Origin of the sequence: Shewanella sp. SM71, from assembly GCF_025653905.1 — a bacterium.
GTDB classification, from domain to species: Bacteria; Pseudomonadota; Gammaproteobacteria; order Enterobacterales; family Shewanellaceae; genus Shewanella; species Shewanella oncorhynchi.
Genome location: NZ_JAKKRW010000007.1, coordinates 1 through 115,343, shown reverse-complemented (window position 1 = coordinate 115,343; position 115,343 = coordinate 1). Strand labels below are relative to the sequence as shown.

The following is a 115,343-nucleotide window of genomic DNA, read 5'->3' as shown; positions in this document are numbered from 1 at the left end:
TCGGTAAGAGGATCTGCAACTACTAAGTTGCTGCTCGCTAATGCCAGCACGCCAACAAGTGCAGTAGCGATTTTTGTTCTATTGCTTACCTTGGACATAGTTCCCAACCAATTTGAAGTGAATAAAAAGGTTTAACTTACCAGCAACATAACGACAAGGAATAAATACTTGCCGAAAAATTTCTGTAAGTTCGTCTTTCTCTTGTGATTCTTAGTTTTTTCTTCCCTTTCCTACGCCCTTACAGGCATAGACCCGCTGGCATCATTTCACAAAATGTTGACCTGTGTCAACATTTCAGACGACTAAAAACTAGTGTAAAGAAGCGTTAATAATGAAATTTTTTACGAAAGGTGTTTTTTTAGGCAGAAATGAATCTTTAGGGTTATTATTATTTGTGTTACAAAATATAAAATTAATTTAAAACCTATAAAATCATAAAGATAGCCAACAACCAACTTTGCGTACCCTCTTTATTAAAATTAACATTTTTTAACATAAAGACGACTCAAATAGATGCTCTTTACTCAAATCCCCCGATAAGATTTACTTAACTTGAACTCAGTGTAAGAACATCAGAACTAAGGGCACAAGTGATAGGATCTTTCGACCTCAAATAACCCCATCACACAGAAGAGCCTTTATACAACAAGTTAGTGGAAGTGTTTTGTGATATCTATGATGTTCCGATGTTGTCATCATAGAATTAGAGAAAACTTCATTAGCTGACGGGACGCACTAATCGCATCGCAATAAATGAGATCATGACCACCATTATCTTCTTCCAGATGCCCACCATAGTGCTTTCAAAAACGTCTACACAGGCAAATGACTCATTTTTACAAGTTAACTTTCCCAAATTTACTCAATTACACCCCTTTTCTTGGAGTTTGGAGTAAGGACTAGGATCTATTGCTCATCCGAGAGTGATTTTTAGACAGCATAGCAAGACGTATAATTTGTTTTGCAAAAAAAGCTATTAATCTCAAACTATGCCAAGATTTATGTTAACTGATACCCACTGGGGAAAACTATTTCATTGATGTAATAGAAAGCACAGGCTATATTTATGATAAACCTGAACATTCAAAGGCATTCTTTATCGCCTTCGACAGTTATTCCTTTGCAAAATTTCCCCAAAGAGTTCAATCATTGGAGTACAATCTTTAGACAACTTCATTTATGGTAAGAAAAAAGCATACAGGCATATCTATAAAAGCCTTAACTAGCCTTGCTAACACGGAATTAGTCGTTATCGATGGCTCGATATTCCACGCACATTAGTACTGAACTGATGCAACAACACAGAACAATGAGAGCCGAAGTAAAAGTCGAAGCTGTAATTAAACTTATAGCAGTCGATAGCGGAGAATTGCCGATTAAAGTCGAATTATCAGAAGGCCAGAGGCACAATATTACTTATCACACCCAGCCTCATTGGCACTTGAAGCAGCAAACGGTTTGATACCGAGCTTGCCGATGAAGGTTATGGAAGTGATACTTTTCCGGAATTATCCGCAAATAAAGGCGAGAAAACAGTTATATCCAAAGCGCTACTATAACAATACACCTCAAGTAAAGGTAGAAAGGTGTTTATATCTATTTGGGCATTTGGTGGAGAAAGCCATTTGAAGAATTACGCCAGCATGGTTCTACTAACGTTTACATTCATGTAGTTACAGATGCATTACTGATATGTTGCTAATATATTACTGAGCAATACTTGTACAACTAAGATCAATATCATAATATCTATCTTAATATCCATGATGAAAACCTCCTGATTCATATGCCAGCTTGAAGTTTGACAGAATACAGAAAATTCTAGTACTAAGGCGTCCAATACATCGCTAATGATAAAGGTTACGAGTCACACATATAAATTGGAATTTTAAATAAAAAGCCTGAATTAACAACTTAACTCTATGTAAAAAATGCATTTCTAAACATCATTTTGAAAAGGAAACGTACCATGCAAATATATCTCCCGTACTACTAACCACATTTTCCACCATAAGCTCTTTGATACCACGCGGTTCCAAATATTCTCTAAAACTATTCATATCCTCAATACTCTTTGAAGCCGCTACTAACTCAGTTAATCGCAGTCTGTAGACCGCAAGTTGTCTATTCACAAATGCAAGATAATCCATTTTCTTTCCGATAGACCAAAATAAACCATTCTTAAAAAATTCATTAATATAATTTAAAAATTCACTTTCACAGAGTGATTTTTCATCATAAGATGCTAATGAAGAAAGCAGGCGGTTTATTTCCGAACGACTTTTTTCACATTTCTCGCAAGATTTTATTCTAATCAAATCTTGCCTATCAGTCATCCTTCCCATATCAAGAGATATTTTATTCAAAGAAAACATTATACTTTCAATTTCAGGGCGTTCCAAAAAAGAAAGTAGTTTACTGTTATAAAGAACAATAACTGAGTTTTCATGGTGTATTACAGCATGAAATTTCCCATTATCTTTCAAAACCCTAAGAACCTCAGGCATTGAGGTACACATATCTGAGTACTCAATTCCAAACTGGGAGATGACAGTGTCAAACTCACTATCTGAAAATGGTAATAACTCTACAGGCGTATTACCCAACAACTCAATAACCACATTTTTATTTGTATGTGAGTTTGCAAGAGGGACTAGATTTATATCAGCATAGTCCACCCCTTTAACTTCTCCATCAACACTTAATTTACTAAAATAATCTTGAATTAAGAGTGGTAAAGCCCCATTACCTGTTGCTACATCAAGTACTTTAAACCCCATTGAAAATTGACTAAAAACATTTGACCATATATCTTTCAATTGACCAGTATAGTTCTCCTTAAAGTCGGTACCAAAGGATGTAACATGTCCTAATTTCCAATATTCACTCCAATGACTCGTCATTCTTCCCCCTATAAAGATTATCAGAAACTTATGGTAAAACTGCACAACAAAAATTTATCTACTCCCTGACAAAAATTAAAAACAATTGTAATTAAACATAGAGTTTACATTCTTTCACACTACCAAACGTTTAATCTTTAGCACCCAGAATTACACCATTATAAAATTGCAACTCCTGAAATTAAATAAATTTTAAATCAAACTTATTTTCAGCGCGTTCGAAGACAACTGCTTTATATAATTAAAAAGCCAGTTCTTAGAACTGGCTTTTATATTAAACCCCAATCAATTTAGAACTTAATTGTGTAGCTAGCACGATATTCACGACCATAGTTGTTATATAGGTCTGCGTTATCATAAGCTCCTTCATTAAGAATCGGATCTTCATCTGTTAGATTATTAACCATTAAAGTGACTGATCCAAAATCTCCAGCATTATATGTATAACTAAGATTATGAATTAACCATGAGTCAAGGTCTCCCTCTGGTACCAACACTAGCCCTGCAGCATCAATAGCTTTATCCTTAGCATATGTACCTGCAGTGTAATTCATATTCCAAGCAAATGTATGATCAGAAACTTTATAAGTTGTAGTGACCACACTCTTATAATCTGGCTGACCTTCCCAACCAGCTGTATTTTGTGCAGTAGCACCACCAATTTGTTCCGAAGTGTAATCAAGAACAAATGAGTTATTCCAATTCACTGAAAATTCACCAATTTGAGTTTCTATATTTCCAGTTAAACCTAGATCTATACCTTCAATTGTTAATTTATCACCATTGGCATAACCAGTACCAACTTTGAGTGTTTTACCTAAAGTTCCATCAGTAGTAGGTGCTCGTTCAACATAAAACGTACTATCTGGGGTCAACTGGCCGTTTGCGATGCCACGCATAACGTTTGTAACACTTCGTTGCGCAATTGCATTGTCAATATCTAAATTAAAATAATCTAACTTAACAGAGAATTGCTCTATTACATCCCAAGCTATACCAAAATTAATATATTGAGAGGTTTCAGCATCCAATTTATCATTCGATGATATATAGGTATCAAACTGTTTTGTAGGACAAGAAGCTGATGCATTTGAAACACAGAATGGGTAGTCTTTTCCGCTTTCAGCACTGAAAGTGTCTGCCGCATTTAATTGATCTAACCTAGGAGCTCTGAATGCTTCAGAATAAGAAGCTCTAACTACTACGTTATCTAATGCTTGCCATCTTACTGATGCTTTTGGAGATAAATTACTACCAAAATCACTATATTTATCGTATCGTGCAGCTAAGTTGACTTCAACACTATCAACTATTGGTAATGCAGCCTCATAGAATGTAGCAAAAACTTGACGATCACCACTTGATGAGTTACCAGCACTACCACCGATTAAACCAGCTTCAGACTGAGCGTCATATACCTCAGAGAAATCCTGAGTAAAGTATTCCATTCCAAAATAATGTGCAACAGCTCCGCCAGGAAGTTCAAATGCATCAAAACCTATGCCACCATTATACTGATGAAATTCAGCACGACTTTGAGTTAAAGTCGTAGCTTTCATGTTTGCAATTCCTTCCTCTGAGCCTAAATCAATACCATTGGCTATATTGTGAGCTAAGCCAGCATAACTTAGATAGTACTCACCAATACTCTTATTATCAGCTTTATTATAGTGATAGTAAAATTCCCAAGAAGCATCGTTTAATGATGGCAGAGTACCACGCAAACCAGTTAAATAATCTTGATTATAATCATCAACATTACCATCACGAGTTCCAATTCCTACCCAACGCCAGTAACCTGTTGTTTCAACACCATATGGATTATTTGGATTATCCGCAGCCATTTTATTCCATGCTGCTGCAGGTGGTGCATAGCGACCAAATGAGTTGTTTTGGGTGAACATTGTTCTGCCAAACCACTCGACGTCTTCAGCAATCTCATAATTTGCATCAACGTATACAGTATTTCGATCTATTGATGCTTTATTATACGAAACGTTAGCGTTTGCATACATACAGTAAGTCGAACCAGGGCCCCAATCATCATCTGCTGCAACTTTCTTAAACACATCTGAGCCATATTGAGCGGCTAAATCATCACATAATGGCGATGCTTGAGCTTCTGAAAAATCTGGTGACGCAACAGTCGCACCATAGATACTCCAACCAATAGTATCAGTGTATGCTTGAATGATTCCGTCGCCATTATTATCTGTCATACTTGCAGCTGTGTACGGACGATCAGCATCAGAAATACCTTTACGGTCTTGATGGTCAAAAGCGAACGTTATGTTACCTTTATCCATCTGATAACCAGCAACCACAGAAAATTCTTTGCTAGTTTGGCCACCATCAGCCTCACGCGAACCGCTTCCAACATTGAATTCAATACCTTGGTAGTTCTTCTTCATGATGATGTTAACTACACCAGCAATAGCATCAGAACCATAAGTAGAAGAAGCACCATCAGTTAAAATTTCAATACGCTCAACAGCAGCCATTGGAATTGCGTTTAAATTTGCGGAACCACCACCTAAAGTAGGAGAACCAGGAAAACGTTTACCGTCAATAAGAACAAGAGTTCTATCCGATCCTGCACCACGTAAATCTATAGTTGCTTGAGATTGAGCTGAACTACCTGATCTTTCAGAGAAAGAACCGAAAGTATTCAAATTACTATTACGCAAAGCATCTGCAACAGTAAGGTTCCCTTCCATTTTCATATCTTCTGATGAAATGGTTGTTACAGGTGAAGCACCTTCTAAATCGCTACGTTTGATGCGTGAACCGGTAACCTCAATACGCTCAACTTTTGCACCATCTTCAGCAGCCAAGACCGCTGGAGCATTTAATGTCGCAGCAGCCAAGCCGCCAAGCAGAGCATAACGTACTGAATTAGATAATAAATTGTTCTTATACATTGTCTATCTCCCTTGATAAATCATGTTTTTCTTATATTCTGCATCTACATTTATGCATAGATAGCGTAAATTGCTCTATCGCAACCTTGGTTGCTAACACGTCAATTTCAAGAGCAATAAAATCACATATAAAACACTAAATCAACAAATAACAAACAAATAACACATTATCATCCTAACAAAGATACATGAGGATGCATGATTGATGATTATTTATACAGAAAGTTATTTTAGGGGATGGAGATAGCACAACTTACGTCATAATTGACGTGAGCTTGGTTGTAAGGAGAGAAAATGCTATTTAACACGACCTTATTGAGTTTAATAACCTTTTTAAATGAAAAAGCCCAAAGTTTTACACTTTGGGCTTTGAAGCAACACTTACAACTAGCACAATTCTAAACAATTAAACTATTGTAATAGACAAGGCAGGACTTAAAGTGTGTAACGGATACCAATGGCAACGCCGTCAGATTCAGAAAGCGACATTCTGGCCTCATGTTCTCCAGAAAAATCACTGTAATCTTTACGTGCTTCTACGTACAGCACTGTGTTTGGATCCCACACAAAGTGCAAACCGACAACGACAAACTGACGCTTAAATTCATCTGTAGGTTCGGCATTGAAGTTAGGCTGGATGACATAATCTTTACCGGCATCAAGCACGTTGTAAGAAATGAATGGGCGTAATCCATTGTCAAACTTGTATGAAACTAAACTTTCAATACCATAGGCGTCTTTGATCAAACGACCAATGTTGTCTGTGTCATGATTTTCTTGTCTGTTAACGTTTGCAGCAGCGTATAAGCCATTGCTATCGAAGTTACCCCAAGTGATACCCGCACCGTAGATAAGATCAACCGCAGTGGTTTGTTCACCGTTACCAAAACTCACATCAAACTCACCGCGGTTAACACCCGCAGTAAAGGTCAGCATATCAGTAGCTTTATAGGTCAGCGCGCCACCATAAGTATAATTATATTCTACTTGTTGAGCTGTACGATCACCGCTGTTCCATAACTCTTCACAAGCTTGTTGAGTAATATCTTCTGAATCACAAGTATAGAAGCTGCTGTTTTTCAACTGTGCTTGAACTGCAAAGCTTACATCGCCAAATGCATTGCGATATTGAACTGTTTTATCACCACGACCAACACCGTTTACCGCGCCATCATCTTTATTATAAGTGTAAACACCTGCAGTGTTACCGTCCCACACAAAACCGTAGTTAGTGTTGTAAACGACATCGTACCAAGCGCCCCACTGCTTACCAATAGTCAGTGTTCCATAAGTGTCATGGGACAGACCAGCGTAACCTAAACGGTTATAAAAGAACTCTTCTTGAACAGATTCGAAGCGATTGTTATAGACAATGTCGCTACTACCAACAGGATTCACACCCCATTCCAATTTCGCTAATGCTTTCCAACCGTCAGTCAACTCACGATTAAAACCAAAATTAATGCGAGATGCGCCGTTAACAACCTCTGTTTCCCCTTGAGTGTTGATCACGCGTGCATCAATAAAACCACCGATTTCTACGGCATTTTTATTATCTTTATAGATCTCGATAGCTGAGACTGATGGAACTAAAAAAATTGCTGCAAGCGCAGTTGCTACTAACGTCTTGTTCATTTGGTGCTTAACCTTTTTTGTTTATGTTCTGTCAACGTCATTCCGTTGTTATATTTCCTTACAATTTCCTCTTAAAGGGTAGCAAACTTTCAATATTCCCTCAAAGCTAAACCTAAAGAATATGTCGATTAACATCACAAAAACAAACCAGTTAACCTCTATAAAACAGGTTAAAACGCTACATTCGCCACCCTGAGCAACACATAAAGAACATTAAAAACACTATATTAACAGTAACTGCTTTGACGCAATATCCATGTAGTTTAGTTTCATTATCGAAAAAACAGGCTCGGCAATAGGGCCAATTTGCTTATCAATGTAGTATTGGTAATCAATTGGTGACGTTCTGTACAGTAAGGATTCCGGTCCATTTACAGTAATCTGATAATCAATCTGCGCCCCACGCTTGCCAAAAGAGGCATCTCCTGTTAAGTCGCATAATTGTTGAGCGACTTTAACATGAGGAGAAGATTTAGCCGTGTAATCTTCAATATTGCGTCGCATACGTTTGCGAAATACCAAATCATCATCCAACTCGCCATCAAGCAGCTTTTCAAACACACTGGCCAAATAAACACTGATATCCCTTTGGTTAAACATCCGTTCATAGAGTGACTCTTGAACTTTGCGCGCTAAAGGGCTCCAATCACTGCGCACTTGCTCCATACCTTTAAAAGTAAGCTCAAGTTCATCGCTCGCATTACGCCACGCGCCAACATAACGTTTTTTACTGCCTTCTAACGACCCTCTTAAGGTCGGCATAAAAAACTGCTCATAGTGGCGTTCAAACTGTAACTCGAGAAAACTCTCAACTTGATGATCTTCACCGATCTTAGCCTGCCACTTAGCATTAATTTCCCGCGCCAGAGTGTTACCTAAGGCGTTAATGTCTGAGAGATCAGGCTCGCTGCCAAGCCAGACAAAGGTCGAATCCGTATCGCCGTAAATCACTTGATAGCCCATCTCTTCTATCCATGCGCGGGTTTGTTTCATGATTTGATGGCCACGCATAGTGATCGAACTTGCTAACTTTGCATCGTGGAAAACACAACCTTGAGAACCTAAAACCCCATACAACGAGTTCATGATAATTTTTATCGCTTGGGATAAAGGCGCATTGTGCTCACGTTTGGCCTTTTCGCGCTGCTCAGATAATGTTTGGATAAGCTTAGGTAAAATGGGCTGTTGCCGACTGAAACGCCCACCGAGAAACCCCGCAACACAGTCAGACTCGGGCAATCGCAAACCTTCAATTAATCCCTTAGGGTCAATCAAAAAGGTACGAATAATGGAGGGATACAGACTTTTAAAATCGAACACTAAGATGTGCTTATAAAGTCCCGGTACAGAATCCATCACATAGCCACCGGGGCTTTCGATCCCATCACTCGCAGGAGCATCGGGTGCGACGTAACCGGCTCGATGTAGATGCGGTAAATACAAATGATTAAACGCCGCCACCGAAGCCCCTACCCGTCCCAGTTCTAAACCTGTCAGTTCGGCACGCGCGAGGGCAAAATCCCACAATTGAGTGTGAGTAAAAATATCCCACACTAGGCGGCTATCGGTAAGATTGTAATGGGCTAATGCTTGTTTATCGGTCTTAAACAGCTGGTCAATTTCTTCAACGCGATTATCGACGTTATGAATGGCCTTGCCTTCACCTAATAGTTGCCGCGACACAAATTCCAACGAGAACCGCTCAAAGTGATAAAAAGCAGCTTTAAGCCAATCGATACCATCGAGTACCACACGGCCCGGTAAAACTAAGGTTTCTGGGCGAAACTTATTATCAACTTTCCAATCGAGCTTGGCACCGCCGCGGCCAATGGTGAGCGGAATACGATGTAATAATGCACGGCGTGACAATAGCGCGAGATCGAAACTCACCACTGACCAACCGATAATAAAGTCAGGATCAAACTCATGGAACCACGCGATTAATCGATGAATGAGTGCAGCCTCATCGGCCACCCATTCAATATATTCGGGAGAGTTTGATTCAGCCTCACCCACCATAATCACTTTTTCATAAGTCTGCTTGAGGCTATCTTGCTCACCGTCTCGGCCACTGTCTTGACCATATAGTGCAACCGAATAGAGTAAACCCTCAAAGCTACATTCAAAATCCAGTGAGATACAGCGCAAATGTACACCCGTTAAAGGGGCAATACTCTTAGCCCGCTCGGCGATAAACACGGGCAGCGAGTTAGCCTCAAGACTGTCGCTAGTCGGCGCAGAGAAATGTCCTAAAAACGCCACATCAAGTGCCACAAACCGCTCGATTAAATAACGCTGTTCAGGGCGAATGTCGGCTTCAAATAAGGGGATGTCGGCATCTTTAGCGATGCGCTGTAAGGTACGTAAGCTGTTGCTCGATTTAGCATAAACACCACTGACTGCGCCGCCTTTAAAGCTTTTGAGCGCTAACGGTACAAACCGCAATGCTTGACCCGGCGTTTGCAACTGCAAAGCCGTGACATCAGTTTGATGACAAAAACAAATGTGTTCAGTGCCTTGCACTTCCACCAGCACAGGGCCTTGGGCGGTAGCCAGATAATACTGCAACACTAAACTCCCATGACGATGAATCGCATGGCGTGTTAAGACTCGACCTTGTACACTAACGGCCGCGGTAGCCTCTGACTTCATCGCATGGGTTCCCAAATCGCATAGCTAGTCAATTTAGATGGTTCCTCAATTAAAATGCCGCCAAATGGCAGAAAAGTTTCTTAGGCTATGCAATCACTGTTATTATGTACAGCATTAATTCGATAAAGTAGTGACGCATGTTACCTGACAATGTAAAAACCCAGATCCGCGCCATCTATAAGGATATTGCTACCGCCTTGCCTAATTTTAGGCCGCGCCGCGAACAAAACTATATGGTGGCGGAAATCTCTAAGACCCTCGCCGGCGACTATGATAAAGATAGGCGCATCATAGTGGTCGAAGCAGGCACTGGGATCGGTAAATCATTGTCTTACATCCTCGGTACCATTCCACTGGCATTAGCGAGCAAGAAAAAGGTCTGTATAGCTACCGCAACCGTCGCTTTGCAGGAGCAATTACTGCATAAAGACTTGCCCTTCTTCCTTGAGCAATCCGGCTTAAATTTCCGCTTTGGCTTAGTTAAAGGTCGACAACGTTATGTATGTCTATCGAAACTGGCGATGCTCATCGGTGACGACAACAGTACACAAATGGCCATGTGGCAAACTAAACCAGACAATAGCCAAGTGGCTATGATGCACGGCCTGTTAAAAGACTATAACGAAGGTCGCTGGAACGGCGAAATCGACACCTTAGCCGTGCCGCTGCCCGATCACCTGTGGCAACAAATCGCCTGCGACAAACACAGCTGTCATCGCCAAGTCGCCAGCCACAGAAATTGCCCGTTCCATAAAGCCCGCGAAGATGTCGATACTTGGGACGTGCTCATCGCCAACCACAGCTTGTTATTCGCCGATTTAGAGCTAGGTGGCGGCGTGATTTTGCCCGATCCCGAAGACGTGTTTTATGTTATCGATGAGGCACATCACTTACCGATTGTGGCGCGGGATTTCTCCAGTGCACAGGCCACGCTGAGGGGCGCATGCGACTGGCTCGAAAAAATTGGTAAAACCTGCGCTAAGTTACAAAACCAAATAAAGAACAACAATATAATTGCCCCCGCGCAGGCGATGCAAGATCATTTAGGCGATCTTATCAGCCAGCTCAATCAAGTGGCCCACTACTGCGATACCCAAACCAAACACTTTGCTAATCCTGAAAACCGTCTGCGTTTTGAGCACGGTAAACTGCCGGACTCATTACTCATTCTGGCTGAAAACCTTGCTGTGACCTCTAATCTTGCCCTCAAACAGTTTAATAAAATGCTGTCACTGCTGGCCGAGGCGATTAAAGATGGCGATATTCCTAAACATCAATCCGAAGCACTATTGGCCGAAACCGGATTTATGCTGCAAAGGCTCGAAAACCTGCAGAAATTGTGGAGGATGATGGCCAAGGAAGATAAGCATAAAGGTGCACCTATGGCGCGCTGGGTCGAACTCATCACAGGTAAACAAGTGGATTATCTGTTTAGCGCTTCACCTATCGAAGTCGGCTTTATGCTGGAATCCATGCTGTGGCAAAAGGCCGCGGGCGTGGTTTTATGTAGTGCCACACTGCGCGCACTCAATAACTTCGACCATTTCGTGCATCAAGTAGGTTTGTCACTCAACGATGGCAGTCGTTATTTAGCCTTACAATCGCCCTTCGATTACCCCAATAATGCGACACTTTATTTACCCAAAATGCGCACTGAGCCGACGGATGATGCCTATACGGCTGAACTTGCCGAACAAATCATCACCCTTATTGAAGGCGAAATGGCAACCTTAGTGCTATTCGCCTCCTACTGGCAGATGGAAAAAGTGGTTGAATTACTTGAAGGTAAACTCACCACTGAGCTACTTATCCAAGGCAATGCGCCACGGCAACAATTGTTAGAAAATCATAAAGCTAAATGCGATAAGGGCGAACCAAGTATCTTGTTCGGCACCGGCAGTTTCTCTGAAGGTCTCGACTTGCCCGGCGATTATCTGACTAACTTGATCGTCACTAAACTGCCCTTTGCCGTACCAACCTCGCCCGTTGAGCAAGCGCATGCAGAATATGTCAAAGTCAAAGGCGGTAATCCCTTCTTACAACTGACGATCCCAGATGCTTCACGTAAGCTTATTCAAAGTTGTGGTAGATTACTGCGTAAAGAGCAAGATTATGGCCGAGTGACTATTTTAGATAGGCGGTTAGTCACTAAACGCTATGGTAAGTCCTTACTGGATGCCTTACCGCCCTTTAGACGTGTTATAGAGTAGGATTAAAATTTGGAGTTGTTACTCGAGCCCAGTCATTGGGCCCTGTTGGCAGTCATAGGTCTTATCGCTGGATTCATTGATGCCGTCGTGGGTGGCGGTGGCCTCTTGTCGATCCCCGCACTGTTAACCTTAGGTATTGCACCGCATACCGTATTAGGCACCAATAAGTTAGCCGCAAGCTTTGGCTCTTTTATGGCGGCTTGGACCTATTATCGCAAGCACCTCTTTAAACCCTCATTTTGGTACATGGCTTTTATCGCCACCTTTATCGGCGCGGTATTGGGCAGTTTCTTAGTCTATTTAGTCGATACTCAATGGCTCGAAAAAGTCCTACCCTTGCTGATTATTGGCATCGCCATTTACAGTTTAGTCAGCCCCAATGCGATGTCAGACGTTAACTGCCAAGCACCAACCAGCAAGCCACCAGCCAAGCAACAATGGCTACAGGGGCTGGCTTTAGGCACTTATGATGGTTTTGCAGGCCCAGGCATTGGCGCATTTTGGACCGTCACATCTGGCTCTTTGTATAAACTGCCTTTACTGCACAGTTGCGGCCTCGCCCGTGCGATGACCTTCACCAGCAACTTGACCGCATTGACTATCTTTGGCTGGCTTGGGCAGGTACAGTGGCAAATAGGTTTGTGGATGGGATTGTGCATGATGTTAGGCTCATTTATCGGTGCCCGCTGTGCGATTAAATTTGGCATGCCCTTTATCCGCCCACTGTTTATTTTGATCGTGCTAATGATTGCAGCGAATTTGGCATGGAGCGCATGGTTGTGAACACCCAACAATTAATGGTGATGCTGAAAAATCAGCTTAAAGCCTTAGAACAAGAAGTGCTGCAACACGATAATCGACTCGCGCCGCCGCAGCGTAAACTCCTGCAAGAAACGGAGCGTTTTAATCACTCGCTGTTTGTCCAACACGGCGCCCAACTCGGCCCCTGTATTGAACAAATTCGTAGCAGTATTATGCAGCTCGAAAAACAAATTAAGCTTAAACTCGCCCCCCAGACCATTGCCCTGAGCTGTGAGCGGATCCAAGATAGATTCACCGCAGTCAAACGAGCCTTGCTGACCACTTCTATTGACATTAAGTCTAAAACTCAGCAGCGTGCCAGTAGCCGTGCCCGTTTTGCACAGCGCCAGAATCAGTCTCACCAAGCAAGTGGTTTCGATTGGATCGCCAATAACGTGATGCAAAATAGTCATGAGATCTACGAAGAATTGAACAAACATCTTAATTGGGCGAAAAAATTTGAACAAAAAATTGAAGAAATGGAATCAAAACTTGAAAACTGTCATAGTGCTGACAAAATAAAATTGCAAAATGACATCCTTTTGATGCATCGTCGTCTAGGGAAATGCAGGCAAGCTATTAGTTATATAGAAGATCGCATTCAAATATTCGAACGCCCGTATCAGAGTAATAACCGTTAAGGAGTAACAATGAAATCACTTTTGCCAATTAGCAGCCTGCTAGTATTACTCGGATCTGCCTCAGCCTTCGCTGCAGATCTGAACATTCCTATGTCATTTGAGTACCTTGCTCTTGATGGTAAAAAAGTCGAGTCGAGCGTATTTAACCATAAAAGCAGCTTAGAATTGGCCCCCGGCACTCACAAAATCGCCATTCGTTACCATGAAATGGTAGAGGATAATTTTAGTGACAGCCAAACCTTTGTTAAGTCAGCACCTTTCATCGTTACTTTAGATGTTGATGGCGACCATCAATATTATCTGCAAGCGGCCGAAGGTGAAGTCGTTAAAAAGCCTAAAGTTTACGCGCAAAACCCACAAATCAAATTAACCCGTAGTGACAAAGGCAACGTCAATTACCAAGTGGTGAATACCAATTTAGAAGAAGAAAGCTTCGTCTCTCGCCTTTTCAGTGGTAATCAAGCCGTTGACGTATCGGGAACTGCCGCTGCAGCAACCGGTGCAGCTGGCGCAGTGGTTGCCGTTGCACCAGCACCCGTGACAGCATCGGCGACCGTTAACGCAACATCACTCACGGCCCCCGTAGACACCTCTAAAGCAGCAGGAGCCAACCCACAACAAATGTTGCAATACTGGTGGCTACAAGCGGATGAAAAAACCCGTAAAGAATTTATGAGCTGGGCAATTTCACAGCTATAACAACTTGCGATAACGAGGTTTAGTCAATATTGACTCTGATCCCACTGGTTTATCACGCCAGCTATTCCAAGCTGGCGCTTCCTCCCCATCACAGATTTCCCACCACTAAATACGCACATTTACGGCAGTACTTACTCGATAACCACATTGCCACGACTGCACAATTCCACGCACCAACGGCCATGACTGCAGAAGATGTAATGCAAGTGCATCAACGCGAATATGTAGGGCAATTTATCGCGGGTACCTTGCCAACAGCAGCGCTAAGACGGATTGGTTTCCCGTGGAGTGAAGCCTTAGTTGAGCGTACCTTGCATTCTGTGGCTGGCACCACACTCACAGCTTCATTAGCCATAAATCAGGGTATTGCCCTGCATCTCACGGGTGGCTACCATCACGCCCATTACGATTTTGGCAGCGGCTATTGTATTTTCAACGACCTTATCCTCGCGGCCAGAAATGCCATCGCAAGCCATCAAGTACACAAGGTACTGATTTTTGATTGCGATGTGCATCAAGGTGACGGCAGTGCAACCCTCAGCCACCAACATCAAGGGATCATCAGTTGCTCGATTCACTGCAAAGAGAATTTCCCGAATCGTAAGCAGCATTCCCACTATGATATTGAGCTAACCAAAGGCAGCGATGACAATCTGTATCTCGAAACCGTGGAGCAAACACTCGCCCTCCTTATCCGAATCCATCAACCAGATCTGATTCTTTATGATGCTGGGGTCGATATTCATCAAAATGACGATCTTGGCTTGCTCAATATCAGCCAAGAAGGACTGTTCAGACGGGATTTAACTGTGTTATCAATGGCAAAATCGGAAAATATTCCAATTGCAGCCGTGATAGGCGGCGGCTACAGCAGAGACGCACTACAATTAAGCCAAAGACACTGCCAACTTTTTATTGCGGCAAATCATTTGTGGTAGCAAACTCAATGAAAACCGTCATGGAGCATAACAATGCAACTCGAAATCCGTAATTACTACGAAGTTCTTTTAATGGAAATATTGTCAGATGAAGGACTTATGGACGAACTTCCTGAGGACTATCTCGCCGACTTATGTTGCGTTACCTTAAATCAACTGCCTGTGCGCTACATACGCCACCTCGTCGATACTTACTTCTTTGAAGACTATAACGAGCTGCAGGAATTAAAGCGTGAGATCCAAACCGCACTCGAAAAGTCCCGCGCCTTTCTTAAACAAAATCTGCAAAAAAGATTACAGGAAGAAGCCGAAGCAAATCGCTAATCTTGCTAAGAGTTACTATTGAGAGCATTTTTAGCCGTTGCAGTGGCAAGAACAGAGGCAGGTAATGGATTATCTCATTGTGCAGAAATATTAACGCTATAAATGATTAACGGCAGAAAACGGAAATAGCCTGTAAGCTAAAATATTGAATAATATAAATTGAGTAGATATAGAGAAGTACAACGGAAATAAGCAGAGGGACTGTTGAATTGGAGGTTCCCCTAGAGCCGACACCCCGGCACACGAGTCGCTTGCTGCGGTTGCTCCCTTCCGGGCCTGGCCGAGTTCACAAGTTATCATTGCGGGGGGACCCTAGGGTCACCATAACTTCGAACATTACTTTGAATGACATAAACCAAAGCATTGCTTGAACGCGAAGGATTATCCCCCATGGCCCCTATGGGATCAAGCGCTAATCGATAAGATCTCTTAATATCCCACCTAACTGCACAATCTATAAGCAAATGGAGTGATTGAAATGATAAAAGCCTGCAAATGCAGACTTTTATATATGTTTTACTGAATCTCTTATCATAAAAATCAGTAGGCTACAGCGCAATCATCGCCAAAGGTGGTTACAACTTGATCAAATGGCGATTTTGCTCAATTATCTTAGCCCCAACACCAGAGACATTCGCTAAGTCATCTATGGCATTGAACTTACCATTTTTAGTGCGATAGTCGACAATCGCTTGAGCCTTTGCGGCACCAATCCCTTTGAGTACGAGTAACTGCTCGGCTGAAGCGGTATTGATGTTGACTTGAGCGGCATCTGGCATAGCTTTCTTCACATCCGATGCCATTTCACCCGCTTCAGTTTTAGCCTCTACTTTCACGGCGGCCTTGGTTGGGGTTTCTGTTGCGATTGCTGGGCTTGCCAAAAAAGCCGTTAATGCTATGGCACTCATAAAAGCAGGTATACGATTTGTGGTTTTCATAACAATTCCTCTATTCCATGATTTGCGGCCTTTCGTCCTACTTCCGTGGCCTCAAATCAAAAATAGTCTAAGCTGTCCCGAAATACCAAATCGGCGTCATAAATATTCACTATCGCTAAACTTCTGTCTTCGGCTCAATGAGCCAGTGCTTGACTATGATAAAAAGATGCAAAAAGCATCCTTTTATCATTCAAATAGCTAACGGTCTTTAAAATAACAACATTCATTAAGCTAATCGAGCTAGCGCTTGGTTCAAGTCGGCGATGATGTCGTCACAATCCTCTAAACCAATAGAGATCCGCAGCAGGTTATCACCAATGCCAGCCGCCGCTCTTGCCTCTGGCGTATAAGGTGAATGCGTCATCGATGCAGGATGTTGGATCAGGGATTCAGCATCACCTAGACTCACCGCAATTGAGAACAACTTTAGATATCCGACAAAGGCCATGGCTTCTTCTAAATTTGCCGCCAGTTCAAACGCGATAACACCACCAGCACGTTTCATCTGCTGGCCAATGAATTTATGCCCTTGATGAGATTTAAGCCCGGGGTAATACACACGTGTAATGCTTGGATGTTCCGCCAAAAACTCTGCCACGCGCTGGGCACTATCGCAATGGCGCTGCAAACGCACATCTAAGGTTTTAAGGCCGCGTAAGATCAGCCAAGCATCATGTGGCGATATCACAGCGCCAATATCCTTTAAAATTTCATACTTTACTTTATGGAGCTGTTCTTCACTGCCACACACTATCCCCGCAATCACATCGCCATGGCCATTCAGATATTTAGTCGCACTGTGGACCACCAAATCAATACCAAAATCCAGCGGCCTCTGCAGTAATGGCGTCATGAAGGTATTGTCGACAATACTGACCAACTGATGACGTTTAGCAATATTCGCAATTGCCGCTAAATCAAATACCTGCAAATGCGGATTGACAGGGGTTTCACAGAAAATGACCTTAGTATTGGATTTAATCGCCGCTTCTATTTCTGCTTCCGATGAAAAGTCCACTAGGGACACTTCAATACCAAAGCGAGCAAACTGAGTCGTCATTAGCGCATAAGTACAACCGTATACGGCATTCGACGCCACTAAGTGATCGCCCATCTGCAAATTAGCCAGCAATGCGGCGGATACTGCGCCCATACCAGAAGCAGTTACTGCTGCGGCCTCTGCCCCTTCTAAAATCGCCATTTTACGTTCAAGCTCGGCAGTTGTCGGATTCCCTAAGCGCGTGTAAATATACCCCTGCTCATTACCCGCAAATCGCTCACCACCTTGCTGTGCAGACTCAAACACAAAAGTCGCACTTTGGTAAAGCGGCGTCACTAAGGCACCAAAGGCCTCTCGCTCATGGCCGCCATGAATAACCTGTGTCGCCGCCTTCCACATCTTGCCTGACTCATCTTGCATACCTAGCTCCTTGTCATTGGCATTGAGCAGTTCCCGTTCTTGATTGATTGTTGGTGTGGAGCGCTCAATGCCCGCATTATGGATAATCTAATAGATAAGTTAATGAAACATTAGCCCTATCGAATAAGCCCTACCATAACGCGGCCAAGCACTTAAGCCAGTAGCATGGCAAAAATAGCAGCGTTCAAAAGTGTAATTAACTTGTTACATAGCACTTTTACGTCGCACTTAGTCATTCTCTTTATCTGCAAGAATCATAAAAAATGCGCTAAGGAACAAGTCCATTAGCGCATCTACTTTCGGCTATTTGAATCGTTTAATCATATGATATTCAATAGCATCTACTCTTTAGACTTATCTTTAGATGACCGCGATACCCTATCATCAACATCGGCGAATTGGCCTTTTAATGCGTCGCGACCTTCTTTGGTAAACAGCTTGCCTGAAAACTGCTTAAGTTCGATCAACAATTCCTGATGCACTTTAGACAATTTAGGCCTTTGATCTTCTCTAAACACAATCGGCCGACACAGCGCCATGGCTTGATATCCAAGACGCGCCGTTAGCATACCGCCGCCTAAACCTTGGGCCAAGCGAGCAGACAATTTACCTGTCATTTCAACCGATAACAGCTGTGTTCCTAAATCGGTAACTAACTCAGTGGTGCCCGCGTAGATGATATTAATAATAATGCTGCGGATAAGTTTAATTCGGCTCCAGTAACCCAGTTCAATGCCATAACAGCGGGCGACATCGCGCAGCATACGTTGATTACGCCAGAGGATAATCGCCATATCGAGCACAGCTAACGGACTCGCCGCCAGTAACACTGCCGACTCAGCCGCATAGCGTCGCACGACTTTTTTGGCCAATTCATCTCGCTCCGTTAGGACTAAGTCCTCGAATAACAAGACTTTCTCGGCATCATTATGTTCATCTTTTAATGAACGGCGAAATTGCTGCAAACCTTGGCTGTCTTCATAGTGGCAAACGATATTATCGATAAAGCTGTCTGCTTCACCCATTTGCATGCTCTGCGCTAGCCTTGCACCTGTTTCTTGAGTATCGGCGACCTGTTTGAGTCGCTTGAGCTTACGGTATTCACTGACTGCGCCCGCCAATGCCCACGCACTGACAACCCCAAGCACCACACCATAAAAACTGAACAACCAAGGGCTCTCAAGCCAAGCATCCCTCAGTCCTAATCCTGTTTGAACTACTACGAGCAGCAATAAACTCGCTACTGCCAGACGAGCGAGCCAAGACCAACGGCGTGATTTTACAAGTTGAGGCGATACCGATTTAGCATCGATCATTTTTGGATGGGATGACAGCGTTTCATCCATCAATTCCTCAATATCAGCAGCCACTTCTTGCACTGGCGTATGCGGATCAAAGGCTTTCGCCCCTTTGAGCTCCTCTTTGCTGGGTTTGAGCTCCACGACTTCTGGGTCAAACAGCTGCTGCTTTTTCAGCGGCTTATGTTCAACTGAGTGTGCAAATGAGTTCGCAGAAGAATTAGAAGCCTGCTCGTTAGCGTTATCCGATAGCTTTAGCGTCATTCCAACTTATCTCCCAGTAAGTACTGCAGCAAATGATCGAGACGAATATGGTCAAAGTGCACTTGAGATGGGTCAACATTGGCATTGCTCGGCGGTGCAAAGCCGACAAAGTTAAACCCTTGTTCACGCCAAAAATCGGGCTCAGGTAAGCGAGTGGGCACTTCGCCTGGAAACAAGGTCAGGGCTTTACCGTTGAGTCCCATCCCCTGCACGACTTCCACCTCGCCCTCTTGGGTCGTTACCATGCCATGGCGAGTCGCTTTAATGGCGCTAATCGCCATCGTCTCCACTTTACAACCATCGAAACTGGCAAAATGCTGGCTGTGTTTCAACATATCGGTCAGCAGGGACAAAACATGGCTCTGCTGATCGCGAGTCACATGGTCAACCTTGCTCGCGGCAAACAATAAACGGTCGATGCGGGGGGCAAATAAACGCCGTAAATAACTCGATTGGCCAAACTGAAAGCTTTCCATAATGGCATTGAGCGCCGCGCCCATATCCTCAAATTGCTTTTTACCGCGATTCAACGCACTAAAACAGTCAACGAGTACTAACTGCCGATCAAAACCGGCAAAGTGGTTTTTATAGAAAGGCTTAACCACTTTAGCCACGTATTCTTGATAGCGTTTTTCCAGTACATGGAATCCACTGTGTTTATCGCTTTGCGAAAGCTCAGCAAACTTTTCATCATTAACCAATAACAGGGGGAAAAAAGCCAATAAGGGAGCACCCTGCCATTCACCTGGCAATAACATGCGCCCAGGTTGCGCTTGGTAATAACCTTGCACGTGCACTAAATCATTGAGTAATAGCTGATATTGATCGGCAATTTGCTTTAATTGCTGTTCATCGGCGTTCGCGGCTAAATCCAATGATGTCAAAGATTGCTCAAACTCGGCATACAAGGGAGAGCTTTTAAGATTCTCGATGCGAACTTGTTGAGCACGGCACCAAGTAACGAAGTCTTGGCGCAACATAGGTAAATCGAGTAACCATTCGCCAGGATAATCGACTATGTCCAAATACAAGGTGGCGGTATCAGAAAACTTGGCCAGTAAGCCCTTCTTAGGTTGGTACTTAATCGCCAATCGTAACTCAGAAATAGTACGGGTAGAGGCTGGCCAGGTCGCAGGTTCGGAAGTGAGCGCTAACATGGCGCCTTGATAATCAAAACTGGCGATTTCAAGATCCGGCTGCATGGCACGCTTAACACCGAGCAAACGCTGATCGCGGCTCACCTGCCACAGTGGCAAAGCGCTGTTGTTGCGGGCGTGGGGTAAGGTTGAGACAGGTCCAGAATTGAGTAACTGATTGACTAACCCCGTGATAAATGCGGTTTTTCCCGCACCAGAAAGCCCAGTCACGGCCAAACGTAAATGCCGGTCTGCGGTGCGATGTAGCAGGGATTGGCCCTTTTGGGTTAATTTATGGAGCGAGGCATCAAGCATTCCCATAGAGACTTCCCTTATGTCGAATGATGTTAACTTATGTCAAGTGATGTTGACTATACACTGGAATGGAGCAGAGATTAAGCAACAAGGGCGGACATGGCCGCCCTTTAGAAGGGTTACAAACTATTGATTTGTCTTTTTAAATCAAAGTTGTCAGAGGTGACATGGCGTTCTAAATTTTGTAGCCTAACTTCTAGACTTCGAAATTGACGACTCACGTCGCTTAGCGCTTGCTTTGCGGGTTCTCCCGACTGCCACGGCTTCTTCTTCACCTCGATATCGTCTCTATCGTAATGCTTTTGCGGCTTGATGTCTAAAATCACCCACAAAGCGACATAGATGATAAATACCACACCTGAGCCGCCGAGTAAGAAGATAGACACAGTCAGCACTCGCACTAACCAAGTTTCAATCGCAAAGTACTCGGCAATCCCTGCACATACACCCGCTATTTTGCCTGACTGGGGAATGCGGTACAAAGTACGGCCATTAGATCCTCTCATGTTTCCCCCTCCATTCGGGCGATTCTGTATCCAGAATGGCCTCTAAGGTCTCGATACGCGCCGCCATTTTATCGGCCTTGGATATCAAATCATTGAGTTGTGAAAACTCTTCCTCAGTGAGTCCCTGGCTCACTTGTCGCTTACTGCGATAATGAAGAACTAACCATATTGGCGCGACTATCACCATGAAAATAATAATCGGCGCCATTAGCACGTCCATATCCATAACTCACCTCTGAATTGTTATTCTTTTGACTTAGTTGGCGCTTTACCTTTTACCTTGGCTTTGAGCGCTGCCAGTTCTGCATTCACAGAATCTTCCGCTTCTAGCGCCGCAAACTCATCGGCTAAGGTCTTCTTGCTGCCAAGATCGTAAGATTCAACTTGGGCTTCTAAGCCTTCGACACGGCGCTCATATTGCTCAAACTTGAGCATAGCATTGTCGATCTTGCTTGAATCTAGCTGCTTTTTCACTTCTAAGCGTGATGACGCGGTTTGAGTGCGCAAAATAATGGTCTTTTGACGCGCTTTTGCATCGAGCAGCTTTTCTTGCAACATGCCCACTTCATCTTTCAAGCGTGCGATATGTTCATCGATGACGGATAACTCTTGATTCAGCGTATCTGCTAAACCGGTCGCTTTTTGTTTTTCAACTAAAGCGGCTTTCGCTAAGTCTTCACGGTCTTTCGACAGTGCCAGTTCAGCCTTATCTTGCCAATCTTGCACTTGCTCTAACACGCGGTTGATACGACGTTGCAGCTCTTTCTTTTCAGCTAACACTTTAGCTGAGGTAGAACGCACTTCAACGAGTGTGTCTTCCATTTCTTGGATAATCAGTCGAACCATTTTTTCTGGGTCTTCGGCTTTATCCAGCAATGCGCTGATATTAGAGTTAATGATATCGGCGAAACGAGAGAAAATTCCCATAATCCTATCCTCAAATTGATGTTGGTCTCGTACAAGGTAATACACTAACCGTGCCAACTTTTACTTCTTATTTAAATACAGTAGCTTAAACAAAATATTAACTTTTACTTCCTTTTACGCTTCAAGCCACTTATTATCATTTTCACCAAATTTTAGCGCGAAAGACTAAAAAATATCGTGGATAATAAATTTCAGCAAGACAACCTCATCGGTCAATCCAACGCCCTACTCGAAGTGTTAGAACATGTGTCGCAAATAGCGCCTCTGTCTAAACCCGTACTGATTATTGGTGAACGTGGTACAGGTAAAGAGCTTATTGCCGAACGCTTACATTATCTGTCTAAGCGCTGGGATCAAAGTTTTATTAAGCTAAACTGTTCATCTTTGAGTGAAAATTTACTCGAGAGTGAATTATTTGGCCATGAGTCAGGAGCCTTTACTGGCGCCAAAGGCAAACACGAAGGCCGCTTTGAGCGCGCCGACGGTGGCACCTTATTTCTTGACGAATTAGCCAACACCTCAGGACTTATCCAAGAAAAGCTTCTGCGTGTCATTGAATATGGCGAATTTGAGCGGGTCGGCGGTAGCAAAACCGTGCAGGCTGATGTTCGTTTAATCTGCGCCGCCAACGAAGATTTACCATCACTTGCTGACGCAGGCGAATTTCGTGCCGATTTGCTCGATAGACTCGCCTTCGATGTAATTACTCTGCCACCGCTGCGTTGCCGCCCAGAAGACATCATGACGCTGGCGGAGTATTTCGCCGTTGGCATGGCACGCCAATTAAAGCTGCAGCTGTTCAGCGGTTTCAGCGCCCATGCGGTCGAGCAATTAATGACCCACGACTGGCCGGGTAATATCCGTGAACTTAAAAACGTGGTCGAGCGCAGCGTTTACCGTAATGGTGGTGAAAATAGGCCCATCGATCATATTACCCTCGATCCCTTTGCTTCACCGTATCGGCCCCAAACGCGGATCAAGACCCGCGAACGTCAAATCACCTCAGTCGCGCCAACAACTATTGCCAGTACGCCACAATCTGCGCCGACATTTGAGGCTGAAGTGCAAGTCAATACTGAGTATTCAACGAATTGCTTTAATTTTCCGCTGGATTTTAAAGAGCAAACGGAGCAGTACGAAATGGATCTGATCCAGCAGGCACTTTCAAACAGCCAATATAACCAAAAGAAAACCGCCGACATGCTCGGATTAAGTTACCACCAACTGCGTGGCATCCTTAAAAAGTACAATTTACTTGATAAAGCATAAGCAGATTGCCCACGGGGGAGATGCACTGCTAAAATAGCCGTTCATAGTCGATAAAATAATGATTTATAAATGAGTGTGCTAATTAGACGCCTGTGCCTAACAACTGCAGTTTCTTGCATGAGTTGGTTGTTGGTCGCGTGTGGGCCCCAACGACTCCCTTCTGGTTTGGTGTATTGCTCCGAAGGGAACCCTGAGTCTTTTAATCCACAATTGGTGACATCTGGCACGACAATCGATGCCACCTCACATCAAATTTATAGTCGCCTAGTGGATTATGACACCCAATCAGGCAAGCTTGTCCCTGCCTTGGCGACGAGTTGGGCCATGTCTGATGATGGCTTAAGCTATCGTTTCACTCTCAGGGAAAACGTGCAGTTCCAGCATTCGAAGCGTTTTTACCCAACTCGCCCCTTTAATGCCGACGATGTGTTGTTCTCCTTTAATCGTATTATCGATACCCAGCATCCTTATCATTTTGTCTCCCGCACGGGTTATCCCTTCTTCCAAAGTACTGGCTTTTCTCAGCAAGTTAAAGGGATAGAGAAGATAAACGACCATGAAGTGGTCTTTTACTTAACCCGCAAAGACGCTTCTTTTTTGTCAAATTTAGCCACCGACTTTGCGGTGATCTTATCCAATGAATACGCGCAGCAGCAGTTAGCTTTAGGTCATCCTGAAAACGTCGACCACTTTGCCATTGGTACAGGACCGTTCACCTTAGTGCAATACGCTAAAAACGAATATATCCGCTATCGCCGTAATCCCGATTTTTGGGGAGAGCCAGCAAAAATCGATATGTTGGTATTTGATATCACGCCCAAAAGTACAGTTAGGCTCGCTAAGCTTATCGCGGGGGATTGCAGCGTTTCTGCGCTGCCCAAAGCAGGTGAACTACCTGTTATCAAACAGCATCAAGAATTAAACATCGAATCACAACCAGGTCTTAACGTGGCATTTTGGGCCTTTAATACGCAAAAGCCACCGTTAGATGATGTTCGCGTACGTCGTGCACTGGCCTATGCTGTTGATAAACAAAATATCCTGCGAGCGGTTTATCAAAATACTGCCATTGAAGCCACCGGCGTTCTGCCGCCAGCATCATGGGCCTACGAAAATAACAAAGGACTTGTAGATTACAATCCGCAAAAAGCACGCGACCTATTAAAAGAAGCCGGTATAAAAAATCTCAGCATTAATATTTGGGCCATACCGGTTGCCCGCGCTTATAACCCCAATTCGTTGAAAACGGCCGAATTAATTCAATCCGATTTAGCAAACATCGGCGTAAAAGTGAATATCATCAGTTACGATTGGAGCGTATTTAATCAGAGACTCAGTCGCGACGACTATGATTCTGTGCTGATTGGCTGGAATGCTGATAACAGCGATCCCGATAACTTTTTTACTCCGCTGCTGAGCTGCGCAGCAATGCAATCAAACAACAATCGTTCTCGCTGGTGTAACCCTGAGTTTGATGCCATCTTAAACAGCGCAAGGGAAGTATCAGATCAAGCGGAACGTAAAGTGATTTATCAACAAGCAGAAGCCTTTTTAGCTGAACAAGTACCTATGCTGAGTCTGGCCCATGCCAAACGTGTAGCGTTAACTCGCAGTGATATCAAGGATATGCAGCTTACGCCTTTTGGTGGGATTTCCTTCACCCATACTAGCCAAGCACCACAGGAGGCGAATTAATGTTTACATACCTACTCCGTCGCCTCAATTTATTTCTTGCTACTTCGTTAGTCATGGTGGGTGTCTTATTTTACGCTACAGGCTTGTTTCCAGTTGAGCGCACCTATGCACTCACTGGCATACATACACCGACGGCGACCCAACTGGTTCAAATAGAACAAGACTACAAATTAGATAAAAACCAAGCGTGGCAATTTATCGCTTACCTACAACAAAGGCTTAGCGGTAATTTAGGGATTTCAGTCACGTCACATCAAGAAGTCGCCGAAGAACTCAGTGCCGTCCTGCCCGCCTCCTTCGAACTTGCTGTGATGGCGGGCATTATCGCAATTTGCTTGGGCGTGCCCTTAGGCGTGCTCGCCTCCCAGAGTCAACATAAGCTCACCCAAAATACCATTATGGCGATTACCCTAACGGGCTACTCTGTACCCGTATTCTGGTTAGGCCTTTATCTTTCGCTTTGGTTTGGCGTCGATCTTGGTTGGTTACCAATTTCGGGACAAATCAATTTGCTCTATGAAATCAAGCCCGTCACTGGCCTTATGCTAGTGGATACCATGTTGTCAGAGTCTGAATACGGCATGTCGGCATTTAAAGATGCCCTGCTGCATATCATTTTGCCTGCCACAACACTGGCCGTGTTACCTTTTACTGTAGTGGTTCGTAGCACCCGTTCGGCAATGGTGAATGTGATGAATCAAACCTTTATCCGCGCCGCCGAAGCCAGAGGCATGCATACTGGCACGATTATACTACGCCACGCCCTGCCCAATGCGCTGATCCCCGTACTTAAACATTTAGGGCTAATGCTTGGCTCATTTGCCAGTTATGCCATAGTGGTTGAAATGATTTTCTCTTGGCCTGGTGTAGGATCTTGGCTGGTTTCAGGGATTTACCAACGGGACTATACTGTTATCCAAGGTGGTATTTTGGCCGTGGCCCTATTGATTATCTTCCTAAGTATCTTGATTGAAGTGCTGCACACAGCCTTTAATCCACTGAGCAGAAAAGACCTTTATGCCACCAGTTAAAATTTATCAAGAAGATCAAATTGCCTCCCCAACTATGCGGGTTTGGATTAACTTTTCGGCTAATCCTTTCGCTTTAGCAGGTCTGTGGACGATTGCATTTCTGCTCTTGCTAACCCTGTTTGGCCCTATGATTGCGCCCTTTCCGCCAGAGGCACAAGATCCAAGAGCCTTGCTGTTGCCACCCTCTTGGGACCCTTCAGGCACAGTGGCGCACTTTTTAGGGACTGACGATCTCGGCCGCGATATTTTCAGCCGATTATTACACGGCGCGCACTTGACCTTTGGCATGGCGCTGCTGATCGTCGTTACCGCTTTATTCACAGGCTTTATCATAGGGTCGTTGTCGGGCATGATGCGGGGCTTAAAATCCAGTATTCTCGGGCACTTACTCGATGCGCTGTTATCGATTCCTTCATTATTAATGGCCATTTTAGTAGTTGCTGTAATGGGACCAGGGCTTGAAAATGTGTTCTGGGCCGTCGGGATAGCCTTAACCCCACAATTTGTGCGCTCCATACACCAGTCAGTGCATGAAGAATTACAAAAAGAATATGTCACAGCCGCGCGTTTAGACGGCGCTAACTCGATGCAAATTTTTTGGTATGTCATTATGCCAAACGTGTGGGAAGTGGTGATTATTCAAACCACACTTGCCATTTCAGCTGCTATTTTAGATATCGCTGCCCTGGGTTTTTTAAGCTTGGGCGCACAGGCGCCGAGTCCAGAATGGGGCGCTATGGTCGCCCAAGGAATGGATAATTTACTAACAGCGCCTTGGGCCGTAACTATCCCAGGCTTAGCGATTCTTTTCAGTGTGCTTTCCATTAACTTGGTTGGCGATGGCCTACGGTCGGCGCTTGCGCCCATCAGAAACTAACTTATGCCCTTACTCGACGTACGAAATCTAACGATTGAACTCGATACGCCCCACGGTAGAGTGCGGGCGCTAGAAAAAGTCAGCTTAACGCTCAATGCGGGCGAAATTCATGGGCTAGTCGGTGAATCTGGCTCAGGACGAAGTTTGTTAGCCAGAGCAATTTTAGGCATCCCCGGCCCTAACTGGACTATCACAGCAGACCGCATGATGTGGGATGGCAATAACTTGATGGCCATGAGCTCAAAAGAGCGCCGTAATCTGATGGGTTCAGACATGGCGATGATCTTCCAAGATCCGTCTGGCAGCTTAGATCCAGCACAAACCGTCGGCAGTCAGTTAATGCAAGCTATGCCTAAAAATCCTAGCGCCTATTTTTGGCAACGGCGCAGGCATGCAAGACTTACAGCACAGAAATGGCTGCATAAAGTCGGGATCAAGAATCCGCGGCAGGTGATGTCTAGCTACGCATGGGAATTATCCGAAGGCGAATGCCAAAAGGTGATGATTGCGATGGCGGTTGCTAACCAGCCTCGCCTATTGATTGCAGACGAACCCACAAGCTCGATGGAGCTCAGCACTCAGGCGCAAATTTTCAGATTATTATCCCAATTAAATCAATTACAAAACGTATCGATTCTATTGATCAGCCACGAGCTGGAAACCTTAGCCCAATGGTGTGATCACTTATCCGTGCTCTATTGCGGTCAAGTCATGGAATCTGGGCCGACGGACGAAGTGATTAAGCAGCCTTATCATCCTTACACTAAGGCGTTACTCGAAAATATGCCCGACTATTCAGGCTCAGGTGGTCACAAGGCGATTATGCCTACCCTACCGGGTTCTGCGCCCGCCTTACAGCATTTGCCAATTGGTTGTCGTTTAGGGCCACGCTGCCCTGAAGCACAAAAAAAATGCGTTAATCAGCCAAATTTGAGTCATATCAAAGACCGCTATTTTGCCTGTCATTTCCCTTATCACGGCGAAACCCATAATGACGACCCCACTGCTTAAAGTTAATGACCTTTATAAAAGATATGATACTGGTTATAAGGGCTTTTCCCGCCAATATAACGATGCATTAGCGCCCGTATCCTTTGAACTCGAACGCGGTGAAACCTTAGCGATAGTGGGTGAGGCGGGTTCAGGTAAAAGTACCCTCGCCCGCATTTTAGTCGGTGCAGAGCCCCGCAGCGGTGGTGAGATATTTTTCGAAGGTGAAGCCTTAGACAGTCGCAATGTGAAGCAAAGATGCCGCTTAATTCGGATGATTTTCCAAGATCCGAATACTTCACTGAACCCGCGCCTAACGATTGGTCAATTACTCGATGAGCCGCTGCGTTTCAACACCCAAATGTCAGCGCAATCGCGGCACACCCAAGTGGTCGATACCTTACGAAAAGTAGGTTTATTACCTGAGCATGCGGAGTTTTATCCGCACATGATTTCCGAAGGGCAAAAACAACGAGTCGCAGTAGCACGAGCCTTAATGCTCAATCCTAAAATTATCATTGCCGATGAAGCCTTAACCGCTCTGGACCTTTCGGTGCGTTCGCAAATTCTTAATTTGCTGTTAAAACTGCAAAAAGATCTCGGCTTGTCTTATATCTTCGTGTCCCATAATCTCAATATTATTCGCCATGTCAGCGATAAAATTATGGTACTGCACAAAGGTGTAATGGTTGAAAAAGCTGATACAGAACAAATATTTAACTCACCAAAACATGAATACACCCAGAGGTTGGTCCAAGAGCAGAGTCTGTTTGTTCATAAACGCTAAACTGCTCCAACCACTTAAATAATCAGGTGAATTGGCTAAAAATAGGTGCCATTTACCCGCCGAAATATTTATCCTATTGGTCATTTTGATAGAAGAAGCTTAAATATGATTATCAAACCAAAAATTCGTGGATTCATTTGTACCACTACACACCCTGTCGGTTGTGAAGTAAACGTTCAAGAACAAATCACCTTAACTAAAGCAAAAGGCAAGATCGCTAACGGCCCGAAAAAGGTATTAGTGGTCGGTTCATCAAGTGGTTATGGTCTATCTTCACGTATCGCAGCCGCTTTTGGTAGCGATGCTGCAACGATTGGCGTGTTCTTCGAAAAGCCAGGTACTGAAGCGAAACCGGGTACTGCAGGTTGGTACAACTCTGCCGCTTTCGACAAATTTGCTAAAGCGGAAGGTTTATATTCTAAAAGCATTAACGGCGATGCCTTTAGCCATGAAGCTAAACAAAAAGTCATCGAGCTTATCAAGCAAGATCTTGGTGAAATTGACATGGTTGTTTACTCACTGGCATCACCAGTGCGCAAACTCCCTGATTCAGGTGAGCTTATCCGATCAGCTTTAAAACCCATTGGCGAAACTTACACAGCAACTGCCGTTGATACCAATAAAGACTGCATCATTGAAGCCACCGTTGAGCCAGCAACTGAGCAAGAAATTGCTGATACTGTAACCGTTATGGGCGGCGAAGATTGGGAACTGTGGATCAAAGCCTTATCTGAAGCCGGTGTATTAGCCAATAACTGCAAAACCGTAGCCTATAGCTATATAGGTACAGAACTGACGTGGCCAATTTACTGGCACGGCGCCCTTGGCAAGGCCAAGATGGATCTGGACCGCGCAGCAAAAGCGTTAAATGAACAACTGTCAGCCACTGGCGGCAGCGCAAATGTTGCAGTGCTAAAGAGCGTTGTGACTCAAGCGAGTTCGGCCATTCCTGTCATGCCTTTATATATCGCTATGGTATTCAAGAAAATGCGTCAGGAAGGTCTCCATGAAGGTTGTATGGAGCAAATCTATCGCTTATTCAGTGAGCGTCTATTCCGTGCCGATGGTGCAAAACCTGAGACCGACAGTGATAATCGCTTACGTTTAGATGACTGGGAACTGCGTGAAGATATTCAGCAACACTGCCGTAATTTGTGGCCACAAGTGACCACAGAAAACTTATCAGAATTGACTGATTACCGTGAATATAAAGCTGAATTTATTAAGTTATTTGGTTTTGGTATCGAAGGCATTAATTACGATGTCGACGTTAACCCATACGTTGAATTTGACGTTATCGAACTCTAATCAACTCGATAGCGAATCACTGCTTATCACAAACGTTAAACGCCACTTTTTAGTGGCGTTTTTATTTATAACTCCCAGATTAAGATGCGCTACACTAGCTGCAGTTGACCCCTAATAATCCCTCAATAAGGAAAATCAATGAAAATTAGCGCAAGAAACACCCTCAGCGGTACAATCAAATCCATAGAAATGGGCGCTGTAAACAATGAAGTAACAATCGAACTTGCACCCGGTGTCGTACTGACCTCTGTGGTGACTAAAGCTTCCTGTGAGCGCCTAGGGCTCAAAGTGGGTGATTCGGCTTATGCCCTCATCAAAGCCAGCAGCGTAATGATTGGCGTTGATGATTAACCATTCAATTCAGTAACGTGGCGATTGAAGTAATGGAATATGGAGTCTGACAGTGTTGCTATAGCGGATATCCTTCGAACTTCATTGGTAAACTTTATCGAATTAAAAAAAAGGCCAAGTGAACTCACTTGGCCTTTTCTATTTAATCAGTCGGATAGTAAATTTAACTCGCTATCCTCACTGAAATTATTCTTCTACAGGATAAAGCACCTTGGCATTGGCTTTAAGCGAATCGATCAAGCCACGGTAGTCTGCTTCACTGTATTGTGCGTTCAGACGTTGTTTAAGTGCATTAACTAGCTCATCACTCACACCTTCTGCAGCGTTGACTTTATCCAGTGCAACCACAGCATAACCGTTTGCTAAACCCACGGTATCGACAACAGGAGTTGTACTTGGTGTTGGCATTTGGAACGCTTTGCCTACAATCGCAGCATCAACGTCTTGCGCGCCACGGCCTAGTTTCGCTTTAGACACTAAACCAAGATCAGTTGCACCCGCTTTAACTTGTGCCATCAGTTCCTGTGCTTTTGCACGGGCGGCTTCGTTTGCTTGATCTTGCTTCAAGCGCTCAGTGATGTTGGCTTTCACTTCAGCTAAGGCCAAAGTGCCCGCATCGTGATGTTCTTTCACTCGGATAACAACCACATGGTTAGGTTCAAGCTCAATCACTTCACTGTTTAAACCTTTCAGCATCACAGTTTCAGAGAAGGCTGCTTTAACTAAGTCAGGCTTGTTTAGCTCAGCAGGTGCATTATCGCGAGAAAACAGTGCTGTAGTCTTAACATCAACGCCAACAGCTTTTGCGGTTTCAGATAGTGTATCTGGCACTTCATAGCTGGTATCCGCTAATTTACTTTGTAAGCTATAGAACTGGTCAACCGCTTTCTTATCTTGCAATTGAGCCACTATCTTAGCTTTCACATCAGCAAACGGTACAGTCGCGCCAGATTGCACATCTAATAGCTTGATAATGTGGAAACCAAAGTCTGTTTTAACCACCGCAGAATGTTGGCCTTTATTTAATGCAAATAAAGCGGCATCAAATGCGGGGTCCATTACACCAGGTTCAAACCAATCCAGTTTACCGCCCTGCTCTGCACTCAAAGTATCATCAGAGTTAGCTTTAGCCAGATCAGCAAAATCGGCACCGCTATCTAATTGCTTAGCGAGATCTTCAGCCTTTGCTTTTGCTGCCGCTTCATCGTTACCTGGCATAACCAAAATATGCGCGGCAAGACGCTTCTCGTTAGAAACATATTGTGCTTTATGTTCTTCGTAATACGTTTGTGCTTCTTCATCAGAAACTGGATTATTTTTAGCAAAATCAGCAGCATTCAGTTCAACATATTCTAAGCTCACCATCTCTGGGCTCATAAACTGCCCTTGGTTTGCGTCATAATAGTTTTTCACTTGCTCGTCAGTCACAACCGCTGTCGCTAAGAATGGTGCAGAATCGACAATAACATAGCGCACATCACGGGTTTGGCCTTGTAACTCAGCCAATTGCTTAGCTTCGCCAGGTAACACGAATTCAGTACCCACAAGGGCCGAAGTTAACTGACGACGGGTCATATCGACACGCATCATGTCTCTGAAAGTCTGTGGCTGATAACCTAACTGACGCAGAATCGCCTGATAACGATCGTTATCAAATTTGCCATCAGTTTGAAATGCCGGTTCAGCTCTCATTGCAGCAACAATTTGCTCGTCAGATACACGTAGACCCATAGCCTTAGCAGCTTGATCTATCAACTTGTCAGCCACTAAGCGTTCTAATACGCTCTGCTTAATGCTTTGTAAGTATTTTTCGTCAGCAGATAACGCAGCAAACATTTCACCTAGCTGTTGCTCCATGCGAGAGCGCTCGCTCTGGTACGCCTGTTCTAGCTCGGCTTTAGTGATCTTGTCACCGTTCACTTCTGCCGCAGGCACATCAGTTGTTGAACCTAAGTAACTACTGACTCCTGCAAATGCAAAAGATAAAATCACAAGTACGAGAATGCCTTTAGCAATCACGCCTTGCGAACCATCGCGGATCTTTTCTAACATCAGATTTCTCGCTTGTTGCGATTAACAAAATAAAAAGGCGCATCAGGTTGAGATGCGCCTTTCTGTAATTTATGGGGAATATTCAGACGCTACCACTGGTAAATTCTAAAACCCCGAGTAATGGTAGAAATTAAGCTTCATATTCCATTACTTTCAATTCGTAAAAAGCACTGATAAACAGTGCTTGTCATTACGAACGCCTTACAAAGGCTACGATATTAATTATTAATTAACAGCGTCTTTCAGTGCTTTACCAGCTTTGAATGCAGGAATTTTAGCTGCTGCGATTTTGATTTCTTCACCCGTTTGTGGGTTGCGACCAGTACGCTCAGCGCGTTCACGCACTTCAAAAGTACCAAAACCAACAAGAGAAATTTTATCACCTTCTTTCAGACCTTCGGTCACAGCAGCGATAAAAGAATCCAGTGCTCGGCCAGCAGCGGCTTTAGAAATGTCAGCACCAGATGCGATTTTCTCGATTAGTTCAGATTTGTTCATGTCATCCCCTTGAATGTAATTTTTTTGCGCCGCAACCAAATCCGTCTCTAGAGCGGTCTGCGGAGGCTTTTATAACAAGCTTGAATTCAAAGTTCAAGCTGAGTTCGAAAACCAAAGAATTAAAACTGGATACAGCTCAAAGCCAGTTGCGCCAAGGGCTTGGAGCAGCTGGCTCTCCACAGACCTAGGCTACCACAGGTCTGCGCTTTGTTAAGCCCCTTTTTTCATTTTTTTTAACGTGATAGCGCAATTTCTTGCGTTATGCCAAGTTTTTAACCACTTCGAAGCCTTCCACCGGCCTTTCTAGTGCCAGTTTTAACACTTCATCGACCCAACGCACGGGACGAATTTCTAAATCAGCAATCACATTGGCTGGAATTTCTTCCAAATCGCGCTCATTTTCTTTTGGAATAAGCACCAATTTTATGCCGCCGCGGTGTGCTGCTAGCAGTTTTTCTTTCAAACCACCAATAGGTAACACTTCACCACGTAAGGTTATTTCACCTGTCATGGCCACATCAGCACGCACGGGGTTACCCGTTAAGCTTGATACTAACGCGGTACACATAGCCGCACCAGCAGATGGACCATCTTTGGGTGTCGCACCTTCTGGCACATGCACGTGGATATCACGCTTCTCGTAGAAATCCGCATTGATACCTAATTGTTCCGCACGGGCCCGAACAACTGTCATCGCTGCTTGAATCGACTCTTGCATCACGTCGCCAAGGGAACCGGTATAGGTTAACTTCCCTTTACCTGGTACTGAGGTTGCTTCAATCGTCAGTAAGTCACCGCCCACTTGAGTCCAAGCTAAGCCAGTCACTTGACCGATTTGGTTCTTAGACTCGGCTTTGCCGTAATCAAAGCGCTGCACGCCAAGGAAAGACTTAAGATTCTCTTGGTTGACAGTCACAGACTTTACCGACTTATCGAGCAAAATCATTTTCACGACTTTACGGCAAATCTTAGACAATTCACGCTCGAGTGAACGCACACCCGCTTCACGGGTGTAATAACGGATAATGCCAACGATAGCACTATCATCGACTTTAATTTCAGTGGCTTTTAAACCATTGCGCTCGATTTGCTTATTCAGCAAATGTTGCTTAGCAATATTCAGTTTCTCGTCTTCGGTGTAACCCGATAAACGAATGACTTCCATACGGTCAAGTAGTGGCCCAGGAATATCCATGGAGTTTGACGTTGCAACAAACATCACATCGGATAGGTCGTAATCGACTTCGAGGTAATGATCGTTAAAGGTCGCATTTTGCTCAGGATCTAACACTTCTAATAAAGCAGAAGCCGGATCGCCGCGCATATCAGAACTCATCTTGTCGATTTCATCAAGCAAGAATAACGGGTTTTTCACGCCGACTTTAGCCATCTTTTGAATGACTTTACCTGGCATAGACCCAATGTAAGTACGGCGATGACCACGGATTTCCGCTTCATCACGCACGCCACCGAGGGCAACACGCACATACTTACGACCGGTCGCCTTAGCGATCGATTGACCTAGCGAGGTTTTACCCACACCTGGTGGCCCCACTAAACACAGGATTGGCCCTTTAAGCTGACGCACTCGGCTTTGGACTGCCAAATATTCCAAGATACGTTCTTTGACTTTTTCAAGACCAAAATGATCGGTGTCGAGTACTTCTTGGGCTTTGGCTAAATCACGTTTGATTTTAGAGCGCTGGCTCCAAGGCACCGCTGTCATCCAATCGACATAACTGCGAACAACCGTCGCTTCAGCCGACATTGGTGACATCATGCGTAACTTGTTAAGCTCGGCGAGGGCTTTCTCTTTCGCCTCAGCGGGCATGTTAGCCTCTTCAATCTTACGATTTAAGGCTTCAAATTCGTCATGGCCTTCATCTAGGTCACCCAGTTCTTTCTGGATGGCTTTCATCTGTTCGTTCAGATAGTACTCACGCTGACTCTTTTCCATCTGTTTTTTAACGCGAGTCCGGATACGTTTCTCAACCTGTAATAGGTCGATCTCCGATTCCATCATCGCCATTAGATATTCCAGACGTTCGCCGACGTTGACCATCTCAAGCACAGATTGCTTATCTTCAAGCTTAAGTGGCATGTGTGCGGCCATAGTATCGGCCAGACGCGCCGCTTCATCGATACCCGATAAAGAGGTCAAGACTTCTGGCGGGATCTTTTTGTTCAGCTTGATATAACCTTCAAACTGACCAATAGCACTGCGCACTAACACTTCTTCTTCTTTGTCTTCCAGCGGTTCTGATTCCAGATACTCAGCCTTAGCCACAAAAAATTCTGTTTCTTGGGTATAACGGGTAATACGGGCGCGACGACCGCCTTCAACCAGCACTTTGACTGTACCGTCTGGCAGCTTAAGTAACTGTAAAATAGAGGCAACCGTACCCACTTCGAAGATGTCATCTTTTGATGGTTCATCGAGCTCGGCATCACGCTGCGCCACTAAAATAATTTGCTTATCCTGCGCCATTGCCGTTTCGAGACATCGAATAGATTTTTCTCGTCCGACAAATAACGGAATTACCATATGGGGATAGACCACCACATCTCGCAGTGGCAGCACGGGGAGTTCGATATGCGCTTCACGCTCTTGGGTCATAGTTCGATTCCGTTTTGGTGAAATGGATTAATACTGGAGTATATTGGGACGCTTTATGGAGTTTCAATGGTTAATACGAAAAAAGGAGTCCATTGGACTCCTTGTTTTTCAGTTTATTAGCGATCAGTACAATTATTGTTCGCCTGATGCCACTTGGGCCTCATTGTGCTCGTAAATCAAGATTGGGGCAGATTCCCCTTTCACTACTGATTCATCCACAACGGCCTTCACCACACCGTCAACGGATGGGATATCGTACATAGTATCCAGCAGAATACTTTCAACGATGGAGCGTAGACCACGGGCACCTGTCTTGCGAGACATGGCTTTGTGAGCAATCGCTTTAAGCGCATCTTCGCGGAACTCAAGCTCAACCCCTTCCATCTCAAATAACGCACTATATTGCTTAGTTAGGGCATTTTTAGGTTGAGATAGAATTTGTACTAAAGCTTCTTCATCCAGCTCAGTCAGAGTCGCAACCACTGGTAGACGACCAATAAACTCAGGGATTAAACCGTATTTGACTAAATCGCCAGGTTCTACTTGCGATAAGGTTTCAGAGATCGTCGCCTTCTCTTTCTCGCCTTTTACCTGTGCACCAAAACCGATACCCGAGCCAACGTGCGCACGTTGCTCAATCACTTTCTCAAGCCCTGCAAACGCACCACCACAGATAAACAGGATCTTAGAAGTATCGACTTGTAAGAATTCTTGCTGTGGATGCTTACGGCCACCTTGTGGTGGAACCGCGGCAACAGTGCCTTCAATCAACTTAAGCAGCGCTTGCTGTACACCCTCACCCGATACGTCACGGGTGATTGATGGATTGTCTGACTTACGGCTAATTTTATCGATTTCATCGATATAAACGATACCACGCTGCGCCTTCTCAACATCGTAGTCGCACTTTTGCAGCAACTTTTGAATGATGTTTTCAACGTCTTCACCCACATAACCCGCTTCAGTCAGCGTAGTAGCATCTGCCATAGTGAAAGGCACATTGAGTGAGCGCGCAAGGGTTTCAGCCAGTAGAGTTTTACCGCTACCCGTTGGACCGATAAGCAAAATATTACTCTTGCCCAGCTCGATACCATCTTTAGGCGATGCATTTTTTAAACGCTTATAGTGGTTATACACTGCCACAGAAAGCACTTTTTTCGCTCTGTCTTGGCCAATAACATAATCGTCTAAATGTGCACGCAACTCATGTGGTGTCGGTAATTTATCGCTATCACGCTTTGGAGAGATTTCTTTAATCTCTTCACGAATGATGTCGTTACATAACTCAACACATTCGTCGCATACATACACTGATGGGCCAGCAATGAGTTTTCTGACTTCATGCTGGCTCTTTCCGCAAAAAGAGCAGTACAGCAATTTACCGCTGTCACCATTATTTTTGTTGTCGCCCATTAATTACCTCATTTGCAGTCTGCTCTACTGCCTGTCTTAAATTTGCTTAACTTTTACAAAGCATAGCTCAGTCAAAAGCAAAAATCAGCCGCGTTTCGTCATCACAGAGTCAACTAAGCCATATTCGACGGCTTGAGTTGCACTCATAAAGTTGTCACGATCAGTATCGCGTTCAATCACTTCGAGCGGTTGACCTGTGTGTTCAGCGAGCATTAGGTTAAGCTTATTTTTAATGCCTAAGATTTCTTTGGCATGAATAGCAATATCTGATGCTTGACCTTGGAAACCACCCAGCGGTTGATGGATCATCACGCGAGAGTTTGGTAAACAGTGACGCTTACCCTTCTCACCACCAGCTAACAAGAAAGCGCCCATACTAGCGGCTTGGCCGATACAGACAGTGCTAACATTCGGTTTGATAAACTGCATGGTATCATAAATCGCCATGCCTGCGGTGACAGAGCCACCAGGAGAGTTAATGTATAAAAAGATATCTTTATCTGGGCTTTCTGATTCTAAGAATAATAATTGCGCCACGATAAGGTTTGCCATGTGTTCTTCAACTTGACCTACCAAAAAGATAATCCGCTCTTTCAACAAACGAGAATAAATATCGTATGAGCGTTCACCCTTAGCAGTCTGTTCGATCACCATAGGCACTAAAGCACTTTGTATGTCTGACGCATTATGCATTATTCACTTCCCTAAATAAAAATGGCTCGCATGAGGAGCCTCATACGAGCCATTATAAATGGCGAACAGCTAATCAAGTCAAGCTTAGCTTATGCGCGACCGGTAGCCTTGTTCATAAATTCTTCAAAAGCGACTTGTTTTTCGGTCACTTTGGCAGATTTCAACAGTGCTTCAACCGCTTGCTCTTCTAAAGCAACGTTGCGCATGTTTTGCATCAGCTCTTTGTTGCTGTTGTAATAAGCAACTACTTCACTTGGATCTTCGTAGGCTGAAGCCATAGAAGCGATCAAGCCTTGTACGCGTTCATCTTCCGCTTTCAGTTCGTTAGTCTTGATGACTTCGCCTAATAGCAGACCGATTTTAACACGACGTGCAGCTTGTTCAGTGAACAATTCAGCTGGCAGTTCTGGCATGTTAGCCGATTGGCCGCCAAAACGTTGCATGGCTTGTTGACGCAAAACGTTAACTTCGCCATCGATCAATGCTTTTGGCAAAGTGATATCGTTGTTAGCTAACAGACCATTGATCACTTGCTCTTTCACGTTAGCTTTTAACGCTTGCTCAAGTTCACGGTTCATGTTTTTACGGATTTCAGTTTTAAGGGCTTCTAAGCCACCTTCGCTGATACCAAACAGAGCAGCAAACTCATCGTTTACTTCTGGCAGGTTAGCCGCTTGCACTTCTGTCAGCGTAATCGCAAACTTAGCCGCTTTACCTTTCAGGTTTTCAGCGTGATATTCTTCAGGGAAGTTCACGTCGATAACAAATTCTTCGCCCGCTTTGTGACCTAAGATACCTGCTTCAAAACCAGGGATCATACGGCCGCTACCTAATTGCAATTCGAAATCATCAGCTTTGCCGCCTTCAAATTCTTCACCGTCAACTGAGCCAACAAAGTTCATTTTCACTTTGTCGCCATCGGCAGCTTCACGTTCAACAGCAGCGAAAGTTGCGTGTTGTTTACGTAAGGTTTCAATCATAGTGTCAACGTCAGCGTCAGTCACTTCAGCTTTTGGTTGTTCTACTTCGATTGCATCTAAGCCTTTCAGCTCAACTTCTGGATAGATTTCAAAGGTAGCGATAAATTCGAACTTTTCGCCATCAGTTGAACCAGGAACAAAAGTCGGTGCACCGGCTGGGTTTAACTTCTCAGCAATAATTGCTTCGATGAAGTTACGTTGCATCACTTCACCCATGATGTCTTGACGAATCGCTGCGCCGTAACGTTTGTTAATCACAGTAACAGGCACTTTACCAGGACGGAAACCTGGGATACGAGCACGCTTAGCTTCACGTTGTAAACTGTCTTTAACCAGCTTTTCAATTTGTTCAGCAGGAACAGAAATGGTCAGGCGACGCTCTAGGCCTTGGGTTGCTTCAACAGAAACTTGCATTGTTTTACCTCGAAATTTGTCTAACGTCCTTTGTAATAGCCGATTCATCAACTATTCAGGTATTCGTTTCTTGATCATTAAATTTGACTACAATGCCCACCACTACTGGCTTTAGGCACTGGTCGCTCATAGTTGATATCTATCAAGACGCGACATTATAGCCACCGTTTTCTGCAGAGTCGAGCCTCAACAGCCGAATCTGGGGTATAAAAAAAGCGACACAAGGTCGCTTTTTTTAATTTGTACTCAAAGTACTAAAAATGGGGTGACTGATGGGGCTCGAACCCACGACAACCGGAATCACAATCCGGGACTCTACCAACTGAGCTACAATCACCACTGAAACTGGTACGCCCGGCAGGATTCGAACCTGCGACCACCCGCTTAGAAGGCGGGTGCTCTATCCAACTGAGCTACGGGCGCATGGTTTACAGAATTTTCTGTATCCTAACCGATTTGGAAAGCATTTATGCTAACCCTATCACTCGCCTATTTGAGTCCAAATTATCTTTGAATTCATCGAAGCAAACGATAATAAAGTGGTCGGTGATAGAGGATTCGAACCTCTGACCCTCTGGTCCCAAACCAGATGCGCTACCGGACTGCGCTAATCACCGAAGGTCTTACATTTTACTTGGTATCAACTCAGAGGGTTCCCTCTGGTCCGCTCTCATCCAAAATCTGGATGCACTATCGGACTGTGCTAATCACCGAAGGTCTTACATTTTACTTGGTATCAACTCAGAGGGTTCCCTCTGGTCCGCTCTCATCCAAAATCTGGATGCACTATCGGACTGCGCTAATCACCTAAGCTCTTACATGACAGTTTCAGCGCAAGATGAACACATCTGCCTGAGAACGGAGCGCATCTTATCCCCTCACTTTACACCCGTCAACGATTTTTTTATCGTTCGACTCTAGGTGCTGAATTATCAGGCTAATCTGGTTTTTTTTATCCACTTGGCAACGGCTTTAACCATGACACAGTAGCTGTGCCCTGTTAAAATAGCCACGATTGCCAATCTCTGTGTTAACTACTGTTTTCACCATCGCCCATATAAAGGATATCCTACACCCATGACAGCCCAAATAATCGACGGCAAGGCGATTGCTCAATCCATCCGCACTAAGCTCAGCGAAAAAGTCACCGCCCGCAAAGAGGCTGGACAACGCGTACCGGGTTTAGCCGTAATATTAGTGGGAGCCGATCCGGCATCACAAGTTTATGTTGGCAGTAAACGTAAGGCTTGTGAAGAAGTTGGATTTATTTCTCGTTCATACGATTTAGAAACAAACTGCACTGAAGATGAATTACTCAACCTGATTGATAGTCTGAATGATGATCCGACCATCGATGGCATCTTAGTGCAACTGCCATTACCCACGCATATCGAAGACTCAAAAGTCATCGAGCGTATCCGCCCAGATAAAGATGTCGATGGATTTCACCCGTACAACGTCGGTCGTTTAGCCCAGCGTATTCCGGTGCTGCGCTCTTGTACCCCAATGGGAATAATGACACTCATCAAATCCACCGGCGTTGATACCTATGGTTTAGATGCTGTTGTGGTTGGCGCATCGAATATTGTCGGCCGCCCAATGACCTTAGAGTTGCTGCTGGCTGGCTGTACCACCACTACTTGCCACCGCTTCACTAAGAATCTCGAGCAAAAAATCCGTCAGGCAGATCTCGTGGTCGTTGCTGTGGGTAAACCTGGCTTTATTCCTGGCGAGTGGATCAAGCCCGGCGCTATCGTCATTGACGTAGGCATTAACCGTTTAGATAACGGCACCTTAGTCGGCGATGTGCAATATAACATTGCAGCGCAAAATGCCAGCTTTATCACTCCAGTCCCCGGCGGTGTTGGCCCGATGACGATTGCAAGCCTATTAGAAAACACCTTATATGCTGCCGAGCAGTATCATGACTAGGTTCTAGGTTCTAGGTTCTAGGTTCTAGGTTCTAGGTTCTAGGTTCTAGGTTCTAGGTTCTAGGTTCTAGGTTCTAGGTTCTAGCAAGCATAAAAAAACCTGCATGATGCAGGTTTTTTATTTACTGAAGATTTTCTTGAATTAAAAATATAGCGAATAAGCTTATTTCTTACGCCAAGTGGTGCCACTTGGACCATCTTCAAGCACAACGCCCAAAATATCTAAACGATTACGCGCCACATCCGCAGCAGCCCAATCCTTTTCGGTACGAGCACGGTTACGCTCAACGATTAAGGCTTCGATTTCGGCCACTTCATCGTCACTACCGCCGCCTTGAAAGAAGGCCTCTGGCTCTTGGCTTAATAGACCTAACACATCCGCTAATTGCTTCAAGGTGACCGCTAACGCAGATGCCTGTGCCATATCGGTCAGTTTTAAACGATTGATCTCACGCACCATGTCAAAAAGGACTGAATAGGCTTCAGGTGTATTAAAGTCATCATCCATCGCCGCTTTAAACTTAGCGACAAACTCTTCTGCAGGCGCCGCAACGACAGTTAAGTCGACATCTTTAATCGCCGTATACAAACGCTCTAAGGCTGAACGCGCTTGTTTCAAGTTATCTTCTGAATAGTTCAGTTGGCTACGATAATGGCCCGATAATAAGAAATAACGCACAGTTTCAGCATCATAGTGACCAAGCACATCTCGAATGGTGAAGAAGTTGCCTAAGGACTTAGACATCTTTTCACGGTCAACCATCACCATGCCAGTGTGCATCCAATAGTTGACGTATGGTGTGTCATGGGCACAGCAAGACTGGGCGATTTCATTCTCATGATGTGGGAACTGTAAGTCAGAGCCGCCGCCATGGATATCAAAATGCAAACCTAAATGTTTGCTGTTCATGGCCGAACATTCGATATGCCAGCCAGGACGACCCGGTCCCCATGGAGATTCCCACGTTGGTTCGCCAGGTTTAGACATTTTCCACAACACAAAATCCATTGGATTTTGCTTGGTTTCGTCCACTTCAACCCGAGCACCGGCTTGCAGTTGATCTAAATTCTGGCCCGATAAACGGCCATAATCAGGATATGAGGCCACGCTGAAAAGCACATCACCATCGCTCGCCACATAGGCATGACCACGGGCGAGTAATAACTCAACCATGTCGATGATTTCAGCAATGTGAAGGGTCGCGCGCGGTTCAAAATCGGGGCGCAACATATTTAAGGCATCGAAGTCTTGGTGCATTTCACCAATAAGACGCTCGGTTAAGGCTTCACAGCTTTCGTTATTCTCGTTAGCGCGCTTGATGATTTTGTCATCAACATCAGTAATATTGCGCTGAAAATTCACTTCATAACCCGCGTAACGCAGGTAGCGCACTATCATGTCGAAGGAAACAAAAGTACGGCCATGACCAATATGACAGAGATCGTATATGGTCACACCACACACGTACATCCCAATTTTCCCGGGATTAATTGGCTTAAATTCCTGTTTTTGGCGGGTAATACTGTTGTAAATCTTCAACATCGATATTCTCTTCAATGATACATTCAGGTGTAAAATCAAGGAGTCAGTCTATCACGGCCTGACAGGTTTTGAATACTGCACTTTGCGCGCAATCCGAGATAAGTTAGAATCGCGCCACTATTTACACTGAGTATGAAAACATGATCACATTACACACTAATTTGGGCGACATTAAACTGCAACTGAACGCTGAGAAAGCGCCGTTAACAGTAGCAAACTTCATGAAATATGTTGACGAAGGTTTCTTCGACGGCACTATCTTCCACCGTGTGATAGACGGTTTCATGATCCAAGGTGGTGGCTTCAACGAAGACATGAGCCAAAAGCGTTGTAACGAGCCAGTGAAGAACGAAGCCAATAACGGTTTATCAAACCGTACTGGTACTGTCGCTATGGCGCGTACTTCAGATCCACATTCAGCTACTGCGCAGTTCTTCATTAACGTGAACGACAACACTTTCCTCGATTTTAAATCAGAAACCTCACAGGGCTGGGGCTACTGCGTATTCGGCGAAATCGTTGAAGGCATGGACATTATCGAAAAAATCAAGGCCGTTAGCACTGGCAACCGTGGTATGCATCAAGATGTGCCATTAGAAGCCATTGTGATTGAAAAAGTCAGCGTCGCGGCATAATACGGCGAATGCGAACTCTATTTATAGGCGATCTGCACCTGAGTGCAGATCGCCTTGATATCACCCAAGCGTTCACTCGCTTTCTCGACACTGAACTCGATGATGCCGACGCCCTTTATATCTTAGGCGATTTGTTTGAAGTCTGGGTTGGTGATGATATTGCCTTACCTTTTGCCCTCGACATCGCCGAAAAACTCAAGCAAGTATCACAAAAGTTGCCCGTGTATTTTATCCATGGCAACCGTGACTTCATGCTAGGCAAACAATTTGCGCGCGCCGCAGGCATGCAAATTTTACCCGAAGTCACTCGCCTCAATTTATACGGTGTCGACACTGTAATTTTGCACGGCGACAGCTTATGTACTTTAGATAAGGCCTACCAACGCTTTCGAAAACTGCGCAGTTTATCGCTGTCTCGTTGGCTGTATGGTTGTTTATCCAAGAAAACCCGTCAGGGCATTGCTGATAAAATTCGCAGTAAGAGCAAGAACAGCAATAAGCAAAAAAGCTACACTATCATGGATGTAGAGCCCAATGCGGTCGATGTGTTATTTGCCAAGACACACACTAAGCATATGATCCACGGTCATACCCACAGACCAGCCATTCATCAACTTGCTAATGGCTGTAAGCGTATAGTGGTTGGCGATTGGTATGAACAAGGCAGTGTGCTCAGTGTGAGCGCTGAAGGGATTAATTTACAGTCCTTACCCTTCGACCCTATGATGACCTAAAGGCATTGGCTTAAGTAGGCCTCATTTAGCGTTACTTAAGCTTAAATAGCTTAAATTTTTAGCTTTAATAGCTTGAAAATACTGTGATTAACGGTTTTTTAGAACCGTTAATCGTTTCAGCTATATGGACTTAACTCTACTCGTTTGGGGAAGCAAAACCGTTCAAATTAATTTAATAGAGGCGACCCACTGTGGAAACGAAACTCATCATCCTGCGCCAAAATCAACTCCGCTTCTAACTCGCCAAAGTACTTCACTCGCTCGCTAATATCCTCAGGTGAAACCAACTGAGCTAACGCAAGATAATCTTGATAATGTCGCGCTTCAGAGCGCAGCAGTGACACATAAAACTTACTCAGCTCACCGTCTAAATAAGGCGCGAGTTTAGCGAAGCGCTCGCACGAGCGAGCCTCAATATATGCCCCTACAATCAACTTATCCCGCAAAATATCTTTCTCATGGGTTGTCACATGACTCATCATGCCCTTGGCATAACGCCCCGCGCGAATATTGCGGTAATCAATACTGCGCTTGTGCATTAAATCCAATACTTGTTCAAAATGATGAAACTCTTCTTTAATCAAGCGGATTAAAGGTGAAACTAAATTCGCAGCAAACTTAAAGTTGGGCTTAGGTATAAGGTCAGTTACCAACTCATTCTTTTTCACATCACGGGCTAAAAAACTTTCCACATCATGTTCTTGCGAATAAATAAACTCTTCATAGGGTTTAGCCCACGCCAACAGAACTCGACCACTGTCTTTATCTAACGCATATTTTCTTAGCAAAAAAATCGCTGTCTGAGCGGCTTTTAACTCACAGTTACAATGGTCGATCAGCAACTCATCCAAGGAATCTGATTTTATCGCGACATCAATCCAAGTTTGCGGTGTTTCACAGTGAAGAAATGCGTGGATGGGGGCAAGAAGTTGCAGCATGGACTCACTCAATATCATTCTGAATATCGCACTATTTTACGCATATTTACTCATAAGCTATAGCATTAGGCTTAAGTAAACTTGACGCGCTGAACTTTTTGTTCAATAAATAATCTACACTCTAAAGAACTGAGATCCTGATCACACAGCCTCTCACTTCTCGATGTGTAACCAATCGATGGATAAAGAGACAGGACACTATTTTAACCTCGATTGTAGAGCTGTTATCAGCTCGTCTGACGTTTGGCGAGCCATTCATCAATGCTGAACAAGGATAATTATAATGATACTGAATCACTTAATGGGGCTATACACTCATCCAAAACAAGAGTGGCAAACCATTGAAAAAAACCATGAGGCACTGAAAAGTAGCTTAAGCCATGTAGTACTTATCGCCTTAATTCCGGCGGTGTGCAGCTATATAGCTACAGCTTACATTGGCTGGAATCCTGGCGCTGGCGATCCTATTTACCTTACACCACAAAGCGCCCTGTTTATGTCCGCAGGCATGTATTTAGGCCTGATTGCAGGTGTATTCGCCCTTGCCTATTTAGCCTATTGGATGGCAAAAACCTTCGATGCTAACCCAACTTACACCCAAGCATTAGAGCTCGCGTCCTACACTGCAACCCCGTTGTTTATGGTCGGTTTAGCCGCATTATATCCAGTGCTATGGTTTATCATGATAGTAGGGTTGATTGGTTTAGCCTACTCAGTGTATTTACTGTACGCGGGGGTGCCTATCATTATGAATATCCCTGAAGAGAAAGGTTTTATCTACGCCAGCTCTATGGTGACAGCAGGCTTAGTACTCTTGGTGGGGCTAATGGCAACTAGTGTCATTTTATGGAGCTTAGGCTTTGGTCCTATGTACCAATAACCACTTTAATTCATCACAAATTTAATCAACAGCAACTCAAGCTCTGCGTCGCAATTGATTTGTAGCAGAAAATAAAAAAGAAGGCCGCAAAGGCCTTCTTTTTTGAGTTGAATTAACGCTCTGAGCGAGTTAGCAGATCTGTTTTACTCATTCAGTCAAACAGATCCACTTAAGCAAAATCATTCGAAAGAATCACGCAGCGCTACAGTTAAGTTAAACACTAAATTATCCGCTGACGAATCTTTGCTGTCAGCACAGAAATAGCCTTCACGCTCAAACTGATAGGCTTGTTCCGCAGGTGCATTCACTAGGCTTGCTTCTGCAAAACCTTGTACAACGATCAATGATTCAGGGTTCAACACTTCATCCACAGTCTCTGCCGCAGCAGGATTAGGATCGGTAAATAAACGCTGATAGAGACGGAATTCAGCAGGCTTGGCAGTAGATGCCTCAACCCAATGGATCACGCCTTTGACTTTACGGCCATCTGCAGGGTTTTTACCTAAAGTTTCAGGATCATAAGTACAGTAAACCGTCGTGATATTACCTTCGCTGTCTTTGTCACAACGTTCAGCTTTAATCACATAGGCATTACGTAAACGCACTTCTTTGCCTGTAACTAAGCGTTTGTATTGTTTGTTGGCTTCTTCTTTAAAGTCAGCCACATCGATCAATATTTCTCGGCCAAAGGCTAATTCACGCGTCCCCATGCTCTCATCATTTGGATGAGCGGCCGCTTGAATGTACTCAAGTTCACCTTCAGCATAGTTTTCAATGATGACTTTCAATGGACGCAATACGGCCATCGCACGCGGTGCATGTTCGTTCAATTCTTCACGAATACACGCATCTAACATGCCGACTTCAATCATATTCTCTTGCTTAGTCACGCCGATACGTTGACAGAACTCGCGAATTGACGCCGGTGTATAACCACGGCGACGTAAGCCTGCAATCGTTGGCATACGTGGGTCATCCCAACCTGACACGAGTTTACGGGTCACAAGGTCGTTCAGCTTACGTTTAGACATCAAGGTATATTCGAGATTTAAGCGGGAAAACTCGTATTGACGAGTACGATTCGGCGCTTGAAAATCGTTCAAATTATCCAACACCCAATCGTATAAACGACGGTTGTCTTGGAACTCTAATGTACATAAAGAGTGGGTAATATGTTCTAACGCATCAGAAATACAGTGCGTGAAGTCGTACATTGGGTAAATGCACCACTTGTCACCTGTTTGATGATGATGGGCAAAACGAATACGGTAGATGATAGGATCACGCATACACATGAATGGCGATGCCATATCAATTTTGGCACGCAATGCGCACTCGCCTTCTTTAAAACCACCGTCGCGCATCTTAGCGAATAAGGCGAGGTTTTCTTCGACTGATGTGTCGCGGAAAGGACTGTTTTTACCTGGCTCTTTTAACGTACCACGGTATTCACGGGTTTCATCCGCATTCAAAAAACACACATAAGCCAAACCTTTATTAATCAGTTCAACCGCATATTGATGTAACTGATCAAAATAGTTTGATGAATAGCGAACATCGCCATCCCACTGGAATCCAAGCCAACGCACATCCGCCTGAATAGAATTAACATAATCAATGTCTTCTTTTTCAGGATTAGTATCGTCAAAACGTAAATTACACAGACCGTTATAGTCTCGCGCTATCCCAAAATTTAAGCAGATAGATTTAGCATGACCAATATGAAGATAGCCATTCGGTTCCGGCGGGAAACGAGTCTGTACACTCGTGTGCTTACCGCTTTGTAAATCTTCATCTATGATATTACGAATAAAGTTACTCGGACGTACTTCAGTGTCCACATGACTCATGGAATTCCTCTTTGCGAACAATGGCAATTTTAAGAAAACCAGCATGATCCTACAGATCACCACTAGTTACAATGCCTAGGGTTAAAAACTCTGGTTTTTGACTGTTTGGGTTTATAACCGCGATAGTAAAACAATAAAAGCAGCCATGAAAGCTGCTTTTATCTTTGACCTAACTAAGCTGACATTTATTATTCAGTCACGCCGACTCAGTAAATCTTACTCGGTGATAATGCGGATCCCAGGAATAATCTGCTGGCTTCTTTTACCCTTACGTTTCAACCACAGATAAAAAGCGGCTAATGCAAACAAGAAGAAACCAATCCACAGACTTGATTGAACTGGGTGCTGCGTAAAGGTAGCGGCTTGATAAACTACCGTTGCAGAACCATAAGCCAGTGAGAAAGTCCACGTTGCCGCGAACGTCGCCCACCGAGAACCAAACTCATGCACTAAGGCGCCCATTGCAGCAACACAAGGAGTATAAAGTAAGATAAACAGCAAATAGGAGAAAGCCGCAACTTTACCACTAAAACCTGCTTGTAAAGCACCGAAAGTCGATGTCGCAACACCTTGTTCTTCAGCAACGGTTTCTTTATTGGTTAAATCACCGACCGACAGTTTAAGCGGATCTTCAAGATCTAAACCAAACAAGTTAGCTGGAATCGTTGCCAGAGCCGCATTAAAGCTTTCGCTCAATGGTGCAAGCTCTTCATCTGTCGGCGCCGCGCTGCTGTATAGACTGTTTAAGGTACCAACAACCGCTTCTTTAGCGAAAATACCCGTGATAATACCGACGGTTGCAGGCCAGTTATCCTGCTCTATGCCCATAGGCGAGAAGATAGGCGTGATTTTTTGACTCGCGACACTCAGCAAAGATGCTTGGCTATCTTCATGGCCAAATGTGCCATCAACACCAATAGCATTGATGAAGTTCAATAAGGTCACGACTAGAACAATCGTTTTACCTGCGCCTAAGATAAAACTCTTAGTGCGTTTACCTGTACGAACCATAACAGCTTTCAGCTTAGGTAGTTCATAACTTGGCAGCTCCATCACCACAGCGCTACTGCTGCCGGGTAATAAAGTGCTTCTGAGTAATAAACCCGTACCGATAGCGGCAAAGATACCAATAATATACAGCAAGAAGACTAAATTCTGACCTGAATCAGGGAAGAAAGCCGCCGCAAATAGTGCATAAACAGGAAGACGTGCACCACAGGACATAAATGGTGCCATCATCCCTGTCACAATACGCTCACGCTCACTGCCTAAGGTTCGCGTCGCCATAATTGCAGGCACTGAACAACCAAAACCGACAATCATAGGAACGAATGCTTTACCAGGCAGGCCAATACGACGCATTAAACCGTCAACCACAAATGCAGCGCGCGCCATGTAGCCAGAACTTTCGAGGATCGACAAACCGAGGAAAAGCGCCGCAATAACAGGAATAAAGGTTGATACGGTTTGAATGCCTTGGCCGACACCGCCCGCTAAGATAGTGACCAACCAAGCCGGAGAGCCCATGCTCGTCAAGAATGAACCGAAGTGATCGACAAACAGTGCGCCAGCAAAAACATCAAAGAAATCAATAAAAGCACTGCCAATATTAATGCTGAACATAAACATCAAATACATCACAAACAAGAACACAGGAATGCCAAGTACAGGATGTAAAACGAGTTTATCTAATTTGTCACTGAGGGTGAGGAACCCTGACTCTTTCACTGAACCTTGAAAAACTTGTTCAACGAAATTAAAGCGCGTGGTCGCCACCATCACTTCAATATCATGGCCTTGCTGAGCGATAATCTGAGTACAGGAATTCACTTCATCCTGCAGTTCAGCATTTTTACAGCTACCACAACCCGAACCATTACCTAGCATAGCCAAAGCGCGGCCGCGACTTAATTGGGCATCTTTGCTGCAGAGTAACTGCACGCCCGCTTCGATTTGTTCATCATAATGAAGCACTAATGGGGCTTCTGAGACTCGGCCTTGAAGTAAATCGAGTACCTGTGCCTGCACTTTAGCGACATCGGCAGGATCTCGCGAACACACGCCAATCACAGGGCAACCCAGCTCTTGGCTCATTTTCTTTAAATCGACTTTAATCCCACGTTTGACAGCCGAATCAATTTTATTCAGCACCACTACCATAGGGATAGCGAGTTCACGCAATTGGGCTGTGAGATATAAGTGACGTTCGATATTAGTGGCATCGACTAAATTGATAATGCCATCGACACGTTGCTCGGCAAGGTATTGCTGCGCAATTTGCTCATCAAGTGAACAATCGCAACTATTACCCGCCGGAAGAAGGTCGTAAATACCCGGTAAGTCTGTCAGATAGACGTCAGCACCGTTTAAGGTGAAATGACCAGTCTTTTTTTCGACCGTAACACCAGACCAGTTACCCACTTGTTGATTTGCGCCTGTTAGCGCGTTAAAGAGTGTAGATTTACCCGCGTTAGGGTTTCCTACTGTGACGCAATGAAACTGCTTAGCCATTCGTCTTTTCCACCTCAATGATGTCTGCCAAATCTCTGCGCATACAAAGTTTACTACCACGAATATCCAGTTCGAGACCAGAGCCCATAGGTGCGTATCGGATCAATAAAAAACGCGTATTTGGCGTGATCCCCATGGACAACAACTTGCGCTTCACGGTTTGTGGCAGCGCCAAACGCCCCACTTCAGAAATAAGACCGTGATCGCCGGGACTGAGTTCGCTTAACTTCATTACGTATTCCACCTTGCAACAGGTTCAGCTCGAAAAACTGCGCCCATTGTAACCGAGCGATGACACTAATAACTTTACCTAGATCAAGATTTTTGATTGGTAACGATAATAGTTTTCAATTGTGTTGGGTATTATGTGATAAAAATTCCAATGAATAAACGACCAACCGAAAATAAAAATCCGCACCTTAGCATTAGTGACTATCAAGCGATGCACAGAAGTCAAAACGCTGTAAACAAATCCCACCCGAAGCAAGTGTGATCAAAATCACACTTAATCTATATCGCCTGTAAAATCATCCCTCTTTACAGTGAAAAGACCCCGCAATGTTAAGCAAGTGTCACACACTTGTTCTAATATTAACCGAGCTCAATAAGCTAAATTAGCAATATCGAAAGCGTAAAAATAACAAATATAAATGCACTCGGGAAAACATAACCATGGAAATAGGGCTAAAGTTCAGAAGCATAGCTAAGGCTATGCTATGTATTTTGTTATCAATCGCGAGCGTTTCGGCCTCAGCGACCCCTTGGGATGACAAAAAACCAGAAGAAGTTGTTGCGACATTAGACAAAAAATTCACCGAAGGTAAGTATTCCGCTAAAGGCGCTGATACTTGCCTGATGTGCCACAAAAAAAGTGCCGTGGTGATGGCGATATTTGAGGGGGTTCATGGCAACCCCAATGTGAAAGATTCACCCATGGCCGATTTGCAGTGCGAAGCCTGCCACGGCCCGTTAGGGAATCATAATAAAGGTGGCAAAGAGCCGATGATCACCTTTGGCGCAAACTCCCCTGTTCCTGCGCAAAAGCAAAACAGTGTCTGTATGAGTTGCCACAATGACAGTCAACGTACTGCATGGAAAGGCAATCACCACGATAACGCCGATGTCGCCTGTAGCAGCTGCCATCAAGTGCATACCGCAAAAGATCCTATCAGCGATAAAGCCAATGAAGTCACCATTTGTACCCAGTGCCATACCCAACAAAAAGCCGATATGCACAAGCGTTCGGCGCATCCATTACAGTGGCAACAAATGGTGTGCAGTGACTGCCATAATCCCCACGGCAGTTTAAACGATTCAAGCTTGAAACAAATGAGTGTTAATGAAAATTGCTATAGCTGTCATGCCGAAAAACGCGGCCCTAAACTGTGGGAACATGCCCCCGTCACCGACAACTGCGCTAATTGCCATAATCCCCACGGCAGCGTGAACGAAGCCATGCTGATCAGCAAACCGCCACAACTGTGTCAGCAGTGTCACGCTTCGGATGGCCATAGCAGTAATGCCTATTTTGGCAATCAAACCAATGCCTTCACTTCTGGTAATTCCTGTATGAATTGTCACGGACAAGTGCATGGCTCTAACCATCCTTCTGGCAAATTACTACAGAGATAACAAGGGAATGATCATGCGAACAGCTAAAATGTCTCACCCTAGCGCTTATTTCTCCCTCACTTTGCTGGCTTGGGCGATAAGCGGTGTTTTGACTCAAGCACACGCCGAAGGTTATGAGCTACAAGAAGCGAATCGAAGTAGCATAAAGACAGAGGCATGGAGCTGTAAGCAATGCCAACCTAAGACAGGGCATATTGGCAATGTCAGTGCCAGCCTCGCTTACAACGATAGTGAGGACAGCCGTTTCGGTAACCGCACAGGGACAGATAACGAGGGTCTCGTTGGCGCCGTCGGTGCGGATATGATGTACAAAACGCAGACGGGTTATCAAACCGAGCTGGTCGCGGACAAGTTAGGCTTTGACGCTGGCTCTGCCATGCTCACAACCGGAAGGCCGGGAAACTATCAAATCAACTTGGGTTATAGAGGCTTAGCAAACTATAACCATAATCAACTCAAAAGCCCCTATACCTCAGCGCAAGATAAAATGTTATTGCCCGATAACTGGATAACAGGCGGCACAACGCAATCTATGCCTATGTTACAGAGCAGCCTTGTTAGCCAAGATTTAAGCATTCAACGTGATCGCTTTAGTATCGGTGGTTACTACGCGGGCAAAATATCACCTGAAGGTGACAATAACAGTCACTACAAAGCCTCGCTAAACTATCAGCATGAAGACCGTAGCGGCGCCAAAAAGACCAGCGCCAATATACTCACCAATAGCGTTATGCTAGCCCAACCAATTGATGACAGTACTGATGAAGTCGATGCGAGAGTTTATTTTAACGGTTCAGGCTGGCAAGCAGGCATCAATAGCCAAATCAGCCAATATAAAAATGATCACCAAGCCATGCAGTGGCAATCAGCCTACACACCCACCTTTGGTGCAGCATACTTAGGCCAGAATGCGGTCGACCCCGACAATAAAGCCTACCGAGTTGCCGCAGAAGCCTCAGGGGGGGCAAATGGTCAAAATGTATTGATGCACGCAGGCTTTAGCCGCATGACCCAAGATGACACCTTTATTCCTGCCACCATCAATGGCCCATCGCCCGTCCTGCCTGCGGATACCTTAAATGGCCAAGTTGATATTGTAGAGATGGACCTTAAATATTCAGGACGGATCAACCAAGATTTAAGCATGCAGGCAAGCTACAACTATCAAGACAGAGATAATAAAACGGCTCAATTAGACTTTCCGCAGATCATCACCGACAGTATTAATCAAGGCACAGCCCAAAATAGCCTTTATGATAAGCGCACAAAAAAACTCGAACTTAAAAGCAAATACCGCTTTACCTCAGCGGCTTATGCCGAAGCGGGTTACAGCCATAATGAAAACGATTATGCCGAACTCGACCGCCAATCCATCGATGAATCTGGCGTGTTTGCTAAACTAAGTTATCGCTATTCACCCGCATGGTCAGCTTGGTTGAAAGGAGAAGCACTAGAGCGAGATGGCAGTGAATATCATCCCGTCGCAACCACTCAAAGTTCAAGTAATCCTTGGCTACGTAAATCCTACCTTGCCGATAGAAAAAGACAGAAAGTCACCTTACACACGGATTATCAAACTGATATGGGCCTCTCGCTGGGCGCCAGCTTGCACAGTGTCGATGACGACTATCATCATACCCTAGTAGGTCTAACTCAGGTGTCCTATCTCGGTTACGACTTGTCAGCCCAATATGTGCTGAGCAGTGACCTCAATTTAACCGCCTTTGTAAACCAAGATTGGCGCGATTCAGACCAAGCGGGCAGTAATTCCTTCTCGACACCCGATTGGTACAGCACTGCCGAGGAAAAATCGACCTTGATTGGTGCAGGGCTTAGTTATCAAAACCTGTTCGATCATCACCTCGATATTGGTTTGGATTACAGCTATTCCGACGGACAGAGTGATACAGAAGTGACCTATGGCATCACCAGTCCCTATGGCGATTTTTACGCCCGCAAACACAATATTAATGCCTACGCCAAATATAAGTTTGCCGACAGTATGTCGCTGCGCGTCGATTGGTTATTCGAAAAATATCAAGATGCTAACTGGCAAAACCAAGGCACAAGCTGGGACACGATTCCCAACGTACTCAGTTTTGGTGATATGGGCCACGATTACAACGCTCACTACTTAGGCTTGACCTTAAGCTACCAAATGTAACTTAGGCACTGACAGCGCATTCCAAGGATAGAAATATGAACAAGTTTGCAAAAATTCGCACTCAATTCAGTCTTATGCTGGCCTTAGTCTCGCTATTAAGCGCCTGTGGCGGTGATAACGGCCAAGATGGTAATCCCGGTGAGCCTGCGAAACCGCCTGCATTAACGATAACTAGCCTTAACATCATGGTCGATAAAGTCGCGATGACAGATGGCATTGCTCAAGTGGATTTTCAAGTAAGCAATCAAGATGATGAAGCCGTGATTGGTATCCCATCGGCGACATTTATTGCTGCGCAGCTTCTCCCCCAAGGTTATACAGGCGCGGGGAATAGCAGTGAATGGCAGCACTTTACCGCTGAAACCTGCGCGGCAACTTGCCCTGGCAGTCTCACAGATCATAAAAACGGTCACTACAGTTACACCTTCAGCGCCGCATTTAATGGCATGAATGGAGTGACGTTTATGCCAGAAGCGACCCAAAGAATGGTAGTCAAAATTGGCGGCGATAAACTTGCCGATAACACGCCCTTACCTATAACCAATCAGCATTATGACTGGCAATCTTCAGGTAGTAATGTCGCTTACACCCGCAACTTAGTCACAATAGAGACCTGTAATAGTTGCCACAGTAATCTTGCTTTCCATGGCAGTAGATATGATCAAATCGAAACCTGCGTCACCTGCCATAACAGCAAAAAAGTCAGTAACCCTGATATTTTCCCACAAATGATCCACAGCAAACATTTAACCGGCTTCCCGCAACCCATTAGTGACTGCCAAACCTGTCACGTCGATAAGGCTGAGTTAACCGAACAGCAAAACTGGCGCAGAGTCCCGACCATGCAAGCCTGTGGTGCCTGTCATACACAGATCAATTTCCCCGCAGGCGAAGGACACCCAGTGCAAACAGATAACAGTAACTGCGTGGCGTGTCATAATGCCGACTGGACCGCAAGCGTACACAGTGATGAAGCTAAAGCCGCGGCACTGATGCAATTTAGCCCAAGTATCACCAGCGCCAGTATGGATGCCAATGGCACGGTCACTGTTGCGGTTAAGTTGATGAATCCAGCCACAGGAACTGTGTATAGCGAAAGTGCCGATAAGCTAAAATTTATCAATGACTTAAGGGTATATGCCAACTGGGGAACCAGTTTTGATTATGCGACCCGTTCAGCTCGCTCGATTAAACTGTCGGAATCCACACCCATATCAGGCTCTAATGGCATTTATACCTATACGATAGCGGGCCTTACCGTGGCAGCAGGCACTGAAACGGATCATGGTGGACTTGCGATTCAAAGCAGAATTTGTGCCAAAGATAAAGTACTGGTTGATTGCACGACTGAACTGGCGGAAGTGTTAGTAATTAAATCCAGCCGCAGTTATTTTGATATGGCAGCATTGAGCAATGAAGGTCGTCGTAGCGTTGTGAGTAATGCAAGCTGCGGTAATTGCCATGGCGATCAAAAACTGAATATTCACGGCTCACGTAACGATCTCGATGGTCAATGCCAGCTATGCCATAACGCCAATATGCTGGCCGATGCGACGGCAGCCAATCCTTCAATCACATCATTTGACTTTAAGCAGCTGATCCACGGTATTCACACCAGTCAATTCACGGGGTTTGAAAGCCTAAACTACCCAGGAAAAATCGGTAACTGTGCCCAATGCCATGTTAACGATACTGCGGGAATTTCTACCGTCGCCCTCCCCTTAAATTCATCGGTGCAACCCCTTGCCCTCAATAACGGCACTTTTACCAGCCCAATTGCCGCGGTGTGTAGCAACTGCCATTCAGATACCAGCACTCATAACCACATGGCTCAGCAAGGTGCTGTTTTTGCAGGTACAAAATCCGATGCAACCGCAGGAACTGAAACCTGTGCTTTCTGTCATGGACAGGGCGGAGTCGCGGACGTGTTGAAAGTGCATCCAATAAACTAACCCTATGATGCTGGCCTAAAAAGGCCAGCAACTGCAGATATAAAAGGAACTCATACGATGCAGTCATCTACTCCTAAAGAAATAGTCAGATCTCAGTCACATTACCCGCCTAAAGTGACTGATAAATACCAGTGACTTAGTTAGCCTTACAGATGGAAAACTAATTCCACACATCTTATGCGGGTAATGAGATTTATTCTTATTTGCCAAGCGTTTGATGATGATTACAACTATTGCAGGGAAATATCATGATGAAACGGTTCAATTTCAATACCGCAACAAAAGCGATGTTGGGTGCCGGTTTACTCTCTCTACTACTCGCCGGTTGCGGTGGTAGTGACGGTAAAGATGGTGAAGACGGAAAACCGGGTCCGGTAGGCTTAGACATAAGTCAAGCCACCACACTCAAAGCCACACTTGAAGATGTAAAAATTGACAACGGCACTGTCAGCGTAGACATAGTACTAACGAATGCGAATGGCGTTCCTGTGACGGGTCTAGAGCAATACGCTCAAATCAATGCTATCGGATTGGGTATTGCAAAACTTACCCCTGAAAATGGCAAAGGTTACAAAACACCTCAATGGGTCAGCTATATCAACTCAGTGAAAGCAGCTGATCCTGCACGCAAGCTTGCAAATTATAGCTATACCGATGGTAAAGATAGCGCTGGCAATCCTATTACTAAAGAAGTGAAATTTACACCTGGTGATGCTATTCAAGCGAACATCGAATCTAGTTGTAAAACCACTTGTTTAACAGTGGTTGATAGTGGCGTTTACCGCTATACCTTCCAAACCAATTTAAGTTCTTTGACCGCTATTGAAGGTCTCGATTTAACCTACGACCCAACACTAGTTCACCGCATTACGTTAGAACTGCAAACCGATGGCAGTAAAGATGCCAAGTTAGTCAACAGCCATATCGACTTTTTACCAAGCGATAACTTTAGAGAAGCCAAGGCTGAAGAAACGCGTACTGTTGTCGATTTAGAAGCCAACTGTATTAAGTGCCACAGCACAAACTACAGCGATACTTCCTCTACCGCTAAACCATTAGCACTGCATGGTGGAAGACGTATTGCGATTGCAAACTGCCAAGTTTGTCATACCAGCTACAGTAAAGATCCAGAAACAGGCTCATCAATTGATTTAGGTGCCATGGCTCACGCCATCCATAAAGGCACTTATATCATGGTAGGTTACAGCGGCACAGCCTATGACTTTAGCGGTACTATGGCGAAAGCTGCGGCTGAAAATGGCTACCCGCAATACAATAAAGTTAAAGACGTTTCTGAACGTGTCACTCTGCCAGTGTCTATCGGGAACTGCCAGTCTTGCCATAGCACAGATGACAAAGGACCCGTTGATGCCGCAAGCTTTAAACATCACAAAGGTTTAGCCTGCGCATCTTGTCACATGTCAGGGTTTAATCCAGTAGATAACAGTGAATGGTTAACGCAACCAGAAGGTCAAAAAGACCGCGGATTTGTGGGTAACTATTTCCACTACTATGCCACTCCTGAGATTGATGGTATTCCAGGTGCAGACCTTGTCAATGTATACCAAAACGGTGGTTGTACATCTTGCCACGCAGCAGATGGTGAAGAAGGTAGTGCAAAATACCATCTAGCCAAAGCGAATGTGACTAAGAGCGTTCGTGATGAATATGCTTATAAGCTAGGCAACGGTACTTTTGATGTGTCCGGTAATAAATTAACATTTACCGTACAATGGCACAGCGATGTTGCACCTAAAGATGATAAAGCCGTTAAAGAGTTATGGTTAGTGGCTGCAGCATTAGATGGTGAGTACAAAATAGGATATAAATCTTCAACATTTGGCAGTCATCCTGGTCGTTTCTCTGTCAATCTTGTAAAAGAGTATCCCGCCATCACTATGGTACAAGATGGTAAGACACTGACTTATACTATCTCTGGCATCACACAACCCGATATGATTGCGCTGAAAAGAGGAACCCTGTCAGCCAAGCTATTCGTATGTGCTGATCCAACAGAGACAAAAGCGATAGATTGCACCGATACCACTGTCACCAATAAAACAGAAGTCATTATCGCAGCAAATCAAGCAAACTTTGCAAGCGCAATGGCTGGTGATCCTGCTTTTGTGGCTCGCACTGTTGTTGCATCTGAAGCAAAATGCGCAAATTGCCATGGTAAACAAGCAGACTTCTCTGTTTCACACTCTCGTGTCAGACCGACTGGCGCTGCCGATAGTGGTTGTAGCAGTTGTCATACTTCACAACCTAACACAGCCGTTAATCTAACGGATGGAAGCTGTGTTAGCTGTCATAATGACTCACTGACTGCGGCAAACAGCACAGGCCATAGCGCGACAAGAGCAAAAGCCTTTAGCCGTGGCTTTGATTTCAAAGTGATGGTTCACCAAATACATGCTAATACACGTAGTGGTCGTTTCGGTAACTACACAACCGATATAACCTTCCCTGAAAACGTAGCAAACTGTGCAGTTTGCCACGATAAAGGCCAACTGAGCTTAGCTAAACTGGGTGACAAACACGTGTTTAATGCAAGCACTGGTGAATACTCTCCTACCGTTGCAGCTTGTGCTTCGTGCCATGCGCCAACGGCTGAAGGTAACAGTGCAGTGATTGGTCATTTCGAGAATAACGGTGGTGTGTACAATGGTACTGCGGGTACTTACACCCCTGGTAGCGAAACCTGTGCGACCTGCCATGGTGAAGGTAAATCATTTGGTGTGGATAAAGTTCACCCAGTGAAATACTAATATGGAGCCGAGTAACAAATCGCAAATCAGTCGTTACTCACATTAGATTCAGCAAAATCCCCCGCTGTGCGGGGGATTTTATTTACATAACAATAACCCCATGTAAAAGAATTCAAACCTTGCTTTTATAGTATAAAGTCAACGCACATCACCCAGATAAACTCCGCTGCTTTTTTGTTCTAAAATCATTTTTATCTCTCGCTTTAAATACCTCTTTAGAAATAGAAAGATCCAAGTCACACATTAGCAAAGGCCTTGGAGATTTTAAGGTCATGTTAGGTTAGCCTTTCGTTGGGGAATTCTATTTCCAGCATCCACTTAAGTCGCTTCTAGTGACCAAAAACACAGACATAGAATCTGTTGGCGTTAGAACATAGCGTTTAAGCAATGCCAAACCTATGCAGGGAAAAAATGATGAACGCATATAAATCTAAAATCGCACTGCTATTAGCAGCAAGTGCAGTCACTATGGCCTTAGCGGGCTGTGGTGGCAGCGATGGTAATGAGGGTAATCCTGGTGAACCTGGTGGTGAACCCGCTGGTGCGATCCAAACATTAAACTTTAACTTTGAGAAAGCCTTAATAAAGGACGGCTTGCCGAACCTTCAATTTCGGGTAACTAACGAAGATGATATGCCCGTTGTTGGGCTTCAATATTTCAAGTTTTACGCTGAACAACTGGTTCCTCAGGGAGCAACAGGTGCTGGCGATGCGTCAAAATGGCAATATCTTATTGATGAAACTTGTGATTTAACGCCTGCAGTTAAAAAATGTACTGGTACGTTAGTAGATCACAAAAATGGTACCTACAGCTATAACTTCGGTACTAACCTCAAAACAAGTACCCGTGCAACCTATAACGGTGAGTTAGCTCAGCGTATTGTACTGAATAACTATGTTCGCGGTAGTACACCTGCACCATTACCTGATGGCACCACGCTGCCAGTCTTTACTGGCATATTTGACTATATAGCAGACACGGGTGCTGATGCGACTTACAGCCGTAAAATCGTTGCAACTGAAAGCTGTAATACTTGCCACGGTGAAGTAATTAACGCCAAACATTACACTAATGATGTTAATTTCTGTGCGAGTTGCCATACTTCTGGCCGAGTAAAAGCAGGAAATGAATTTAATGTGTTAGTCCATGCTAAGCATAAAGACTTAACCTTAAATGCATTAGATAGCTGTCAAAGCTGCCACGCTGAAAGTGATGCCGCGCCAGATTGGGCCAATTGGTCACGCATTCCAACTGCCGCTACCTGTGGAAGCTGCCATAGCGCAGTGGACTTTGCTGCTGGCAAAGGCCATTCACAACAACTTGATAACTCCAACTGTATCGCCTGCCATAACAGCGATTGGACTGCAGAACTGCACACAGGTAAGACTGCTGACAAGAAAGCCGTTATCGCTCAGTTAGGTATGTCAGCAGCACTTGCTGGTCAAGCTGATGATACTGCAGTATTAACCGTGTCTATCTTAGACAAAGACGGTAACGCGATTGATGCGGCAACGGTTCAAGACAAGATCAAACGTTTAGAATCTGTCACTAACGTTGGCCCTAACTTCCCAATCATGGGTTATAACGCTAGCCCAAGTAACAGCGTTGCAAAAATATCTAAAGACTTAGTCAAAGATGGCACTCTGCAAGATGGCGTGACCTTAGTTGATGGTAAACTAGTCTTCACTACGCCTGCCCTGCCCTTCGGTACTGGTGATGCTAATACCGCCTTTACCTTTATCGGTATGGAAATATGTAGCACTGGTACTAGCTTAACGGCATGTACCGCTGATAGCGCAACCACCAGTATGAAAGCTGAGCTCGCCTTTGGCACAAAATCTGGCACACCAAACATGCGCCATGTTAACTCAGTCAACTTCAGTACCTGTCAAAACTGTCACAGCGAGACCTTCGCGATTCACAAAGGCTACCATTCAGGTTTTGTGATGACAGAGCAAGTATCTCATGCAAAAGATGCAAAAGGTAAAGCTATCGTCGGTGTTGATGGCTGCGTTACATGCCATACACCTGATGGTACTGGCTACTCTGGCAATGGTATGGCAATCGAAATACGTGCACACAAAACGCATTACGAAAAAGCATATAATATCGCAGCTGAAACCTGTACCCAGTGTCACAACGACTTCAACCTAGAAGCATTTAAGGTCAAAGGTGCTTTGGCAACTGCTGCAGGCAAATATACGACTCCAATAGCGGCCACTTGTACTTCATGCCACGCAGTCACTGACATGAAAGCGCATTCCAAGGCTGTGCTTGAAAACTTCGGTGCCATCATTGATGGTGACTTTACCCAAGCCAATCAAGCGGCGCAGTCAGAAACCTGTTTCTACTGTCACAAACCCACACCAACAGATCACACTCAGGTGAAGATGTAATTTGCCCAAGCAGGGGGAGTTCGCTCCCCCTTTCTTGAATTTTGTTGGGACAAATTGGGAAGCCTATTATGAAGAACAGCCTAAAAATGAAAAACCTACTGCCGGCACTTGTCATCTCCATGGCAATGTCTGCAGTGATGTCTTTATGCATCACACCGAGTGCACACGCCTCAAAGTGGGATGACAAAATGACTCCAGAACAAGTCGAAGCCACCTTAGATAAGAAGTTTGCCGAAGGCAGCTACTCCCCTAAAGGTGCCGATTCTTGTTTGATGTGCCACAAAAAATCTGAAAAAGTGATGGACCTTTTCAAAGGTGTCCATGGCGCCATTGATTCATCAAAGAGCCCAATGGCTGGCCTGCAATGTGAAGCCTGTCATGGTCCTATGGGTCAACACAATAAAGGCGGCAACGAGCCGATGATCACTTTTGGTAAGCAATCGACCTTAAGTGCAGAAAAACAAAACAGTGTCTGTATGAGCTGTCACCAAGATGATAAACGCGTATCTTGGAACGGTAGTCACCATGACAATGCCGATGTCGCTTGTGCCTCATGCCACCAAGTGCATGTCGCAAAAGATCCTGTGTTATCAAAAAACACCGAAATGGAAGTCTGTACTAGCTGTCACACTAAGCAAAAAGCAGACATGAATAAACGCTCGAGTCACCCACTAAAATGGGCTCAAATGACCTGTAGCGATTGTCATAATCCCCATGGGAGCATGACAGATTCCGATCTAAACAAGCCTAGCATTAACGAAACCTGTTACTCCTGCCACGCCGAGAAACGCGGCCCAAAACTGTGGGAACATGCACCCGTCACTGAGAACTGTGTGACTTGCCACAATCCTCACGGCAGTGTGAATGATGCCATGTTGAAAACCCGCGCACCGCAGCTGTGTCAGCAATGTCACGCCAGCGATGGCCACGCCAGCAATGCTTACTTAGGTAACACTGGTTTAGGTTCAAACGTCGGCGACAATGCCTTTACGGGTGGAAGAAGCTGTTTAAATTGCCACAGTCAGGTCCATGGTTCAAACCATCCATCTGGCAAGCTATTACAGCGCTAAGGAGACGAGAAAATGAAATTTAAACTCAATTTGATCACTCTGGCGTTACTAGCAAACACAGGTTTTGCAATAGCGGCCGACGGGTATGGCCTAGCCAATGCCAATACAGAAAAAGTCAAAATGTCCGCTTGGAGCTGTAAAGGCTGCGTTGTTGAAACGGGTACATCTGGCACTGTGGGTGTTGGCGTGGGTTACAACAGCGAAGAGGATATTCGCTCGGCGAATGCCTTTGGGACTTCAAACGAAGTTGCAGGTAAATTTGATGCCGATGTCACCTTCCGTGGTGAGAAAGGCTATCAAGCCAGCGTTGAAGCTTATCAACTGGGCATGGATGGTGGCCGTTTAGATGTCAATGCGGGCAAACAGGGCCAGTATAATGTCAATGTAAACTATCGCCAAATCGCCACTTACAATAGTAATAGCGCCTTAACGCCCTACTCTGGTGTCGGCAGCGATAATTTAACCTTGCCAGACAACTGGGTAACTGCGGGTTCAAGCAGCCAGATGCCGTTACTGATGGACAACCTAAATGCCTTAGAACTGTCGCTCAAACGTGAGCGCACAGGGTTAGGTTTTGACTATCAAGGTGAATCGCTGTGGAGTACGCATGTGAGCTACATGCGTGAAGAAAAAACCGGCTTGAAAAAAACATCAGGTGGATTCTTTAACCAATCCATGATGTTAGCTGAGCCAGTTGATTACACCACTGACTCCATTGAAGCTGGCATTAAACTAAAAGGCGATCGTTGGTTCACTGCACTTAACTACAATGGCTCAATTTTTAAGAACGAGTACAACCAGTTAAACTTCGACAGTGCCTTCAATCCGACCTTTGGTGCTCAAACCTCTGGCACACTCGCCCTTGACCCTGACAACCAGTCACACACAGTGTCGCTCATGGGTCAATACAACGACAATACCAATGTGTTAACAGGTCGTGTGCTTGCGGGACAAATGAGTCAAGACCAAGCATTAGTCACTTCAGGCTATGGCTATCAAGTGCCGACAGAGGCCGTTGATGCCAAAGTTGACCTCACAGGGTTAAACTTAAAAGTCGTCAGTAAAGTGACTAACTCACTGCGCTTAAGTGGTAGCTACGACTATAGCGACCGTGATAACAATACTCAAATTGAAGAGTGGACCCAAGTCAGCATCAACAATGTCAATGGTAAGGTGGCCTATAACACCCCTTACGATAACACTAGCCAACGCTTCAAAGTGGCGGCGGATTATCGTATTACCCATGGACTGAAGCTTGATGGCGGCTATGACTTCAAACGTGACGACCGTAATTATCAAGACCGTGAAACCACGGATGAAAATACTGTTTGGGCACGTTTGCGCGTTAACAGCTTTGAAACTTGGGATATGTGGGTTAAGGGCAGTTACGGTCAGCGTGATGGCTCGCAATATCAAGCTTCTGAATGGACATCTTCTGAAACCAACAGCCTGTTACGTAAGTACAATCTGGCTAACCGCGACAGAACCCAGATTGAAGCTCGAGTCACCCACTCGCCAATCGACAGCTTGACCATAGATTTCGGTGCCCGTTACGCATTAGATGACTACTCTGACACAGTTATTGGCTTAACTGAGTCAAAAGACACCAGTTATGATGCCAACATCAGCTACATGATCACCGATGATTTACTGGCGACAGCCTTCTACAACTACCAAATCATTGAGTCTGAACAAGCGGGAAGCAGTAATTACAGCACCCCAACGTGGACAGGATTCATTGAAGACAATGTAGATGTGATCGGGGCAGGCCTGAGCTACAACAACTTGCTTGAGAACAAGTTACGCATGGGATTGGATTACACTTATTCAAACTCCGACAGTAACACTCAAGTCAGACAAGGTATCACAGGCGACTATGGCGATTATTTTGCCAAAGTGCACAACATTAACTTATATGCTCAATATCAAGCCACCGAGAAAATGGCGCTGCGCTTGGATTATAAAATTGAGAATTATAAAGACAATGATGCCGCCAATGATATCGCCGTCGATGGGATCTGGAACGTCGTAGGCTTTGGCAGCAATAGCCATGACTACACAGCGCAAATGATCATGCTGAGCATGAGTTACAAACTCTAATCGATACTGTTCATAACACGAAAAGCCCGCATTTTGCGGGCTTTTGTTTAAGTGCAGCAGGATCTTTTAAAGCGATAACGTCATGGCAGATAAACGTAAAAATCTTGAATAAGATCAGACTCTGGCGCGAAAGTCCGCCCATAAAAACCTTAATCCTTGAGTTTTGGCTCACTTTAGCGGATCTTAATTCAATCTTTTAGTTAATCCTCTGAGCCCATGCGTATTTATTCTTCAATCTCCCAATCTCAGTGGCTGTTATCACTTTCTGCACTAGTGGGGCTAAGCCTATTACCCTTACCCGCCATGGCGTTCGACCCATCGGGTGGCGCAGCGAGCCTATTTATCATTTTAGGCCTCGGTGGTTTTACCTTAATCAATCTGTTTCTACAGGGCTTATTCTTTTTTGCGGGTCAGTATCGCAGCGCCACTTTTGCTAAACGCCATGTATTAAGCGCACTAATAGTGCCATTAATTGCCATTGCGTTAGCCATTTATGATCATAGAGGTTGGAGTGATTTCGCCCTTAACTTAGGTATTATCTGTGTCGGTATTGGACTGATTTTATTGCCACTACAGCTTTGCCAAATCGATAAGCCCACCAATCGCAATGCTGATTGGATCATCAGCCTAGGGGCATTATTTATCTTAACTTTGAGCTATGTGATTGCCCCCTTAGCCTTCTTTACGATTGTACTGGCCCACATCTGTTTAGCTTCAAGCACAAATAAAATTCCTAAGATATTAAGTTATATCAGTTTAATCCTTGGCTATTCTCTTTTTGGCTACTGGGTATATCAAACAGTGATGATGCTCCAATCCTGATTGAAAATGAATGAGCAACGATAAAATTAGCGATTAAATTGACTAAGACGAATCTCACTAAAACACCATCGCCACTTTGCGTAACTGTATCGCCATCATGCTCGACATCAATGGCCAAACAGCTGGCAAAAATCAACGCCTGTACTTTATGTCAGGCCCATTTACCCTTAGCGCCCAAGCCGATATTGCAGGCCAGTACCCAAGCGCGGATTTTGATTGCAGGCCAAGCTCCGGGCGTAAAAACCCACCATAAAGGCATACCTTTTGACGATGCCAGCGGTGAACGGCTGCGCACTTGGTTGAATGTCACGCGGGAGCAATTCTACGACCCCAATCTTTTTGCCATTATCCCTATGGGATTTTGTTTTCCGGGCAGTATCGAAAAAAACGGTAAAAAGCAGGGTGATAAACCACCGCGCCCCGAATGCGCTGCCACTTGGCATCAGGCCTTCCTCGCCCTAATGCCACAAATAGAGCTAATTGTGATCCTCGGCCAATATGCCATCGACTATCATCTACCGCGCGAATCGTCCGAGGCCGTAAACCCCACTTCGCCGATCACTAAGCATCAAACAACCGGCACTAACGTAACTGTCATCCCCAAACTGAAACCAATAACAGTGACCCAAGCATGCGCGCAATGGCAGCAATATTGGCCTAAGTATCTTGTCTTGCCGCACCCAAGCCCGCGTAATAATCTTTGGCTTAAGCAGCATCCTGAGTTTGAACGCGATATGCTACCCAGATTAAGAATGCGTATTGCATCCCTATTAAACCTTCAACCCCACTAGGCGCCTGTATGTATCTACTTGATTCTGCCATCGCTAAGCAAATTGTGAGTCGCACAATGAAAATCATTGGCCACAATATCAATGTGATGAACGGCCAAGGGGTGATTTTAGGCTCAGGCGACCCTAAGCGTATAGGGTCAACCCACGAAGGCGCGCTGCTGGCGATTACCCAAAATCGCAATGTGGAGATCAGTCAAGAAGTCGCCTCAGGGCTGCATGGCGTTAAGCCAGGCATCAATTTACCCTTACATTATCAAGGACAAATTATCGGCGTCGTCGGCATTACCGGTGATCCGTGTGAGCTCACCCATTATGGTGAGTTACTTAAAATGACCGCCGAAATGATTGTTGAACAAGCCAACCTGCAGGATAAATTGCAATGGGAGAATCGCCAGCGTGAAGAGTTTATTCTGCAATTGATCAAAGCTGAAACCGATGATGCACAGTTGCACCGCTGGGCAAAACAGCTCGACATTGATATCAGCCTGCCAAGAGTCGCGGCCATTATTGAGATCAGCGAGAAAAACATCCAGAAACACCATTTAAAAACCGACACAACCCCATCGGCCTTGTTCTTAGCTGAGGCATCCACTCAGCCCGCCGATGAACGCAGCCCCAGAGTCAGTGAAACCCTCAAGCAAGTGCTGCATCTATTGCAATATCCTGACCGTGGTAACTTGATTGCCATGACCTCAATGTCGCAGTTGGTGATCCTAAAGCCTGCTTTTTTAGATGGAAAACAATGGGATCCTGAGCTCGAAAATCAGCGTATCGATAAGCTGTTGCAGCGCTTACCCGCCCAAATGGATTTAAACTTTAAAATTGCTCTAGGCCATTTCTTCCCGGAAAAAGGCGGGATAGCGCGCTCCTATCACACGGCTCAAGAAACCTTGGCACTCGGTAAGCAGCTCAATGCAGAAGGGAATAAATACCTGTTTGAAGATTATTCCCTACAAGTGTTACTAGCAGGGCTAAAACATGACTGGCGCGGTCAGGCGCTGGCAACGCCCTATCAGCAACTCGCCAAGGCGGATAAAAATGGCCAATTACGCAAAACCTTAGCGGCTTACATCACCCACTTTGGCGATGCACAGCAATGCGCGAATGCCCTGTTTATTCATCGCAATACACTGAGATATCGCCTTGATAAAATTCAGCAAATCACCCAAGCCGACATTCAATCCCTGCATGGATTATTAAGCCTGTATCTTGGGCAATTAATTGATACTTCAACTCGCTTAACTTAACGCTCAAATGACTTAGCAACTCAACAGATTAGCCAAAAAAAGCCCGCAGATGACGGCGCAGACCTTATAACCAGATCAATTGAGTAAAACTTGGGCTGTACTAAAAAATTAATTGAAAGATTTATACCGTATCCCCTTTCCTATCCTTTCATATAGTATCGCGGCGATATGCTAGCGCTCTCGACTTAGTCCATTGAAAGGAATGATAATGACCTCAATCAAACTGACTTTACTCGCCAAAGCTTGTCTCATTAGCGGCATTGCGCTGACTTCACCTTCGTTAATCGCGGCCGAGAAAACCATTCCCGAACTGGTCGATGCCGTCAACGGCACACCCGATGCGGCAAGTCGCGAGGCGGGTAAAAATGTCAAACTGCGTAATCACACTAAGGGATTTTGTACCTCGGGCAGTTTTAAACCGAATCCACAATTACAACAAACGTTGGCAATTCCATTTTTTAATCAAGATAGTATCAAGGTCACAGCCCGCTTTTCCCTCGGCGGTACAAATCCGCAGATCTCAGATAAAACCGCTGGGCGCTTTATGTCACTCAAAATTGACGGCGATAAAGAAAATCTTAACTTTGTCACCACTAACGTTCCCGTTTTCTTTGCCAAAAATCTCGAAGAGTTTTTTAACTTTCAGACCAAAGTGAAACAAGGTCCTGAAGGTAAACAGTGGCTTATTGATAATCAACCCAGCGCCAAAGCTTTTTTCGACTACGTTAAACAGTTGCCTCCCAGCCCAAGTTTTGCCAACAGCCGCTACTTTGGTGTAAATAGTTTCCTGTTCAGCACGCCAAAAAACAGTGTTCTTCAAGGTGAAACGGTCGCGGGTAAATGGATTTTTGAACCTGTCGCAGGTACTGCCGCGCTGTCAGCCAGTGAACTTGCCAATCTCAGTGATGATTTTTTAAAGGCAGAATTACTCGAGCGCATTAAAACCCAGCCAGCACAATGGAACCTTTATATTCAACTCGCCGAAATGGGGGATGAGATTAATGACCCAACTGTGATCTGGCCTGAAACTCGCCAGCGTTTACTGGTAGGCCAAGTGATGATTAACGGTGAACGAGACAGCGATCCCCAAGTTCAACAGTGCGATAAAGGCATATTTAACCCACTGTTATTACCTAAGGGCATTACTGCATCTGCCGATCCCATACTCAATGCCCGCACCGCAGCCTATGTAGAATCCTTTATTCGTCGTCAATAAAGATGTCGAGTTAAGTCCCTCCTGTTTAGGATTGGCAAATAGCCCTATTTGCCAATCCTTATCGACAAGCGCCTCCCTTACCGACAAAACGCCTCCTCCTGCATTCGAATTCACCTAAGCATTTTTGTGCATGAGCACAAAAATGGCGAAACATAACGCGGTAATTCCGTGGATTTAGCCAAAGCTATTCAAACATACCTGCACAATAATAGGATGACCTTAAAGCAGCCCTCATTTGGACTCAGGCCCAAATAAGCACTGCGCCCTACACTATAAGTCAAAAAACTTACTCAAAAACTTCAGCCAAGAACTGAACGGGACAAACTATGAACTTAGTGCTTATTCTCATCGGCGTGATTGCATTTATTGTTATCGCGACCTCAAAATTTAAACTCCACCCCTTTTTAACCTTAATTCTGGCCGCCTTTATCGCGGCCTTCGCCTATGGCCTGCCGAGCGGAGAAATCGCTAAAACCATTACCACAGGGTTTGGCAATATTTTAGGCTATATCGGCTTAGTGATCGTCTTAGGCACTATCATAGGGATTATTCTGGAAAAAAGCGGCGCCGCCATCACCATGGCCGATGTGGTGATCAAGATATTAGGTAAACGCTTCCCGACACTCACTATGTCAATTATCGGTTATCTCGTGTCTATTCCGGTCTTTTGTGACTCGGGTTTTGTGATCTTAAACTCACTGAAACAATCGATGGCGAACCGCATGAAGGTCTCTAGTGTCTCCATGAGTGTTGCCTTAGCCACAGGTCTGTACGCCACTCACACCTTTGTACCGCCAACGCCAGGCCCTATCGCCGCCGCAGGCAACTTAGGCTTAGAGTCCAACCTAGGCTTAGTGATCGGTGTGGGTCTCTTTGTCGCCGCTGTTGCGGCACTCGCGGGTATGTTATGGGCAAACCGCTTTGCCGATGTTGAGCCCGATGGTGAAGGCGCAGAAGAACTTAAAGCGCAGGCCAGCGACTATGAAACGCTGAAAAAAAGCTATGGCACGTTACCAAGCCCATTAAAAGCTTTCGCACCGATTTTTGTGCCTATCGTATTAATTTGTTTAGGTTCTATCGCTAACTTCCCTTCAGCGCCTTTGGGTAAAGAAGGTGTGTTTGATGTGCTCGTGTTCCTCGGTCAGCCCGTTAATGCCCTGATGATTGGCCTGTTTTTATCCCTGCTGCTGTTAAAGGGTGAGAATAAGATCAGCGAATTTAGCGAACGCATCAGCCAAGGGCTCGTCACTGCCGCGCCGATTATTTTAATCACAGGTGCAGGTGGTGCCTTTGGTGCGGTATTAAAAGCCACGCCTATCGGTGACTTTTTGGGCACATCACTGTCGGCACTGGGTATCGGTATCTTTATGCCATTTATCGTCGCTGCCGCGCTTAAGTCAGCGCAGGGTTCATCGACAGTCGCGTTAGTCGCAACCTCAGCACTGGTTGCGCCTATTCTTGGCGATATTGGTCTTGGTAGCGATATGGGACGAGTATTAACAGTAATGGCAATTGGCGCAGGTGCGATGACAGTTTCCCACGCCAATGACAGCTTCTTTTGGGTTGTCACCCAATTTAGCCGCATGAGCGTCAAACAAGCCTATAAAGCCCAAACTATGGCGACCCTAATCCAAGGTGTAACGTCCATGGTAACTGTGTATGTGCTAAGTCTAGTGTTGCTCTAATATTAATGAGTTCTTGATTCAATATTGTCCCTTGGGCACATACCGTGCCCAAGATATAGTTCTGTTATACGCCCTAATAATTGCAACAGATTAATGTGCCAGTGATGGATATAAATTCCTTTATATCACCTCAGTTTTAGCACAGGGATGTTGTTGCGCCCAACGTAAGTGGCCTTGGGTTTAGTGTTCAACATTGAGCCCTGTTTTATCCCATTTAGCTGTAGGATTTTTAATGAAAATAGTTATCGCCCCCGACTCATTTAAAGAAAGCTTAAGCGCGCTCGAAGTGGCCAACGCCATAGAACAAGGCTTAAAACAAGTGATCCCCGACTGCGACATAGTCAAAATACCCGTTGCCGATGGTGGCGAAGGCACAGTGCAATCTATGGTGGACGCCACGGGCGGCAGTATTGTCAGCTTAGAAGTCATGGGGCCACTGGGACATAGAGTGCAAGCACACTATGGCATTCTTGGTGAAGGTATTCTCAGCGCTGCGATCAATACAAGTTCTGCTTCAGTTTCACGTGCAGATCCAACGAACAAATCGCCACATCGAGGCGCGATTGCCGTGATTGAAATGGCCTCAGCGTCTGGGCTACACCATGTGCCGAGGGAGCAACGTAACCCGCTGCTTACCACAAGTTATGGCACGGGCGAGCTAATTTGTGATGCGCTTAATCGGGGGATAAAGCACATCATTTTGGGGCTAGGCGGCAGTGCCACCAACGATGGCGGCGCGGGTATGGCCCAAGCGCTGGATATTTTATTGCTCGATGGCCAAGGTAAAACCTTGCCTTCTGGCGGCGCAGCGCTGGCGAACCTTGCTCAAATCGATGTATCAAACGCTCATCCACTTTTACGTGAGTGCAGCTTCGAAGTTGCCTGCGATGTTGATAATCCACTGTGCGGTGAACGCGGTGCATCGGCAATTTTTGGTCCGCAAAAAGGTGCGACGCCTGAGATGGTTAAGCAGCTAGATGCCGCTCTTGCCCATTATGCCGATGTGATTGCCCGCAATGGCATTAGTGATCACCGCGATCATGCCGGGGCTGGCGCTGCTGGCGGTATGGGTCTTGGCGTGATGGCTTTTTTAAATGCCGAGCTTAAACCTGGGGTTGAGATTGTAATGCAAACCGTTGGCCTTGCGGACAAAATCCGTGGCGCCGATGTAGTGATCACAGGTGAAGGCCGTATCGATGGTCAAACCGTGTTTGGTAAAACCCCAATGGGCGTGTTAAAGCAAGCCAAACTGCAGGGCATTCCCACTATCGGTATCGCGGGCTGCCTCGGTGAAAACGCCAATGCCATATTGGATCACGGTATGGCGGCTATCTTCCCTATCATCCCGCACTTAAGTCCGCTTGATGATGTGCTGGCCAATGCCAAGCTAAACCTTTGCAATACCGCCCGAAATATCGGCGCGGTACTCATGTTGGGCCAACGCAAATTTTAGGGCTAACATGAATTTTAGGGCTAATGCTCAGGCTTGATGAGTGGCTCGTCGAGTTAAACATAAAGGCGCCATAACGGCGCCTTTGCTTATTTAGGCCGCAACGCTTTGGTAATACCAAATTTTAGTGCTTGATGCCTAAAAGGCCTTGCAGTAAAGTGAGCTCCCTTTTTGGTATTCCGCTGATTGAACATTTGAGAGTCACTGATCGCGCATCACTGGTCGAGAATCACTGGTCCGTTATACTCTTCGAGCCAATTTGCGGTTTCACTATAAAAATTAATAGACGGCAAGCCCCATGACCCAGAAACTCCCTCGCCAAGCCACCGCATCCGAAGCAAGTTTGCTCCGCATTTTTACTGCACCGGAAGATGCAAGCTCAACGCTGAGTATTATTGAGCAAAAGCTCTCCGAGGACTTAGCAGGCTTTTTGGGTGACAGTATCGCCGCGCTCGAAAAACCCTTGTCTGAAATCGAAACCGATTTTCAAGCTTTTGAGATCCCAACTCAGCCGCGTTTTGTCTCCGATTACACCGACGAAATTATGCAAAATTTGGTGGCGCATTCGGTACACACAGCGGCGCCAAGTTTTATCGGCCACATGACTTCGGCACTGCCCTACTTTGTGTTGCCACTGTCGAAGATGATGGTGGGACTCAATCAAAATCTGGTCAAAATCGAAACCTCTAAGGCATTTACGCCGCTTGAGCGCCAAGTGCTCGGCATGATGCACCATTTGATTTACGCCCAAGATACGGATTTTTATCAAAGCTGGATGCACAGCGCCAATCATTCCCTCGGCGCATTTTGCTCCGGCGGCACGGTTGCCAACATCACGGCCCTGTGGATTGCCCGTAACCAATTATTAAAAGCCGAGGGTGAGTTTAAAGGCGTCAGCCGCGAAGGATTACTCAAGGCACTGCGCCACTATGGCTATGACGATTTAGCGATTTTAGTCTCGGAGCGAGGCCACTACTCGCTGGGCAAAGCTGTAGATCTGCTTGGCATTGGCCGCGACAATATCATCAGCATTCCCACTGACAGCGATAACAAGGTCGATGTCGCGAAAATGCGCCAAGCCGCCCTTGAACTTGCTAGTAAAAACATCAAAGTGTTGGCGATTGTTGGCGTGGCCGGCACCACAGAAACCGGTAATGTTGACCCACTGACAGAGTTAGCTGCGCTGGCAAAAGAGTTAAATTGCCATTTCCATGTGGATGCAGCGTGGGGCGGCGCGAGTTTATTATCCAATAAATACCGACACTTACTCGCAGGCATCGAACTTGCTGACTCAGTCACTATCGATGCCCACAAACAAATGTACGTGCCTATGGGCGCAGGCATAGTGTTATTTAAAGACCCAGAGTTTGCCCACACCATTGCCCATCACGCCGAATATATTTTGCGCCGTGGTTCAAAGGATCTCGGCAGCCAAACGCTGGAAGGTTCACGCCCCGGCATGGCGATGTTAGTGCATGCTTGCTTACAGATCATCGGTCGCGATGGTTATGAAATATTAATCAATAATAGCCTTGAAAAAGCCCGCTATTTTGCCGAACAAATCAAAGCCCATGAGGATTTTGAGTTAATCACTGAGCCAGAACTTTGTCTGCTGACTTACCGTTATGTGCCCGCCCGCATCCAAGCCGCCATGCAGCTTGCCTGTGAGCAAGCAGACACAGTAAAACTCGCTCGCTTTAACGAGCTGCTCGATGGTCTTACTCAGTTTATTCAAAAGCACCAACGCGAACAGGGTAAATCCTTCGTCTCCCGCACCCGCATTCAGCCAGCCCGCTATTTTAGACAAGCGACCGTAGTATTTCGCGTCGTACTCGCCAACCCCCTCACCAGCCATGACATTCTCAATCAAGTGCTTGTTGAGCAAAGTGAAATCGCCGCATTAGATAACGAGTTTTTACCTGCGTTATTGGCAATGGTTGCTGAATAGCGAGTTGTGAATGATGGAATAGCCCCAATACTATTTGTGGCTATCCCATCATTCGCCGAAATCTGAAGGATTGAACGATTCGGCGAGCTCAGTAATCACCTAAGAATGATGTAAAAGCCTCTGTATCCCCACTTAGACGTTAATAATAAAGTACATTTATTCCAGTGACTCGCTGCGAGTACATCCCTGTAAGCTCGACCGTGGCATCCATGCCACAAACGGTCACTTACATAAATATGCTTTATTCATTCAGTCATGTGTATCCTGTTGCTCGACTAACTTGTGTTGTACCTGATAACGTTTTTCTGACTCACGGCGCATGAGTTACACTAGGTAAGCATTTGAAATAAAAGACAAGAGATGATTAATGATAGCACCTACACTTAATATCAAAACAGGCTCGGAAAATACATGAATCTCGCATTATTTGATTTTGACGGCACAATAACCGATGCGGATATGTACACTAAATTTATACGATTTACGGCTTCTAAAAGACGAACTGTCGTCGCGGGCTGTTTATTATTACCGCTTTATTCACTGTATAGAATTGGCTGGTTTCCGGCACGAAAACTAAGACCGATTGTTAGCTATCTTGCCTTCCGTGGTCGTGATTACCAGCAATTAAATACTATGGCAGCTACCTATGCCCAAAAAGTGATCCCCAAACATGTCATGCCACATGCGCTAAACAAAATCCGCTGGCACCAAGAAAATGGCGATACCGTCGTAGTTGTTTCAGCGTCACTCGATGTCTATTTAAAACACTGGTCTAGTGCGCTCGGATTAAGGTTAATCAGTAGTGAGTTAGAGGTAAAAAATGGCATTTTATCGGGGTATTATGCAGCTGGTGATGTCAGTTGTGAGACAAAGGCAATAAAAGTTAGACATACTTTCGACTTAAACAGCTATGAACGTATTTACGCCTATGGTGACACAGCAGAAGATCTGGCAATGTTACAACTTGCACACGAAAAATATATGAACTGGAATGAAGTCACTTACTAGAAAAATAATACCAAGGGATCACTATGTACTTCATTGCTGCTTTTGGTTTACTGATGTTGTTATTAAGTCTAGTGATGGCTGTACAGCCTGAGTCTTTCTCTAAGGGGATTATTTCGTTTAGCGAGCAGCCCTACTTCCATATTGCTGAGGTGTTTAGCCGAGTTATTGCGGGTCTCATTTTTACCCATTACTCAACCGATACTCAGTTTCCATAGACCATTTTTGCGATAGGTATTGTGTTGTTAGGTGTCGGAATGGGCTTGGCGTTAACGCCTCCAAGGTTACATAGGAAGTTTGCGCTATGGTCTGCTCAATACTTCAACAATAAATTCCGTTTAATTGGTCTATTTTCCATCCCGCTATCTTTGCTACTTATATATTCTGCTGTTGGCGCCTAAAAAATAGTATGCAATCCAACAACAAGGATTTTGTCACAATAATTTAGTTTTAGCTAAAGCAATCGCAACTTGTAAAAAACAATGCTAAGGTAATGATTCGTATAACAAGTATTGCTTTATAAGCAGAATCTGTCGGAGAAAAAGGATGTTTATCAGATATATTTTAATGCTCACTGCCGTGCTGCTATGCCTTTACCCTGTTTGGGGATTAGTGAGCCCAGCAAGCTACTTGCAGGAGATATTAGAGGTTTATCCCAATGCGGAACAAGCCAGTCATACTCAAGTACGAATTACGGCGGCTATTTTATGGATAAGCAATCTGACGCTATCATTTGCGTTACTATTTATTGCAAAATTCATTAAACAACCTCAAACGTACAAATTCGCGAAAATATCGTCTATTGCATTAATTAGCTATCCATTTATTCTGACGATAACAGAGGCAATTTCTCACAGTATTCTATACCGCCACCTAGAACATCCTACGTTGACAATCGAGTTTTCAGCGCAAAAAATGTTCTATTTCGTATTTGGCCTGATCATTCTGGGAATTTATCAATCCCAACAAGAGTACAAACGCGCCAAAGAGAATGGTTAATTTATCAACATATTTTAAGGAAAAACCATTGAAGTTCTTTATCTCTTTTATCTTTGCTTTTATTGGCTCCAAATTATTATTCAAATACTTCGATTTTCACTACGATATTTTTAGCGATCCTTTTGATCCATTGAAATTTATTATTGATACGGGGGTGTTCGTTGTTATTTTTATATCAACACAGATACTGTATGAAAAATATTGGGAAAAACGAATAAACAAGAACAGCCATAATTCCCTCAACTAATGCACATAAGGATAATGCGCAGAGGGACTATGAATAATATATGCTGTTAACACGCTCACAAGCACTAAGCGACCAACAGAAACCACATAGGAACTAGAAAGCTTTATATGCAAAAAATCATTCTACCACTGCTCATGCTAAGCCTTGGTGCATGGTCTGGTTTTACTCAAGCACAGGACACCAGCGCGTTATGGGGCAAAGAATACGCTGAGGTGAAATCGAGTTTATTAGCTGCTGGCTGGGTATTAGCGCCCGTAGCAGAAGATGAAACGCCAATGACAGAAGATTACCCTGAAATAACCTGTGGTAACGGCGCGATGGCCATTTGCTCTGTCGGCGTTAAGCGAGACAATAGTACACTTACCTTAGTTGTTGAATCTATTGAACAAGTGCTTATTGTGGCAGGTGAATACTAAACTGCCCAATGGACGATGTGAAATTCAGCCTAAGCGCCTGACATAAACGAGGTAGTGATGACATCTATCCCCCAATCAAAACAAGAACTTGAATTGGCTATTTATTCAGTTTTCCCCAAATTGATAGCTGACTATCGTTCAATCCCAGCCCAAATGTCCCGTGTGTGCAGCATAGAAGGAAACATCACAGGTACACAAATGAGTGTAAGTGATACCGTCGCTTATCTTATTGGTTGGGGTAAATTAGTGCTCAAATGGTACGAGTTAACATCGCAAGCACTCCCCGTTGATTTTCCCGATACGGGTTATAAATGGAATCAACTGGGATTATTAGCAAAGCGATTTCATCATGAATATAGCCAATGGCAATATACTGATTTACTTGATGAGTATGAAATGACAATGGAAAAATTGTCAGCGCTGATTGCGAGTCTCAGTGATCAGCAACTGTACGGCATAACTTGGTACGATAAATGGACTCTGGGTCGTATGATCCAGTTCAATACTTACTCCCCGATGAAGAATATGCGTACCAAAGTACGACGATTCAAAAAAGACAATGCATTACCCTAGTAAACAACTCTTTTAAGCACGGAGGTATTCATGCCAAGTACCCACACTCACCCGCAGTTAGGTCCAAATCCCAACGATAAAGCGCCGATGAAAGGCTTTCCTCAGGTTGGCTTTCTTAAAAACTTTATTTCCCGCGAGAACATTATCGTCGGCGATTACACTTATTATGACGATCCAGCAGGTCCTGAGAGGTTCGAGTCGAATGTACTTTATCACTTTGACTTTATTGGCGATAAACTGAATATCGGTAAATTCTGTGCCATTGCGAAAGACGTGAAATTCATTATGAATGGCGCCAATCATCAAGTATCTGGCTTCTCGACTTATCCTTTTTATATCTTCGGCAATGGCTGGGAGAAAGCGGCGCCCAAGCCCGAAGATTTACCTTTTAAGGGCGATACCTGTATCGGTAACGACGTATGGATTGGTTATAACGCCACTATCATGCCTGGGGTGAAAATTGGCCACGGCGCCATTGTTGCCAGTCAATCCGTAGTAACAAAAGATGTACCGCCCTACGCTATGGTTGGCGGTAATCCTGCCACAGTGATCAAGCTGAGATTCGAGCAAACTGTCATAGATGAGCTTGTTGCCATCGCTTGGTGGGATTGGCCGATAGAGAAAATCACTCAACACCTTGAGGCTATTGCGGGTGCAGAACTCACAACATTACAGCAGGCAACCTAAATAACGCCTATCGCGAGCAAGACTGAACAAAAAATCTCAAGCGACAAGCATTAAGCAACAAACATAAAAAACCGCCATTAAACGCAAACAAAATCCAATATGCGCAATTTTGTACAAAAGCGCTGAGGGTTTCTGGGTTACTATCAGGCACAACCCGCCATTAATACACTAAACACGGAGGCCTACTGTGAACACAGAACATGCGGCCTACCAGATTGCCGATGAATTAGGTGGCCTCGAGTTACTCAATGCCCACTACCATAAACAAAACTTTAGTCGGCACACCCACGAAGGTTACACAGTCGGCGTGATTGAAACGGGGGCACAGCGTTTTTATCGCACGGGTGGCAACCATGTGGCGCCAAAGCACAGCATCATTCTCGTCAACGCCGACGAAGTCCATAATGGTTGTAGCGCCACCGAGGGCGGTTGGTCCTATCGTGCCATGTATCCAGTACCCGCGCAGTTTGCCAATATTAACAGTGAGCTAGCATCAAACCGCGGTGCGCCCTATTTCCCTGAGCCCGTAGTGTACGATCCTGAATTAGCCGAATTACTGCGCTTCACCTTTACGACTTTAGATACATCGGACAATCGCTTACTGCGCGAAAGCTTGGTCTATTCAAGCTTGACACAGTTGATGACACGCCATGGCAAGAATCGCCCAAGCGATGACCTCGCTGTAATCGCTAAGCCTGCGTTAGCACTGGTGAAATCCTTTATCGACGATCATCCTGCTGCCGACATCTCCCTTGAAGAGCTGGCAACACTCGCGGGATTAAGCCCCTATTATTTGCTGAAGCAATTTCAGCGCTATTACGGCTTACCGCCCCACGCTTATCAAATTCAAGCAAGAGTGAGACTCGCCAAAGGAAAAATCAAACAAGGCACACGGCTGCTCGATGTCGCCCTCGATTGTGGTTTTCACGATCAAAGTCACTTGAATCGACATTTTAAGAAGACAGTCGGCGTAACACCGGGGCAATTTGCCAAAGAAATAGGCCGCAATATTATCCAAGCCTAAACAACCACTTTAAGTTAATCTGCCATGCTCATTCTTGCTTTCTCCTCTATTGACTAAGCAAGCAACCTTATCCAAGCATTTATTGTTTAACGGCAACCCCGTCGCCGCTATTTTTAGGAGCCAAAGTGACAACCGACAAGCTTATAGAACCTGATGTTTATCCTGTGCATCCATCGAAATCCAAGGCATTTTTAAAAGGTACATTAGCCATGATGCCGTTGACGATAGCGGTTGTACCTTGGGGCATTTTAGCGGGCTCCTTCGCCATTGAGGTTGGGCTAACGCCCATTGAGAGCCAAGCCATGTCGGCGATTATCTTTGCGGGCGCGGCGCAATTAGTGGCGCTCGGCATGGTGAAAGCCGGTATTGGTCTGTGGAGTATCTTAATTACGACGTTACTCATCACCTCACGCCATCTGTTATATGCAATGGCGATGCGCAGTCAAATCAGTCCGTTGCCATTAAAGTGGCGCCTAACATTGGGCTTTTTGCTCACAGATGAACTGTTTGCCATCGCCAATCAAGGCAAGTTATATAAGTTCGACCCTTGGTACGCCCTTGGCGGCGGTTTGAGTTTCTATATCGGTTGGAATATAGCCACACTACTTGGCATAGTGGCGGGCAATGCGATCGAGAATTTAGATGAGATGGGATTAGATTTTGCAATCGCAGCCACCTTTATCGCTCTGGTCGTTCCTACCATAAAAAAACCATCGATTCTCGTCTGTGTATTAGTCTCGCTTACCCTAGCAGTGATATGCGCCGTTTTTAAAATTCAAGCGGGACTGCTCATTGCCGCCATTGCGGGAATGACGGCAGGTGTACTTTACGCCAAAGTGACCAAGGAAGCGGAACGCGCAGAACAATCCGCAAATCAGTTAGCAAGCGCACAGACCAAAACAGAAGTGGATACAGGAACAGGGACTGACATTAAGACAAAAACATTGTCAGGAGAGAAAGCATGATTTGGTTAATGATCTTTTCAATGGCGGCGGTTGTGTTTATCAGTCGTCATTTACTACTTGAGCCTAAACTACCGCTGCGATTAAGTAAGGGCACCCAAACCTTTTTAAGTTACTCGGCCCCTGCGGTACTCACTGCGATCTTTGCGCCCATAGTATTTGTGCAGGAAGGTCAGCTCGGTCTGAGCCTAGACAACAGCTATCTCATCTGCGCCGTAGTCGCTACAGTGTTGGCGCTCGTCACCCGTAATACCTTGCTGACCACAGTACTGAGTATGGGACTGTTTTTCTTTATCCACTAAGTCAACAAAGAGTCAGTGCTCAGCAACGGCACTGACTCTTGCATCAATCATTTACACCGCCCCTACCACTCTTTTACACAGCCTAATCCTCTCTGAGACATCCCCCCTAGAAAATTACTGACACGTTATCTTGATTTTCCACAATCTTCATGTACTTAGATTCTTATGTCTGTGCAACTAACAGTATCGGCTTTAACGGTATTTCACACATCGACGATAATGGAAGGGTGATGATATTTATCAGCAATAACAAAGGCTCAAACAATAAAAACAAAATACTTAACCTAACCATATTCAAACTATTTAGTCTCTAAAAACGTCCATTCAGAAATGTTATTTACTGCATCTATTACGGCACTAATCTCAGTATTTTTCTAGGTATAGTTCTCGGAATGAAGAGTCCATTTAAAATTTTTACAGAATAAAATGCCGCATAAATATTAATCCACATTCAAAAACCAACCCACTAAAAATTAAAGTAAATACACTATATTATAAAGTTATAAATACCGTTTAAAAATAAAGTAATTAACATTTTTAACCAGATTAAAACACACCTTAAATTAATTCATTTTTATTTTGTTTAATAAAAATAAAAGTGCTAGTTTTTAGATGTGCCTAGCAGTAATGATTATTTATATGATTTAGAACTACATATAATTGCCATCGGCGCTCTCAATGAAAGGACGTATTTTATTAAAATAAAGGAACAATCATGAGAAAAAAATCTAGCCTGGGTATATTAACGTTATCCTGTTTAACCGCACTTGGAACTGTTTCTTTGTTGGCCGAAGCTGCTATTCCGAATACTATTCCAAAACTGTCAATGGTAGAACACGCAGCCCCTGATCTTGATTCGCTTAAAAATGATGCAATTAACGACCCCTCGTTTATCAGCTCGTTATTCTCCTTAGGGCACCATCTTGGATATGCATGGGCTGGCGGTACAGCATCCCAGTATGTTGGTGAAGACATCGAAGTCAGAAGAGAATCGAGCAACGAATATAGTCTTAAAGCCCGCTATAACGGCAATGATCCTTATGCAAGCGGCTACAGAGCGAATGAACGTTTGAAGGTAAATTTACAAAATATTCATTTCGTCACTAATCCTCAAAGTCTAAAGTTAGGTTCACCTCAAGTTTATGATCGTGAGGCTATTTATACTGCTCCTGTGGTTATCTATAACTGGGGCGATACCGAAGATACCGGTGTAGCCACCCTAAACTATGATTACACCACTAGCTGGGCCAAAACCGATAATTTCTCTTTCTCCGAGAAAATTGGCGTAACCAATAAATATGAAGTGGGTATTCCAGGAATAGGTGGAGCGAGTTCTGAAATCAGCGCCGAATTTTCTGCCAGCCAAGGTTGGAGTGAAACCGACGGCAAAAGTACAACGATTTCGAGTCAGGCGCAGTACCGCGCAATTATGCCGCCTCGCAGCAAACGTTATATCTCAATCACCCTATTTAAACAAAAGGCAGATGTCCCATACACCTCAAGTTTATATATGATGTACGATATAAAATATGAGAACTTCTTAAAATGGGGTGGTAATGCGCATATTAATCATCCGACAAATAGACCTAACTTCCCTTACACCTTTGGCGGAGCGAATGCGAATAATCTGAATGGACCAGAAGCCTTAGTCGATCAATATCTTCATCAAGATATAAACGGTTATGGTGTATGGGATTGGCCTGCTGCGATTAATTCGGCACAGTCAAAAAGTGGGTTTGAGTGGCAATTGGCGAATATTGTTAGACAACATGGCGCACCTATCAGCGGTAAATTTACTGCAATAGATTCAAGTCAATTTAATATCGATGCCAGTGAATCCTATCCACTAACGGATGAAGACATTGCTAATCGTCCTAAAAGCGCTCAAAAATTAGGACTGAGTCGCAATATTCAGGTTGCCGTCGGCGAGATCCAAAACAATGATGAAGATGGTTTAATCAAAAAACTGAATATTTCGCAATCAAGCGAAGTCATGTTAAACAATTAAAAACGGTGAGCTTAGACTCTCAATAACAGCGATGACACTAGTATCAGAGAGATCTCGATACAACTAGCCCGTTACTAGCAAATTAAAAATGTAATACAAAGCCACTCATTCGAGTGGCTTTTCTTTCGCTTCTGCTCGCGCCTTTGATTGCTCATCCATCAGGCAAATATAATCTTCAAGCTCTTGCCCGAGAGTGAGATCAAAATGACGGTTTAACCGCACAAGACCTGTGATGCGATCGACCCTGAAATTACGAAAATCAGCACGTAGCTCACACCATGTCAGTAAGGTCCAAGTACCACGCCAAAAATAGATGGCGAGCGGCCTAACTTCCCGCTCGGTGACATCCAGTTTGACGTCTTGATAGAAGAGTTTGACGTATTCGCGGCGCTGAGCCGCATTACGCAAGGGATCGAGGAATTGAAACTCATTGGAATCGAGGTAAAAATCCGGTGAAAACATTAAGGATTGATAGGCTTGTAATCGTTTAGGCAACACAGCTTCGACTTTAATCATCGCCTGCCTCGCGGCGCTACCAAGCTCCTTACCACCCCAAGTTTGCACCATACGCATGCCAACTTGAATCGCTTCGAGTTCGGCTTCGTTAAACATCAAGGGCGGAACATTAACCTCGTGGCGCAACAAATAGCCGACACCCGCTTCCCCTTCAATAGGAATGCCACTTAAACACAGGTCCTGCACATCACGGTAAATCGTGCGTGTAGAAACCTCTAACCGTTCAGCCAACTCTTGGGCTGTGGTTAAGCGTTTATGTTTGAGAATTTGCACTATTTGAAATAGGCGGTCAGCGCGGCGCATTAGCTCTGGTTTAACCCTTTATCTATCAATCAGTTGATTAAGTATTATTATCCTAGATCAATCGCTGGTATGTCTTTGAATACACACTTGAGTGTTTTTACGATTTGAATCATAAAATCCCGATATAGATCTCAACCTCAGTAGCACTAAGATAGACTTCAAAATCCGTTTGATAGCGTCGCTGATGAGAGCAATCAGCCGCGCTAAAATAACCCCACACTTGCCCCCAAAGATCGATAACACACTGGGGCATATCACCCTGAGCGGTGAATTTTAGGTACTTGCCCGCGTTAAGCTCCAATGGCGTAAAATGACTTGCATCAACAGGGGTATCAATTGCCTTACCCACCAGCACAGAAAACTCGCCATTCATGTCTGACTCATAGTCATAATACACGCCATACATGGGCGAATTGAGCATAGCGGTGAGCTGGGATGATTCAAAAAAGGCTTGCCACAGACTACCTATTCTCGCGCTATCGACAGACATTTCTGCCCGATTATTCGTGCGGGTGCTTAGTCCAAGTAACGGTCGAGCATCAATATAAACCACATCCATCTTTGTTTCTTCCATAGAAATCTAAACCCATGCTTTAGTTAATTGCGTGATTTTAGCGTCGTGCCTTAAGGCCACGACGCTAATACATTAATCACTTACGACTACTTATCCTTAGACCACAGACCGACTTTGTTACCTTCGCTATCGGCAAATAAGGCGATATAACCACACTCACCGTCTTTTATCGGTGTGACTGGCAGGATAATCGTCACCTCTGCTGCGATCAGTTTATCCACTAAAGGTTGCAATTGTGCGCTGAAATGCAGATACACAGTGCTGCCTTGCATCGATGGTTGGCTCATGCTGCATTTGACTAGCCCTATGCTCGCCGCACTCGCATCTTCGGTGACTATGGTCGCATATTCCATGTCTTCCATATCGTCACGTTTAAACTCAACCCCAAAATGCTGCTGATAAAAGGCAACGGCACGGTTCATATCACTGACAGGAATTTCACCCCAAACTAACGGTGCAATAGATAACATTTTCACTTTCTCCTTGTTGAAAAATATCAATGATTCAAAATCTTATTTATAAAATTCAGAACTGAATCATTAACGGGCGACAACAAGAATAAAACAAGGCTACTGACAGCATGATGTCAGTAGCCTTTTAATAAAAGTGAATGTTGAGGGTTTTGGCCTAGTTAAAACGTTACTTTGGCAAACTGGCTTGATGTGCCTGAATAAAATCATCCATGGCTTTGCTCGCCCTCGCTTGGGCACTGGCTAAGGTATCTGTATCAACCATAGTTTCTACCACTTCGTAGTAGCACTTAATTTTAGGTTCTGTGCCAGATGGTCTGACGATCACCCGAGCCCCGCCCGCTAAGCAGTAAGTCAATACATCGCTCGGTGGTAAGTCGATTTTCTCAATATTTCCATCGGCAAAACGACGCTCAAGCGCCTTTAAATCATCGGTTGAGAGCACATCTAACTCACCAATCTTCAGCGGTGGATGCTCGCGCAAATAGGCGCCAATATTGGGCGTGTCAGGTTTTAGCGCAATGCTCACCTGCGCATTGAGATGGAAGCCATGCTCACGGTAAATTTGCTCGAGTCTGTCCCAAATCGTTTGCCCCTTCGCCACCAGCTCGGCAGTTAATTGGGCAAATGCCACCAGCGCCGACAAGCCATCTTTATCCCACACCATACTGCCCACCGTATAGCCAAGGGCTTCTTCATAGGCAAACAGGAATTGATCCTCAGGCGAAGTTTTTGCAATCCCTACATTCATCAGCCACTTAAAGCCGGTGAGCGTGGTAAAGCTTTGCGTGCCAAACCATTGAGCAATTTTAGATAACAGGCTCGATGACACTATCGTTGTGCCCGTAAGTCGTTGATTATCTTTGGCGTGAGATAACAAGTAATGCCCAAAGAGCACACCGACTTGATCGCCCGTCAGCATCTGATACTCGCCATCCTCTTTACGCACTGCAACCGCAAAACGGTCGGCATCGGGATCGTTAGCACAGGCGAGCATAGCGCCGTGTTTTTTCGCCTCGGCAATCACTAAATCCATCGCACCCTTTTCTTCAGGGTTTGGGAAGTTCACTGTCGGGAAATCCCCATCGGGTTCACGCTGGGAGGCAACCGAATACACTTGGGTGAAACCTGCATCTTTCAATACCGTTTCAGCCATTTCGGCACCCACACCGTGCATGGCGGTATAGGCTAAACTGACCTTTTCAGGAGCGGTATGGTTTTGCAGCACCTCAGCTTGCTGCACGCCATGACGATAGCTTTGGTAAAAATCGTCCTGCAGGATAATTAACTTACCTTGTGTTACCGCGTCATCATGCTCTAAAAACGGAATCGCTTGATTTGCGGCGCGCTCAATTTGCGCGGCAATGCCAGAGTCGTGGGGCGGAATAATCTGCGCGCCATTCTCCCAATAGACTTTATAGCCATTGTATTGCGGCGGGTTATGACTCGCGGTCACCACAATGCCCGCTGCCGCATTAAAATGTTTTACCCCAAAGGCCACCAACGGCGTTGGCGCTACTTTGGACGTTAAGCGTACCTTAATCCCCATAGCGGTGAGCACACTCGCTGCATCATGGGCAAAATTAAATGAATCGTGGCGGCCATCATAACCAATCACCACGCCGCGCTCGGCGGCATCTTTAATCTGATCAAGTAGATAAGCACCAAGACCAGCAGAGGTTTGGCGGATCACCAAACGGTTCATCCCCATAGGCCCAGCACCGACGACACCGCGTAATCCTGCGGTGCCAAATTCCAAGCGACCCGCAAAGCGCGCTGCGAGTTCAGCTTCATTGCCGCTATCAATTAGGGTTTGTAACTGGGCTTGAGTGCGAGGGTCAGGATCATTTTCAAGCCAATGGTTTACCTGTAACTGCAGATGGGTATTCATATCACGCCTCATTGAAAATCATTTGCAATCACCTTAGGAAAAAGCACGTAGAAGAACAAGCTAATTTGCATTAATTTCAAAATGAGCCATGGGTATTGCCATAAAAAACGCACTATCTAACAGGTCATGCCAGATAGTGCGTTGGTTTTAACAAACTGGTTTCAAAACGGATTTAGAGTTTAAAGATATTATCCTTCGTATCTCTGTCGATGAGCTTCACAAAGGGATCGACCCCCACATAACTGGGTTTTTCAGCCAAAGTGATCGTCAGCTTGTTTTCACCACTGACCAGCCTGTGCTTCTCAATCAATAACACCTGTTTGTCATCCTTTAGCTTATCGGGATCGGCACTAAAGGCACCTATATCGATGATGGCATCTAAAGGTTGTTCGGCTTCTTCACCTTTACCACTCGCGACTTTGCGACTGGCATAAATGCTCAAGTCAACTTGCGTCTTACCATCAGGCAGAGTGGTCATTACCGCATTGGTTAACCTGAGGTCGTAGAGTGTGATCTCATTAAAAGATTCATCGATAAAGCGAGCTTGCGCTTCATCCGTACCTTGCTCAAGGTAACTCACTAAATCCAATGTGGTTGGGAAAGGATCGTTACGATACTGATAACGCGCTAAGAATGCCTTCAAATTAGCGTTGAGTTTCTCTTCACCCAACACATCTTTAATCGCCATCATCACCACTGAGCCTTTCTGATAATGAATGTACTGCTGATTTTCACTGCGCAGCAAAGGCATTTCTTTTATGGATTCGGATGAACGGCCACGTAAATATCTATCTAATTCATATTTCAAGAATTTACGGATCATTTTATCGCCGTACTTTTTCTCCAACACCATCAGCGCCGAATACTGCGACAAGCTTTCGGATATCACAGCACTGCCCTGCACATTCGCAGCGCCCACTTGGTGTCCCCACCATTGATGTGCCACTTCATGGGCTGTGACGTAATACACAGGATCGATATTATCCTCATTGCGTAAATCAGTAATAAAACCAATACGCTCTGAGTAAGGCACTGTATTAGCAAAACTTTGTGCAAAACTACGGTACCCCGGAAACTCCATAATTCGCATTTGCTTATGCTGATAAGGCCCAAATGCTTGTGTGTAGTAATCGATAGAATCTTTAACGGACTCTATCATGCGCGCAACGTTCCAAGGATGCTCCGCATGGTAGTAAACCTCAACCGCAACACCATTGTGCTCAGTTTTTTCCACCTGATAACGGCCCGAAATAATCGCGTAGAAATTCACCATAGGGCTATCCATTGAATAATGGAAATACTCACGCCCATCCTGCTGCCACTGTTTTTGCAAATACCCTGGCGCTAATGCAATTTGATCTGCACTTGTCGAAATAGTGGCTTCAAACTGAATGAAATCACCATCGACGCCAAAGAAGTTTTGCGTGTAGTAACGGCTGTCTTCAAGCTTGTTCGCTCGAGCTTTTTCGGCTAAATCGCGCTTTTCGCGCTCGTGGCGATCCATCAGCTCATAGCCATCTTGATAACCAAAAAGGGGCAATAGTTCGAAGTTGTTGATGAAGGTCCCATTTTCAACCACTGACATATCAAAGCCAGCTTCAGCAATACCCACAGACTGACGTACTAATTGAATGTCCCCTTGCACCACCTGCCCAGGCTGCACAGGTGTCGAAAAGGTCAACCAAGCATTGCGATAGCGGCTATCTAACTCACCTAAGTTTGTATTCGGGATATTGATTTTTACCGTTTCGGCCTCAGTATGCTCGGGCCACTGCACTAACATCCTTTCGATTGGTTTATTTGACTTGTTTTGCCATTCGAATATCACCTTAGCAACAATTTTTCGCTCTTCAGGGAAAATATCAATATTTGCATTGACCTTAGTAGCCACTAAAATCGGCATGTTTTGGTATTGTTTGAAGGCCTTCTCATAATCAGCTTGCAGATCTGTGGTTTCATCTTGGGTTAAATAATGATTCAACACTTTTGTTTGGTAGAACAAATAACTGCCCATGCCAAAAAACACCACCAAAGCAACGCTTACAATGACTTTGCCACTAAAACCAAGCTGATAACTCAGTAATCCCATACGGGTTTTAAGGCTTTGCTGCGGTCCGCGATGGTACAAGCCATAACCTAAAACAAACAGGATAAGGCTAAAAGCCCCCCAGTAAATCATATAGAGTGCATGACTTAATAAGCCCCAACCGTAGCCGTTCATATCCGAGTAAATTAAGGTCGGTGATTGACCAAAGTTATATAAGCTATGGCCAAATCCCCAGCTTGCCATAACAAATGTCGTTAGATAATAAGCAACAAATAGTCCCATACCTGCGTACTTATTTGGGCTAAGCACTTGCAGGAAAAACGCCAGCACAGCGGTCATCAACAGCGGCAGGAGGTAATAAAATCCCAGTCGAATAAGGTACTGAGCAATCTCAAGATTGGCTTGACCTTTTATCAGTTGAAAAGCAATTGTGGTACACATAGCGAGCACATACAGCAAGGTCATCACTATGACCACAGACACTAACTTTGAGCCCCAAAAGCTTAAGTTTGATACAGGAACGCTATCGACGATATCTCCCATTCCTGAACTGCGTTCACGCCAGACGATTTCTGCGCTGTAATAAATCAGCACTATCACCATCAATAGCCCCGTCGCGCCGGCAATGTTATTCACCATATCTTGGGTTAATGGCCAATTAGATGTGCCGTACCAACCAAAATCATCGAACATGGGGCCGACTAAATTGAAAATAGTCAGCACACCTAACACCACAAATGGCGCGGTAAATAGTACTTGCCGTACTTCAAATTTAACCCGCGTCCAAAATTGCTGACGACCATTAGGCTCAGTTGCCATAGCCAATTGTGCCAAAGGTACTAAGCTGGGAACTTTTCCTGCTTTATCGGATTTTTTCTCACGTTTCTTAGTCAAACTCGGCTGACGGAAAATCCCTGAAACGGCCAGTAATACACAGGCAATTCCAAACCATATCGCCCGGTTTTGCAGTACGAGTCCTGAGAATTCAATTAACTGGCTATTCTTCTCGCTAATGGTCCAGTAACGGGTCACTTCGGCAAAGGTGCGCAGCGCAAAGGGATCAAGCAAAGCAGCAATAGTACGATATTGTGGCTGACTCGCCATTTCGCCCGTCAAGGTATAAAGCACCAACATGGCTACAGCGGTCAGATAGAGCGCCATTAAGGAACGAAAATGACTTGCCATCGCATAGAATAGAGTCGAGATCAGCAGCAAAGTCGGCATGGCGAGTAAAAAATACGGCACAAGATAATTCGATAACGCAAAAGGTCCAAAACGGCTAGCATCGACCCATGGCATAAAAGAGCCGAGCATTAACCCTATGGGGATAAAGGCAAATACCATCATCACCACAACAAAACTGCCGAGAAATCGACCAAATTGGTATGCAAATGGTGATAGGGGTTTGCTATAAATCAGCTCTTCCATCAAATGCTGATGATTGCGGATAGCCGTGCTACCCACAAAATTCACCACGGCAAACATGGAAATGAGTCCCATGATCAACATGGTTTGAGTAATCCCAAATGGGCTGTTTTTCATCACCTCACCGCCGCTACCAATTTGAATATTGTTAGAGACGACTGATAGAAAACTCATTAAAAACAATAGAAAAGAAACAACATAAAAGGATGGCTGACGCAAATAATAACGCCACTCAAACCTAAGCATTGATAACAACATATTGATATCTCCTTAGGCAGCCTGACGGCGGTGACTGAGTAAAGTCGAAAAATACAGATCTTCAAGCCCAGCAGTCGCAGGGGTAAATCCTTCAGGACAAGTTTCAGCCATCACATTCAGTACTGTGCGTCCCGCTAATAAACGCTTAGAAATCACAGGTAATTGCGCTTCAAGCTCCTGCGCCTGTGCTTGACTCACAGTCTTAGTCCAAATTTTTTCCGTTAATTCACCCACCAATTGATGTGGATTGCCTTGAAGCAGAATTTTACCCGATGCCAAAACCGCCATATTAGCGCAGAGTTCAGACACATCTTCGACAATGTGAGTCGAGAGGATTACCACTTTTTCCTCGCCTAAACTCACCAGCAAGTTATGGAAACGGTTACGTTCTTCGGGATCGAGACCCGCAGTCGGCTCATCCACAATCAATAACTTAGGATCACCAAGCAAGGCCTGAGCAATACCAAAGCGCTGACGCATACCGCCAGAGAAACCACTCACGGCTTTATTTTTATGCTGATAAAGATTGGTGTGCGCCAACAATCCTTCAACCGCTTCTTTACGCAGCTTGCTCTGATTAATGCCCTTAAGAATGGCTAAATGATCTAACAGGTCATAGGCGCTAATACGCGGATAAACATTAAAGTCCTGAGGTAAATAACCTAAGGTTTTACGCAGCGCTTGAGGGTCGGCTAATACATCAATACCGTCAAACACTATGCTACCACTATCGGCACTTTGCAGGGCGGCAATGGTACGCATGAGTGATGACTTGCCCGCGCCATTGGGTCCGAGTAAACCAAACATCCCTTTGGAAATCGTTAAATCAACACCATCGAGTGCTTTAACACCGTTATCATAGGTTTTAGTGAGATTAGAAATAGTCAGCATGCTTCCCTCTTGCGTCTGTGAGTTCAAAATACCGACAAACTATCACATAAAATTAACCTTTACAGTAGTTATCAAGATATTCATGTACTTACAGAATGCTAGCCAGCAAAACAAACTACATATTCTTAATCCCTAAAATAGCAAAAGGGACTCTATTTGAGTCCCTTGCTATTGAAATACAATATAAAAGTAAAAATATGCCACGAATTAAAATATGGCGTACTAAATACAATTTAGTTACATAAACGCCAACATTAGCGCGAGGGTAAAGTGCCATCAAATACACGTACTTTGATATTCTTTTTCAGGTTATCTTGGTCTTGTTGCCATTCTTGCCACTGGGTGAGACTAATACTAAGCTGCAATGAAAAATCAGTAGAAATCCACTGTTTTTGCCCTTGAGTATATTTAGGTGCAGGGACTATGTTACTGGGTCCAACGAAGGACGCAGAACACATAAAGGTTTTGAAATACACTTGGTCAATTGATAAATCGAGGGCGCTGGGCGATGTTAAACATTGACCACTGCCCGGCTCTTGATACGAGGCAAATTGGTACAGGATTGCCGGTGTATTATTGGTACTATCAGGAACTGAAGCAGTTTGATGGCAAGATAAACAGCTACTTAATGCATTATCCGCAGGGCCATTTAAACGCCCATTACACCCTAAGTGTCCCGCATTGGTGTGCTCATTCAAACGGCCAACGACCTCTTGAAATACCGCGCTATCCTTAAGCCCTGTGATTGGGTTTTGAGGGAATGCTGCCGCTCCCACTGTTGCTGGCGGCGTGTCATTCCCCCACATTAATCCCAGAGGTGAGATACGATCCCAAGGATTTTTCTCTTTCGCTTTAAACTGACCATCGGCGACAAAAGTGCCATAGGCCCAGCCCACGGGTGAACGGCTGTCGCGCACTGCAATATCAAACTGCAACAAGTACACATCGGCGACAGAGCGCGGGCATTGCTCTGTTTCCTGTTGGAAACTACAGGCACTGCCATCGGCGTTTTTACATACACAGAAATCACTGGCACTGATATTGGCTTGCCAAACAGGTACATTTTCAAGGAAAGGATAGTTATTAGGCGTTGCGGTAGTGAACAGTAACTTGCCAATCACACTGCCTTCATTAAATGCAAAATTTTGCTGGGGCATCACAGGTGATGGTGCCCCCGTCCATACCTTGCCAATGCTGTTTGCCGCCTGAGGATTATAAAAACCCACCGCCCACATAGTGGTTTTAAGGGAGCCTTGGCCTTTTATCTCCATAGTAACGGGGGCTTCTCGGGTCAAGCCATGGATAAATTCCCGCCCACTCATGGGATCATAGGTCTGATAGGGAATATGGTACCAAGAGCGCACCTTGTTGTTACACAGATCCCAGTCTTTACTGACATCGCCTTTGTCGATGTTTCCCTCTTGGATGTACTTCATCACAGCCCAGAGGTATTGCTCAGCTTGGGTATTTTTATCACTTTCACTCAGATTTTTATCGAAGGGATTGAATTTAAGCCAAGGTGCAGCGCTATCTGGTTTAGCACTCGAATAAGCATCACTGAGGCTAAAAATAGGCCCCTTCCAGCCAGAATAAGCTTGGTTGATAATGACTTGATTGTCCCACATACCTGTTTTTGTAAAAGCAGGATCTTGGAAGTAACTTGGATAGGCTCCAGTACAGGTTGAATTTGCGTTAGATCTAGTGTTGGGCGATTGCTTATCTGCAGCTTTTGCGTTGACTGTGGTCAATGAACAAACGGTGAGCAGAAGTATGGCGGTAATGTTGAGTTTCATAATATCGTCCTTGAAGAGTATTAGTCCTAAAAACTCCCTTTGTGAGCCCAAAACTAACAACGGCTCGAATTAAGCATAGACTAATTTTTAACATCTTCTGTAAAGCTTAACGATTCACATATTAAGGATATAAAAAAGGCCGTTTAGTATGACTAAACGGCCGAAACATATTACTTATTGGACTAGCCGTCCAAGCTATTTCTCAACTTCTTGCCCACGCGTCTTCCACAGCGAATACAAGACACCTAAGACTAACAGACCAAAAGTCACACCAAGGGACACTGCTGTTGGGATAGTAAAGTCCACTATTCCCTCGTGATTGAAATACACTAAACCCACTTTCACCCCAATAAATACTAATACCACTGACAGCGCATATTTAAGGTATTCAAAACGGTGCACCATAGCAGCCAACGCAAAATACAAAGCACGTAGCCCCAGAATCGCGAAGATATTCGAGGTATAAACGATGAAAGGATCTTGGGTAATCGCAAAAATAGCTGGAATACTGTCGACTGCAAACACCAAATCCGCGGTTTCCACTAAGATCAACGCCAAGAATAACGGCGTCGCCCACCATCCTTTTATTAACTGATGATCTTCGCCACGTACCCAGAATTTTTCTTTATGCAGCGTTGGTGTAAAACGCATCTTAGTGCGTAACCATTTATAAAACTTATTGTCTTGGATATCACCGTGCTCATCGTTTGAGAAGAGCATTTTCACGCCAGTGAAAATCAAGAAGAGTCCAAATAACACAAGTACACCTTGATACTGGGCAACAAGCACAGCACCAAGACCGATCATAATGGCGCGCAACACTATTACGCCCATAATGCCCCAGAAGAGCACTCTGTGTTGGTATAAACGTGGGATACCTAAGCTACTGAAGATTAACGCGATAACAAATACGTTATCCATAGACAGTGATTTTTCAATCAGATAGCCCGTTAGGTATTCCATACCGGCGGTTGAACCCTTGTACCACCAGAGCCAGGCCCCAAACAATAAGCCCATACAGATATAAAAGGCTGAAAGCTTTAAACTTTCAGCCACGGTAATTTCATGCTGATCCTTGTGCAATACGCCAAGGTCAAAGGCTAATAACGCCAGCACAAAACCGAAAAACATTAACCAAACCCAAAGCGGGTAACCCACAAATAGGGTGGTAAAAAACTCCATAAGTCTCCTTAGTAACACATAACGACTGATCTAAATCAGTAAAGTTGAGCAGATAGACATTGACTCATTGTAGAAATATAAACTGTGAAATCTTATATGAAAAATGCAACTATCAAGATTAAAATTCTTTTACAATCAATATAATTATGGTGCTTATTTATACTTATGCCTCGAATAAGTTCACTTCTCAATCACAGCGCTTCCCTGAGAAAATCATCTAACCCACCCATTCGTGACATTCCTTTAGATAGCAGCCTCGAACAAGCGCGTAGATGCTCTACCAATAATGCAAAATTGCTATCAATCATAAAACTTACACTATCCATTAAACGACGAACTACAGCTAAATCAAGGCTAAAGCCGCTAAGATAAAACTGCCACAGTTGAATTATGGCCACTATTTAGCACTCATTTCTTAACTGAAAATGAATTAATTTAACCGCTTAGTATTGCTATAGCGAGCCTTAAAGAACGGCTAAAAATGTTAGTTATACAAAATATTCATCACTTTCAAGACCCTTGGCTGTTCCATATCATCCGAGTGTGATTAACTGCTGCAACAGTGCCGTCTTTTAGTGATCAAAAGCGCCGCGATAATCACAAATAATGAAAAATAATTAATAAAATTCATTACGATAAAATGAATCATTAGCTGCTCGGCGCATAAAGTGCCAGCAATGGGAGTCTTAAGTGTCAATAGAACAAAACCCGTCGCTCGCAATGCAGGGCCCACAAGGCTCGCCCCCAGCTGAAATGCTATTTGGGCATCCTAAGGGCTTATTTGTCTGCTTTTTTACCGAAATGTGGGAACGCTTCTCTTTCTACGGTATGAAAGCATTACTGTTTCTTTACCTGATTAAATATCATCTATTTACTGATGAATTTGGTTACAACGTGATTGGTGCTTACGGTGCCTTAGTGTATGCCATGCCCGTAGTGGGTGGCTTATTGGCCGACCGCTATATCGGCATGCGCAAAGCGGTGATCTTTGGCGGTGTTTTATTGGTGCTCGGCCACTTAGGTATGGCCTTTGAAGGCCATCAAGCGGTTATCGTTGCAGGTGAAGTTCAACGGGATGAACAAGCGCTGCAAGTATTCTATTTATCCCTTGCCTTAATCATTGTCGGAGTGGGCTTTTTAAAACCCAATATTTCCACCATAGTCGGTCAGCTTTATCCTAAATCATCCGCTAAGCGAGATTCTGGTTTTACCATTTTCTACGCGGGCATCAACTTAGGCGCCACCTTAGCCCCGCTAATTTGCGCTTATTTAGGTGAAACCTATGGCTGGAAATACGGTTTTGGTTTGGCAGGTTTGGGGATGTTAGCGGGTTTGTTGGTGTTTATTCGTGGCAAGAAACATCTGCAAGGCTTCGCCGAACCCAGAGATCCTGCGCGGATTTTAAAGAAAACCGCCGGCATAACGACAGAACAATGGATTTACTTAAGCGCAATTGGCAGCGTAATCATAGTCTGGGGGTTGATTCAAACCCACTCCCTCGTACTTTCGATTAGCAGTTTATTACCCGCTGTGAGCCCAGTGATTTGGTTCTTGCACTCAGTATCACTAGTGCTTGCCCTTGGTATTGGCTGGTTCATGGTGAAACATTGTAATCCGATTGAACGTCAACAGATGTCGGCTTTGCTGCTTTTCATCGTTGCGGGTTTGGTCTTCTTTGGCTTATATGAGCAGACCTATGGCTCTTGGGTAGCATTTTCGGACCGTGTGATGGACCGTAACATGCTAGGCCTCGAATGGAGTGCGGGACAGCTAACCTTCCTCGGTGCCTTCTTTGTGATCAGTTTGTCGCCTATCTTCGCTTGGCTGTGGCCAGCCCTCGCCCGTAAAAATTGCGACCTAAGCAAACCAGTTAAAACCGCACTCGGTATTTTGTTCGCGGGTTTATCCTTTATGGTGCTTGTGCTCGGGATCCAGATGCCGCTAAGCAGTGGCTTAGTGAGTATTTGGTTCTTAGTCGCGGCTTATTTTGTATTAGAAATCGGGGAGTTATTGCTGTCGCCCATAGGCTTATCTGCCGTGACTCAGCTTTCGGTAAAACGCGTAGTCAGCCTGATGATGGGTGCTTGGTTCCTCGGCACTTCATACTCTGAAATCTTAGCCGCCGAATTAAACAAGCTCGCCGCGATTGATACCCAAGGCGGCGTGATAAGTGACGTACCGAGTGCGATGGCGCTATACGAGCAACTGTTTATCTTCTCGGCGCAAATTGGCGTGGTGATGGCATTAGTCTTCTTTGCCCTTGCGCCATTAATGAAAAAAATGATGCACGAGAAAATGGCAACTAACTCAGTTTAAGCATACAAACAGAAAGTCAGTTGGCTTACTCTCGCCCTCTGAGGCGACGGTAAGCCAAGACAATAAGATGTAAAGCCAATAACCCCGTAAAAGCGGTGCAGAAAAACAGTAAGGCAATCGAGTTTACATCCCTAGGCGCATCATAATAAAGCCACCACCACAGCGGCCAACCGATAGCCGACAAAGCCGTAAGCTGCCACATACATCGTTTGCAGCGACCAATCTTTTGCCTGAAAATTGACGTTTTACAATCACCGCAACTCATAAACCCCCAATACCATGATGGCAGTATATCTAAAACTAAAGCGACACTTTAAGCCTTGCCATCCCTTGATTAATAGAGACGAGCGCACGATAACCTAAATCTCGTTTAGCTGCGCTGATATCAAAATAATGGCTGCAGGATAACTGCCGTGCGACAAAACGCGTCATCATGGGCTCTTCTTGCTTCTTTAGGAGGTAATGTACACTTTCCAATACTGCGCCTGCTACATAGGCGACAGATTGAGGCACACGCTTAGTCACTGGCGGTAAAGCATCGCAGGCCAATATCAGATTGATCATCTCGGCCATAGTGATGGGTTCATCATTACTCAGAAAATAAGCTTTCCCTTGACACTTAGGCTTTGCTTGGCACAGTTCTAGCGCGGCCAGCACATGGGCATAGGCGGCGTTGTCTATGTAGATGGTATCGACCAGCTTATCTTCGCGGCCAACCAGTTTAAGCTTACCTAAACGCCCGCGCGACAATACCCGTGGCACTAGATGGGGATCGCCAGGCCCCCATATCAGATGCGGCCTGAGTGCGACGGTTTTTAACGCATAGGATGCAGTGGCTTGAGTCGTCACTTGGCTAGATACTTGGGTCACATCAGGATTTTCAAGTGGCATGTCACCCACTTGATTGGCATCGAGCATCATCTTTTCAGCGATGGCTTTAGAGTGGGCATAATGATTCAGGAATCTTGTAGCATAGGGAGTAGACTCATCAATACCCGATTCATCCTGCCCTGCAAAGGTCACACTCGGGGTACTGGTATAAACTAACTTATCTATTTTTAATGCCTTACAAGCGGCAATCACATTGGCAGCGCCCTTCACATTCGGACAAAAATAGCTGTCTCTGTCCCCCCAAACACCCGCTTTAGACGCCACATGGAATACGATATCGCAGCCTTGCATCGCCTGTTGCAGCAGATCTTTATTGACTAAATCCCCTTGCAGCATGACTACGCCCAGCGCTTCAAGTTCGGGATAATGCCCACGCGCAAAACCTGTGACCTTAATGCCCGCGGCTAACAATCTCAGACAAATCGCTTTACCTAAAAATCCCCCCGCCCCCGTGACAAAGGCGTGTTGCACCTTAAGCGCGAGCTGCGCCAGTGCCGTTTGTTCAGCCGCATCAAATTGGGCAAGCGTCGTGCTCTTGATTGGGTCTTTCGTCATTAAGGGTATCCATTTCAGCACATTTACATGAACTTAAAGTCGGTGTAATAAGTTTAAAATAAGCACAAGGGCTTAAAAATAAGCGAGTTTGTTCAAATGAACACAGAATATAACGTAAAAAATGCAGGAAAAAGCCGTGGAGTTTTAAATCAACCTTTCGTTTGTGATTGTGCCCAAACGGCTAATTTTTCTCTAAAAATCTTGGCATTATGCCGCACATCCACAGGGAAATCAGGATGGATAAGAAACCGCCTTATGCCCTGAGTCTGCGTAAATTGCTCGGCGATGGCGATCAAATCTTGGTACAACTGCTGACTCTTATTGCACACCAATGACTGGTCGAGTTCGATACAAATTAACGGCTCTATCTCGTTCGCCACTTTCACTCCCACTAAAGCGGAGCGCTTCACATTGGGATGCGTATTAAAAATGCGCTCGCAGGGAATGGAATAATAACGTTTAGCAAACAATCCGTTAAGGGTAGCGTCTACTCTGTGGGCCTTACGACCACACATCCACAGAAGACCTTGATCATCAAGATACCCCAAATCGCCCATGCGGTGTCTAACGGTATCGGTTGCCGAGTCCCAAATCTTGGCCGCCGCAGTCGCGCGTTTGCCTTGGCTTTCGTTTTGGCTAGCGTGCTGACTATTGTTTAGATAATAGGACTGACTCACCATAGGCCCCTGCACGACTATCTCGCCGATTTCACCGTTATTCAGCTGTAAGGCATCATCCCACTCGGGAATAACCTCTTCGCTGATAGCAATAATGCGAATCGTCACGCCATCGATAGCGCGACCGACACAGATACCACCGCCGTTATCTGTGATGTCAGTCGTGGCAAATAACGCATCGCTGGCAATCATACTAATAGGCAAAGATTCGGTTGCGCCGTAGGAATTTAAAATCGGCACACCTTGGCTCAGCATCTTACTAAAACGGGCGATGGAGGCAATGGTGGCTGGCGCACCCGCGGAAATCACCCGCTGTACGCTGGGCAGTTTATGCTGTTTTTGTTCACCTGCGCGGCCTAAACGTTCGAGCAAAGCAGGATTAACAAAAATATTACTGCATTGATATTTCTCAATCGCGGCAAATAGAAATTCAGGATTAGCAGTAATAGGTTTGCTGGCATCCATTTCTGGAACGATAGACGCCATGCCAAGTGCGGGGCCAAAGAGTGAAAACAGCGGAAAAGTGGCTAAATCGCGCTCGCCATGGCAAATGCCATAATCGTTTTTTAACGCTTGAATTTGTGCCTCAAACATACCATGGCTATACACCACCCCCTTAGGCGTGCCAGTACTGCCACTGGTAAATAAAATCGCCGCTATCTCATCAGATTTAAGCATCACCATGGGATATTCAGACTTTGGAGCAGAAGATTGCACTGAGGTGCTTTGCAGCAGAGTGGATAAACTTATCGCACCAGTACCGATACGGATTAACTTTGCCGCTAAGCCTGTTTTGCCGTCATCAACATTGAGTAATGACTTAATACTACCTTTACCCCAACCAAATAGACGTCTAGCAATATGAGCCTTGGGAATACCAATAAAGGCATCGGGCGCGGCTTCAGCAAAACACTGTTTAAGATTGCGGATCCCCATGCCGGGATCAACTAGGATAGGAATAACCCCCGCTTTAAACAGCGCAAAAGTAAGTGCAAAAAAATCCAAACTCGGCGTGACCATAAGCACAGCCTTCATGCCGCGCTCGATGCCATGGGCGTTAAGCGCAAAGGCGATTGCATCGCTTTGTCTATCCAGATTAAGAAAATCCAACTCGCTGTAACGCAAATTCGCCACAGAAGCGCCCTGAGCGCTTTGCACTGCTACCGCAAGATGATGGGGAATGGCATGGGCGGCTTGCTTGAGATGACGACAAATATTGGCATCATTGATTGTTGCTGACGCAGAAGTGCCACTTAAAAGTGACTTTTCCAACTGCGTCACTAAAGGAGCAACTTCAGTCTCAAGCAAGGTCGACATTAACCTGCGGCCTGTTCGGACTGCGCCGCTTCTACGTGGTCGTCAGCCATAAAGCCTTTGATATGGGCAATCACTTCATCGCTGGCATCTTCCAAAATGTAGTGACCACAATCGGCAAACTCATGCACGGTCGCATGGGGCATGTGCTGACGCCATTTAGCTAAAAAGTGCTTATCGAACACAAAGTCCTTGAGACCCCAGCAGATCAGGGTCGGCACTTTGGCAAACTGCGGTAAACTCGCAGCAATATCAGAGACTAATTGATAATTTCTATCGCCTTCACGCAGCGGAATATCCTGCACAAAACGCAGCGTCGAAATGCGATTGGCCCAAGAGTTAAACGGCGCGACATACGCCTCGCGAATGTATTTCGACATCGGCTGACGCTTAACTCCCACATAGGAAGCAATAGACGAAAAGGCATTGAAACCGCGTACCAACACTGTGCCTAACAGGGTATTACGACAAATCCGCAGCGGCCAAGGGAATGGTTTAGTCTCGGGCAAATGGAAAGCACCCGTGTTCAATATCACTAGGTGTTTAATGCGATCAGGATAACGCGCCGCATAACCCATACCTATCATGCCGCCCCAATCGTGTACAACTAAGGTAATGTTTTCTTTCACATTCAGGCTATCGAGCAGGGCTTCGAGATCGTCGATACGATTCTTAAGGGTATAGTCATAACCGCTATCGTCTGGCTTATCAGACAGGCCACAGCCGATATGATCCGGCACTATGCATTGGTGAGTGTCTTTTAAGGCGCTAACAAGATTACGGTAGTAAAACGACCAGCTAGGATTACCGTGAACCATCACCACAGGTTCGCCTTGGCCCTCGTTGATATAATGTAGCTTGTTGCCATTACGGCTAAGAAAATGACGTTTAAAAGGCAACAGAGTGTCTAACATGACGCTTCCTATCTTGATTCTTTATGAGAGCGAATAACGGGTTATGTACAGCTGGCTTAGCTTATCGACTGAACTAAAGACTAAGCTATCAACTGAATCATGGACTTACTGGGTTGACTCGAATGTATTCTAGCCATCAAGCAAAGGCGTGAAAAGGTGCAATGCACCCTACCACTTAATACCTAACATCATGCAATTCAATCCACTGCCTATGCCTAAAAAGCTCACTTGATCGCCCGCTTGTAAAAAGCCTTGATCGTGCGCCATCGCAGCGGTCACAGGTAACGACACTGTGCCCATATTGCCCAGCAGCTGATACGTTGGAAATTCTTTCTCAGGGGGAATATTTAACGCGCTAAGCACTTGCTTACGGTTTGAGGCGCCCACTTGATGGCAAATCACTTTGTCCACTTGCTCAACCAGCCAATTACGCTGCTCAAGGAAATGCTCCCAAGTGTGCTTCGCCAATTCAACACCTTCTTTAAGCAAGGTAACGGCATCGGTACGCATAAACTCACGGTACAGATTGTGCCCCACTTCCTGCAGACCCCATTGACACAACTGGTGATGCTCAGGCGCCGATAAGTGCGATGCACCCAGCAATTGATGCTGGCGCACATTTGTCAGCGGCAAGCTGCCATCAGTAAGGATCACCGCCACTGCACCAGAGCCACCGGTTAAGGTCGCCAGTGACTGGGCAAAATTCTGCATGGTCGGATCGGCCAACATGTTATCGATAGTGACATCGACAATATCCCGCGCCGACTCACAGGACACCACCATACCCGCCTTGATTTGACCCAACTCAATACGGTTCGCGATATCTAAAATACCCGATAACACCCCAAGGCAAGCGTTGCTGATATCGTAAATCGCGGTGTCTTTTGACACCCCCAATTCGGCAGCAATACGACACGCGGTCGCGGGCTCATGTTGATCGCGGCAAACGCCGGTATAGACAACCGCACCTAAATCGGCAACATCAATCCCAGTTTCAACCATGGCTTTACGGGCAGCTTTAATCGCACCGTCGGACAATTGATGTCCTTTTGGCCACCAGCGGCGTTCGGTAATCCCAGTCAATGCGGCAAGCTGTCCCATAGGAATACGGAACTTTTGATACAAAGGAGCAAGACGAGACTCTAGCTCACTACTGGAAACCACAACAGGCGCCAGTTCATAGGCCAGGCTATTAATAAATACGCGGGAATATTTCATGAAACTGTTTTATTCGCTCACTAGAATGACTGACCAGCAGGTCAGCTTTCAGTTGTTATTCGTCATTAATGCGACATTTGAACAAGAAAAGCCCGATGATTCAATAAAAAACCATCTTGAGTGTAAGACTTGTCTCACAGCGCAGGTTCCAAACACGACGGCCCTGAATTCACTATCACTAAACTTAAATGCGCTAATATAGAAATAATTCATAAAAAACATCACAGTACAGCATATTTTTAGACGCGCAAAATTATACCGCCATTTTTTGCGCTAAAATCAGCGTATTTCTTGGTGTGACGCTGTTTGCACAAAATTCACCCACGCAAACACCATATCCTTGTTCCTGCAAAAAACAAGCGCGATCTAAGATTAACCACTGCTCCAGTGCGCTGCGGAATAAATGCGCGACTAAATCAATACGGCGAGTTAATTGTTGTCTTTGTCGCCCAACGTCAAGCCAAGCTTCAAAATCCCTATTTTTGGCTAAATTAACTGCCTTCGTCTCGGCCGCCCACAGGCAAAAATCCGTAAAACTGCCGCTCAACTGGCTCTGTTTTAACGAGGGTAAAGGCAAATATTCGTCGATTTGTCGACATTCACGTTGCAGTGCATCAAAGCCTAAGCGCCACGCGATTTCTTGATGGCGTAGCGCCTGCTGTTTGGGATTAGCGATCACACTCAGCTGCAGCGGTAACTGTAAATCATGGCGACTGAGCTTTAGGCTGCTCTGCTGAGCAAGATTGGATAACGGCTGATAATGGCTCGCTTGAATTAAATGATAGCAACAGGGAGAAATAGCCAATGCCTGCGTGCCCGCCTCGGCCGCCAGCGTTAACAGCCGAACATGCAAATCTCCGCAGGCATGCAAAGCAACTGCTTGCTGCTGTGCAGTTAAGGGATTGGCATTTGAGGCATGTTCAGCTTGTGCTTCAACTGTAGTTGTAGATGTGTTTGTCACAGCATGTTCTGCACCAATAGCAAAGGCATCGGCGCAAATAAAAGTCTGCGATAACTGCCACTTATCGGCAAAGGCCTGCCCTGCTTCACACAGCGGCGCCTGCCACTCTAAGCTCACCACATCAGCGCCGCGAGCTTTAGCAATCAAGCGGCCCAAATGCCCTTTACCCGCACACCATTCCAATACGGGTAAATTAAGCTGGGGTAAATGCTGTACAAAGGCGGTAATTTGCTGCCATTTTCGGCCTTTAATGTGAGCACTAAAGTGCGCCTCATCATCAAAAGACAAACCACGGTCCTGCGCTGTATCTACCTTTGTGGTATCGGTAATTGCAATATCAGCAATGGCAGTGGTGAGCAATGACAAGTCCCAATCTTGGCCTAATGCCCTAAGATCGCGGTTTAATGCCGGTGACAGTGCCTTGACCAGCAAAGATTGCTCGGCATCAAGTCCATCAAGCTCATCATCAGCCAGCGCCCACACAGCTTCGGCCAACTGCGGAAAATCCTGTGCCCAAGGTAAAGCGTTCACTTCAAATGCACGCACTTGCCACAGGGCAGCACTCTTTTCAAGCAACTGATTAAGCTTGCTAAATTGCTGTGAGTAAGTGAGTTGTCGCTGCAGGTTATCTTGGTTCACGTCATGCCCAGTGTAAAAAATACTTGTCTCGTATTAGGCTGAGCAAATCTGCCCTACGGATGACTTTATGCGAAAAAATGTTAGTATCGCGCCCGTTAAAAGCACTCAACCTGACTGTTAACTGCAAACCGCGGTCAGCAATACACTGAAGAGGACACCTATGCTTTCACCTTGCGTCGCACGCTGCGGTTTAAATGACGAAGACTACTGCATGGGCTGCTTTCGACATATCGATGAAATCGTCAGTTGGCGCACGAGTAGCGAAGCGCAACAGGCGGCCATTTGTCAGCAACTCCCCGCCCGCAAAGCCTTATTTGAAGGCAGTGAAAACCAGCATATTTTAAGTCGTGATAAATGGTTAGCTGCCGAGGCGCGTTTAACCGACAAGGACTAAACCCATCCGCTAACGCCACCCTCTGCGCAAGCTCATCCTGCTAACAGCCTACAAGACTATTTTTTCAGCATTGATTTCAAGTCAGCAAAGGGATTGTAGGTCGCCGCCGCTTGCTTGGTTTCTGTGGTGCTACCGTAGCGGATCAATTCTTCAAAGCGAGAATGTTCGTTGTCATGGCAATAAAGACATAATAATTCCCAGTTTGAACCGTCTGACGGGTTGTTATCGTGGTTATGATCCCTATGATGCACAGTCAGTTCACTTAAGTTTTTTGGGGTAAATTCGCGGGTACAGCGGCCACACACCCAAGGATAGAGTTTTAACGCTTGTTCACGGTAACCGCTCTCACGCTTAGCTTTGTACTCCCGCGCATCGGCTAATACTTTATCTAACTTACTCTGGCCTGGCACTGATGACATAGTGTAATCCCTAAAACAAACCCTAAAAAAATTGCCCCAAGGATAATCCGAGTTATCACTTGGGGCAATATCTCCCGCACTTTGCGGGTTAATGGTGCGCGATTTGTAGACGTAAATGGTTAAGCCGACCTAGGTTACTGGCTTAGCTAACTTAGCTTACGTTACTTAGCTTACGTGGGCATGATCGGCATTCGACAGATGCAAATAATGTAAGTATTTTTCATACTGAGTCACCACATCCGCGAGGATTTGCTCTTCGGTATAACCCATCACATCGTAATGCTGACCACCTTGTTCAAGGTACACTTCGGCGCGGTAATACAAGGTATTGCCCTGCTCGATTTCAGTCCCTATTGGGTTAGTGATGTCAAAACAACGCGTTCGTACACCGTAAACAAAGGGCAAATTCACCTCATTGCTGATCACTAATCGCACGCGACCATCTAAATATTCAAGATCGGCCACTATGCCTTTAGCCATAAAGTGTTGGCACACTTTAGACAAAGCGGGCGTAGCCACATTATTCAAGAACACTTGCGCTTCTTCATGGGTAGGATGCGAGACTAAAACCCCAATACGCTCTTCCCAGCTCATGTTGGTTTTGGCGTACTGCACACTGGTATTGTGTAACTGCACGCTATTAATCTTAAGCCAATCATTTTTCAGGGCTTTAAATAGGCCCAGACACATGAATAGCATCACCACTAAGAACGGCATAGCACTGGCGATAGCCGCCGTTTGCAGCGCCTGTAACCCACCCGCTAACAACAATACCGAAGCAACGACCCCTTGCAACAGGGCCCAAAAGATCCTCTGCCATACGGGGGCATTGTTATCACCACCCGAGGTTAGATTATCAATCACTAAGGATCCCGAATCCGACGAGGTCACAAAGAAAGTGACAACTAAACAAATCGCAATCCCAGAAAGTAACGTAGGAAACGGCATGTGCTCGAAAAACACAAACAAGGCCACTGACACATCGGTATTCACCGCCTCGGCAAGATAGGTCGCGCCGTGATTCATAATCGAATCAATCGCCGTATTACCAAATACCGTCATCCACAGAAAGGTCAACGCCGATGGCACAAATAACACACCAATCAAAAACTCACGGATGGTACGGCCGCGGCTTACACGTGCAATAAAGGTACCGACAAAAGGAGACCAGGAAATCCACCAGCCCCAATAGAGCAAGGTCCAGCCTCCGAGCCAATCTTCCTTATGTTCATAAGCGTACAAGTTAAAGGTTTTACCCACTAAATCACTTAAGTAACTACCGGTATTCTGCACAAAAGCCTGCAACAGCATAACCGTAGGGCCAAGGATCAAGACGATAAGCAATAAAATAATCGCGAGACCCAGATTAAGTTCGCTTAAGCGTTTCACGCCTTTATCGAGACCAGAAAATACCGACAGGGTCGCGAGCAAGGTAATGCCGATGATCAAGCACACCTGCACCACAGCATTATTAGGTAAACCTTCAAATAGATAACTCAACCCAGAATTGACCTGCAATACCCCAAAGCCCAGTGATGTCGCCACCCCAAACATAGTGCCAAGCACAGCAAAGGTATCCACTGTATGGCCAATAGGACCATAGATGCGTTCACCAATTAAGGGATAAAGCGCACTTCGCGGCAATAACGGTAACTTATGTCGATAAGAGAAATAGGCCAGACTCAATGCCACCACAGCGTAAATCGCCCAAGCATGCAGTCCCCAATGGAAGAAAGTGATCTTCATTGCCTCTTTTGCGGCAATAAGACTCTCAGGGGTTGCATCCGGCGGCGCCAGATAGTGCATCACAGGTTCAGCGACCCCAAAAAACATCAAACCTATGCCCATACCCGCCGAAAACAACATGGCGATCCAGCTTTTATAGCTGTAGTCAGGCACTGAATGATCTGGTCCTAGTTTGATATCGCCGAAGCGACTAACCATGACAAATATGATAAAAATCAGGAAAAACGCCACACTTAGAATGTAAAGCCAGCCGGCTTTCATTTCTATCCATGACTGCATTGATCTAAAAAAGGTGTTTGCCTCTGTGGGCCATACTGCGCAAATCATCACCATCAAGATGATGAAAAAGACCGACGAATAAAATACCGGCGGATTAATACTAGACTTGATTGACATTGACTCTCCCTATTTCTAGCGGGTTCACACTCCAAATATCTCAACATACCAACGGCGAGATAGGACAAAACTTATACTTAAAATTTGGTTAATACTGCGTGGCTCATCTATGACCAGTATGGGGGAAATCCCAAAGATCATGGCAATGACTCGCTATGGCTAAACGCGACAGGATCTGAACAACGGGATTAACAACACTCGACTTTTTTAAGCCAATGATTGATGGATAAACAGAATTAACACCACTAAGGCAGCTAATACCCACCTTTAGCATAAAACAAATATATTACTAGAATATTCAGCATAAAAAATGGCGACCATATTGGTCGCCAAAAAATTATACCACAAAAATCATCAAATTTAATTTTAAACGCTAAAACGCACAAACCTTCATCGGATTACTTAGTCGGTGACTGCGAGATACCTGCAGTTAAATTGAAGCGCATCGCCTCCTCAAACGACCAATCAACCATAATTAAATCATCCCGCTTAACTAAGCTCGTCACGCCCGCCATTTGATAGCTCAATTGGAACAACACAGGCACCCAATCGCCCTCTGGTAGCGCATCTAACAAGGGCTGTGGCGGCGTATCCGTCATAATAAAACCCACCACAAAACTGCCATTCGCCTGTTTCACTAACACTGTCTTTTGGCTTGTTGGCTTACCATCACGATTCATCAAAGAGGCGATATCACGGATACTGCCATAAACCGATTTAAATAATGGGAAACGCATCAACTGGCGCTCAAGCCAACCATAAAGCCACACAATCGGGCTGACCGAAAACAACAGGCCCACGGCAAAAACTAATGCCACCACCAGCATAAATCCCGCGCCGACAAAGTGTTGGTTAATCCCTACCAACTCTAAAATCACAATTCCCAAACCATCTAACGATACAAACAACGACCAAAATAGCCACAAACTCAAGGCCATAGGTAATAGATTCATTAAGCCGCGGGCTAAGGTTTTTTTCATCACACTCTCATTCAGTCATAGGGATACAGAAGGCATAAAATATTTACGCAAAAAACGCCACAAATGCTACCACAGAGTCACTTTTGCACCAGCACATGATGTAAGGTATCTGGCAGTAATAGTTTCAAGCATAGAGACAGCGTTCAAATTCAGAGCACGCTCTGAGCTATTCTAAGGAAAGTAAAATGCGCGTAACCCGCTTAGATCATTTGGTCTTAACCGTAAAAGACATCGCCGTCAGCGTCGAATTTTATCAAACCGTGCTCGGGATGAAAAAAGTGGTATTTGGCAATCAGCGTATTGCGTTAAGTTTTGGCGACCAAAAGATTAACCTGCACCAAGCGGGCGCAGAATTTGAACCTAAAGCCGCAGCAGCCACGCCCGGCAGTGCCGATCTGTGTTTTGTGGTCAGCCACAACATAGAAGAAGTGATCGCCCACTTAAACGCACTTCAGATTGAAATCATTGAAGGACCAGTGCTACGAACCGGTGCCACAGGCCGGATAAACTCTGTCTATATCCGCGACCCAGATTATAACCTGCTTGAGTTATCAGAATATCTACCCGCCTGCACTGGGTAAGCGAATTTTGGCAAAGGTAAGCGAAGTTAAGAAAGTGTAATCTGTCAGTTCTGCGAGCACGCAGCGAGCAGAACTGCAGTTGACGTTATACTGGTTCACTCCCATTTGAGATAACACTCTCGACAGTTGAGTGGCATTTATTGTCATTATTTCCCCAGTGACTCATGATCCTTTGAGCTAATAAGAGGTATCCCTATAGGCTCCACTAAAAAGCGAGTGATCAAAACAAGACGACTGGGTTTTGCAGTGTTAATTATCATTACTTCCCCAGTGACTCGCCGTAAACTCATCCTTGAGGGCTCTACTAAATCATATATGGACCCATCCGGTTTGCAAGACATTCGATATCAATTTTGAGAAGAGTTCATTGCACCCATATATTCGGCCTGTTATTGAGGGATTCCTCTGGCCCTGATGGATATTTGCTTCTACTGTCCTTATCATCCCTGCGGCTTCATCAGAGCCTATGTTTTCGTAAGGTTTTTAGTAGATCAGTCTGACTGTCTCATCATCAAATCAAGTGTCTTAGCAACTTGCTGGTTGGTTAATCGTTAACATAATAAGTACATTTGATGTTGTTACATAGCGAGCCGAAACTCTTCTTCACGTGCCGCGATAACCCATGACATTCTGGCGAGCTTATTCGCGACGGCCACACACGCACGATTGAAACCTCGGCGCTCCGCTAGCTGGATAGCCCAACAACTCAACTTATCCGACTTACTCCCACTGTGTCACAACACCGCTCTGGCGCCGTGGATGAATAGTGTACGTAAATAGGCGTTTCCCCGCTTACTTATCCCGAGGAGGTTATCTTTCCCGCCACTGCTGTGCTGCTTAGGTACTAAGCCACACCAAGCTGAAAAATGTCGGCCATTGCTAAAGTCTTTACCGTCACCCACTGCAGCATAAATCGCCGTAGCGGTGACAGGCCCAACACCAGGAATAGTTTGTAATCGCTGACAAATCACATTGTTATGAGTTTCGTTTAGTACTTGGGTGTCACAACTCTTAAGCCGTTTTTCAATGTCGATAACCTCATCATATAACTGATAAAAGATGGCTTTACCCTTGATGGTCAGCATATTGGCTTCATCGACCAAAATATCTGGTAACTGGGCTTTAAAAGCCGATTTACTTTTGGTAATGACAATACCGTATTCTGCTAACATGCCTCGCACTTGGTTGATTAAGGCTGTTGATTGTTTAGTTAATCGTTCGCGCATACGGTGGAGCAGTTGCACATCTTGCTGCTCGACGCTTTTGGGTTTTACAAACCGCATGTTGGGCCGCTGCGCAGCCTCCGCAATGGCTAGCGCATCGTTGTAGTCATTTTTATTACCTTGCCTAAAAGGAACCACATACTGCGGGGCAATTAACTTAACTACGTGCCCAAATTGCTCAAATTCTCTGGCCCAATAACTCGCGCCGCCACACGCCTCCATAACGATAAGGCAAGGCTCAATTTTCGCGACAAAGGGCAGCAAGTCTTTGCGTCTAAGCATTTTCTTTTTGATTAACTTGCCTGCTTTATCGACACCAACAGCATGAAAAACAGACTTTGCGATATCTAAACCGATTGTAGTAATCTTCATAGGTGGACCCGTCCTCTTTCTGATGAGTTTTAGCGACTACATCGTGGCCCATTGCGAGGCCGATTAAAAGTGGATGGGTCCATTCCATTATCCATGTTTTAGAAGGTCACTGGTGCAGCAATGACAATCTTAGGTAAGTTATCAATACCTATGTCTGCCCTAAAAAGCATTTGCCCCAAAGCTGGCTAGCATTCATTTAGTGAATTGAAAACTGACGAATGAATTGCCCTACAAAATATCATCTATTAACCCTGCTCTTAGCGCTTTATCTGATTATTTGATTGTTCAAAACTAGATAGGCATACAGTCGTATTAAAAACGAATGGATTTTGAGTGTTTCCAGGCTTATTCGTTTGCGTGTTTTTCCAGCCTTAAATTAACAAAGTCTATTAAAATCATTGAGATATGTTTTTGCCAAATTAGTTAATAGGTTTGGAAAACGCGCATGCGCGTTTTCAGGGTGGTGTATTTGATAGAAAGCTGATAAGTTCTTTGCAATACAAATAGTTAACAATGCGCGTTTTTACTGGTCTAATGAGGTAAACGCGCATGCGCACTAATAAAATGTTATATTTCTAAGGTGAGTTATGATCTTTCCCAAGTTTAAATACCATCCCGAACCGATAAAAACTGGGAGTATAGTAGAGAGTAAAAACTCATGTGATTGCTGCAAACATCAGCAGGGGTACGTTTACTCAGGTTCTATTTATAGTAAAAATAGACCAGACTCAATCTGTCCTTGGTGCATTGCCGATGGTGGTGCAGCTAAAATGTTCGGAATTGAGTTTATATCTTTGATGCCGGCAATTATCGATCCTAGCAATCCGCAAGAGATAGAATGTAGCGAAAGTGCTTTCGATGAATTGCTTCACCGAACTCCTGGGTTTTCAAGTTATCAAGAAATTGAATGGCCAAATCATTGTGGTGATTTCTGTGAATATCATGGAATAAGCACAGTGAAAGATATAAAGAATATTTCTGCTGAGCAAAAAGAACGATTATTCCAAACTAGCTATTTAGACGAGCGTGAGCTTACAGATATACAGAGAGGTAAAGACGACGAATTGCACTATTTTTTAAAGTTTTCCTGTCGTAATTGTGGCGAATCCTTGTTTCAATTTGATCCAGATTAAAAATATAACAATTCGCGTCATTTGCAGCCTTCGGCTGCTGGGACGCCGCTACGCGGCGCCCATGCGCTCAACGTTAGGTGTTTAAATGAAGCAATCCGAGTCTGACAAACTTCTGAGTAAGCTATTAAGGGAGTATTCAACTCGCTTTGGATGGAAATGTAGTCGTGGCTTTGTGTTTAAAAAAGAAAGAGAGTCGTTTTTCACTATTTTGGTTACAGGAATTCCAAAGGCGAAAAAGCTATCTTGGTCGATTAGCTTTAAACACTATGATTTCGATGATGTTTTCTGGGATGTAGTCAAGCTCCCAGAAAACAAAATGCAGCCCCTAAGTTTTCGAGCCCGTGGTGCTTGGGTTGCCCCAAGCATGGAAATTCAAAGTGGTTCTGCTTTTCTCAATGAGTGGGAAGAAGAAAAAATATCAGAGCAAATACGAAATATATTTGAAGAGCTAGACCCACTAAGTATTAAAGTTGCATCATCTATTAACACGTTCAGTAGTAATCTTGAAGTATTGGAAAATTACTACGCGCAATTAATGGGGAAATATCCAAATGCAGTAAGAACCATTTGGGTAGAACGGCTCTTAACAAGGTTGCTTGAATCCAACCTAAAAGAAGCCAAGGAGATTTCAGATGCAAGAATTGCGGAAGGCGACGAAGGTGGTTTCAGATGCAAGAATTGCGGAAGGCGACGAAGGTGGTTTCAATTACGCAGGCCGCTCCTTGTATAAGTTGGCAAATGAATATATTGAAACATTTAAAAACACCTAACCAGCGCATCCAAGTGACGCCCAAAAGCGGCTCACCTGATGCTTGTCGTTAGGCTGCACGCAAATAACCTGGAGACCTCATGAAGAACAACGTGCTTTTAGCTAGTGTGGCATTGGCGCTGGCAGCATGTGCAACCGGCACTGCACAAATGGTTCGTGGCCCTGCAACTGATACACCAGCTGCATTTCTCGTGCTGGACTCGGCTACAGGTGAGAGTCGACCCGTCAACCCAGACACGACCTGCGAGAGCCCGCTCGTGGATCCTCGTAGCGGCCGCAAGCTGATGATGGTGCGCTCAGAGAACGGCTTGGGGGACTACCAGCCTGATGAGCCAACCTACGGGCTGGCGACTACTGAGCTACTTCGCGTCAATTGCAGCACGGGCGTGTCCTTGGGGCGTGTGGCGCAGTAGTGCCGCCTAACAAGAGACTATGGCGTCAATAGCTAATTTATCGCTTTTGGCGCTTCCCATAGGGCACCGTCTCTCAACATCGAATTTAACGTCACCACCATCTTCCTAATACAGGCAATGATAGCCACTTTTTTAGGTTTCCCTGCGGCAACTAATCGCTGATAGGTGCTCTTAAAAACGGGGTTAGATTGTATGGCTGACATCATTGCCATATATAAAACCGTCCTTACTTGATGTCTTCCTCCTTGTATTTTTCGCATGCCTTTAAAGCGCCCGCTTTCTTTATTCATAGGTGCCACACCGACTAATGCGCTTGCTTCCTTGTTACTGATATAACCCAATTCTGGTAAGTTACTGATGATGGAAGCTGCGGCGATTTTACCTATGCCTTTCATACTCTGAAGAAGAGTATTTTATCGCTTGATAATCAGGGTTTGACTCAATGAGTTTAACGATTTTTATTTCAATCTTTTCAATCTGATTTTTGAACGCCGTTAAAATAGGTTTAATGGTCATTTCAAGTTCTTTTGGCAATATTTGAAGGCGGTTTTTTTCCATCGTCTGCATCACCAATAGTTGATTTCGTCTTGCGACTAAATCACTCATAGCACGCATTACATCAGGTTTTAACGTTGATAAGGTCGGCTTAATCGCTTCGCTGTAATGCGCTATAAGTTGCGCATCGAGCTTGTCAGTTTTTGCCCGTTGACCAATGGCACCTGCAAAACGTTTTATGTGTACAGGGTTGGCGATGACAAAAGGTAAGTTTGCCTCAGCGCAGGCCATAATGAAGGGCATTTCAAGACGACCTGTCGCTTCGATAACGATGCGCTCAGGAGTGTATTTTTTAATGGTTTTGACGGCCTCTTTAATCCCTTTTTCATCGTTCGATACAGTGAAATAGATATTGAGAGGGCGGATATGAATGTCGAGTTGAAACTTGCCAGTATCAACACCTACGTTAATGTTTTGATTAGAAGTTGTTTTCATAATAAGCTAACTCTTGCTTGCAAATGCGGGTTCGAGACCCAGTAGACTATTCGAGTATTTTGCTTGGAGTCCTTTGTCGCGTTCTTTCTTGTTATCGGTCTCTCAATAGAGGAGCCAGCGTTCAATCGAACTACGACAAGGAAAGCTTTAGTTGCAGCTAAAGCCTGGGTCTCACATTACCCGAAACTGGAAATTATTTGTAATCAGGTGAGTTTATTATCCATACAATTCGTTCAAGCCGAGACCGCTTCGCGGCTCGGCTGCATGGTGACGTGTACCACCCCGCCGTTCCGCGCAGCGGCCCGGCTTAACTCAGGCGTTAGCTGTCTGGCAGACTGAAAGTTATTGCTATTTATTGTATATACAAATATTATGTTTAATTTTTTTGAGTATATACAGATGAGCACAATAAATCGGCGTGGAAGGCCTCAGAAAGAGGATTCTGCGTGTGAAGTTATCTCTCCAATTCGAGTAACAGCTGAACAGAAATATATGTATAAACTTACAGCAAAAGAAGCTGGTATGAGTTTATCTGGCTGGTTGAAGTTCTTGGCTGATTCGGCCACCGAAATACAGGCTCCAAATCAAAAATGAAAGCTATAGATCTATTTAGTGGTCCTGGTGGCTTATCTCTAGGAATGAAAGAAGCAGGTATTATTCCTGAGTTTTGTGTTGAAAAAAATAAAGATGCTATTTCTACGTACTCATCACACAGTAAAGATTGTATTCACATTAACAAAGACATTAGAGAAATTGGTTTTTCAAACTATAGAAATAAAATTGATATAGTTTTTGGCGGGCCTCCGTGCCAACCATTTTCTACAGGTGGTTTGCAAAAAGCTCAATCTGACGAACGTAATATGATTCCTGAATTTATCCGTTGCATAGCTGAGGTTCAACCTCATGCCTTTGTTATGGAAAATGTTCCAGGATTAGTGATGAGCAAAACAAGACCATATTTTGACTCGGTTTTATGTCGGTTAAGTGAGCTTGGGTATAAATTGAACTGGTCTGTTTTACATGCTGGTGATTACGGAGTTCCTCAAAAAAGAAAGAGATTAATTATTTTAGGAAGTAAGGGCGATTTCTTGAAATTTCCATTTCCGAGTCACGGTGAATTGACGAACAATCCACACGAAAAATCAAGTAGCTATTTGTCAGCGAAAGAAATAGGTGAGTCAGCGAAAACTCCAGTGACATATGCAAAAAATCCTGATTTAAGGAAAAACCCTTATGCAGGTTTGGTTTATAACGGTGGAGGACGACCGATAGATCCTAATGGTCCATGTCACACAATACTTGCATCTTCGGGTGGATCAAAAACGCACTGGGTAGATACTGGGGGAGTTGTTGAAGAGTACCATCGTCATTTATCAAATGGTGGCGCTCCAAGGTCAGGAAAGGTAGAGGGCGCGCGCAGACTATCAGTAGAGGAATGCGCAATAATTCAAACGTTTCCTAAAGATTTAATTTTTCATGGAAGTAAGTCGTCCCAATATACACAGGTAGGTGATGCAGTTCCACCGATGCTAGCAAAGGCTATAGGTGAGGCTGTAATGTCACAGTTAAACAAGAACCCCAAATCTAACCATTTACTAGACTTGTTAGATTCAAACATTTCATCACAGAGCGAGCTATTTTAGTGAAAAGGAATTCTAGGAATATAAATGTAGAAAATGCAGTAAATTCAATAATTGAAGTCGTTGATGAGTTTATTGAAGGCGCAGAAATAAACGCTCTTCCTAAAAAGGAAGTTCGAGATGTTCTAGAGTCTCATTTTTTAAAGAATGGCGGTAGCGTTAAAGTAGCGAGTATATTTTTACTATCATACTCGCTGGAAGATGATGATTGGAATGCAACCTCAGTTCCTGTTGGAACTAGAGGTAAGTATGGCGATAAGTTGTTGGCAGCTGAACTTACGAATAGATATGTAACTTTCCATAATAATATTACTGCTTTTGGTGAAAACTTGGGCTGGAAAGGCAATGTATCAAACATCGATCTAACGAAAGATCCAAGATTTTCTGATTTTATTGGTTTTCTTTCATTAGGGCAAAAAGATAAAACGATCATATTCAAATATATATGTAATTTGCTGGCAGAATCTAGGGTTGTGCCTAAAGCTATGCCTAAACTACCAGCCAATCACCTTACATTTTCACGTGCAGTCTCGCTATTTACTGATTTGATTTCAATTCAATCGGAAGGACATATACAGCAATTCTTAGTTGCTGCCATACTCCAACACCATAGGTCTCGTTATGGCATAGAGATTGAAACGCATCACCCCCATGCCGCAGATAAGTTCGATAATACATATGGAGATATCGAAGAGTTTTTGGACGGCACACTAATTAATGCATATGAAGTTACGGTACGCCCAGATTGGAAGAATAGAATTCCTGATCTTCGCTCAAAAATGTTTGAGTCTGGGCTTCAAAAGTATGTCTTAATTGCTTCAAATGTTAATTCCGATGATGAATTATCTAACCCCAAACTTTTGGTGGATTTTACTGAAAAAGCAGGTTTTGATTTAGCTATTGTCGATCTCTCTGATTTCATTAAGGTCTTTTGTGCCGAGCTAAAAGCCGCAGAAATACGAGATGTCTTGAATACATGTTACGAGTTCCTATTAAATAGGAAGCTTTGTGGTCGTCATGATATTTCTAGTGCATATAGGCAGCAGGTAGATATTTGGATAGACAGCTAACAAGGCCATGCAATCTGACTTCGCAAACTGTCATGCTTTTTGTACCAAAAAGCTCGCCAGCTTGCTACGCAGTTGATGGCGGCGTTAAACACATAGAAATGTTAATCCGAAATTCACTAATTCGAGCTAAAAATCTAACACGATTTTGTCCGTGCGACCTGAGGTCGTATGAAGCGCTGTTCACAGCGATAAGAGTGAACCATCTGTATCACCAGATGACCCTAAGACTCTGAATAAAGCAGCGAGTCTGACAATGTAACGATATTTGGCTTTATGCCGAATGGGAACAGAATCGTGAGAGGACGTTCTTCCTGATAACCACAATCGGGTAAGTGCTAGGGTGTCAGTATGATGAACGTAAGTGAATCCATATAAGGTGCGTTATACGTGAA

At 44.8% G+C, this 115,343-nt stretch carries 89 protein-coding genes, 3 tRNA genes, 1 other RNA gene and 4 pseudogenes (1 of these 97 running past the window's edge); 50 read left to right on the top strand and 47 right to left on the bottom strand.

The genetic code is table 11. The features are described from left to right. On the bottom strand, positions 1–98 hold the 5' end (the start) of the coding sequence (locus L5L97_RS08810) for a DUF3450 domain-containing protein (protein ID WP_113938838.1). The gene continues 685 nt to the left of window position 1, outside the view; 98 of the gene's 783 nt are visible here — the first part of the coding sequence; its start codon is at positions 96–98; the stop codon falls past the left edge of the window. A 903-nt stretch (positions 99–1,001) separates the two neighbouring features. On the opposite strand from L5L97_RS08810, the pseudogene L5L97_RS08805 reads away from it, so the two are divergent. Further along, positions 1,002–1,623 (top strand): annotated as a pseudogene (locus L5L97_RS08805) (IS5/IS1182 family transposase); the annotation flags it as partial. Between the two features lie 323 nt (positions 1,624–1,946). Here L5L97_RS08805 and L5L97_RS08800 read toward each other — a convergent pair. The 4 genes from L5L97_RS08800 to L5L97_RS08785 form a co-directional block, all read right to left on the bottom strand. Beyond that, positions 1,947–2,903, bottom strand: coding sequence for a class I SAM-dependent methyltransferase (locus L5L97_RS08800; protein WP_263181110.1), 957 nt, complete (start codon positions 2,901–2,903; stop codon positions 1,947–1,949). 290 nt (positions 2,904–3,193) lie between these two features. Further along, the gene (locus tag L5L97_RS08795) at positions 3,194–5,824 is read right to left on the bottom strand and encodes a TonB-dependent receptor plug domain-containing protein (RefSeq protein ID WP_168823670.1); all 2,631 of its coding nucleotides are present in this window, start codon (positions 5,822–5,824) and stop codon (positions 3,194–3,196) included. 435 nt (positions 5,825–6,259) lie between these two features. After that, positions 6,260–7,459 (bottom strand): porin, encoded by a 1,200-nt coding sequence (locus tag L5L97_RS08790; RefSeq protein WP_263181111.1) that lies wholly within the window; start codon positions 7,457–7,459, stop codon positions 6,260–6,262. 222 nt (positions 7,460–7,681) lie between these two features. Continuing rightward, on the bottom strand, positions 7,682–10,111 hold the full coding sequence (locus L5L97_RS08785) for a DNA polymerase II (RefSeq protein WP_263181112.1): 2,430 nt from the start codon (positions 10,109–10,111) through the stop codon (positions 7,682–7,684). Positions 10,112–10,248: 137 nt separating this feature from the next. Between L5L97_RS08785 and dinG the strand changes: the two genes are divergently transcribed. From dinG to L5L97_RS08755, 6 genes are read left to right on the top strand one after another with little or no spacing between them, the layout of a single operon-like run. Then, positions 10,249–12,321, top strand: a complete 2,073-nt coding sequence (gene dinG / locus L5L97_RS08780; protein ID WP_263181113.1) for an ATP-dependent DNA helicase DinG — start codon at positions 10,249–10,251, stop codon at positions 12,319–12,321. A gap of 9 nt (positions 12,322–12,330) precedes the next feature. Next, positions 12,331–13,104, top strand: a complete 774-nt coding sequence (locus L5L97_RS08775) for a sulfite exporter TauE/SafE family protein (protein WP_113938843.1) — start codon at positions 12,331–12,333, stop codon at positions 13,102–13,104. Then, a complete protein-coding gene (locus tag L5L97_RS08770; RefSeq protein ID WP_206765984.1) occupies positions 13,095–13,763 on the top strand; it encodes a primosomal replication protein in 669 nt (222 codons plus the stop codon). The genes L5L97_RS08775 and L5L97_RS08770 overlap by 10 nt, the downstream gene beginning before the upstream one ends. 9 nt (positions 13,764–13,772) lie before the next feature. Beyond that, entirely contained in the window at positions 13,773–14,462 is a 690-nt protein-coding gene (locus L5L97_RS08765; RefSeq protein ID WP_263181115.1) for a DUF2057 domain-containing protein, read from the top strand. Positions 14,463–14,491: 29 nt separating this feature from the next. Further along, a complete protein-coding gene (locus L5L97_RS08760; RefSeq protein WP_263181117.1) occupies positions 14,492–15,400 on the top strand; it encodes a histone deacetylase in 909 nt (302 codons plus the stop codon). Positions 15,401–15,433: 33 nt separating this feature from the next. Then, complete coding sequence (locus tag L5L97_RS08755) at positions 15,434–15,724, top strand: late competence development ComFB family protein (RefSeq protein ID WP_028760452.1); 291 nt, start codon at positions 15,434–15,436, stop codon at positions 15,722–15,724. A 218-nt stretch (positions 15,725–15,942) separates the two neighbouring features. Here L5L97_RS08755 and ffs read toward each other — a convergent pair. From ffs to pspA, 8 genes are all read right to left on the bottom strand, one after another. Next, an RNA gene (ffs, locus tag L5L97_RS08750) (signal recognition particle sRNA small type) lies at positions 15,943–16,040 on the bottom strand. A 259-nt stretch (positions 16,041–16,299) separates the two neighbouring features. Beyond that, on the bottom strand, positions 16,300–16,662 hold the full coding sequence (locus L5L97_RS08745; RefSeq protein ID WP_263138186.1) for a ComEA family DNA-binding protein: 363 nt from the start codon (positions 16,660–16,662) through the stop codon (positions 16,300–16,302). A 226-nt stretch (positions 16,663–16,888) separates the two neighbouring features. Beyond that, entirely contained in the window at positions 16,889–18,082 is a 1,194-nt protein-coding gene (gene megL / locus L5L97_RS08740; RefSeq protein WP_263181118.1) for a methionine gamma-lyase, read from the bottom strand. Between the two features lie 341 nt (positions 18,083–18,423). Beyond that, positions 18,424–19,644 carry a YcjF family protein gene (locus tag L5L97_RS08735; RefSeq protein WP_263181119.1) on the bottom strand — a complete coding sequence of 407 codons (1,221 nt, stop codon included), beginning with the start codon at positions 19,642–19,644 and terminating at the stop codon, positions 18,424–18,426. Continuing rightward, positions 19,641–21,101 carry a YcjX family protein gene (locus tag L5L97_RS08730; protein ID WP_263144435.1) on the bottom strand — a complete coding sequence of 487 codons (1,461 nt, stop codon included), beginning with the start codon at positions 21,099–21,101 and terminating at the stop codon, positions 19,641–19,643. The genes L5L97_RS08735 and L5L97_RS08730 overlap by 4 nt, the downstream gene beginning before the upstream one ends. Positions 21,102–21,214: 113 nt before the next feature. Next, the gene (pspC, locus tag L5L97_RS08725; RefSeq protein WP_028760457.1) at positions 21,215–21,601 is read right to left on the bottom strand and encodes an envelope stress response membrane protein PspC; all 387 of its coding nucleotides are present in this window, start codon (positions 21,599–21,601) and stop codon (positions 21,215–21,217) included. After that, positions 21,588–21,827 (bottom strand): envelope stress response membrane protein PspB, encoded by a 240-nt coding sequence (gene pspB / locus L5L97_RS08720; RefSeq protein ID WP_006081138.1) that lies wholly within the window; start codon positions 21,825–21,827, stop codon positions 21,588–21,590. The genes pspC and pspB overlap by 14 nt, the downstream gene beginning before the upstream one ends. Positions 21,828–21,844: 17 nt before the next feature. Next, positions 21,845–22,528 carry a phage shock protein PspA gene (gene pspA / locus L5L97_RS08715; RefSeq protein ID WP_263181120.1) on the bottom strand — a complete coding sequence of 228 codons (684 nt, stop codon included), beginning with the start codon at positions 22,526–22,528 and terminating at the stop codon, positions 21,845–21,847. A 177-nt stretch (positions 22,529–22,705) separates the two neighbouring features. Here pspA and pspF point away from each other — a divergent pair, with 177 nt between their 5' ends. The 8 genes from pspF to L5L97_RS08675 all read left to right on the top strand — a co-directional run bounded on the left by pspF (position 22,706) and on the right by L5L97_RS08675 (position 30,836). Continuing rightward, positions 22,706–23,797 carry a phage shock protein operon transcriptional activator gene (gene pspF, locus L5L97_RS08710; protein ID WP_263181121.1) on the top strand — a complete coding sequence of 364 codons (1,092 nt, stop codon included), beginning with the start codon at positions 22,706–22,708 and terminating at the stop codon, positions 23,795–23,797. A gap of 69 nt (positions 23,798–23,866) precedes the next feature. Beyond that, positions 23,867–25,492 carry an ABC transporter substrate-binding protein gene (locus L5L97_RS08705; protein ID WP_263181123.1) on the top strand — a complete coding sequence of 542 codons (1,626 nt, stop codon included), beginning with the start codon at positions 23,867–23,869 and terminating at the stop codon, positions 25,490–25,492. Next, positions 25,492–26,523: an ABC transporter permease gene (locus tag L5L97_RS08700; RefSeq protein WP_263181124.1), complete on the top strand. Its 1,032-nt coding sequence runs from the start codon at positions 25,492–25,494 to the stop codon at positions 26,521–26,523. The genes L5L97_RS08705 and L5L97_RS08700 overlap by 1 nt, the downstream gene beginning before the upstream one ends. Beyond that, a complete protein-coding gene (locus tag L5L97_RS08695) occupies positions 26,510–27,400 on the top strand; it encodes an ABC transporter permease subunit (protein ID WP_105252931.1) in 891 nt (296 codons plus the stop codon). Before L5L97_RS08700 ends, L5L97_RS08695 begins: the two co-directional genes overlap by 14 nt. 3 nt (positions 27,401–27,403) lie before the next feature. Further along, on the top strand, positions 27,404–28,411 hold the full coding sequence (locus L5L97_RS08690) for an oligopeptide/dipeptide ABC transporter ATP-binding protein (RefSeq protein WP_028760462.1): 1,008 nt from the start codon (positions 27,404–27,406) through the stop codon (positions 28,409–28,411). After that, the gene (locus L5L97_RS08685; RefSeq protein ID WP_105252932.1) at positions 28,392–29,177 is read left to right on the top strand and encodes an ATP-binding cassette domain-containing protein; all 786 of its coding nucleotides are present in this window, start codon (positions 28,392–28,394) and stop codon (positions 29,175–29,177) included. The genes L5L97_RS08690 and L5L97_RS08685 overlap by 20 nt, the downstream gene beginning before the upstream one ends. A gap of 105 nt (positions 29,178–29,282) precedes the next feature. After that, positions 29,283–30,485 carry an enoyl-ACP reductase FabV gene (gene fabV / locus L5L97_RS08680; RefSeq protein WP_263181126.1) on the top strand — a complete coding sequence of 401 codons (1,203 nt, stop codon included), beginning with the start codon at positions 29,283–29,285 and terminating at the stop codon, positions 30,483–30,485. A 138-nt stretch (positions 30,486–30,623) separates the two neighbouring features. Next, positions 30,624–30,836, top strand: coding sequence for a molybdopterin-binding protein (locus tag L5L97_RS08675; protein ID WP_006085368.1), 213 nt, complete (start codon positions 30,624–30,626; stop codon positions 30,834–30,836). 186 nt (positions 30,837–31,022) lie between these two features. Here the strand turns inward: L5L97_RS08675 and L5L97_RS08670 are convergent, their stop codons facing one another. The 9 genes from L5L97_RS08670 to L5L97_RS08630 form a co-directional block, all read right to left on the bottom strand. Then, positions 31,023–32,888: a SurA N-terminal domain-containing protein gene (locus tag L5L97_RS08670; protein WP_263181127.1), complete on the bottom strand. Its 1,866-nt coding sequence runs from the start codon at positions 32,886–32,888 to the stop codon at positions 31,023–31,025. 225 nt (positions 32,889–33,113) lie between these two features. Next, entirely contained in the window at positions 33,114–33,386 is a 273-nt protein-coding gene (gene hupB / locus L5L97_RS08665) for a nucleoid-associated protein HU-beta (RefSeq protein WP_006081127.1), read from the bottom strand. 259 nt (positions 33,387–33,645) lie between these two features. Then, positions 33,646–36,003, bottom strand: coding sequence for an endopeptidase La (gene lon, locus L5L97_RS08660; RefSeq protein ID WP_105252934.1), 2,358 nt, complete (start codon positions 36,001–36,003; stop codon positions 33,646–33,648). 132 nt (positions 36,004–36,135) lie between these two features. Continuing rightward, positions 36,136–37,416, bottom strand: coding sequence for an ATP-dependent protease ATP-binding subunit ClpX (clpX, locus tag L5L97_RS08655; RefSeq protein WP_028760467.1), 1,281 nt, complete (start codon positions 37,414–37,416; stop codon positions 36,136–36,138). 84 nt (positions 37,417–37,500) lie between these two features. After that, on the bottom strand, positions 37,501–38,109 hold the full coding sequence (gene clpP / locus L5L97_RS08650) for an ATP-dependent Clp endopeptidase proteolytic subunit ClpP (protein WP_063883148.1): 609 nt from the start codon (positions 38,107–38,109) through the stop codon (positions 37,501–37,503). An 89-nt stretch (positions 38,110–38,198) separates the two neighbouring features. Then, complete coding sequence (gene tig, locus L5L97_RS08645) at positions 38,199–39,503, bottom strand: trigger factor (RefSeq protein ID WP_028760469.1); 1,305 nt, start codon at positions 39,501–39,503, stop codon at positions 38,199–38,201. Between the two features lie 261 nt (positions 39,504–39,764). Continuing rightward, a tRNA-His gene (locus L5L97_RS08640) sits at positions 39,765–39,840 on the bottom strand. 9 nt (positions 39,841–39,849) lie between these two features. Beyond that, positions 39,850–39,926 (bottom strand) — tRNA-Arg (locus tag L5L97_RS08635). Between the two features lie 117 nt (positions 39,927–40,043). Further along, a tRNA-Pro gene (locus L5L97_RS08630) sits at positions 40,044–40,120 on the bottom strand. 460 nt (positions 40,121–40,580) lie between these two features. Here L5L97_RS08630 and folD point away from each other — a divergent pair. Then, on the top strand, positions 40,581–41,435 hold the full coding sequence (gene folD / locus L5L97_RS08625; RefSeq protein ID WP_263138181.1) for a bifunctional methylenetetrahydrofolate dehydrogenase/methenyltetrahydrofolate cyclohydrolase FolD: 855 nt from the start codon (positions 40,581–40,583) through the stop codon (positions 41,433–41,435). A 162-nt stretch (positions 41,436–41,597) separates the two neighbouring features. Here folD and cysS read toward each other — a convergent pair whose 3' ends face one another. Continuing rightward, positions 41,598–42,977 carry a cysteine--tRNA ligase gene (cysS, locus tag L5L97_RS08620; protein ID WP_263138180.1) on the bottom strand — a complete coding sequence of 460 codons (1,380 nt, stop codon included), beginning with the start codon at positions 42,975–42,977 and terminating at the stop codon, positions 41,598–41,600. Between the two features lie 140 nt (positions 42,978–43,117). Between cysS and L5L97_RS08615 the strand changes: the two genes are divergently transcribed. Together L5L97_RS08615 and L5L97_RS08610 are read left to right on the top strand one after the other, a co-directional pair. Further along, complete coding sequence (locus tag L5L97_RS08615; RefSeq protein ID WP_198572192.1) at positions 43,118–43,612, top strand: peptidylprolyl isomerase; 495 nt, start codon at positions 43,118–43,120, stop codon at positions 43,610–43,612. 8 nt (positions 43,613–43,620) lie between these two features. Further along, positions 43,621–44,346 (top strand): UDP-2,3-diacylglucosamine diphosphatase, encoded by a 726-nt coding sequence (locus tag L5L97_RS08610; protein ID WP_105252938.1) that lies wholly within the window; start codon positions 43,621–43,623, stop codon positions 44,344–44,346. A 167-nt stretch (positions 44,347–44,513) separates the two neighbouring features. Here the strand turns inward: L5L97_RS08610 and miaE are convergent, their stop codons facing one another. Then, a complete protein-coding gene (miaE, locus tag L5L97_RS08605) occupies positions 44,514–45,284 on the bottom strand; it encodes a tRNA isopentenyl-2-thiomethyl-A-37 hydroxylase MiaE (protein ID WP_263181128.1) in 771 nt (256 codons plus the stop codon). 283 nt (positions 45,285–45,567) lie between these two features. Here miaE and L5L97_RS08600 point away from each other — a divergent pair, with 283 nt between their 5' ends. Beyond that, positions 45,568–46,164 (top strand): Yip1 family protein, encoded by a 597-nt coding sequence (locus L5L97_RS08600; protein ID WP_105252940.1) that lies wholly within the window; start codon positions 45,568–45,570, stop codon positions 46,162–46,164. A gap of 179 nt (positions 46,165–46,343) precedes the next feature. Here the strand turns inward: L5L97_RS08600 and glnS are convergent, their stop codons facing one another. The 3 genes from glnS to L5L97_RS08585 all read right to left on the bottom strand — a co-directional run bounded on the left by glnS (position 46,344) and on the right by L5L97_RS08585 (position 50,757). Next, positions 46,344–48,014, bottom strand: coding sequence for a glutamine--tRNA ligase (gene glnS, locus L5L97_RS08595; protein WP_219250251.1), 1,671 nt, complete (start codon positions 48,012–48,014; stop codon positions 46,344–46,346). A gap of 216 nt (positions 48,015–48,230) precedes the next feature. Continuing rightward, on the bottom strand, positions 48,231–50,525 hold the full coding sequence (gene feoB / locus L5L97_RS08590; RefSeq protein WP_105252942.1) for a Fe(2+) transporter permease subunit FeoB: 2,295 nt from the start codon (positions 50,523–50,525) through the stop codon (positions 48,231–48,233). Next, a complete protein-coding gene (locus L5L97_RS08585; protein WP_263181129.1) occupies positions 50,518–50,757 on the bottom strand; it encodes a ferrous iron transport protein A in 240 nt (79 codons plus the stop codon). The genes feoB and L5L97_RS08585 overlap by 8 nt, the downstream gene beginning before the upstream one ends. Positions 50,758–51,197: 440 nt before the next feature. Here L5L97_RS08585 and L5L97_RS08580 point away from each other — a divergent pair, with 440 nt between their 5' ends. The 24 genes and pseudogenes from L5L97_RS08580 (at position 51,198) to L5L97_RS08465 (ending at position 81,990) form a co-directional block, all read left to right on the top strand. Beyond that, positions 51,198–52,157, top strand: a complete 960-nt coding sequence (locus tag L5L97_RS08580; protein WP_263181131.1) for a DmsE family decaheme c-type cytochrome — start codon at positions 51,198–51,200, stop codon at positions 52,155–52,157. Between the two features lie 13 nt (positions 52,158–52,170). Beyond that, complete coding sequence (locus L5L97_RS08575; protein ID WP_263181132.1) at positions 52,171–54,321, top strand: MtrB/PioB family decaheme-associated outer membrane protein; 2,151 nt, start codon at positions 52,171–52,173, stop codon at positions 54,319–54,321. Between the two features lie 35 nt (positions 54,322–54,356). Continuing rightward, positions 54,357–56,273 carry an OmcA/MtrC family decaheme c-type cytochrome gene (locus tag L5L97_RS08570; RefSeq protein WP_263181133.1) on the top strand — a complete coding sequence of 639 codons (1,917 nt, stop codon included), beginning with the start codon at positions 54,357–54,359 and terminating at the stop codon, positions 56,271–56,273. Between the two features lie 248 nt (positions 56,274–56,521). After that, the gene (locus tag L5L97_RS08565; protein WP_263181134.1) at positions 56,522–59,041 is read left to right on the top strand and encodes an OmcA/MtrC family decaheme c-type cytochrome; all 2,520 of its coding nucleotides are present in this window, start codon (positions 56,522–56,524) and stop codon (positions 59,039–59,041) included. A 411-nt stretch (positions 59,042–59,452) separates the two neighbouring features. Continuing rightward, a complete protein-coding gene (locus L5L97_RS08560) occupies positions 59,453–61,438 on the top strand; it encodes an OmcA/MtrC family decaheme c-type cytochrome (RefSeq protein ID WP_263181136.1) in 1,986 nt (661 codons plus the stop codon). A gap of 68 nt (positions 61,439–61,506) precedes the next feature. After that, complete coding sequence (mtrA, locus tag L5L97_RS08555) at positions 61,507–62,508, top strand: decaheme c-type cytochrome MtrA (RefSeq protein ID WP_028760483.1); 1,002 nt, start codon at positions 61,507–61,509, stop codon at positions 62,506–62,508. A 12-nt stretch (positions 62,509–62,520) separates the two neighbouring features. Next, a complete protein-coding gene (locus tag L5L97_RS08550; protein ID WP_263181137.1) occupies positions 62,521–64,608 on the top strand; it encodes an MtrB/PioB family decaheme-associated outer membrane protein in 2,088 nt (695 codons plus the stop codon). 216 nt (positions 64,609–64,824) lie between these two features. Next, a complete protein-coding gene (locus L5L97_RS08545; RefSeq protein WP_173496496.1) occupies positions 64,825–65,430 on the top strand; it encodes a hypothetical protein in 606 nt (201 codons plus the stop codon). A gap of 110 nt (positions 65,431–65,540) precedes the next feature. Then, positions 65,541–66,221, top strand: a complete 681-nt coding sequence (locus L5L97_RS08540; RefSeq protein WP_263181140.1) for a uracil-DNA glycosylase family protein — start codon at positions 65,541–65,543, stop codon at positions 66,219–66,221. 8 nt (positions 66,222–66,229) lie between these two features. After that, positions 66,230–67,468, top strand: a complete 1,239-nt coding sequence (locus tag L5L97_RS08535; RefSeq protein WP_173496494.1) for a sugar diacid recognition domain-containing protein — start codon at positions 66,230–66,232, stop codon at positions 67,466–67,468. A gap of 208 nt (positions 67,469–67,676) precedes the next feature. After that, positions 67,677–68,684 carry a catalase family peroxidase gene (locus tag L5L97_RS08530; RefSeq protein WP_173496493.1) on the top strand — a complete coding sequence of 336 codons (1,008 nt, stop codon included), beginning with the start codon at positions 67,677–67,679 and terminating at the stop codon, positions 68,682–68,684. Between the two features lie 326 nt (positions 68,685–69,010). Beyond that, the gene (locus L5L97_RS08525; RefSeq protein ID WP_263181141.1) at positions 69,011–70,369 is read left to right on the top strand and encodes a GntP family permease; all 1,359 of its coding nucleotides are present in this window, start codon (positions 69,011–69,013) and stop codon (positions 70,367–70,369) included. A gap of 232 nt (positions 70,370–70,601) precedes the next feature. Continuing rightward, complete coding sequence (locus tag L5L97_RS08520; RefSeq protein WP_263181142.1) at positions 70,602–71,822, top strand: glycerate kinase; 1,221 nt, start codon at positions 70,602–70,604, stop codon at positions 71,820–71,822. 295 nt (positions 71,823–72,117) lie between these two features. Next, the gene (gene panP / locus L5L97_RS08515; protein ID WP_263181144.1) at positions 72,118–73,767 is read left to right on the top strand and encodes a pyridoxal-dependent aspartate 1-decarboxylase PanP; all 1,650 of its coding nucleotides are present in this window, start codon (positions 72,118–72,120) and stop codon (positions 73,765–73,767) included. A 411-nt stretch (positions 73,768–74,178) separates the two neighbouring features. Continuing rightward, positions 74,179–74,775: an HAD-IB family hydrolase gene (locus tag L5L97_RS08510; protein ID WP_071939014.1), complete on the top strand. Its 597-nt coding sequence runs from the start codon at positions 74,179–74,181 to the stop codon at positions 74,773–74,775. 23 nt (positions 74,776–74,798) lie between these two features. Next, positions 74,799–75,173: pseudogene (locus tag L5L97_RS22940) on the top strand (hypothetical protein). 145 nt (positions 75,174–75,318) lie between these two features. Then, on the top strand, positions 75,319–75,771 hold the full coding sequence (locus L5L97_RS08500) for a hypothetical protein (protein ID WP_263181150.1): 453 nt from the start codon (positions 75,319–75,321) through the stop codon (positions 75,769–75,771). A gap of 354 nt (positions 75,772–76,125) precedes the next feature. Next, positions 76,126–76,434 (top strand): hypothetical protein, encoded by a 309-nt coding sequence (locus tag L5L97_RS08495; RefSeq protein WP_263181153.1) that lies wholly within the window; start codon positions 76,126–76,128, stop codon positions 76,432–76,434. Positions 76,435–76,491: 57 nt separating this feature from the next. Next, positions 76,492–77,007, top strand: coding sequence for a ClbS/DfsB family four-helix bundle protein (locus L5L97_RS08490; RefSeq protein ID WP_263181155.1), 516 nt, complete (start codon positions 76,492–76,494; stop codon positions 77,005–77,007). Positions 77,008–77,037: 30 nt separating this feature from the next. Next, positions 77,038–77,694, top strand: coding sequence for a Vat family streptogramin A O-acetyltransferase (locus L5L97_RS08485; RefSeq protein WP_263181156.1), 657 nt, complete (start codon positions 77,038–77,040; stop codon positions 77,692–77,694). A 187-nt stretch (positions 77,695–77,881) separates the two neighbouring features. Next, the gene (locus L5L97_RS08480; protein ID WP_263181157.1) at positions 77,882–78,718 is read left to right on the top strand and encodes an AraC family transcriptional regulator; all 837 of its coding nucleotides are present in this window, start codon (positions 77,882–77,884) and stop codon (positions 78,716–78,718) included. A 125-nt stretch (positions 78,719–78,843) separates the two neighbouring features. Further along, positions 78,844–79,683, top strand: coding sequence for an AzlC family ABC transporter permease (locus L5L97_RS08475; protein WP_263149009.1), 840 nt, complete (start codon positions 78,844–78,846; stop codon positions 79,681–79,683). Continuing rightward, on the top strand, positions 79,680–79,982 hold the full coding sequence (locus L5L97_RS08470) for an AzlD domain-containing protein (RefSeq protein WP_263165913.1): 303 nt from the start codon (positions 79,680–79,682) through the stop codon (positions 79,980–79,982). The genes L5L97_RS08475 and L5L97_RS08470 overlap by 4 nt, the downstream gene beginning before the upstream one ends. Before the next feature lie 715 nt (positions 79,983–80,697). After that, positions 80,698–81,990, top strand: coding sequence for an aerolysin family beta-barrel pore-forming toxin (locus L5L97_RS08465; protein WP_263172183.1), 1,293 nt, complete (start codon positions 80,698–80,700; stop codon positions 81,988–81,990). Between the two features lie 105 nt (positions 81,991–82,095). Here the strand turns inward: L5L97_RS08465 and L5L97_RS08460 are convergent, their stop codons facing one another. The 8 genes from L5L97_RS08460 to L5L97_RS08425 form a co-directional block, all read right to left on the bottom strand. Next, the gene (locus L5L97_RS08460) at positions 82,096–82,809 is read right to left on the bottom strand and encodes a helix-turn-helix transcriptional regulator (RefSeq protein WP_028760503.1); all 714 of its coding nucleotides are present in this window, start codon (positions 82,807–82,809) and stop codon (positions 82,096–82,098) included. A gap of 109 nt (positions 82,810–82,918) precedes the next feature. Further along, on the bottom strand, positions 82,919–83,368 hold the full coding sequence (locus tag L5L97_RS08455; RefSeq protein ID WP_263181179.1) for a GyrI-like domain-containing protein: 450 nt from the start codon (positions 83,366–83,368) through the stop codon (positions 82,919–82,921). A gap of 101 nt (positions 83,369–83,469) precedes the next feature. Continuing rightward, the gene (locus L5L97_RS08450) at positions 83,470–83,853 is read right to left on the bottom strand and encodes a VOC family protein (RefSeq protein WP_006081088.1); all 384 of its coding nucleotides are present in this window, start codon (positions 83,851–83,853) and stop codon (positions 83,470–83,472) included. Positions 83,854–84,022: 169 nt separating this feature from the next. Further along, entirely contained in the window at positions 84,023–85,744 is a 1,722-nt protein-coding gene (locus tag L5L97_RS08445) for a phospho-sugar mutase (protein WP_263172185.1), read from the bottom strand. 172 nt (positions 85,745–85,916) lie between these two features. Further along, positions 85,917–89,474 carry an ABC transporter permease/M1 family aminopeptidase gene (locus tag L5L97_RS08440; protein ID WP_263181160.1) on the bottom strand — a complete coding sequence of 1,186 codons (3,558 nt, stop codon included), beginning with the start codon at positions 89,472–89,474 and terminating at the stop codon, positions 85,917–85,919. 12 nt (positions 89,475–89,486) lie between these two features. Then, a complete protein-coding gene (locus tag L5L97_RS08435) occupies positions 89,487–90,365 on the bottom strand; it encodes an ABC transporter ATP-binding protein (RefSeq protein WP_028760513.1) in 879 nt (292 codons plus the stop codon). Positions 90,366–90,619: 254 nt separating this feature from the next. Then, positions 90,620–92,158, bottom strand: a complete 1,539-nt coding sequence (locus L5L97_RS08430; protein ID WP_263172188.1) for a hypothetical protein — start codon at positions 92,156–92,158, stop codon at positions 90,620–90,622. Positions 92,159–92,353: 195 nt separating this feature from the next. After that, positions 92,354–93,340, bottom strand: coding sequence for a TerC family protein (locus L5L97_RS08425; RefSeq protein ID WP_263181162.1), 987 nt, complete (start codon positions 93,338–93,340; stop codon positions 92,354–92,356). 690 nt (positions 93,341–94,030) lie between these two features. Here L5L97_RS08425 and L5L97_RS08420 point away from each other — a divergent pair. Continuing rightward, a complete protein-coding gene (locus L5L97_RS08420; RefSeq protein WP_263172192.1) occupies positions 94,031–95,656 on the top strand; it encodes a peptide MFS transporter in 1,626 nt (541 codons plus the stop codon). A gap of 25 nt (positions 95,657–95,681) precedes the next feature. Here the strand turns inward: L5L97_RS08420 and L5L97_RS08415 are convergent, their stop codons facing one another. The 6 genes from L5L97_RS08415 to L5L97_RS08390 form a co-directional block, all read right to left on the bottom strand. Beyond that, entirely contained in the window at positions 95,682–95,921 is a 240-nt protein-coding gene (locus tag L5L97_RS08415; RefSeq protein WP_113938889.1) for a DUF3624 domain-containing protein, read from the bottom strand. Positions 95,922–95,956: 35 nt separating this feature from the next. Further along, positions 95,957–97,102, bottom strand: a complete 1,146-nt coding sequence (gene oleD / locus L5L97_RS08410; RefSeq protein ID WP_263181163.1) for a 2-alkyl-3-oxoalkanoate reductase — start codon at positions 97,100–97,102, stop codon at positions 95,957–95,959. A 149-nt stretch (positions 97,103–97,251) separates the two neighbouring features. Beyond that, positions 97,252–99,096 (bottom strand): olefin beta-lactone synthetase, encoded by a 1,845-nt coding sequence (gene oleC / locus L5L97_RS08405; RefSeq protein ID WP_263181165.1) that lies wholly within the window; start codon positions 99,094–99,096, stop codon positions 97,252–97,254. After that, positions 99,096–100,007 carry an alpha/beta fold hydrolase gene (locus L5L97_RS08400; RefSeq protein ID WP_263181166.1) on the bottom strand — a complete coding sequence of 304 codons (912 nt, stop codon included), beginning with the start codon at positions 100,005–100,007 and terminating at the stop codon, positions 99,096–99,098. The genes oleC and L5L97_RS08400 overlap by 1 nt, the downstream gene beginning before the upstream one ends. 168 nt (positions 100,008–100,175) lie before the next feature. Beyond that, on the bottom strand, positions 100,176–101,225 hold the full coding sequence (locus L5L97_RS08395; protein ID WP_028760522.1) for a 3-oxoacyl-ACP synthase III: 1,050 nt from the start codon (positions 101,223–101,225) through the stop codon (positions 100,176–100,178). 253 nt (positions 101,226–101,478) lie between these two features. Continuing rightward, positions 101,479–102,825 (bottom strand): SAM-dependent methyltransferase, encoded by a 1,347-nt coding sequence (locus L5L97_RS08390; protein ID WP_263181167.1) that lies wholly within the window; start codon positions 102,823–102,825, stop codon positions 101,479–101,481. Positions 102,826–102,985: 160 nt separating this feature from the next. On the opposite strand from L5L97_RS08390, the gene L5L97_RS08385 reads away from it, so the two are divergent. Then, on the top strand, positions 102,986–103,219 hold the full coding sequence (locus tag L5L97_RS08385) for a DUF1289 domain-containing protein (protein ID WP_006085323.1): 234 nt from the start codon (positions 102,986–102,988) through the stop codon (positions 103,217–103,219). Between the two features lie 56 nt (positions 103,220–103,275). On the opposite strand, the gene L5L97_RS08380 is transcribed toward L5L97_RS08385, so the two are convergent. The 3 genes from L5L97_RS08380 to L5L97_RS08370 form a co-directional block, all read right to left on the bottom strand. Beyond that, the gene (locus L5L97_RS08380) at positions 103,276–103,638 is read right to left on the bottom strand and encodes a YajD family HNH nuclease (protein ID WP_028760525.1); all 363 of its coding nucleotides are present in this window, start codon (positions 103,636–103,638) and stop codon (positions 103,276–103,278) included. Positions 103,639–103,803: 165 nt separating this feature from the next. After that, positions 103,804–105,780, bottom strand: coding sequence for a BCCT family transporter (locus L5L97_RS08375; protein WP_105249669.1), 1,977 nt, complete (start codon positions 105,778–105,780; stop codon positions 103,804–103,806). A gap of 398 nt (positions 105,781–106,178) precedes the next feature. After that, positions 106,179–106,760: a DUF502 domain-containing protein gene (locus tag L5L97_RS08370; RefSeq protein ID WP_028760527.1), complete on the bottom strand. Its 582-nt coding sequence runs from the start codon at positions 106,758–106,760 to the stop codon at positions 106,179–106,181. A 185-nt stretch (positions 106,761–106,945) separates the two neighbouring features. Here L5L97_RS08370 and L5L97_RS08365 point away from each other — a divergent pair, with 185 nt between their 5' ends. Continuing rightward, positions 106,946–107,341 carry a VOC family protein gene (locus L5L97_RS08365; protein ID WP_219250221.1) on the top strand — a complete coding sequence of 132 codons (396 nt, stop codon included), beginning with the start codon at positions 106,946–106,948 and terminating at the stop codon, positions 107,339–107,341. Here L5L97_RS08365 and L5L97_RS08360 read toward each other — a convergent pair. Continuing rightward, positions 107,321–107,488 (bottom strand): hypothetical protein, encoded by a 168-nt coding sequence (locus L5L97_RS08360; protein WP_263181169.1) that lies wholly within the window; start codon positions 107,486–107,488, stop codon positions 107,321–107,323. The two genes, L5L97_RS08365 and L5L97_RS08360, sit on opposite strands and share 21 nt — an antisense overlap. A gap of 431 nt (positions 107,489–107,919) precedes the next feature. After that, a pseudogene (locus L5L97_RS08355) lies at positions 107,920–108,936 on the bottom strand (IS110 family transposase). 587 nt (positions 108,937–109,523) lie between these two features. On the opposite strand from L5L97_RS08355, the gene L5L97_RS08350 reads away from it, so the two are divergent. Both L5L97_RS08350 and L5L97_RS08345 read left to right on the top strand, forming a co-directional pair. Continuing rightward, entirely contained in the window at positions 109,524–110,069 is a 546-nt protein-coding gene (locus L5L97_RS08350; RefSeq protein WP_263181170.1) for a CbrC family protein, read from the top strand. 85 nt (positions 110,070–110,154) lie between these two features. After that, positions 110,155–110,799 carry a hypothetical protein gene (locus L5L97_RS08345; protein WP_263181172.1) on the top strand — a complete coding sequence of 215 codons (645 nt, stop codon included), beginning with the start codon at positions 110,155–110,157 and terminating at the stop codon, positions 110,797–110,799. A 484-nt stretch (positions 110,800–111,283) separates the two neighbouring features. On the opposite strand, the pseudogene L5L97_RS08340 reads toward L5L97_RS08345, so the two are convergent. Beyond that, positions 111,284–112,241 (bottom strand): annotated as a pseudogene (locus L5L97_RS08340) (IS110 family transposase). A 590-nt stretch (positions 112,242–112,831) separates the two neighbouring features. On the opposite strand from L5L97_RS08340, the gene L5L97_RS08335 reads away from it, so the two are divergent. Both L5L97_RS08335 and L5L97_RS08330 read left to right on the top strand, forming a co-directional pair. Then, positions 112,832–113,884 (top strand): DNA cytosine methyltransferase, encoded by a 1,053-nt coding sequence (locus L5L97_RS08335; protein ID WP_263181173.1) that lies wholly within the window; start codon positions 112,832–112,834, stop codon positions 113,882–113,884. Next, positions 113,884–114,951 carry a hypothetical protein gene (locus L5L97_RS08330; RefSeq protein ID WP_263181174.1) on the top strand — a complete coding sequence of 356 codons (1,068 nt, stop codon included), beginning with the start codon at positions 113,884–113,886 and terminating at the stop codon, positions 114,949–114,951. Before L5L97_RS08335 ends, L5L97_RS08330 begins: the two co-directional genes overlap by 1 nt. Positions 114,952–115,343: the final 392 nt, after the last annotated feature.

What these genes read in the sequence shown, in the direction of transcription:
- clpX (WP_028760467.1), bottom strand. Translation starts at nt 37,416, where the DNA reads ATGGGCGACAACAAAAATAATGGTGACAGCGGTAAATTGCTGTACTGC.
- L5L97_RS08350 (WP_263181170.1), top strand. Translation starts at nt 109,524, where the DNA reads ATGATCTTTCCCAAGTTTAAATACCATCCCGAACCGATAAAAACTGGG.
- lon (WP_105252934.1), bottom strand. Translation starts at nt 36,003, where the DNA reads ATGACCCAAGAGCGTGAAGCGCATATCGAACTCCCCGTGCTGCCACTG.
- L5L97_RS08470 (WP_263165913.1), top strand. Translation starts at nt 79,680, where the DNA reads ATGATTTGGTTAATGATCTTTTCAATGGCGGCGGTTGTGTTTATCAGT.
- L5L97_RS08545 (WP_173496496.1), top strand. Translation starts at nt 64,825, where the DNA reads ATGCGTATTTATTCTTCAATCTCCCAATCTCAGTGGCTGTTATCACTT.
- L5L97_RS08685 (WP_105252932.1), top strand. Translation starts at nt 28,392, where the DNA reads ATGACGACCCCACTGCTTAAAGTTAATGACCTTTATAAAAGATATGAT.
- L5L97_RS08430 (WP_263172188.1), bottom strand. Translation starts at nt 92,158, where the DNA reads ATGAAACTCAACATTACCGCCATACTTCTGCTCACCGTTTGTTCATTG.
- L5L97_RS08485 (WP_263181156.1), top strand. Translation starts at nt 77,038, where the DNA reads ATGCCAAGTACCCACACTCACCCGCAGTTAGGTCCAAATCCCAACGAT.
- L5L97_RS08520 (WP_263181142.1), top strand. Translation starts at nt 70,602, where the DNA reads ATGAAAATAGTTATCGCCCCCGACTCATTTAAAGAAAGCTTAAGCGCG.
- L5L97_RS08380 (WP_028760525.1), bottom strand. Translation starts at nt 103,638, where the DNA reads ATGTCATCAGTGCCAGGCCAGAGTAAGTTAGATAAAGTATTAGCCGAT.
- L5L97_RS08525 (WP_263181141.1), top strand. Translation starts at nt 69,011, where the DNA reads ATGAACTTAGTGCTTATTCTCATCGGCGTGATTGCATTTATTGTTATC.
- L5L97_RS08600 (WP_105252940.1), top strand. Translation starts at nt 45,568, where the DNA reads ATGATACTGAATCACTTAATGGGGCTATACACTCATCCAAAACAAGAG.
- L5L97_RS08570 (WP_263181133.1), top strand. Translation starts at nt 54,357, where the DNA reads ATGAACAAGTTTGCAAAAATTCGCACTCAATTCAGTCTTATGCTGGCC.
- oleD (WP_263181163.1), bottom strand. Translation starts at nt 97,102, where the DNA reads ATGACGAAAGACCCAATCAAGAGCACGACGCTTGCCCAATTTGATGCG.
- L5L97_RS08700 (WP_263181124.1), top strand. Translation starts at nt 25,492, where the DNA reads ATGTTTACATACCTACTCCGTCGCCTCAATTTATTTCTTGCTACTTCG.
- L5L97_RS08790 (WP_263181111.1), bottom strand. Translation starts at nt 7,459, where the DNA reads ATGAACAAGACGTTAGTAGCAACTGCGCTTGCAGCAATTTTTTTAGTT.
- L5L97_RS08415 (WP_113938889.1), bottom strand. Translation starts at nt 95,921, where the DNA reads ATGAGTTGCGGTGATTGTAAAACGTCAATTTTCAGGCAAAAGATTGGT.
- L5L97_RS08445 (WP_263172185.1), bottom strand. Translation starts at nt 85,744, where the DNA reads ATGAATACCCATCTGCAGTTACAGGTAAACCATTGGCTTGAAAATGAT.
- L5L97_RS08735 (WP_263181119.1), bottom strand. Translation starts at nt 19,644, where the DNA reads ATGACGCTAAAGCTATCGGATAACGCTAACGAGCAGGCTTCTAATTCT.
- L5L97_RS08690 (WP_028760462.1), top strand. Translation starts at nt 27,404, where the DNA reads ATGCCCTTACTCGACGTACGAAATCTAACGATTGAACTCGATACGCCC.
- L5L97_RS08765 (WP_263181115.1), top strand. Translation starts at nt 13,773, where the DNA reads ATGAAATCACTTTTGCCAATTAGCAGCCTGCTAGTATTACTCGGATCT.
- tig (WP_028760469.1), bottom strand. Translation starts at nt 39,503, where the DNA reads ATGCAAGTTTCTGTTGAAGCAACCCAAGGCCTAGAGCGTCGCCTGACC.
- L5L97_RS08490 (WP_263181155.1), top strand. Translation starts at nt 76,492, where the DNA reads ATGACATCTATCCCCCAATCAAAACAAGAACTTGAATTGGCTATTTAT.
- L5L97_RS08575 (WP_263181132.1), top strand. Translation starts at nt 52,171, where the DNA reads ATGCGAACAGCTAAAATGTCTCACCCTAGCGCTTATTTCTCCCTCACT.
- L5L97_RS08395 (WP_028760522.1), bottom strand. Translation starts at nt 101,225, where the DNA reads ATGAAATATTCCCGCGTATTTATTAATAGCCTGGCCTATGAACTGGCG.
- L5L97_RS08365 (WP_219250221.1), top strand. Translation starts at nt 106,946, where the DNA reads ATGCGCGTAACCCGCTTAGATCATTTGGTCTTAACCGTAAAAGACATC.
- pspC (WP_028760457.1), bottom strand. Translation starts at nt 21,601, where the DNA reads ATGAGAGGATCTAATGGCCGTACTTTGTACCGCATTCCCCAGTCAGGC.
- L5L97_RS08370 (WP_028760527.1), bottom strand. Translation starts at nt 106,760, where the DNA reads ATGAAAAAAACCTTAGCCCGCGGCTTAATGAATCTATTACCTATGGCC.
- pspB (WP_006081138.1), bottom strand. Translation starts at nt 21,827, where the DNA reads ATGGATATGGACGTGCTAATGGCGCCGATTATTATTTTCATGGTGATA.
- L5L97_RS08530 (WP_173496493.1), top strand. Translation starts at nt 67,677, where the DNA reads ATGACCTCAATCAAACTGACTTTACTCGCCAAAGCTTGTCTCATTAGC.
- feoB (WP_105252942.1), bottom strand. Translation starts at nt 50,525, where the DNA reads ATGGCTAAGCAGTTTCATTGCGTCACAGTAGGAAACCCTAACGCGGGT.
- L5L97_RS08500 (WP_263181150.1), top strand. Translation starts at nt 75,319, where the DNA reads ATGTTTATCAGATATATTTTAATGCTCACTGCCGTGCTGCTATGCCTT.
- L5L97_RS08785 (WP_263181112.1), bottom strand. Translation starts at nt 10,111, where the DNA reads ATGAAGTCAGAGGCTACCGCGGCCGTTAGTGTACAAGGTCGAGTCTTA.
- L5L97_RS08345 (WP_263181172.1), top strand. Translation starts at nt 110,155, where the DNA reads ATGAAGCAATCCGAGTCTGACAAACTTCTGAGTAAGCTATTAAGGGAG.
- L5L97_RS08535 (WP_173496494.1), top strand. Translation starts at nt 66,230, where the DNA reads ATGTATCTACTTGATTCTGCCATCGCTAAGCAAATTGTGAGTCGCACA.
- L5L97_RS08335 (WP_263181173.1), top strand. Translation starts at nt 112,832, where the DNA reads ATGAAAGCTATAGATCTATTTAGTGGTCCTGGTGGCTTATCTCTAGGA.
- L5L97_RS08425 (WP_263181162.1), bottom strand. Translation starts at nt 93,340, where the DNA reads ATGGAGTTTTTTACCACCCTATTTGTGGGTTACCCGCTTTGGGTTTGG.
- glnS (WP_219250251.1), bottom strand. Translation starts at nt 48,014, where the DNA reads ATGAGTCATGTGGACACTGAAGTACGTCCGAGTAACTTTATTCGTAAT.
- L5L97_RS08385 (WP_006085323.1), top strand. Translation starts at nt 102,986, where the DNA reads ATGCTTTCACCTTGCGTCGCACGCTGCGGTTTAAATGACGAAGACTAC.
- L5L97_RS08705 (WP_263181123.1), top strand. Translation starts at nt 23,867, where the DNA reads ATGAGTGTGCTAATTAGACGCCTGTGCCTAACAACTGCAGTTTCTTGC.
- L5L97_RS08495 (WP_263181153.1), top strand. Translation starts at nt 76,126, where the DNA reads ATGCAAAAAATCATTCTACCACTGCTCATGCTAAGCCTTGGTGCATGG.
- L5L97_RS08360 (WP_263181169.1), bottom strand. Translation starts at nt 107,488, where the DNA reads ATGACAATAAATGCCACTCAACTGTCGAGAGTGTTATCTCAAATGGGA.
- L5L97_RS08695 (WP_105252931.1), top strand. Translation starts at nt 26,510, where the DNA reads ATGCCACCAGTTAAAATTTATCAAGAAGATCAAATTGCCTCCCCAACT.
- L5L97_RS08770 (WP_206765984.1), top strand. Translation starts at nt 13,095, where the DNA reads ATGGTTGTGAACACCCAACAATTAATGGTGATGCTGAAAAATCAGCTT.
- L5L97_RS08510 (WP_071939014.1), top strand. Translation starts at nt 74,179, where the DNA reads ATGAATCTCGCATTATTTGATTTTGACGGCACAATAACCGATGCGGAT.
- fabV (WP_263181126.1), top strand. Translation starts at nt 29,283, where the DNA reads ATGATTATCAAACCAAAAATTCGTGGATTCATTTGTACCACTACACAC.
- L5L97_RS08675 (WP_006085368.1), top strand. Translation starts at nt 30,624, where the DNA reads ATGAAAATTAGCGCAAGAAACACCCTCAGCGGTACAATCAAATCCATA.
- dinG (WP_263181113.1), top strand. Translation starts at nt 10,249, where the DNA reads ATGTTACCTGACAATGTAAAAACCCAGATCCGCGCCATCTATAAGGAT.
- L5L97_RS08460 (WP_028760503.1), bottom strand. Translation starts at nt 82,809, where the DNA reads ATGCGCCGCGCTGACCGCCTATTTCAAATAGTGCAAATTCTCAAACAT.
- L5L97_RS08435 (WP_028760513.1), bottom strand. Translation starts at nt 90,365, where the DNA reads ATGCTGACTATTTCTAATCTCACTAAAACCTATGATAACGGTGTTAAA.
- pspA (WP_263181120.1), bottom strand. Translation starts at nt 22,528, where the DNA reads ATGGGAATTTTCTCTCGTTTCGCCGATATCATTAACTCTAATATCAGC.
- L5L97_RS08800 (WP_263181110.1), bottom strand. Translation starts at nt 2,903, where the DNA reads ATGACGAGTCATTGGAGTGAATATTGGAAATTAGGACATGTTACATCC.
- L5L97_RS08400 (WP_263181166.1), bottom strand. Translation starts at nt 100,007, where the DNA reads ATGTTAGACACTCTGTTGCCTTTTAAACGTCATTTTCTTAGCCGTAAT.
- L5L97_RS08580 (WP_263181131.1), top strand. Translation starts at nt 51,198, where the DNA reads ATGGAAATAGGGCTAAAGTTCAGAAGCATAGCTAAGGCTATGCTATGT.
- folD (WP_263138181.1), top strand. Translation starts at nt 40,581, where the DNA reads ATGACAGCCCAAATAATCGACGGCAAGGCGATTGCTCAATCCATCCGC.
- cysS (WP_263138180.1), bottom strand. Translation starts at nt 42,977, where the DNA reads ATGTTGAAGATTTACAACAGTATTACCCGCCAAAAACAGGAATTTAAG.
- L5L97_RS08585 (WP_263181129.1), bottom strand. Translation starts at nt 50,757, where the DNA reads ATGAAGTTAAGCGAACTCAGTCCCGGCGATCACGGTCTTATTTCTGAA.
- clpP (WP_063883148.1), bottom strand. Translation starts at nt 38,109, where the DNA reads ATGCATAATGCGTCAGACATACAAAGTGCTTTAGTGCCTATGGTGATC.
- L5L97_RS08540 (WP_263181140.1), top strand. Translation starts at nt 65,541, where the DNA reads ATGGCCAAACAGCTGGCAAAAATCAACGCCTGTACTTTATGTCAGGCC.
- megL (WP_263181118.1), bottom strand. Translation starts at nt 18,082, where the DNA reads ATGCAAGATGAGTCAGGCAAGATGTGGAAGGCGGCGACACAGGTTATT.
- L5L97_RS08465 (WP_263172183.1), top strand. Translation starts at nt 80,698, where the DNA reads ATGAGAAAAAAATCTAGCCTGGGTATATTAACGTTATCCTGTTTAACC.
- L5L97_RS08550 (WP_263181137.1), top strand. Translation starts at nt 62,521, where the DNA reads ATGAAATTTAAACTCAATTTGATCACTCTGGCGTTACTAGCAAACACA.
- L5L97_RS08730 (WP_263144435.1), bottom strand. Translation starts at nt 21,101, where the DNA reads ATGGGAATGCTTGATGCCTCGCTCCATAAATTAACCCAAAAGGGCCAA.
- L5L97_RS08615 (WP_198572192.1), top strand. Translation starts at nt 43,118, where the DNA reads ATGATCACATTACACACTAATTTGGGCGACATTAAACTGCAACTGAAC.
- L5L97_RS08455 (WP_263181179.1), bottom strand. Translation starts at nt 83,368, where the DNA reads ATGGATGTGGTTTATATTGATGCTCGACCGTTACTTGGACTAAGCACC.
- oleC (WP_263181165.1), bottom strand. Translation starts at nt 99,096, where the DNA reads ATGTCGACCTTGCTTGAGACTGAAGTTGCTCCTTTAGTGACGCAGTTG.
- L5L97_RS08610 (WP_105252938.1), top strand. Translation starts at nt 43,621, where the DNA reads ATGCGAACTCTATTTATAGGCGATCTGCACCTGAGTGCAGATCGCCTT.
- L5L97_RS08670 (WP_263181127.1), bottom strand. Translation starts at nt 32,888, where the DNA reads ATGTTAGAAAAGATCCGCGATGGTTCGCAAGGCGTGATTGCTAAAGGC.
- L5L97_RS08565 (WP_263181134.1), top strand. Translation starts at nt 56,522, where the DNA reads ATGATGAAACGGTTCAATTTCAATACCGCAACAAAAGCGATGTTGGGT.
- L5L97_RS08450 (WP_006081088.1), bottom strand. Translation starts at nt 83,853, where the DNA reads ATGTTATCTATTGCACCGTTAGTTTGGGGTGAAATTCCTGTCAGTGAT.
- L5L97_RS08795 (WP_168823670.1), bottom strand. Translation starts at nt 5,824, where the DNA reads ATGTATAAGAACAATTTATTATCTAATTCAGTACGTTATGCTCTGCTT.
- L5L97_RS08755 (WP_028760452.1), top strand. Translation starts at nt 15,434, where the DNA reads ATGCAACTCGAAATCCGTAATTACTACGAAGTTCTTTTAATGGAAATA.
- miaE (WP_263181128.1), bottom strand. Translation starts at nt 45,284, where the DNA reads ATGCTGCAACTTCTTGCCCCCATCCACGCATTTCTTCACTGTGAAACA.
- mtrA (WP_028760483.1), top strand. Translation starts at nt 61,507, where the DNA reads ATGAAGAACAGCCTAAAAATGAAAAACCTACTGCCGGCACTTGTCATC.
- panP (WP_263181144.1), top strand. Translation starts at nt 72,118, where the DNA reads ATGACCCAGAAACTCCCTCGCCAAGCCACCGCATCCGAAGCAAGTTTG.
- L5L97_RS08440 (WP_263181160.1), bottom strand. Translation starts at nt 89,474, where the DNA reads ATGTTGTTATCAATGCTTAGGTTTGAGTGGCGTTATTATTTGCGTCAG.
- L5L97_RS08745 (WP_263138186.1), bottom strand. Translation starts at nt 16,662, where the DNA reads ATGAAAACCACAAATCGTATACCTGCTTTTATGAGTGCCATAGCATTA.
- hupB (WP_006081127.1), bottom strand. Translation starts at nt 33,386, where the DNA reads ATGAACAAATCTGAACTAATCGAGAAAATCGCATCTGGTGCTGACATT.
- L5L97_RS08560 (WP_263181136.1), top strand. Translation starts at nt 59,453, where the DNA reads ATGATGAACGCATATAAATCTAAAATCGCACTGCTATTAGCAGCAAGT.
- L5L97_RS08375 (WP_105249669.1), bottom strand. Translation starts at nt 105,780, where the DNA reads ATGTCAATCAAGTCTAGTATTAATCCGCCGGTATTTTATTCGTCGGTC.